The sequence below is a fragment of the Vibrio sp. 10N.239.311.G01 genome (assembly GCF_041465805.1).
GTDB lineage: Bacteria > Pseudomonadota > Gammaproteobacteria > Enterobacterales > Vibrionaceae > Vibrio > Vibrio crassostreae_C.
The window spans coordinates 1-115343 of record NZ_JBFSRM010000004.1; the positions used below are offsets into that span (position 1 = coordinate 1).

Annotated in this window: 100 protein-coding genes, 1 pseudogene, 1 riboswitch and 1 other annotated feature (1 of these 103 running past the window's edge); of the genes and pseudogenes, 63 read left to right on the plus strand and 38 right to left on the minus strand. The window is 44.4% G+C overall.

The genetic code is table 11. From position 1 onward, the window contains the following. Nucleotides 1-244 precede the first annotated feature (244 nt). Nucleotides 245-448 (plus strand): pyrophosphatase, encoded by a 204-nt coding sequence (locus AB6D06_RS04140; RefSeq protein ID WP_102420170.1) that lies wholly within the window; start codon nt 245-247, stop codon nt 446-448. A 540-nt stretch (nt 449-988) separates the two neighbouring features. Here AB6D06_RS04140 and AB6D06_RS04145 read toward each other — a convergent pair. From AB6D06_RS04145 to AB6D06_RS04155, 3 genes are all read right to left on the minus strand, one after another. Then, nucleotides 989-1258, minus strand: coding sequence for a hypothetical protein (locus AB6D06_RS04145; protein WP_240698607.1), 270 nt, complete (start codon nt 1256-1258; stop codon nt 989-991). Nucleotides 1259-1689: 431 nt separating this feature from the next. After that, nucleotides 1690-2103 (minus strand): hypothetical protein, encoded by a 414-nt coding sequence (locus tag AB6D06_RS04150; protein ID WP_372109949.1) that lies wholly within the window; start codon nt 2101-2103, stop codon nt 1690-1692. A gap of 588 nt (nt 2104-2691) precedes the next feature. Next, complete coding sequence (locus tag AB6D06_RS04155; protein WP_372109950.1) at nt 2692-3603, minus strand: LysR family transcriptional regulator; 912 nt, start codon at nt 3601-3603, stop codon at nt 2692-2694. 99 nt (nt 3604-3702) lie between these two features. On the opposite strand from AB6D06_RS04155, the gene AB6D06_RS04160 reads away from it, so the two are divergent. After that, nucleotides 3703-4587, plus strand: coding sequence for an SMP-30/gluconolactonase/LRE family protein (locus AB6D06_RS04160; protein ID WP_108208894.1), 885 nt, complete (start codon nt 3703-3705; stop codon nt 4585-4587). A 112-nt stretch (nt 4588-4699) separates the two neighbouring features. On the opposite strand, the gene AB6D06_RS04165 is transcribed toward AB6D06_RS04160, so the two are convergent. The 3 genes from AB6D06_RS04165 to AB6D06_RS04175 form a co-directional block, all read right to left on the minus strand. Then, a complete protein-coding gene (locus tag AB6D06_RS04165; protein WP_076645582.1) occupies nt 4700-5593 on the minus strand; it encodes a DMT family transporter in 894 nt (297 codons plus the stop codon). A gap of 243 nt (nt 5594-5836) precedes the next feature. After that, entirely contained in the window at nt 5837-6232 is a 396-nt protein-coding gene (locus tag AB6D06_RS04170; protein ID WP_372109951.1) for a pentapeptide repeat-containing protein, read from the minus strand. Between the two features lie 164 nt (nt 6233-6396). After that, on the minus strand, nt 6397-7659 hold the full coding sequence (locus AB6D06_RS04175) for an amidohydrolase family protein (protein ID WP_102429130.1): 1263 nt from the start codon (nt 7657-7659) through the stop codon (nt 6397-6399). A 405-nt stretch (nt 7660-8064) separates the two neighbouring features. Between AB6D06_RS04175 and AB6D06_RS04180 the strand changes: the two genes are divergently transcribed. Then, complete coding sequence (locus tag AB6D06_RS04180; RefSeq protein WP_372109952.1) at nt 8065-9399, plus strand: CAP domain-containing protein; 1335 nt, start codon at nt 8065-8067, stop codon at nt 9397-9399. A 287-nt stretch (nt 9400-9686) separates the two neighbouring features. Then, nucleotides 9687-10163 carry a hypothetical protein gene (locus AB6D06_RS04185; protein ID WP_137001578.1) on the plus strand — a complete coding sequence of 159 codons (477 nt, stop codon included), beginning with the start codon at nt 9687-9689 and terminating at the stop codon, nt 10161-10163. 100 nt (nt 10164-10263) lie between these two features. On the opposite strand, the gene AB6D06_RS04190 is transcribed toward AB6D06_RS04185, so the two are convergent. Together AB6D06_RS04190 and AB6D06_RS04195 are read right to left on the minus strand one after the other, a co-directional pair. After that, nucleotides 10264-12012, minus strand: coding sequence for an amidohydrolase (locus tag AB6D06_RS04190; RefSeq protein ID WP_372109953.1), 1749 nt, complete (start codon nt 12010-12012; stop codon nt 10264-10266). 125 nt (nt 12013-12137) lie between these two features. Continuing rightward, nucleotides 12138-12314 carry a hypothetical protein gene (locus AB6D06_RS04195; RefSeq protein ID WP_181360208.1) on the minus strand — a complete coding sequence of 59 codons (177 nt, stop codon included), beginning with the start codon at nt 12312-12314 and terminating at the stop codon, nt 12138-12140. 154 nt (nt 12315-12468) lie between these two features. Here AB6D06_RS04195 and AB6D06_RS04200 point away from each other — a divergent pair, with 154 nt between their 5' ends. Next, a complete protein-coding gene (locus tag AB6D06_RS04200; protein WP_372109954.1) occupies nt 12469-13329 on the plus strand; it encodes an AraC family transcriptional regulator in 861 nt (286 codons plus the stop codon). 150 nt (nt 13330-13479) lie between these two features. Then, nucleotides 13480-14010: a lipocalin family protein gene (locus AB6D06_RS04205; protein WP_372109955.1), complete on the plus strand. Its 531-nt coding sequence runs from the start codon at nt 13480-13482 to the stop codon at nt 14008-14010. A 125-nt stretch (nt 14011-14135) separates the two neighbouring features. Here the strand turns inward: AB6D06_RS04205 and AB6D06_RS04210 are convergent, their stop codons facing one another. After that, entirely contained in the window at nt 14136-14510 is a 375-nt protein-coding gene (locus AB6D06_RS04210) for a hypothetical protein (protein WP_372109956.1), read from the minus strand. 86 nt (nt 14511-14596) lie between these two features. Then, nucleotides 14597-14902 carry a monooxygenase gene (locus AB6D06_RS04215; protein WP_017078913.1) on the minus strand — a complete coding sequence of 102 codons (306 nt, stop codon included), beginning with the start codon at nt 14900-14902 and terminating at the stop codon, nt 14597-14599. Nucleotides 14903-15058: 156 nt separating this feature from the next. Here AB6D06_RS04215 and AB6D06_RS04220 point away from each other — a divergent pair, with 156 nt between their 5' ends. Beyond that, on the plus strand, nt 15059-15970 hold the full coding sequence (locus AB6D06_RS04220) for a LysR family transcriptional regulator (protein ID WP_372109957.1): 912 nt from the start codon (nt 15059-15061) through the stop codon (nt 15968-15970). A gap of 43 nt (nt 15971-16013) precedes the next feature. Here the strand turns inward: AB6D06_RS04220 and AB6D06_RS04225 are convergent, their stop codons facing one another. Beyond that, complete coding sequence (locus AB6D06_RS04225) at nt 16014-16628, minus strand: TetR/AcrR family transcriptional regulator (RefSeq protein WP_004736309.1); 615 nt, start codon at nt 16626-16628, stop codon at nt 16014-16016. Nucleotides 16629-16864: 236 nt separating this feature from the next. Here AB6D06_RS04225 and AB6D06_RS04230 point away from each other — a divergent pair, with 236 nt between their 5' ends. From AB6D06_RS04230 to cyoE, 7 genes are all read left to right on the plus strand, one after another. After that, entirely contained in the window at nt 16865-17980 is a 1116-nt protein-coding gene (locus AB6D06_RS04230) for an efflux RND transporter periplasmic adaptor subunit (protein ID WP_372109958.1), read from the plus strand. Between the two features lie 8 nt (nt 17981-17988). Beyond that, a complete protein-coding gene (locus AB6D06_RS04235; protein WP_372109959.1) occupies nt 17989-21087 on the plus strand; it encodes an efflux RND transporter permease subunit in 3099 nt (1032 codons plus the stop codon). 764 nt (nt 21088-21851) lie between these two features. Beyond that, nucleotides 21852-22748 (plus strand): ubiquinol oxidase subunit II, encoded by an 897-nt coding sequence (cyoA, locus tag AB6D06_RS04240; RefSeq protein WP_077680639.1) that lies wholly within the window; start codon nt 21852-21854, stop codon nt 22746-22748. A gap of 5 nt (nt 22749-22753) precedes the next feature. Then, a complete protein-coding gene (gene cyoB, locus AB6D06_RS04245; protein ID WP_372109960.1) occupies nt 22754-24841 on the plus strand; it encodes a cytochrome o ubiquinol oxidase subunit I in 2088 nt (695 codons plus the stop codon). Continuing rightward, nucleotides 24831-25448 (plus strand): cytochrome o ubiquinol oxidase subunit III, encoded by a 618-nt coding sequence (cyoC, locus tag AB6D06_RS04250; RefSeq protein WP_010439790.1) that lies wholly within the window; start codon nt 24831-24833, stop codon nt 25446-25448. The genes cyoB and cyoC overlap by 11 nt, the downstream gene beginning before the upstream one ends. Further along, entirely contained in the window at nt 25448-25759 is a 312-nt protein-coding gene (gene cyoD / locus AB6D06_RS04255; RefSeq protein WP_004736302.1) for a cytochrome o ubiquinol oxidase subunit IV, read from the plus strand. The genes cyoC and cyoD overlap by 1 nt, the downstream gene beginning before the upstream one ends. 8 nt (nt 25760-25767) lie before the next feature. Then, nucleotides 25768-26640, plus strand: coding sequence for a heme o synthase (cyoE, locus tag AB6D06_RS04260; protein WP_017084647.1), 873 nt, complete (start codon nt 25768-25770; stop codon nt 26638-26640). A 77-nt stretch (nt 26641-26717) separates the two neighbouring features. On the opposite strand, the gene AB6D06_RS04265 is transcribed toward cyoE, so the two are convergent. The 4 genes from AB6D06_RS04265 to AB6D06_RS04280 form a co-directional block, all read right to left on the minus strand. Further along, nucleotides 26718-27206 (minus strand): hypothetical protein, encoded by a 489-nt coding sequence (locus AB6D06_RS04265; protein ID WP_102548248.1) that lies wholly within the window; start codon nt 27204-27206, stop codon nt 26718-26720. A 207-nt stretch (nt 27207-27413) separates the two neighbouring features. Next, nucleotides 27414-29390, minus strand: a complete 1977-nt coding sequence (locus tag AB6D06_RS04270; protein WP_372109961.1) for an alkyl sulfatase dimerization domain-containing protein — start codon at nt 29388-29390, stop codon at nt 27414-27416. A gap of 286 nt (nt 29391-29676) precedes the next feature. Then, nucleotides 29677-30666, minus strand: a complete 990-nt coding sequence (locus AB6D06_RS04275; RefSeq protein ID WP_017078921.1) for an efflux RND transporter periplasmic adaptor subunit — start codon at nt 30664-30666, stop codon at nt 29677-29679. Beyond that, nucleotides 30666-31307, minus strand: a complete 642-nt coding sequence (locus tag AB6D06_RS04280; RefSeq protein ID WP_280598698.1) for a magnesium transporter — start codon at nt 31305-31307, stop codon at nt 30666-30668. Before AB6D06_RS04280 ends, AB6D06_RS04275 begins: the two co-directional genes overlap by 1 nt. Nucleotides 31308-32080: 773 nt before the next feature. On the opposite strand from AB6D06_RS04280, the gene AB6D06_RS04285 reads away from it, so the two are divergent. The 5 genes and pseudogenes from AB6D06_RS04285 to AB6D06_RS04305 form a co-directional block, all read left to right on the plus strand. Continuing rightward, nucleotides 32081-33016, plus strand: a complete 936-nt coding sequence (locus AB6D06_RS04285) for a LysR family transcriptional regulator (protein WP_102394217.1) — start codon at nt 32081-32083, stop codon at nt 33014-33016. A gap of 203 nt (nt 33017-33219) precedes the next feature. Beyond that, entirely contained in the window at nt 33220-33597 is a 378-nt protein-coding gene (gloA, locus tag AB6D06_RS04290; protein WP_017066787.1) for a lactoylglutathione lyase, read from the plus strand. A 14-nt stretch (nt 33598-33611) separates the two neighbouring features. Further along, nucleotides 33612-34709, plus strand: coding sequence for an alkene reductase (locus AB6D06_RS04295; RefSeq protein WP_017065285.1), 1098 nt, complete (start codon nt 33612-33614; stop codon nt 34707-34709). Nucleotides 34710-34819: 110 nt separating this feature from the next. Beyond that, on the plus strand, nt 34820-35686 hold the full coding sequence (locus tag AB6D06_RS04300) for a DMT family transporter (protein WP_017060207.1): 867 nt from the start codon (nt 34820-34822) through the stop codon (nt 35684-35686). Between the two features lie 42 nt (nt 35687-35728). Further along, nucleotides 35729-35845: pseudogene (locus tag AB6D06_RS04305) on the plus strand (cytochrome c); the annotation flags it as partial. 130 nt (nt 35846-35975) lie between these two features. On the opposite strand, the gene AB6D06_RS04310 reads toward AB6D06_RS04305, so the two are convergent. Both AB6D06_RS04310 and AB6D06_RS04315 read right to left on the minus strand, forming a co-directional pair. After that, nucleotides 35976-36470, minus strand: a complete 495-nt coding sequence (locus tag AB6D06_RS04310; protein ID WP_017060208.1) for a peptidylprolyl isomerase — start codon at nt 36468-36470, stop codon at nt 35976-35978. A 123-nt stretch (nt 36471-36593) separates the two neighbouring features. Further along, nucleotides 36594-37202 (minus strand): TetR/AcrR family transcriptional regulator, encoded by a 609-nt coding sequence (locus tag AB6D06_RS04315; RefSeq protein WP_017060209.1) that lies wholly within the window; start codon nt 37200-37202, stop codon nt 36594-36596. Nucleotides 37203-37369: 167 nt separating this feature from the next. Here AB6D06_RS04315 and AB6D06_RS04320 point away from each other — a divergent pair, with 167 nt between their 5' ends. Next, nucleotides 37370-38356 (plus strand): glycosyl transferase family protein, encoded by a 987-nt coding sequence (locus AB6D06_RS04320; protein ID WP_080582221.1) that lies wholly within the window; start codon nt 37370-37372, stop codon nt 38354-38356. 97 nt (nt 38357-38453) lie between these two features. Here AB6D06_RS04320 and AB6D06_RS04325 read toward each other — a convergent pair whose 3' ends face one another. Both AB6D06_RS04325 and AB6D06_RS04330 read right to left on the minus strand, forming a co-directional pair. Next, a complete protein-coding gene (locus tag AB6D06_RS04325; protein WP_029235295.1) occupies nt 38454-38750 on the minus strand; it encodes a hypothetical protein in 297 nt (98 codons plus the stop codon). A gap of 167 nt (nt 38751-38917) precedes the next feature. Then, complete coding sequence (locus tag AB6D06_RS04330; protein WP_372109962.1) at nt 38918-39151, minus strand: hypothetical protein; 234 nt, start codon at nt 39149-39151, stop codon at nt 38918-38920. A gap of 302 nt (nt 39152-39453) precedes the next feature. On the opposite strand from AB6D06_RS04330, the gene AB6D06_RS04335 reads away from it, so the two are divergent. From AB6D06_RS04335 to udp, 4 genes are all read left to right on the plus strand, one after another. After that, entirely contained in the window at nt 39454-39870 is a 417-nt protein-coding gene (locus tag AB6D06_RS04335) for a CBS domain-containing protein (RefSeq protein WP_017060213.1), read from the plus strand. Nucleotides 39871-40057: 187 nt separating this feature from the next. Beyond that, nucleotides 40058-41521 (plus strand): MATE family efflux transporter, encoded by a 1464-nt coding sequence (locus AB6D06_RS04340; protein WP_372109963.1) that lies wholly within the window; start codon nt 40058-40060, stop codon nt 41519-41521. A gap of 153 nt (nt 41522-41674) precedes the next feature. After that, on the plus strand, nt 41675-44032 hold the full coding sequence (locus tag AB6D06_RS04345; protein ID WP_372109964.1) for a zinc/cadmium/mercury/lead-transporting ATPase: 2358 nt from the start codon (nt 41675-41677) through the stop codon (nt 44030-44032). A gap of 282 nt (nt 44033-44314) precedes the next feature. Beyond that, nucleotides 44315-45073: a uridine phosphorylase gene (gene udp, locus AB6D06_RS04350; RefSeq protein WP_017065292.1), complete on the plus strand. Its 759-nt coding sequence runs from the start codon at nt 44315-44317 to the stop codon at nt 45071-45073. A 213-nt stretch (nt 45074-45286) separates the two neighbouring features. Here the strand turns inward: udp and AB6D06_RS04355 are convergent, their stop codons facing one another. Both AB6D06_RS04355 and AB6D06_RS04360 read right to left on the minus strand, forming a co-directional pair. Continuing rightward, nucleotides 45287-46453, minus strand: coding sequence for a DUF1887 family protein (locus tag AB6D06_RS04355; RefSeq protein WP_017065293.1), 1167 nt, complete (start codon nt 46451-46453; stop codon nt 45287-45289). 197 nt (nt 46454-46650) lie between these two features. Next, nucleotides 46651-48642 carry a methyl-accepting chemotaxis protein gene (locus AB6D06_RS04360; protein WP_372109965.1) on the minus strand — a complete coding sequence of 664 codons (1992 nt, stop codon included), beginning with the start codon at nt 48640-48642 and terminating at the stop codon, nt 46651-46653. 277 nt (nt 48643-48919) lie between these two features. Here AB6D06_RS04360 and hinT point away from each other — a divergent pair, with 277 nt between their 5' ends. The 7 genes from hinT (at nt 48920) to AB6D06_RS04395 (ending at nt 55489) form a co-directional block, all read left to right on the plus strand. Continuing rightward, nucleotides 48920-49270 carry a purine nucleoside phosphoramidase gene (gene hinT / locus AB6D06_RS04365; RefSeq protein ID WP_017065295.1) on the plus strand — a complete coding sequence of 117 codons (351 nt, stop codon included), beginning with the start codon at nt 48920-48922 and terminating at the stop codon, nt 49268-49270. A 277-nt stretch (nt 49271-49547) separates the two neighbouring features. Continuing rightward, the gene (locus AB6D06_RS04370) at nt 49548-50939 is read left to right on the plus strand and encodes a hypothetical protein (RefSeq protein WP_280532479.1); all 1392 of its coding nucleotides are present in this window, start codon (nt 49548-49550) and stop codon (nt 50937-50939) included. Next, entirely contained in the window at nt 50939-51322 is a 384-nt protein-coding gene (locus tag AB6D06_RS04375; protein ID WP_017060222.1) for a YcfL family protein, read from the plus strand. Before AB6D06_RS04370 ends, AB6D06_RS04375 begins: the two co-directional genes overlap by 1 nt. Nucleotides 51323-51408: 86 nt before the next feature. After that, nucleotides 51409-51999, plus strand: coding sequence for a penicillin-binding protein activator LpoB (lpoB, locus tag AB6D06_RS04380; RefSeq protein WP_004736264.1), 591 nt, complete (start codon nt 51409-51411; stop codon nt 51997-51999). A gap of 185 nt (nt 52000-52184) precedes the next feature. Then, complete coding sequence (locus AB6D06_RS04385) at nt 52185-53039, plus strand: phosphotransferase (protein WP_102429150.1); 855 nt, start codon at nt 52185-52187, stop codon at nt 53037-53039. A gap of 108 nt (nt 53040-53147) precedes the next feature. Then, on the plus strand, nt 53148-53687 hold the full coding sequence (gene ycfP, locus AB6D06_RS04390; protein ID WP_009847155.1) for an alpha/beta hydrolase YcfP: 540 nt from the start codon (nt 53148-53150) through the stop codon (nt 53685-53687). A gap of 512 nt (nt 53688-54199) precedes the next feature. Continuing rightward, nucleotides 54200-55489: an NAD(P)/FAD-dependent oxidoreductase gene (locus AB6D06_RS04395; RefSeq protein ID WP_009847154.1), complete on the plus strand. Its 1290-nt coding sequence runs from the start codon at nt 54200-54202 to the stop codon at nt 55487-55489. Between the two features lie 111 nt (nt 55490-55600). Here AB6D06_RS04395 and AB6D06_RS04400 read toward each other — a convergent pair whose 3' ends face one another. The 4 genes from AB6D06_RS04400 to AB6D06_RS04415 all read right to left on the minus strand — a co-directional run bounded on the left by AB6D06_RS04400 (nt 55601) and on the right by AB6D06_RS04415 (nt 61152). Then, nucleotides 55601-56146, minus strand: coding sequence for a GNAT family N-acetyltransferase (locus AB6D06_RS04400; protein WP_017060225.1), 546 nt, complete (start codon nt 56144-56146; stop codon nt 55601-55603). A 137-nt stretch (nt 56147-56283) separates the two neighbouring features. Then, nucleotides 56284-57051 carry a peptidoglycan binding protein CsiV gene (locus tag AB6D06_RS04405; RefSeq protein ID WP_017065298.1) on the minus strand — a complete coding sequence of 256 codons (768 nt, stop codon included), beginning with the start codon at nt 57049-57051 and terminating at the stop codon, nt 56284-56286. 63 nt (nt 57052-57114) lie between these two features. Next, entirely contained in the window at nt 57115-60576 is a 3462-nt protein-coding gene (gene mfd, locus AB6D06_RS04410) for a transcription-repair coupling factor (protein WP_372099809.1), read from the minus strand. Nucleotides 60577-60582: 6 nt separating this feature from the next. Then, a complete protein-coding gene (locus tag AB6D06_RS04415) occupies nt 60583-61152 on the minus strand; it encodes a hypothetical protein (RefSeq protein WP_017065300.1) in 570 nt (189 codons plus the stop codon). A 227-nt stretch (nt 61153-61379) separates the two neighbouring features. On the opposite strand from AB6D06_RS04415, the gene lolC reads away from it, so the two are divergent. From lolC to lolE, 3 genes are read left to right on the plus strand one after another with little or no spacing between them, the layout of a single operon-like run. After that, nucleotides 61380-62588, plus strand: coding sequence for a lipoprotein-releasing ABC transporter permease subunit LolC (lolC, locus tag AB6D06_RS04420; RefSeq protein ID WP_372099811.1), 1209 nt, complete (start codon nt 61380-61382; stop codon nt 62586-62588). Then, nucleotides 62581-63273, plus strand: a complete 693-nt coding sequence (gene lolD, locus AB6D06_RS04425) for a lipoprotein-releasing ABC transporter ATP-binding protein LolD (RefSeq protein ID WP_017060230.1) — start codon at nt 62581-62583, stop codon at nt 63271-63273. The genes lolC and lolD overlap by 8 nt, the downstream gene beginning before the upstream one ends. Further along, a complete protein-coding gene (lolE, locus tag AB6D06_RS04430) occupies nt 63274-64518 on the plus strand; it encodes a lipoprotein-releasing ABC transporter permease subunit LolE (protein ID WP_372109966.1) in 1245 nt (414 codons plus the stop codon). Between the two features lie 205 nt (nt 64519-64723). Here the strand turns inward: lolE and AB6D06_RS04435 are convergent, their stop codons facing one another. Continuing rightward, the gene (locus AB6D06_RS04435; protein ID WP_017060232.1) at nt 64724-65236 is read right to left on the minus strand and encodes a DUF2062 domain-containing protein; all 513 of its coding nucleotides are present in this window, start codon (nt 65234-65236) and stop codon (nt 64724-64726) included. A 17-nt stretch (nt 65237-65253) separates the two neighbouring features. On the opposite strand from AB6D06_RS04435, the gene AB6D06_RS04440 reads away from it, so the two are divergent. The 11 genes from AB6D06_RS04440 (at nt 65254) to pyrF (ending at nt 76857) form a co-directional block, all read left to right on the plus strand. Further along, nucleotides 65254-67584 carry a DNA internalization-related competence protein ComEC/Rec2 gene (locus AB6D06_RS04440; protein ID WP_372109967.1) on the plus strand — a complete coding sequence of 777 codons (2331 nt, stop codon included), beginning with the start codon at nt 65254-65256 and terminating at the stop codon, nt 67582-67584. A 31-nt stretch (nt 67585-67615) separates the two neighbouring features. Beyond that, the gene (msbA, locus tag AB6D06_RS04445) at nt 67616-69364 is read left to right on the plus strand and encodes a lipid A ABC transporter ATP-binding protein/permease MsbA (protein WP_248640654.1); all 1749 of its coding nucleotides are present in this window, start codon (nt 67616-67618) and stop codon (nt 69362-69364) included. 13 nt (nt 69365-69377) lie between these two features. Further along, nucleotides 69378-70385 carry a tetraacyldisaccharide 4'-kinase gene (gene lpxK / locus AB6D06_RS04450; protein WP_372109994.1) on the plus strand — a complete coding sequence of 336 codons (1008 nt, stop codon included), beginning with the start codon at nt 69378-69380 and terminating at the stop codon, nt 70383-70385. Continuing rightward, nucleotides 70366-70545 (plus strand): Trm112 family protein, encoded by a 180-nt coding sequence (locus AB6D06_RS04455; RefSeq protein WP_004736429.1) that lies wholly within the window; start codon nt 70366-70368, stop codon nt 70543-70545. The genes lpxK and AB6D06_RS04455 overlap by 20 nt, the downstream gene beginning before the upstream one ends. Then, a complete protein-coding gene (gene kdsB, locus AB6D06_RS04460; RefSeq protein WP_017060236.1) occupies nt 70545-71291 on the plus strand; it encodes a 3-deoxy-manno-octulosonate cytidylyltransferase in 747 nt (248 codons plus the stop codon). Before AB6D06_RS04455 ends, kdsB begins: the two co-directional genes overlap by 1 nt. Before the next feature lie 292 nt (nt 71292-71583). Beyond that, on the plus strand, nt 71584-72264 hold the full coding sequence (cmk, locus tag AB6D06_RS04465; protein WP_017060237.1) for a (d)CMP kinase: 681 nt from the start codon (nt 71584-71586) through the stop codon (nt 72262-72264). Nucleotides 72265-72370: 106 nt separating this feature from the next. Then, complete coding sequence (gene rpsA, locus AB6D06_RS04470; RefSeq protein WP_010439921.1) at nt 72371-74041, plus strand: 30S ribosomal protein S1; 1671 nt, start codon at nt 72371-72373, stop codon at nt 74039-74041. A gap of 121 nt (nt 74042-74162) precedes the next feature. Then, on the plus strand, nt 74163-74447 hold the full coding sequence (ihfB, locus tag AB6D06_RS04475) for an integration host factor subunit beta (protein WP_017060238.1): 285 nt from the start codon (nt 74163-74165) through the stop codon (nt 74445-74447). 129 nt (nt 74448-74576) lie between these two features. Further along, nucleotides 74577-74849 (plus strand): LapA family protein, encoded by a 273-nt coding sequence (locus AB6D06_RS04480; RefSeq protein ID WP_017060239.1) that lies wholly within the window; start codon nt 74577-74579, stop codon nt 74847-74849. 12 nt (nt 74850-74861) lie between these two features. After that, on the plus strand, nt 74862-76037 hold the full coding sequence (gene lapB, locus AB6D06_RS04485; protein ID WP_017060240.1) for a lipopolysaccharide assembly protein LapB: 1176 nt from the start codon (nt 74862-74864) through the stop codon (nt 76035-76037). 124 nt (nt 76038-76161) lie between these two features. Beyond that, the gene (gene pyrF / locus AB6D06_RS04490; protein ID WP_017060241.1) at nt 76162-76857 is read left to right on the plus strand and encodes an orotidine-5'-phosphate decarboxylase; all 696 of its coding nucleotides are present in this window, start codon (nt 76162-76164) and stop codon (nt 76855-76857) included. Nucleotides 76858-76961: 104 nt separating this feature from the next. On the opposite strand, the gene miaE is transcribed toward pyrF, so the two are convergent. Then, nucleotides 76962-77717: a tRNA isopentenyl-2-thiomethyl-A-37 hydroxylase MiaE gene (gene miaE, locus AB6D06_RS04495; protein WP_017060242.1), complete on the minus strand. Its 756-nt coding sequence runs from the start codon at nt 77715-77717 to the stop codon at nt 76962-76964. A 143-nt stretch (nt 77718-77860) separates the two neighbouring features. Further along, nucleotides 77861-78625 carry a hypothetical protein gene (locus tag AB6D06_RS04500; protein WP_017060243.1) on the minus strand — a complete coding sequence of 255 codons (765 nt, stop codon included), beginning with the start codon at nt 78623-78625 and terminating at the stop codon, nt 77861-77863. Between the two features lie 322 nt (nt 78626-78947). Between AB6D06_RS04500 and cysB the strand changes: the two genes are divergently transcribed. Both cysB and AB6D06_RS04510 read left to right on the plus strand, forming a co-directional pair. After that, the gene (gene cysB, locus AB6D06_RS04505) at nt 78948-79922 is read left to right on the plus strand and encodes an HTH-type transcriptional regulator CysB (RefSeq protein ID WP_372109968.1); all 975 of its coding nucleotides are present in this window, start codon (nt 78948-78950) and stop codon (nt 79920-79922) included. A gap of 214 nt (nt 79923-80136) precedes the next feature. Further along, nucleotides 80137-81339 carry a methyltransferase gene (locus AB6D06_RS04510; RefSeq protein ID WP_372109969.1) on the plus strand — a complete coding sequence of 401 codons (1203 nt, stop codon included), beginning with the start codon at nt 80137-80139 and terminating at the stop codon, nt 81337-81339. A 155-nt stretch (nt 81340-81494) separates the two neighbouring features. On the opposite strand, the gene ald is transcribed toward AB6D06_RS04510, so the two are convergent. Then, nucleotides 81495-82619 carry an alanine dehydrogenase gene (gene ald / locus AB6D06_RS04515; RefSeq protein WP_017060246.1) on the minus strand — a complete coding sequence of 375 codons (1125 nt, stop codon included), beginning with the start codon at nt 82617-82619 and terminating at the stop codon, nt 81495-81497. 156 nt (nt 82620-82775) lie between these two features. On the opposite strand from ald, the gene lrp reads away from it, so the two are divergent. The 5 genes from lrp (at nt 82776) to serS (ending at nt 90152) form a co-directional block, all read left to right on the plus strand. Continuing rightward, nucleotides 82776-83270 (plus strand): leucine-responsive transcriptional regulator Lrp, encoded by a 495-nt coding sequence (gene lrp / locus AB6D06_RS04520; RefSeq protein WP_004734558.1) that lies wholly within the window; start codon nt 82776-82778, stop codon nt 83268-83270. Nucleotides 83271-83433: 163 nt separating this feature from the next. Further along, on the plus strand, nt 83434-86610 hold the full coding sequence (locus tag AB6D06_RS04525) for a DNA translocase FtsK 4TM domain-containing protein (protein ID WP_372109970.1): 3177 nt from the start codon (nt 83434-83436) through the stop codon (nt 86608-86610). A gap of 75 nt (nt 86611-86685) precedes the next feature. Further along, on the plus strand, nt 86686-87282 hold the full coding sequence (gene lolA, locus AB6D06_RS04530; RefSeq protein ID WP_017060248.1) for an outer membrane lipoprotein chaperone LolA: 597 nt from the start codon (nt 86686-86688) through the stop codon (nt 87280-87282). Between the two features lie 64 nt (nt 87283-87346). Next, on the plus strand, nt 87347-88702 hold the full coding sequence (locus tag AB6D06_RS04535) for a replication-associated recombination protein A (protein WP_017060249.1): 1356 nt from the start codon (nt 87347-87349) through the stop codon (nt 88700-88702). 142 nt (nt 88703-88844) lie between these two features. Further along, nucleotides 88845-90152: a serine--tRNA ligase gene (serS, locus tag AB6D06_RS04540; protein ID WP_017107656.1), complete on the plus strand. Its 1308-nt coding sequence runs from the start codon at nt 88845-88847 to the stop codon at nt 90150-90152. 143 nt (nt 90153-90295) lie between these two features. Here the strand turns inward: serS and AB6D06_RS04545 are convergent, their stop codons facing one another. The 4 genes from AB6D06_RS04545 to bioA form a co-directional block, all read right to left on the minus strand. Then, entirely contained in the window at nt 90296-91924 is a 1629-nt protein-coding gene (locus AB6D06_RS04545; protein WP_102447017.1) for a response regulator, read from the minus strand. After that, nucleotides 91924-93075, minus strand: a complete 1152-nt coding sequence (locus AB6D06_RS04550; RefSeq protein WP_102446141.1) for an EAL domain-containing protein — start codon at nt 93073-93075, stop codon at nt 91924-91926. The genes AB6D06_RS04545 and AB6D06_RS04550 overlap by 1 nt, the downstream gene beginning before the upstream one ends. Beyond that, nucleotides 93072-96563 carry an ATP-binding protein gene (locus AB6D06_RS04555; RefSeq protein ID WP_241910074.1) on the minus strand — a complete coding sequence of 1164 codons (3492 nt, stop codon included), beginning with the start codon at nt 96561-96563 and terminating at the stop codon, nt 93072-93074. Before AB6D06_RS04555 ends, AB6D06_RS04550 begins: the two co-directional genes overlap by 4 nt. 334 nt (nt 96564-96897) lie before the next feature. Then, the gene (bioA, locus tag AB6D06_RS04560; protein WP_372099821.1) at nt 96898-98181 is read right to left on the minus strand and encodes an adenosylmethionine--8-amino-7-oxononanoate transaminase; all 1284 of its coding nucleotides are present in this window, start codon (nt 98179-98181) and stop codon (nt 96898-96900) included. Nucleotides 98182-98339: 158 nt separating this feature from the next. On the opposite strand from bioA, the gene bioB reads away from it, so the two are divergent. Genes bioB through bioD form a run of 4 tightly spaced genes read left to right on the plus strand, consistent with a single transcriptional unit; the run spans nt 98340 to nt 102074 of the window. Further along, nucleotides 98340-99392, plus strand: a complete 1053-nt coding sequence (gene bioB / locus AB6D06_RS04565; protein ID WP_016792500.1) for a biotin synthase BioB — start codon at nt 98340-98342, stop codon at nt 99390-99392. Then, a complete protein-coding gene (bioF, locus tag AB6D06_RS04570) occupies nt 99379-100590 on the plus strand; it encodes an 8-amino-7-oxononanoate synthase (RefSeq protein ID WP_372099825.1) in 1212 nt (403 codons plus the stop codon). The genes bioB and bioF overlap by 14 nt, the downstream gene beginning before the upstream one ends. Next, the gene (gene bioC / locus AB6D06_RS04575) at nt 100591-101394 is read left to right on the plus strand and encodes a malonyl-ACP O-methyltransferase BioC (protein WP_017060254.1); all 804 of its coding nucleotides are present in this window, start codon (nt 100591-100593) and stop codon (nt 101392-101394) included. Further along, the gene (gene bioD, locus AB6D06_RS04580; RefSeq protein ID WP_017060255.1) at nt 101391-102074 is read left to right on the plus strand and encodes a dethiobiotin synthase; all 684 of its coding nucleotides are present in this window, start codon (nt 101391-101393) and stop codon (nt 102072-102074) included. The genes bioC and bioD overlap by 4 nt, the downstream gene beginning before the upstream one ends. A gap of 114 nt (nt 102075-102188) precedes the next feature. Here the strand turns inward: bioD and AB6D06_RS04585 are convergent, their stop codons facing one another. Further along, nucleotides 102189-102356 (minus strand): hypothetical protein, encoded by a 168-nt coding sequence (locus AB6D06_RS04585; RefSeq protein WP_017060256.1) that lies wholly within the window; start codon nt 102354-102356, stop codon nt 102189-102191. 277 nt (nt 102357-102633) lie between these two features. Here AB6D06_RS04585 and htpX point away from each other — a divergent pair, with 277 nt between their 5' ends. Further along, on the plus strand, nt 102634-103497 hold the full coding sequence (gene htpX / locus AB6D06_RS04590) for a protease HtpX (RefSeq protein WP_372090168.1): 864 nt from the start codon (nt 102634-102636) through the stop codon (nt 103495-103497). A gap of 314 nt (nt 103498-103811) precedes the next feature. Here htpX and purB read toward each other — a convergent pair whose 3' ends face one another. The 3 genes from purB to mnmA form a co-directional block, all read right to left on the minus strand. Continuing rightward, nucleotides 103812-105182 (minus strand): adenylosuccinate lyase, encoded by a 1371-nt coding sequence (gene purB, locus AB6D06_RS04595; protein ID WP_017068077.1) that lies wholly within the window; start codon nt 105180-105182, stop codon nt 103812-103814. Between the two features lie 143 nt (nt 105183-105325). After that, nucleotides 105326-105943 carry a high frequency lysogenization protein HflD gene (hflD, locus tag AB6D06_RS04600; RefSeq protein ID WP_017060259.1) on the minus strand — a complete coding sequence of 206 codons (618 nt, stop codon included), beginning with the start codon at nt 105941-105943 and terminating at the stop codon, nt 105326-105328. Nucleotides 105944-105986: 43 nt separating this feature from the next. Next, nucleotides 105987-107123, minus strand: a complete 1137-nt coding sequence (gene mnmA / locus AB6D06_RS04605; RefSeq protein WP_017060260.1) for a tRNA 2-thiouridine(34) synthase MnmA — start codon at nt 107121-107123, stop codon at nt 105987-105989. Between the two features lie 204 nt (nt 107124-107327). Between mnmA and AB6D06_RS04610 the strand changes: the two genes are divergently transcribed. Continuing rightward, nucleotides 107328-107597: a hypothetical protein gene (locus AB6D06_RS04610; protein WP_010439986.1), complete on the plus strand. Its 270-nt coding sequence runs from the start codon at nt 107328-107330 to the stop codon at nt 107595-107597. Between the two features lie 102 nt (nt 107598-107699). Beyond that, nucleotides 107700-109004, plus strand: coding sequence for an inosine/guanosine kinase (locus AB6D06_RS04615; RefSeq protein WP_017060261.1), 1305 nt, complete (start codon nt 107700-107702; stop codon nt 109002-109004). 194 nt (nt 109005-109198) lie between these two features. On the opposite strand, the gene AB6D06_RS04620 is transcribed toward AB6D06_RS04615, so the two are convergent. After that, a complete protein-coding gene (locus AB6D06_RS04620; RefSeq protein WP_017060262.1) occupies nt 109199-109609 on the minus strand; it encodes an H-NS family nucleoid-associated regulatory protein in 411 nt (136 codons plus the stop codon). 364 nt (nt 109610-109973) lie between these two features. Further along, nucleotides 109974-110151: riboswitch (Lysine riboswitch) on the plus strand. Nucleotides 110152-110263: 112 nt separating this feature from the next. On the opposite strand from AB6D06_RS04620, the gene AB6D06_RS04625 reads away from it, so the two are divergent. The 4 genes from AB6D06_RS04625 to hisC all read left to right on the plus strand — a co-directional run. Next, entirely contained in the window at nt 110264-111856 is a 1593-nt protein-coding gene (locus AB6D06_RS04625; RefSeq protein WP_017060263.1) for a Na+/H+ antiporter NhaC family protein, read from the plus strand. Nucleotides 111857-112046: 190 nt separating this feature from the next. After that, nucleotides 112047-112182: a sequence feature (His leader region), on the plus strand. Nucleotides 112183-112235: 53 nt separating this feature from the next. Beyond that, nucleotides 112236-113132, plus strand: a complete 897-nt coding sequence (gene hisG / locus AB6D06_RS04630; protein WP_017060264.1) for an ATP phosphoribosyltransferase — start codon at nt 112236-112238, stop codon at nt 113130-113132. Beyond that, nucleotides 113132-114433 carry a histidinol dehydrogenase gene (gene hisD, locus AB6D06_RS04635; RefSeq protein WP_017065318.1) on the plus strand — a complete coding sequence of 434 codons (1302 nt, stop codon included), beginning with the start codon at nt 113132-113134 and terminating at the stop codon, nt 114431-114433. The genes hisG and hisD overlap by 1 nt, the downstream gene beginning before the upstream one ends. A 9-nt stretch (nt 114434-114442) precedes the next feature. Then, nucleotides 114443-115343 carry the 5' portion of a histidinol-phosphate transaminase gene (gene hisC, locus AB6D06_RS04640; protein ID WP_017060266.1) on the plus strand. The gene runs 140 nt beyond the window's last position, so 901 of the gene's 1041 nt are visible here — the first part of the coding sequence; the start codon lies at nt 114443-114445; its stop codon lies beyond the right edge, outside the window.

A 115343-nucleotide genomic window follows, 5' to 3' on the forward strand; every position in this document is an offset into this window, starting at 1 on the left:
CAGATGGTTCACTCGTTAAGCGGTGAACAACGCTTCATACGACCTCAGGTCGCACAGACATAAATGAGTTTCGAAGAACCAAGTATTAGCAAATCACGAATTAGCATAAGTATGGAAAGTCACTAAGCTCACTGTCCAGTATTGTTTTTACACAAATCTGACATTGATGAATGCCATAAGCTATCGATATAAACATCAATATATTGTATTATTATATCCGTATTTATACTTATTAGGATTTTCTATGTTGATTCACGAATTTTCGAATAAGGACGTTACCGCTGAGCATGTAATTTTAGCTCAAGCAATACTAGCAGGGACTGCTCAAGGTGATAAAAGTAAAGCACAGCGCTTTATGATTTTTGTAAATGAGATTCCCGATGCGCCGACTGTGCAAAACCTGATTCCACGCTTTAGTCAATTTATGAAGCTCTTTAAAGCCAGCTGACATTCAAAATACGTTACACAGGGATGTGTAATTAAGATCACCAACTCCCCCCTAACCACTACCTACTTTTAAACTCTATCTGACCCTATGCTCGCTCTATATCTAGCCATTGTTGTCGGAGGACAATAGAGTTTGATCAATTTTAAAAACGTTTCTGGACATAAACGAGTTTTGATTTCTGTGAGTTAAGGTGTGTTAGGATAAGATCAGTTAGGCCAAACCTATTCTCACGCTGCGTTCTGATAACGGTACTAACTGTGTGAGGCAGCAACACAGAACATGTTCAACTTACAAGGGTAAATGAGTTAAAAAGGTATTTCTTTTTCTGCAACAGGTTCAAGTATCTCAATAACATCATCACACATTTCTTCACGTGTTCTCTGGTCAGCATAGTCTGAGCCTTCATTTACTCGGGGACGCTTTAATGAATCAAGTGCATCATTAATCGTTCGTAGAAGAAGTTCGTTGCCAAACTGTATAGCATTCTTTTTTATCTGATATTTGCAATTGACCTACAAATTCGGCCATCTGTTTTTCTAGTTAATCAATCTGACCATGTAAGTCTACTTTTTCTTGCTCCCAACCATCTACTTCTCTTTCAAGCAACTTACTTTGGTACTCCTGTGCAGATAATAAGGCATTCCTAGCCAATTTAATGTCATGATCCTTGCGTGATTCACCAAGTGTATTGAGGACTCTCCAATCAAGTAATAGTTGGATTGCGGGAATGACCGTTAAATATAACAACGTCAATAGAGCTGGGTAAGCGAGGTCACTTAGTACATCAAATTTGGTGGTTTTCCGTTTCAACCTTGATATCTAAGGATGTAAACATGAACTCCAAAATAAAGGCGTGATTAACCAGCGCCCAAGATAGTACAAATGCTCCAACTATAGGTATTTTCATTCGTTGAGCTAAAGTATCACTTACAGGTTTGATGATTTTGTTATGCATAAATTATTTTATTTAATCAATAACGTATGTTATCTCAAATGTAAAATAGGAACTAGAACCAACACCACCTGGTCCCCCCACTCCTCATCCATTCTCAATTTACGCGCATAGTTATATTAATCCACTTAAGCATGGTTTGTAGTGAATTCATTGCTCGAAGCTTGGAACAGCTTTTGCCAAGATAAATACAGAGTTTAATCTGTATTTTATAGATTGATTCAGATTGATAAGTTAATGATATTATTACTTGTATTAATTTGGATGTCAGAACAACTAATGATAAGCCCTATCGCTTTAGTGATGTGGATTCACGACTCAATTCTGTAGAGATATCACTTCCTGAGATTCGTAGGTCATCCAAAAGATTTTGTGATATAGGGTTACCATAATGTGACTGTTCACAATGATGACGGTATCCAGAGTATACACCCCATGCTAACAGGCGCGGCCAGCTTAAGTTCTTAAAATAGTCATCGCCGCTTTCTTGCAAAGCAACGGCCGCTTGTTTTACTTCGTCCATATGGGAGCCGACACTATGATTGTAAAAAGCTGCTGGTACACCAAGTTCACGTGTTGCAATATGTCTAGATTCTTTACCAAATTCTTGACTTTGAGATGTTGACTTTGTTCGACCTATAAATCTAACAAAAATGCTCACAACCAACCAACCAACGACTGCTATCCCGATAAATTCAAACATGAAACCTCATTAAAAGTGCAGGAGTAAAAACAGCATTATATTATAGCTTTTAAATTCCACAACGATAGACTCTAAAACTGATAAGTTGATCTACTGGATTAAAATTACAGATAGCCGATATCATCGACTATAAGGCTCTTGGGTGAGCATACTGCGTCTTAATTAGCTTTCAAGTTTACTACTACACTGATTAGAAAAAATAGGTCAAATTGCCACCCGTAAAGTGTGGTAGATAAGAGCACTAACTTGAAAAGGGGCAAATCCGTGTTAGCCCAACCTCCCTCGGTAATCACACCAACCTCAAATTCCCTCCTAATCTCCCCTTAATCCGTATCTTCGATCCATTATGATTCGTGGAAAGGGGAGGAATTGATTACCGATCATGACATGTGCATTTACACGTTCAGCGATAAAGAAGGTTCTCCCCCTCGGTCGTCAATCTACAGGGGGTGATGAACTCAACTTGAGGGGGAGTTAGAGGGGGAGGGTGTTTCAAAATCGACGAATACACGGCAGCCTATCAGCTATTGAAAGCACGGCGATTGAGCCTGATATGAATGGAACGCACATACGTTCCAATTGAAAGATTTAGCGTTCTAAAACATACAACGTATAAGTGTTATTCGATTCCAACCACTCTTTTACCGCTCGGTTAAAAGTGACCAACTTCTGTGGTTTTACTCTTCTTTGAGCATAGATAAGGCTTAGCTTTTGGGCTTTTATCGACCATTCTGGGAACACGTGAATAAGCTCACCTTGTTTGAGCTGCTCTTCAACTTGATAGAACGGCAAGCTGGCGACACCTATCCCTTGCATCGCTAACTCTAAAATTGAACTGTAGGTATTCGAGCTAACGCTTCCGGTTACTTCAACATGGTAGGTTTGCTCACCATTGATCAACTCCAGCTGATTCCAACGTTCATTTTGACTGTTAAGAATGAAGCTACATTTGTGGATGTCTTTGGTGGTGGCGAGTGGGTTAGTCGATGCGTAATCCGCACTGCAAACGAGAACATTGCGGATATGCCCGAGATCGTTGGCAATCACATCATTAGGCAGTTCATCGTAGGCTCTAAAAGCAATGTCAAAGTCGCCAGATTCTATCTTCTTTTTCATCGGTCCAAAGTCGAGAATCAAATCCACTTTTGGGTACTCTTGCTTGAAAGTAGGGATGATATGACGACAAAGCGCACGCCCAAACTCTATCGGTGCGGTAATTTTTAAATCGCCTGCTACTTCCTGCGTCATGTCTAAGACACGCATTTCCGCTTCAGTTGCTAATAGTTGAATTTGCTTCGCTTTCGAATACAACTCTTCACCCACTTCCGTGAGGCTGATAGAACGAGTCGTTCTGTGAAACAGTTTAGAATTCAATGTTTCTTCGAGTCGTTGTACATGCCGAGACACCAAACCTTTTGACACATCCAATACTTCAGCGGCCTTGGTGAAGCTTTGCTCTTCGGCGACAGTCAAGAAGGTCTGCATATAAATCAAATTCATCATTAACACCATTTAGTAAACAGTGAAGTCATTTTGTACTGTTTTTCTCTCTCCTTCAAGAAACTAAGATTCAAAACGTAAACAGAAAGGAGAAGAACAATGAACAAATTACTACTTATTACCGCTGCAATGGCTGCCTCTATGAATGTTTCAGCTGCCTCTGTTGTAGAAAGTAACCCAACACTGGTTGGAGACTCATTCGGCTTTGTTGAAGGCCCAACATGGGATGTGGAACATCAACGTTTCTTGTTTAGCGATATTCCAAATAACACAACCTACTCTTACGATCTTAACGGCAAGTTGAGCGTTTTTGATGATAATTCTGGCTATGCCAATGGTCTCGATATTGATGTGAAAGGCAACCTTTGGGCTGCTCGCCATGATAGAAAGTTGTCGTACCGTCAGGGCAACGGAGAGAAAGTGATTGTCGCTGCAACGTATAACGGCAAGCTGCTCAATAGCCCGAATGATTTAACCGTTAACAGCGATGGCAGCGTGTGGTTCACCGATCCTCCGTTTGGTATCCAAGGTTACGGCCCAGCAAAGGCAGAACCAGAGCAACCGGTTAATGGCGTTTATCGTTATTTAGATGGTGATCTAAAGTTGATCACTGGAGAGTTCAAGCTACCAAACGGCATCGCTTTTTCTTCTGATGAATCTTCGTTATACGTTGCCGACACATCTGATGGTTGGGTATACCGATTTGATGTTGATGGACAGTCACTCAGCAATAAGACGCAGTTTGCCCAGGTGAAGGCGGAGTCTGGCTCTGAACCTATGGTTGATGGCGTCGCTGTTGATGCCGATGGCAACCTATTTGTTGCAGCGCACGGTGGCGTGGGTGTGTTCGATAAAGACGGTAAGCAGATTGACTTCATTGCTATTGATGCGGGCCATATCAGCAACCTAGAAATTGGCGGGAAACAGCAAGAGTTACTGATGGTAACGGCATACAACAAAGTGTTGGTGTTCAAGCTTAAGTAACACCTTACACAAACGAAAATAAAAAGGGACGGGTAGAAATACCGGTCCCTTTTCTAGTTTGAATAAGTCGAAAGTGGGTTAGCTCAATGTGCTTTAATGATGCTGCCTACGATTAAGGTTTAGGCTGATTGGCTTCTACATCAAGCGCCGTTTGATTTGACCTGCTGAAGTACTTTTTCCATTTTATTGGCATCATAGGAATGACGATCAGGCTGATGCCGACAAGGGTCAACATGTCTGGAATCTCGTCAAACCACATCACGCCAAATAGGGTCACAAACACCAACCCCGAATATTCTGCGAGAGCAATTTGGTTTGCTGGCGCTTTTTTATAAGCCACCACCACAAGGGCATGGTATCCCAGAACGAATAGGTTGATTGCCATAATCCACCCAACATGACGCCATTCAATCGCCGCCCATGCAGGCAGAGCAAGAGCCAACGCCAGCGGCAGAGTCATTACACTGGTCCAAAATAGTGTCGAGATAATGTGTTGTTCTGCGTGAAGACGTTTGATCAAGATATTGCCGACACCCATAGCGAGCGCGCTGCCTAAGCCTGCAATAGCGGCCCAGTGAAATTGCTCTGGACGCAACACGATTAACACACCCACGAAACCAATCAATGTCGCGACCACTTTTGATGATGTCGGCTTCTCTTTCAATAAAACAATAGAAAGCGGGAGCATCAGAATAGGTCCAACATAGAACATCGCATTTGCGGTCGCCAAGGTGAGGTGTGTGATGGCAATCATTGCGCAGCCACTCCCCACTAGGATGAATTGAGCCCGCAAGAAGTTGATGCGACAACCACCTTGCATGCGCGTCTCTTTGGGTAGCTTTAGCCAAAAAGGAAGCAGCAACATCACGCTCAATAGCTGGCGGATAAACACATATTGGAACGTGGGCACTTCACCGTTCAGCACTTTGAGTGAGACGTCTGAAAAGGAGGCGAGTAGGTTTGCGAATACTAAGAGCAAAATCGCGTGGTTGGTGGCTTTGGTCATACAGAAACAGTGCTACATATTTGTCATACAATTATGGGCGCACATAATACATGAGAATCGAAAATATGTAAGAACAAAAACCAAGTAAGAAGAATGTCGTTCGATGCTTACTTATATGGGGTGCGAGATTTGCTGTTACGACCTGAGTTCAGTAGGAGAGTGCCCAGTCCAATTCGGTATTTATCGAATAATCGAATGAATATGCAACAATATCAGCGCATTGGAGATCATCGCTGTTTGAGCCTACTTGGCAGAGAGACACTGTCGGGTAGGATCTCGCAGCTCAATAATGGTATTGCCTGTGTCTTTTCGTTTGAAAGCAGAGTCATTAACTTGAGCATTGCTGAAGTCAGTGCGAAACAAGTCGGCACGCAGTAAATCGACGTTGAGCATTTGGGCGTAACTCATGTTGGCGTTACGTAGGTCAGCATCGCGGAAGCTCGTATTGTTGAGGTTCGCGTGGCTGAAATTGGCATAGGTGATGTCAGCCTCATTCATGTCCGCACCCGATAAATCGGCGCCACTAAAATCAGTACGTATCAGGTTGGCGCAACGAAGGTCAACATCTTGAAGCGCTAGATTACTTAGATCGGTATTACCTAATTGTGCTCGTTCGCCGCCTTGGTTTTCCAACCACAATTTATGCTGATCTAAAATAGAATCGAGTTGTTGTCAGAGTTTGTTGGTCGAAAGCGAGATCAGTTTTAGGCGATTCAAAGAAAAGCAAACAACCAAGTTAGTCATCTCGGTTATTTGCTTTAGATTTGTTGCTTTTATGGTGAATGGACGAGCGCTTTTCGAGGTTAAAGCGTGTTTTTGTACACCTTGCCGTCTTTCATGATCAGTTTTTGTGTCTCTGTGTTCGCCACACATGCAACACTTTCCAGTGGGTTGCCATCGATGATCAATAGGTCGGCATACGCGCCTTCAACGATCTGACCTAACTTGCCTTCTTGGTATGGGTGTTGGTAGGTCGACATTTCGAACAAGCGACCACAGTTTGATGTCGCCATGCGAAGCGCGGTGATGGTATCGAATACTTGCTCAATCGCACCAAGTTCATTCAATTGTGTCGCGTGAACGTTGGTTTCACCTACACAGTCAGTGCCAAAAGCGATGTTCTGGATGTCGTATTTCTTAATCAGTTCTGCTGACTTGAACATCGCTTTGCCTACGCGTTCTGTCTTGCGGTATGTCTCTTCATTTGGCAGCGGGATCTTACGCTCTGCAATCAATGAAGAGGTAAAGTAAGAAGGAATCACCCAAATGCCTTTCTCTTTAATGATTTCGGCAATGTCGTCGTCCATGATGGTCGCGTGTTCGAAAGACATCACGCCCGCTTCAGCTGCTCGGCGCATCGCATCAGAGGTGTGGATGTGCGCAGCGACATAAGTGCCGTAATCTGAAGCGGCCTCAACTGCGGCTTTCATCTCGTCTGATGTAAATTGCAATGTGTCTAGCGGGTCGAAGGTTGAAGATGCGCCACCGCCAGCCATGATCTTGATTTGTGATGCGCCCATGAATAGCTGTTCACGCACCGCTTTCAATACTTCTGAACGCCCATCGGCCACTTTCATTGAGCCTTGCTTCATCATTGGTGAGTCTTCATGGCCGTTTGCTAAACGCTCTTGTGCTTGGTTTTGACGGTAATCGGAGTGACCACAGGTTTGTGAGATAGCCGCCATTGAAGGAAGAATGCGTGGGCCAGTCGCATAGCCCTTGTCGATACTGTTTTTAAGGCCAAGCGTATTGCCCGCCACGTCGCGAATGGTAGTAAAGCCGCGCATTAACATCTCTTCTGAAATCTTTGCTGAGCGAATCGCCACTTCTTCACGAGTCATCGTATCAATGACATTAAAAGAGGCAGAGAGCGTGATATGAACGTGCGCATCAATCAGGCCTGGCATGACTGTGCCACCTTGAGCATCAATGATTTCATCCGCTAACGTTGCATCAACCTCGCCAATTTGAGTAATCAAGTTGTCTTCAATAAGAAGTGATACGTTCTCGATTAGGTTGTTATCAACACCGTTAAATACGTTCGCGTTAGTGATTAGCTTTTTCATAGTCTGCACCTTTTGGAAATGAGTGTGTGTCGCTGATGGGGTCATCATATGGGGCGCAGCATTTGAAGAATGGCCATTTGGTGACAAGCAATGACGAGACTTATCTTTTGGTGCTTTTCAATATTTCTAAGTTTTTCCTACTCGAACGTTAAGGTGTATTTCAAATCGTCGTCACCTTGTGTTGAGAGTCAATTTACCGAACTGTAACTGGATCTAAAACGGAAGGCTTAATGAAAATACTGAATGAGTTCATCCACTTATAGGTCGAACGTTAAATTGACAATATCTTATAAAATGTTAAATCGGTGTCAGTATTTAGGGGCTCTGACATTGGTCTGAAATTTAAGTTCGTTCTATGAGGCAACATCCTTACATCAAGAAAAATATATGCTTAAGGATTAACTCATGAAAAAACAAAATATCTCGGCAGTCGCCCTTCTAGCACTGATTATTACGGGTTGTGGTGGAGAGAGTTCATCAGGAGGTGACAGCACAACGTCTAATAACGCTAATGTTCCAAGTAATCCAAGTAATCCCGGCTCATCATCTACCTCTCAGCAGCCTGACATTAAAGCTCTTAGCAACAATATGATTTTTGCGATCGAAGGTTTTATCGAAGAAACGGATCCAATCAGAAATTTCTCATCTATTACCGTCAAAAATGAGCTGCCTGCGTTCAAGAGTGGAGATACTCAGGAGGTTGATGTGACTATCGCTGTACCAACAATCGTTATCGATAATGGCAGCAACTTTGTTAACGATTGGCACTGTTACGAAACCACAGGATTAAGCGCGCAAAGGAAGGATCATCAGTTACTTGTGGACGGTACAATTTCTGAATATCGATACGATATGCAAAGTAACTCTTGTTCTAGTGAGCTCTTGGGATCGTATGTGTTTAACGATGCGGTGTTCGACAGTTCGTTGGAATTTAAAACCGTTGGCAGCGTAGTTTCCAAAGATGGGAGCGGGACAGAGTCTAATTTACCTACTTACGATTTTATCGCTCAAGCTTATGGAGAGCAGTCAAAAGAGCGGTTTGGTGATTCGTGGGAATTATTACAGCGCGACAAAATTAACGCAGCAGCTAAGGAGGTTGGGGCCTCGATCTTTGAGTTGAACACTTCATCTGGAAAGATCGATTTGGATCTAGGTCAGCTTAATAGCGACACTCTCATCGATTTCGCTTCACTAGATACAAATCAATTATTGAATGGTGCGATTTGGGGGATGCCCGGTCAAGGCGTTGCCGATGAAAAATGGTGCCGAATTGTGAATATTCCAGAAGATCTAAGTCAGAACAGTATCAAGTACCAATCTGTTATCTCGACAAATTGTGCGAGGTCGACACAACGTTATTGTGATGCCTTTGGTTCATCGTTTTCGAGTGGTAACTACCCACCAGCAGCTCCTATCGCTTGGGACAATAATACGGCGAGTAATGCCCAGTTGAACTCAGATGAGCAGTACCGAAGAGATGCTCAAGGTCACTTTGTTGTGAACAGTTCTGGTCAGAATGCGTTTGTCCTCTCATCCAATTCGGTTGTGATTCCTATTTTCGGTTACACCAGTCCACGAAGTGATGGGCAAATTAACAATGCCGGTCTTAATAGTTGGGCTGGTCACGAAGGTCACTGCCAAAACGTGATGAATAGCCGACACACAAAGATGGGGATTGGATACAAAGCCAGTAAGTCAGATGCATCGAAGATGTCTTATTGGACGCAAGATTTCAATTAACACACTCATTGCTTAAATAAAGGTCATCCATTTAGCGTCGCTATTCTTTCTTTAGTTGGTAGTGGCAGGTTACTTGGTAGTAGCAGATCACTCGAGAGTGCCATTTTACTTTACAGTGATACGTGGGCGATCAGGATTATTGAAGGTGGAGGCGCGAGGACACTATGACGATTCATTAATGTCGTGAATGATTTTGAGTGGTGTCATGAAATGGTAAGTTTTGCTTCGATTCGAACGCTAAGATGTATTTCAAATCAAGGCTACTTATCAAATTAGAGAGAGACAGAATGACTAAATCAGACAAAGTTTACGGGTTCAACACACCACAACGTCTATTCGTAGGTTACACGTTAGCCGTGCTGGTGGACTTAGTAGTGCTTAACTTTTTCGATGAGTACTGGGACTTCGTCAACATTGAATCTTTCACTATTTCTTTGATAGCGGCGTTGTTGTTGAAGCTCTCTATTGGTTTAGAGCACAAGATTGCCGAGCACTTCAAAAGCAAGCCGGGCACCGCGCCTAAGGTTTACCGAGCAATCACCACTTATATCATCTTGGTGGGCTCAAAATTCGTGATGCTAGAAGCGATTAACCTTCTGTTCGGAGATAAGGTGAGTTTTACAGGCCCTTGGGGCGGTGTTGTCGCGTTCTTCGCGGTGGTATTTACGATTCTGGTTGCTGAAGTGATTGTATCGAAGATCTACTTTGCTCTGGATGACAAACAAGATTCAAATGTGAAAGCGCTTAAAGAGACCAACGCGTAACACAACATAAAATACCTATGTGAATAACAGACGAGCCAGCTGAATAAGCTGGCTCGTTTTCGTTTGAGTTGCGATAACCAATTCGATACGCTAATTGGCTTTATTTTTCGTAAACCACATCCCCGCGTAACACCGTCATCAACACCTGAGTCTTAGCGATTTGTCTTGCCGATACTGTGGTGATGTCTCGGTCGAGAATCGCGAAGTCTGCTGATTTTCCAACCTCAATAGAACCTGTTTCGCCTTCAATCCCAAGACTTTTGGCTGCATTAAGCGTGTAAGCGTCGATAGCTGTGTAGATATCAGTTAGGCCCGTTTTACCCATGATTAAACTGTTGGCGATGCCGACTAAAGGGTTGATGTCGTGTACGTTCCAATCACTGCTTAAGGTGATGTTTGCGTCGGTCTTGAGTATCGCGTCGAGGTTCATCATGGCTTTAGCACGGCGAGCACCAAGGAAAGCTTCGGCCCATTGGTGTTGATGCCTTGCAACGTAATCAGAGCCGACTTGGAAATCTGCGGTTACGTCTAATTGGAGAAAGCGTGGTACATCTTCATCATTGATTAATTCGACATGGGTTAGGGTGTAAGGCTTGGTTGAACCTTGTTTGCGAATACTTTCTATCGCATCAAGGGATTCACGAACTGCGCCATCACCAATCGCATGAATGTGCGCACTAAAACCAATTTTATCGAGCGCGCTGAGCCACTCTTTCATCTGTGTTGGTGGTATATAGTTCAAGCCATTAGGAGACTGGGGTAGATAAGTATCTAAGTAGGGTGCGAGCGTTTTGGCGGTGCCATTGATAAAGATGCCATCGCTGTACATTTTCACCTGATCGACAAGTAACAGACGGCTTTTATCGTCGGAATACATCTTTTCAAAGACTTCTAATTGAGAAGGCATTGCCATCGATGGGTACACCCAAGGGCGTAGCGAGACACGCGCCGTTAAGTCTTGATTTTGCTCGGCCTCTAGCCAAACGTCATACCAACCTCGTTTCCAGTACATTCGACCGTCACCAATGGTGGTAATGCCGTGGGCTGCCGCTTCTTCAAGACCAAACATTAACCCTTGGTAGCTTTGCTCAAACAGTTCGCTTTGGCTATTCCAAGCCATCTCCATCACTTGATCGCCAGCATTGTCTAATAAGATGCCATTAAGCTTGCCGCTGTTTTGGTCTTTTAAATAAGCGCCGCCTTGCGGGTTCGGAGATTGTTGGCTGATTCGGGCGATTTTCAGGGCTTTAGAGTTGACCCACATCGAGTGAGAGGTTTGCTCCATGATCACCACTGGGCGGTCTGGAAAAATACTGTCGATGATCTCAAGTGGTGTGTATTCAGAGTCGCTGTCGAGTGTCGATTCCAAAGAAAAACCATAACCCATCAGCCAGCCTCTGCCATCGGTATCAGCATTGATCTTACACGCTTCTAAGTAGGGGATTTGCTCTTCTAACGTTGCTTCAGAGTCGAGTTCACAATTGCCACCCAGCTCTGAGGCGGCTTCAAACACATGGTTATGGTTGTCAATGAACCCCGGCAAGACAAAGGCATTGTTTAGATCAATGACATCAGTACTTTGCCCTTGAAAAGTTTGCGCCTGTGATTGGTTACCAATGAAGATGATCTTGCCGTTGTGGGTAACGATCGAGTCCGACTCACGATGCCCGTATATATCTGCATTGGTAAATATCTGGTCTGCACTTTGGCTTTTAACGGCGGTTTGTGTTTGAACTGCTGTTTGCGCTTGGACAACGGTGTTGGCTTGTGCAAGAACGGGCGCTACGGCGGTAAAGCTTGCGAGTAATGCTATCCATGCAGTGCGTGACAGAGTGAGCTTGTTGTTCATTATTATGTCTTCCATGTTCCACTGTTTAGTAAGTATAGAAAGCGAGTGGCAAGTGTGAAACTCTACATGAATGACAAATAAAAACCGCGATTAATCAATAAATTGTGTCTTGAACAAATCTTCAATTACGACTCTTGTTTTAGGCTTTCACGCAGATCTTTCTTATATTCGTCATAAGAGTTATAGCCATAGAATTTCCAGGTGTAGTCACCTTTAATATTGTGACTGTAGGTGATCTCGCCGATCCACTGTTGACGTGTGGCAAGAATCATATCGCGAATTTTTAATAATAAAGTGTCCATAGTTGCTCTCCTGATTAAGTTCACTTGCAGTATATTTATCGGAGACGAAGAGAAGAGTACCGTCAGCGCAATGTTCAATACTTTTCAGTCAATGTGCTGATTTGGGTGGTTTGTTACGTATACTTTCAATATTAAAAGGTCATTGAGTATCGTAATGAAAGGTTACTTGGAAAAAGTGCCACAACGAGTTGGCATGTCTTGGCGCTATAAGAAAATTGTCGAGAACAGTAAAAGCTATGGTTGGCACCGACACGAAGAGTATGAGATAGCGATACATCGTCACTTTGCTGGCCATAGTTTTATTGGGCACCATCAAAGCGATGTGTTTCACAACCACATGATTTTGGTAGGGCCAGATTTGCCTCATGCTATTTATTCTGAAGAGAGCGCTGATGACCAACGAGTATGTGAAACGCACGTGGTTTGGTTTCGTAAAGATTGGATAGAGCCGTTGATAGACAGTTGTCGAGAGCTCGAACCGTTGCGTGCATTGCTGGAAGATTCAAAGAAAGGCCTGCAGTTTTCGTCCGCTACCGCAGAGAAGGCAACGGAATTGTTAGATAGGGTGATGGAGAAACCACCGCACCAACAGTTACTCACCTTATTCTCATTGTTTTCGGTGTTACTTGATGACGAAGAGGTGGTGCAGTTGATTAACCCGATCTTTAAGGCCTGCGAAGGTGATGAGATCAGCGATAAGCTAAATAAGGTCGAAGCCTTCTTAATGAATCACTTCATTCAAGATATCTCGATTAACGATTTAGCCAGTCATCTGTACATCAGTGAAAGTAGTGTTAGGCGCTTGTTTCAAAAACATTATAAAGAGAGCTTCAGTCAACGGCTTAAAAAAATCAGGTTGAATGTCGCGTGCGACTTGCTGATTAATACGTCATTGCCTGTCAGTTTGATCTTGGAGAAAGTGGGATATGACAACCAAGCTAACTTCAATCGTCAGTTTAAATCCTATAAACAGGTGACACCGACTCAATATCGAATAGCAATGAAACGCCATTGATTCATTCGCAGACTAAACGATTCACATAAGATTCTGAATAAATTACAGTTAAGTGAACTATAAAAATGGATTTAACGTACTACCAAGGATGTAAGTTTATGTTTTCAAGAGACTTACTCGCATTACTAATAAAAACAAGTCGAGGTTAGGATGAAAAAAATATTATTGCTGCTTAGCGTGATCTTATTGGGTGGGTGTGTCGGCATGCCTGAAGCAGTAAAGCCCGTTCAACAGTTCGAGTTGGATAGATACTTAGGGAAATGGTACGAAGTGGCTCGTTTGGATCACTCGTTTGAGCGTGGCTTAGACAACATCAGTGCCGAATACAGCCTACGTGATGATGGTGGCGTGAAGGTAATAAACCGAGGTTATTCGGCGGAAGAAGGTGAATGGAACGAAGCGGAAGGCAAAGCGTATTTTGTTGAAGGTTCTGAACAAGGCTATTTGAAAGTGTCTTTTTTTGGCCCTTTCTATGGCGCTTATGTGGTGTTTGAATTGGATAAAGAGGGATACCAATATGCGTTTATTTCTGGCCCAGACACCGATTACTTATGGCTGCTTTCAAGAACACCTGAGGTTGCACCAGAGGTCATGGAGAAATTCAAAGCGATGTCGAAAGAGCGCGGCTTTAATTCCGACGAGCTGATTTTTGTGGAGCATGACAATAAGCCTAGTTCTTGAGAAGAGTTCTAACGCTTGGCTCTTGAGAGCAGTGACATGTAATTAAAGAAAGGCACCGATGAGCAATTCACCGGTGCCTTTTTTGGTTTGGCTTTGTTCTTTGTGTTTGCTAGCTCGTTAAGTAACTAACGTTGTCGACGAACCTGCAAAACACTGAGTACCGATAGTGAAATGAAGAACACAGGGTCGCTCCAGCCAAAGCCAACAAAGATTCCTGTAAACGCTGCATACAGTGTGATGATGGCGCCCAGCATATTCGTAACCACCAAACCTTGGATGAGCTTTTTAGCTGACATGCCGGGTTCAATGTCTCTAAGTAACCAGCTTATCGCTGCGATACCACCCAAAAAGATACTGGTGTGTTGAGAGAGAAAGTAAGCGTACTTATCATTAATTTCCACGCCATACATGGGCCACATTACCGTTGGGATAAAAAACAGTGCGATGGCAAACCCTGCGTAAATAATGCCGTGTAGGCTAAGAAAAGTTTTGTTGTTCATTACGTATCTCTCTATTTATGACTTAGCGACTTAGCGACTTAGCGATTCAGTATCTTTGTTGTCATTCAGCGAATGAACAAGTTTGATTAACCGTTGATTGGGCCTTTATTAATGGTAGTTAATGGCTGATTGACGTCAAAAATCACACCACGTACTTCTTCTACGCCCATCTGTTTAAGGCGAGCGCTATGCATCGCTAGGTACGTCTCTGCACTGAGTTGGTCTTCAAAAAGGTAGACACCACCGCCCAGTTTTTCAGCTTCATTTTCTGTCCAGATTTTCCAGATCATACCCGGTTCGTTGTTAATAGACTTTGCTAGGTCAACGAGTGCGTTTGACATCTCTTCACCAAATGGGCCGCTAAATTCAAAATCGACTTGTAATAATTTCATGGTTATTTCTCCAAACAGTTACTTGGTGTTGCGCTGAGACTCATGGTCATTTCGCAAAACATAGGAGGCTTGATTGCCTGTTGAAATAGATATTACCTGTAAAAAACAGACAGAAAAGTTCATAATATAGTTATTAACTGTCAGGATTTTAGACCAATGAGATTGAAGACCACCCTAGACCAATGGCAAACCCTTTACGAGATTGACCGCGCAGGCAGCATTCAAGCGGCTGCATTGCAATTGAATAAGAGCCATACCACGCTGATTTATGCGCTGAGAAAATTGGAGGACCAATTAGGCGTGACTTTAGTGCAGGTTGAAGGTCGCAGGGCGGTCTTATCGGAGGATGGGAAATCACTGTTGCGCCGTGCGAGCAGTATGTTGGAACAAGCTCGCGAGCTAGAGTTGATCAGTGAACAGCTAGCGAAAGGTGTTGAGTCTGAAATTGTGGTTGCTGTTGATCACTTGTGCTGTCTTGAACGTCTATACAAACCGATGGCTGCATTTTTGGCGGAGAACAACACCACATCGATACAAGTGATTGAAACGTCTCTGTCTAAAACAACGGAAATGGTGACTCAAGAACTGGCTGATGTGGCTATCATCAACTTGCCTATTACTAATTACTCAGCCGAAGCCTTTGGTTTTACGATGATGGAGCCAGTAGTTGCTAGCTCACATCCGTTAGCAAGTGCCGTTTCAGTGTCGTTGAATCAACTGTCGTCTTTGCCGCAAATTGTGGTGCGAGATTTAGGTGCTCAAGCTATTCAAGGCAGTAAAAAGCAAGGGAACAAAAAGGATGTGGGCTGGTTGAAGTCGAGTCAGCGTATTACGGTGGATAATTTCGATCATGCGTTTGGCGCGGTAGAGCAGGGAGTCGGGTATTGTCGACTACCAAAGCACATTGTGGAAAGTCGAGGAAGTGACAAGCTCACTGTGTTGAATGTCGAAAATGGCAATGGGTATCACGTTCCGCTGCACCTGACTTTACCAAAAGGAGCCAAGACAGGACCTGCTGCTAAACGTTTCTATGAGTTACTTCTTGAGTCAGGTTCTAATGCGAGCTAACGGTGACATAAACCTTGAGCGATTAACTAGGGGCCTCGAACGATTAACGAGGCTGATTGCCGTTTAAGAATAGCGCGACACATTCGCGAGTGTAGTGAAGTCTTTCTTCTTCAGATTCTCCGCTATCGTGTCCGAAGAATCCCCAATACGCTGACTTACCATGGAACATAAGCAGCAGTTGTCTGGCTGCAATGACTGGCGAGCTTGATGTCGACAGTGTGAGATCACCAGAGTCTATTTTCGACTGCAAATAATCAGCAAGTAACTTGGTGGTTTTCTGAGGGCCAGTTTCTAAATAGATAGAGGCGATCTCTGGATGCGTATTCGCTTGGCTAATGGCATTTTGAAAGGTTTGTCTAGATTGTTCATCAAGTAATAAATCTTGAAACTTCACACCAAATTTCACCAACTCATCACCCACCGCAGCATCCATATCAAAGGCTGCAGGACTGAGTTCTCGCTCCGCACACTTGGTTTGCATGCAGGTTTCGAAAAGTTCGTCTTTGTTTTTAAAGTGAGAGTAGACCGTTTGCTTAGAAACGTTCGCTGCTTTGGCTATCTGATCCATATTGATCTTGAAGCCATGTTCAGAGAAAAGTTGGCTGGCTGCGGTTAAGATCTGCGATCTCTTCTGTTCACTCTTGATGATTTTAGTCACGTGCTTGCTTCTCGTTACTTAGTGTTGTCTCGTTACCTAGTTTGTCTCTTTGCTTGGTGCCTGTTGGTGCTCAGTTCTATGTGTCTCGTTTTACGCTAAGCATTATGCTTTTTGTGATGGTTTTATCAATCATTAACGATGAAACTTATTTTTAACACAATCAAACTAGACAGTCTAGTTTGATTTAGTTAGTCTAAAAAAAGAACATAATTGAGTACCGCATAGGAACAGTACGTATGTATAAATTGATGAAGGGAAGCGCAGTGGCAGTGGCGTTGTCGGCTTTTCTTGTTGGATGTGGTGAAAAGGAACAAGCCCAAGAGTCGGTTGATTCAACCGCTGAAACGGCATCGAGCGTCCAAACCATTTTAACGGTGGAAACGATGGCCTTGGCGATGTCTTCTTCTTATGCAGTACAACGCGAATATGTCGGTGTGGTTAAGGCGGGTCAGCAGGCCAATTTAGGTTTCGAGTTGGCCGGAAAAGTAAACGAGATTCTGGTGGATGTCGGTGACACAGTCACAACGGGTCAGCCGTTGATCAGACTGGATACCCAACTTTTGGAAACCGAGTCTAGCCAACTGAAAGCGCAGGCTGAAGAAGTCAAAGCTCAATTGAGTTTGGTGGCTGCGAACCTTAAACGTCAACGTTCATTGAAAGCGAAAGGCTTCAGTGCCGAAGCTGAGATTGATTCGTTAACCAGTGAGCAACGCGTGTTGCAGGCGAACTTACTGCGTATTGATGCCTCAGTAAAAGGCAATCAATTGAAACTGGTGAAATCGACAGTTCGTGCGCCATATTCAGGGACCATCGCAACCCGCTATGTCTCGCTTGGAGATGTAGTGAATGTAGGGAATCCAACTCTTACACTGCTTGCCTCTGAAGGGAAAGAAGCCTTTATCGGTATTCCTGCCCATCAAATGAAAAAGGTTACTTCACTTTCCGCACCAAGTATTCGCGTCGGGCGAGATGAATTCGCTGTGAGCCTGTTGAATCCGGGCGCAATGGTTGACACACAGTCTCGCAGTGTCGGTTTGCGTTACTTGTTTCCTGAACAATCGTCGGTGTTAGAAGGGCAACTTGCCTATTTGAAATTTGATGAGCAGATTGATGACCAAGGCTACTGGGTGCCATTAACGGGTTTGATTGATGGATTGCGCGGTGTGTGGAACATCTTTGTGATTGGTGAAGACAACAAAGTTGAGCGCCGAAGTGTTCAGGTGTTGTTTGCCAACAATCAACAAGCGTACGTAAGTGGGGCGATTGAAGACGGTGAACAAGTGATTGCCAGTGGCTTACATCGTTTAGTTCCCGGACAAACCGTGAAGCCAGCAAGCGTTACTACTGAATAGGAAATAGCATGAAAATCATAGAGACTATTTCCAACACTCGACTGCTTATCTTAATGACCGCACTGCTGATGGTGAGTGGTATTTCTGCGTTCATGACGTTGCCGCGTGCAGAAGATCCGGTCATCATCAACCGTTACGCGAACATTACTACCAGTTTCCCCGGCGCCAGTGCCGAGCGTGTTGAAACCTTGGTAACAGAAGTTATCGAGAACAAACTGCGTGAGCTGAGTGAAGTTAAACTCGTGAGCTCGACGTCAAGGCCGGGCGTGTCTATTGTCACCTTAGAATTGAATGACACCATCACCGAGCCTGAGCCTGTTTGGTCTCAAGCTCGCGACAAGCTATCTGACATCGAATCCATTTTGCCTGCGGGCTCTCATTCTCCCGATCTCGATAGCGACCATACCTATGCTTTCACAACCATCGCATCTCTAACCTGGTCTGGTGCAGGTGAACCTGACCGATTAACACTCGGGCGTTATGCCAAAGAACTCGCTAAGCGACTAAGAACTTTGTCGGGTACCGAATTCGTTGATGAATATGGGATGCCACAAGAAGAGATTCAAATCAGTTTGCGTACTGCCGATGCAGCGGCGTTAGGGCGCTCAAGTGCCAATATTGCTGAGTCGCTCGAAGGGGCAGACGCCAAGAACTCCGCCGGCGAGTTAGTGAGTGCTTATTCTCGCTTTGGCTTAGAAATTAAATCTGAACTCGATTCTATTGAACGTATTAAGCAAGTGCCAATAGCCACTGATAGCAACGGTCACATCATCCGTATGGAAGACATTGCTTCTGTGAGGCGTGGTGAGAAAACCCCGCAAGACCAGATTGCCATTATTGATGGTGAGCCGGGTGTGATTGTAGCGGCAAGAATGCATCCTGATCTGCGAGTTGATAATTGGACGTCGCGAGCTAATGCTCTGATTGGTAAATTTGAGCAAGAGTTACCAAGTAACGTTAAGGTGACAGTGCTGTTTAATCAGCAAGGTTATACCGAGACTCGCTTAGACGATTTAGGCAAAAGCTTGATGATCGGTTTCGGTCTGATCTTGATTGTTCTGTTTGTCACTTTAGGCGTGCGTGCCGCGATCTTAGTGGCAATTTCTCTGCCGTTAACCTCATTATTGACCTTGTCGATCATGAAAATGACCGGTGTGCCGATTAACCAAATGTCGGTGACAGGCCTAATTGTGGCGCTCGGGATCATGGTGGATAACGCGGTGGTGATGGTCGATACCATTCAGGCGTATCGTTTGAAAGGGCAACAACGAGCTGAAGCGACCATGAATGCATTGAAGCATTTATGGGTGCCGTTATTAGGCTCAACCTTAACTACCGTGTTGGCGTTTGCTCCGATTATCTTGATGCCGGGTGCATCGGGTGAATTTGTCGGTGGTATTGCGATTACCGTTTCTTTCTCATTGATCGGCTCTTACATTATCTCGCACACCTTAATCGCAGGCTTAGCGACCAAGCTATTGCCGAAACAACTCAGTGATGTCGATAAGAAAGGGCAGCACCATTGGTACATGACGGGTTTGAGAATCCCGGCTTTGACGCGTTGGTTCTCGTCTTCTGTCCGTTTTGGTGTGACGCATCCAATCATCACGATTGCTTTGGTGTTATTGGTACCGTTTACCGGTTACTGGAGTATGTCTCAGCTGACTGAGCAATTCTTCCCGCCATCAGACCGAGACATGTTTGAGATTCAGGTTTACATGCCGCCGCAAGCGAGCATTTACGCCACCAAAAACACCTCTGAAAAAATCGACGATATCATTCATCGTTACCCTGAAGTGGAGCGTATCGATTGGCTAGTGGGCGCTAACTTCCCATCTTTCTATTACAACCTGCAAGCAAGGCAAAATAATGCGCCATACTTCTCGCAAGCGATGGTGAAAACAGAGAACTTTGACCAAGCCAATGCGCTAATTCCACAGTTGCAAAAGGTGTTGGATGAAGAGGTTCCGGAAGCACAAATCTTGGTACGTAAGCTTAATCAAGGGCCTCCATTTACCGCGCCCGTTGAACTGCGAGTGTATGGTGAAAACCTCGACACGTTAAAAGCGATTGGTGAAGATGTTCGTCTAATTTTGGCGGGTGTTCCTCATGTCACGCACACAAGGGAAACGCTGCAACCGGGTACGCCGAAGGTGTGGTTGAAGGTCGATGAAGACACCGCGAAACTCAACGGTATTTCATTGAACCAGTTTGCTGGTATGTTGCAAACCACATTGACTGGTCGTGAAAGTGGCTCGGTGATTGAGGGCAGTGAATCGGTACCAATTCGTGTTCGTGTGGCAGATGACGCGCGTGAGAACTTAGCGCATTTAAGCAATATCCGTTTGCCGATAAGCTCAGATGTCTACTCGACAGGTATTAATGTTTCAACTCTGGCTGAGCTGGAATTGACGACCAGTCGCGGAGCGATAACCCGCCGAAATGGGCAACGTGTGAATACCATTGAGGGCTACATTGAAGCAGGTGTCTTGCCTCAAACCGTGCTCAATGAATTCCAAAAACGCCTAGAAAGCTATCAGATGCCATCGGGCTATACGATTGGTTTTGGTGGTGAATCCGCTGAACGAGATAATTCAGTCAACAGCCTGATCTCGAATGTCGCAGTCGTGGTGGTATTGATGGTGTTGGTGGTGGTGATGTCGTTCAACTCGTTCCGAATGAGTAGCATCATCTTCATGGTAGCAGGATTGGCGGGTGGGCTAGGGGTGTTGTCGGTGTGGACTTTCGGTTATCCGTTTGGCTTTACGGTGATCATCGCGATGCTCGGCATTGCAGGTTTGGCGATCAACGCGGCCATTGTCATTCTGACCGAATTGAAGCTAGACAAGGAGGCTTCCTCTGGGAGTGTTGATGCAGTCGTTGATGCCGTTATGTCGTGTACTCGACATATCAGTTCAACCACAATCACAACCGTTGGTGGCTTTATGCCGTTGATTATTGCTGGAGGCGGTTTCTGGCCTCCGTTTGCGGTCGCTATTGTGGGCGGTACCGTGTTAACCACGCTTATTTCGTTTTACTTTGTGCCGGTGGTTTATCATTTGATGACTAAAAATCAGCGAAAAACCATCGCGACTCAAGCGGTATAACTGTTTTTAAATTTAACTTCTATTTAATTAACGTCTCTTCAATTTAGCTGCTCTTCAATTGCCCATAATCGAGCCGTATCTGGCTCGATTATGGTGTTGTTATTCTCGATAAATTCACCCCAATCCCTACCATTTTGTTGTGCTTTTCACCGCTATTACACTCTCAATTAGTCAAATTATCCTTTCTGTTAGTCATTATATTCTTTCAATTCGTCACATTAGTGCATCGATGAATGCTTGATTATCTTGTTGGTGAATGAGTGGAAGTTTTGAATAATCTAATCAGTGAATACCTTGTAAATGGTATGTGAATTCACAATTTTGACGGGCGTCACACTTCTATTTATTCGCTCTTTCTAATGTACCTTGAACTTGCCCCGAGCTTTGGTGGTGAGCGAGTGTCTATCTACTTTTTCTAAATCCCTTGTCAGTACTGGCTCTATCCGTGTAGCACGCAATTGATGTGTGTCTTAATCGCTTACTGCTTCTTAGTTTTCGTCTTCATAAATGGAAGGTTAGTTTCCAAGTTTGTTTGGTGAGCTTTCAATTTCAACTCTTCATAATGCGCCAAATGTAACAATGTATTTCAAAGTGCAACAATTATGTCATGTTTTCTGTGTGGTTTTAACCCGGCAGTAACGAACCTTATTGCATTGCTTTTTGAGATGCGGCGTTTCACATGCTCAACACATAAATATTCTAATGACCATGACAACCAGTACTCGGGCGTTCGTTCTGAGGCTGGATAACCATCGAGAAAGTTAATGGAAGCTTCAAGATATAAACGCATTTTATCGAGAGCAAATCTGTCGAGGATTGGTTTGGTGGGAACCGTCCTGATGCTCGAAGGATGTAACTCCGCATTGCTCGACCCAAAAGGTAGCGTTGGCGTTCAGGAAAAGGAGCTGATTATTACTGCTCTGTTGCTGATGCTGATTGTCGTCATCCCCGTGATCCTGATGACCATCTACTTTGCTTATAGATACCGTGAAAGCAACACCACAGAAGAGTATGCACCTGACTGGGCGCACTCAACCAAAATTGAAATAGTGGTATGGACGATTCCAATCATCATTATTGCGATTCTGGCCACCATCACTTGGCGAACAACACACGAACTAGAACCTTCCAAGCCTCTGGAGAGTGACGTTAAGCCTATGGTGATCGAAGTGGTCTCTCTGGACTGGAAGTGGCTGTTCATCTATCCGGAGCAAAACATTGCGACGGTTAACTATGTTGCGTTCCCGAAAGATGTACCGGTGACGTTTAAGCTAACTTCAGACAACATCATGAACGCGTTCTTTATCCCGCGTCTTGGTTCGCAGATCTACGCGATGCCAGGAATGGTGACCAAGCTGAATTTGATCGCGAACCACGAAGGTGACTTCAAAGGTTTTGCATCGAACTACAGTGGTAAAGGGTTCTCTCAAATGAAATTCACCGCATCAGCCATGCCTGATCAAGTGGCGTTTTTAAACTGGGTGGAGAAAGTGAAAGCAAGTCCTGATCGTATTGAAGATTGGGAGCAGTTCCGTTCATTGGCCGCGCCAAGTGTGGCTGAACCTGTGACGCTGTTTTCTAGTATCCCACCATTTTTATTCACTGATGTCGTGACCCAGCACCCTGGTTCAATGAACTGTCTGCCGGAAACCCAAGGATAATCGTCATGTTTGGAAGATTAACTCTAGACTCAATTCCCTACCACGAACCCATTATTTTGATCACCTTAACCATGATCGCTTTAGTGGGTAGTTTAGTGGTGTATGCGGTAACAAAAGCCGGTAAGTGGCAATACCTATGGAATGAATGGTTTACGTCTGTAGACCACAAAAAACTAGGCTTCATGTACATTGCGGTTGCGATGGTGATGTTAGTTCGTGGCTTTGCCGATGCGGTGATGATGCGTAGTCAGCAATTGCTTTCTGCAGCTGGTGAGACGGGCTATTTACCGCCACATCACTATGACCAAATCTTCACGGCTCACGGCGTGATCATGATTTTCTTCGTCGCGATGCCATTGGTTATCGGCTTGATGAACATCATCGTACCGCTGCAAATTGGCGCTCGTGATGTTGCATTCCCTTATCTGAATAACTTGAGCTTCTGGCTGTTTGTGGTGGGTATTATCCTAACCAACATGTCACTGGGCTTAGGTGAATTTGGCCGAACGGGTTGGTTGGCGTATCCGCCGCTGTCTGGCATTGAGGCGAGCCCGGGAGTCGGGGTCGATTATTGGATATGGGCACTGCAAATATCCGGTGTGGGTACCACGTTAACGGGTGTGAACTTCTTCGCGACTATTTTGCGCATGCGTACTCCATCTATGCCAATGATGAAGATGCCAGTGTTCACTTGGGCATCTCTGTGTGCCAACATCCTGATCATCATCTCTTTCCCAATCCTAACGGTCACCATCGCGTTACTGACTTTGGATAGATACATCGGCACGCACTTCTTCACCAATGACCTTGGTGGCAACGTGATGATGTATGTGAACTTGATTTGGGCATGGGGACACCCTGAGGTGTACATCCTAATCTTGCCTATCTTCGGTGTGTTCTCTGAAGTGACTGCAACCTTCTCTCGCAAAAAACTGTTTGGTTATACCTCACTGGTATGGGCGACGGTGGCTATCACTATTTTAGCGTTTGTGGTTTGGCTGCATCACTTCTTCACCATGGGTTCTGGCGCCAATGTGAATGCCTTCTTCGGCATCGCTACCATGATTATCTCTATCCCAACCGGGGTTAAGATCTTCAACTGGTTATTCACCATGTACAAAGGACGTATCCGCTTCACCACACCAATGATGTGGACGGTCGGTTTCCTTATCACCTTCACCGTTGGTGGTATGACGGGCGTATTGATGGCGGTTCCGGGTGCGGATTTCATCCTGCATAACTCTGTATTCCTGATTGCTCACTTCCACAATGTGATCATCGGCGGCGTTGTCTTCGGTTGTTTTGCAGCGATTGGTTACTGGTTCCCGAAAGCGACCGGTTTCACTTTGAACGAGCTTTGGGGCAAACGCGCGTTCTACTGTTGGATCATCGGCTTCTTGATGGCGTTCTTGCCGCTTTACGCTCTAGGTTTTATGGGCATGACGCGTCGTTTGAGCCAAGACATTAACCCTGAGTTCTTCCCACTACTGGCGGTTGCGGCCGCAGGCACGGGCGTGATTGCGATGGGTGTGGTGTGTCAGTTCGTTCAGATTTACGTGAGTGTTCGTGACCGCGACCAAAACCGAGATCTAACCGGTGACCCGTGGGGCGGACGTACCTTTGAATGGGCAACGTCTTCACCACCGCCGTTCTATAACTTTGCAAAACTGCCTAAGGGCGATGAGATCGATTCGTTCTGGTATCAAAAGCAAAGTGGCGAGTTTGACCCAACTCAGGAAGAAGAATACGAGCGTATTCACATGCCGAAGAACACACCGACAGGCATTTATGTGTCTGCATGGGCGTTGGCATTTGGCTTCGCAATGATCTGGTACATCTGGTGGCTAGCGGCTGCAAGCTTAGTGGGCATCGTGGTGACGTGTATTCAACACAGCTACAACGACGATGTGGATTACTACGTGGAAGTTGAAGAGATCAAAGCGATTGAAGCGGCTCGACGTGCACAGCTTGCAGAAGCGAAGAAACAGTCAGAGAAAGGCGACCATTCTGGTCGTGGTAACAGCGCTGACAGTGATGCTGATAGTGGTAATAACGACAATAAAGATGATTTGGAGACGACGTATGCAAGCTAATACTCCGTCACACACTTATGATCTTGCACACTCGCATGATCATCACCACGAAGCTGCGGGCAACAAGTTGTTTGGCTTCTGGGTTTACTTAATGAGTGACTGTGTCCTGTTTGCCACGCTTTTCGCGACGTATGCCGTGCTTGAGAGTGGGTCTATCGCAGGGCCAACAGGTAAAGACATCTTTGAACTGCCGTTCGTGTTTGTCGAAACCATGATGCTGCTGTTCAGTAGTATCACCTTCGGTTTTGGCATGATTGCGATGAAGCGCAAAGACGTGACCGGACTGAAGCGCTGGATCAAAGTGACTTTCGTATTGGGCTTAGCCTTCATCTGTATGGAAGTGTATGAATTTCATCACTTGATTGCAGAAGGCTATGGCCCTCAAGAAAGCGCATTCCTTTCTGCGTTCTTTACCTTGGTTGGCACACACGGTTTGCACGTAACGTTCGGTCTGATTTGGATGGCGGTGGCGTATCACCAGCTTTCAACCAAAGGCTTGAACGACAACATGTCGATGCGTTTCCAGTGCTTAAGCCTGTTCTGGCATTTCCTTGATATCGTTTGGATTTGTGTATTTACCATCGTGTACTTAATGGGGGTGATGTAATGGAACAGCATCTAGACAGTGGTGCAACGGATTATGTGAAAGGCTTTATTGCGTCACTGATTCTCACCATTATTCCGTTCTACATCGTGTGGGCGCATGTATTACCAAGCACAGAAACGTACGTGATCTTGTTCGGCTGCGCGTTGGTGCAAATTTTTGTGCACTTTAAGTACTTCTTACATATGGAAGCGAAATCTTCCGATGGGCGTTGGAACTTGGTGTCACTGATGTTTACCGCCATTGTTGTATTGATTCTTATCGCTGGCTCGGTATGGATTATCTACAACATGAACGTCAACATGAAGTTGTAGGCTAAGGTATGCTGAAAAGATATCTGTCTATCACCAAACCGGGCATCATTTTCGGCAACCTGATTTCTGTTGCGGCGGGGTTCTTCCTCGCCGCAAAAACAGAACCAGCCAGCGCGATGTTGTTACTGACAACATTAGCGGGTGTGGGACTTGTGATTGCATCAGGTTGTGTTGTGAACAACATCTTTGATCGAGACATCGACCAAAAGATGAAGCGCACACGAAATCGAGAATTGGTTCAGGGCAACATCAATACAGACGTCGCGTTCGTTTATGCCTTGGTTTTACTACTCTCAGGCACAGCGCTTCTGTTCCAGTTCGCTAATCCGATTTCTGCGGTCATGGTGTTGCTTGGCTATGTGTTTTACGTCTTTTTCTACACCATGTGGTACAAGCGTACATCGGTTTATGGCACTTTAGTCGGCAGTATTTCGGGAGCCGTTCCGCCATTGGTGGGTTATTTGGCGGTGACGAATTACATCAGCCTTGAAGCGGTATTGTTGTTTGTGATGTTCTGCTTATGGCAAATGCCACACTCGTACGCGATCGCGATGTTCCGCCTTCAAGATTATCGAGATGCAGGCATTCCTGTGTTACCGGTGAAAGAGGGCGTCGACAAAGCGCATCAACACATGAAAGCCTATGTAGTGGCGTTTGGTGCAGTATCATTGGCGCTGTTCCTACTCGGAGAAGCAGGTTATGAATACCTAGCGGTGTCGGCGGCAGTCTGTTTTATGTGGACTAAAGTGACGTTTCGTAAGGTCGATTGCCTCAACTATATTCAGTGGTCAAAGACGGTGTTTAAGGTGTCCCTACTGGTGGTGATGAGCATCAGTGGTGTGCTGGGGCTGGAGTTGATTCCGTTGCCTACGCTTTTTTGATTTAAGTTTGTCGTTGAACCCTCAATGTTCTGAAGTCCGAGGGTTTGACGACTTTTTATCTGTCCCGCTTTAAGCTATTACCCTTCAAAAATATCACTAAGCCAATCTTCAAGCTGCTCTCGTTTATCTTGTGGCCCATTGATGATCACTAAGCCGTTTAGTGTCGCGTGATCCCAAGATATAGTGCCAGTTGCTAGCGCATCGAACACATCGAGTTCAGTAATTAACAGTAGATCTTCTTCAGTAGGCAAAGTATCTCTACCTGACACATCGACATCCTTTTCAAGTTTCACTTGGCTGTAATGACCTTTGATTGCTTCGAATAAGTTGAACTCAATTTTGCTTGGGTGGGGTTTCGCAAGCGCGGCCTTGATGGCAAAGACTCGAAAGTGATCCGGCTTATTGAGGTTGTTGAATTCATCGTCTTGTCTGGCTGTAATGACGTTGCCAAATACCTCGAGTGAACCGGGCTCTGTCACCAAACTAAATCCGGTATCTTGGTGAAGACCACAGGCAAACGTGAGTGAAGAGGTAAGTGAAAGAATCAGAGCAAATCGTTTTAACATAATGGTTATCGAGACCTATAACAGGGTTAAGAATCTGACGGCAGAAGCCGAGCCTGACGATAAAAAAAGGGACCACAAAGGGTCCCTGTATTTGTTTGTCGTCCATGTGAAGCGGTCAGCGTATTGGTTGATAGTGTGTTAGTGATTGTTTACTAACACGCTATCATCGAAGAGCTATCATCGAAGAGCGACCGTTCGAACTCGCTATTAGCGAACGATGAGCATGATCTCTTCTGGAGTCATTGGCTTGTCGAAGTAGCTCATGAATTGACCGAAGCCTTTGATGTCGCCATTCGAGAACTTGAATGCACCAGACTGTAGGTTGGTACCAATCACTTGTTGAGCGTTTGGACCCGCAATCAATATTTGGTTCAATACTGCACGAGTGGTGTTGATTTGAACATCTGCGCCTTTCACTGCCTCTTCGTGTAACTGAGCAATGCCGTTACGAATTTCGATAGTGAATGCTTCGTTAGTATCAGAGAAGTTGTACGTTAGCATCATGTTTACGTCTAACGAGTTTTCTGCGATTAGCGTCGACGTCATCATATCGAAGATTTGCTTACTTGGTAGCGCAGTTAGTACGTCTACAGAAGCGAAGCTGATCATGTTAGAGAAATCACGAGTACCTTCTAGTTCAGCTGCAGCATTCAATGCCCAGTTGCGCCAGTTGATGTTCACTTGATCGGCAGACCATGCTTTGTAAGCTTGTGCTTTCAGTAAGCGTGCTTCCATGTCATCTTTGTTTACCGTGATTGGGTAAGAAAGAATCTCTGCTGCAAAGGTGTAGTTCTCTGCTTTCATCGCCGCTTTTGCGGTGTCGATGATGTTGTCACGACCGCCCATGATCTCTACGAATGCTTTAGCGCGTTGCTCGTAAGCCATTGGCTCTAGCTGCCATGGATCCGCTTCGAAGAAACCGTTGTAACCTACGTAAATCTGGCGAACGGCGTGTGCAACGGTACCGTAGTGCTCACCTAACCAAGGGTGCTCAGCAAGGTGCTTAGGAAGTTTAACCACTTCAACTAGCTCGTCTGGCGTCATACCTTTGTTCATGTAACGGATTGTTTGGTCATGTGTGTATTGAATCGCATCACGGTAAGCCGTTAATACGTCAGCTACCGCTTCTTTACCTTCAACAGGGCGACCGTGAGAGTTAATCATGATCTCAGTGTCGAACTTACGCATTACGTCGATGCCCTTGAACCACATTGATGGGTCACGGAATTTAGTACCACGGATGGTGTGAAGGTTAGGGAAGTTCTCACCTTGAAGTACTTCAGCCGCGTGCAGGATTTTCTGCTCTGGGAAGTAAACCACTAACTCATCTTTAGTTTCAGATGGCACGTTCTCGATGTGCATCTTAACGCCAGCAATTTCGATTTCGATGTGGCTTTGGCTTGGTACAAGCAGGTTTGGTTCAATGAACGAGATAGCACCTTGCATGAAACGTGGACCAAGGCCGTCGTTTACTGTGCCGTGCTCACCTTCTTCTACGTGCTTAGCACCTGTGTAAGAAGTACGGTGACCAAATAGAGTACCTAGGTTTGAAGACCAGTTAGCCACTGCTGCGGTTAGGCCTTCTTCTGCGATGATTTTTACTTCGCCTGATGCTACTTCTTCATCAGTCACCCATGCACGCACACCAGAGATGTGGTCGATGTGGTTGTGAGAATAGATGATGGCTTTAACCGGCTTGTCGGTGATTTGACGGAACTGTTCTTTAACCGATTGAGCCATTTCTACCGACTCGCCTGGATCAACAATGATGATGCCGTCCGTACCTTCGATCATTGCTGGTGTATCTAGACCGAAGCCGTAACCAAGATAAATATTGTCATCCACTTTGATGATTGCTTGGTCCATTTTACGACCGTGCTTGGTGAGAATTGGATGAACGTGATCAGATTCTTCAGTGTAAGCCAGTGAGTCGCCCGTTTTCGATACAACTTGGATGCGCTCGCCTTTGCCCCAGAACATGTTTGACTTGTGTTCGAAAAGAACCTCACTCTTGTAGCGAGCATCAAGGTCAATGTTTTGGTATTGCGCAGCATTTGCTGTCTGAAGTTCTTGGCCTACTTTCGATGTCGCTTCTACAGTTGGAGTTGCATATGCAAAACCAGAAGCAAATAGAGCGCTCGCAACAGCAACAGGAAGTGCCATTTTTTTGAATGTATTAGTCATGGTAGTGACCTTATATTTGGATACAGGAATTGGATTTCTTGAGCCAAATGATAGAGGTGGGAGAGGTCGCTATCTACGCGCAAACAGGATTTCAATCTATCGGTTTTACGATTGATTGGATAACTAATGATTATTTTTGCGATTTATTTTGATCTAAATCAATTAGTAAGTGGGGGCTTGTGACAGATACAAAAATGCCCTGAAATTCAGGGCATTTAATTTGGAACTAATGGCTGTTATATAAGTGTTTACCGAGAATCTTAATACTTACCGAGAACCTCAGTACTTACCAAGCACCTAAGTAAGACTTGTAAGATTGTAGGCGAACCGTTGCTGCGCCGATTACATCGATGAAGCCCCAGAACGGATGCGGCTTCTCAGCCGAGATCCAAGCCGCGCCAGTTGAACCAATAGGGATGTTGTAACCTTCTGGTTCGATGATCTCAAGTACGATAGTACGACCTAAAGCATTCCCGTTTCTTACTACGTGTTGACCGACGCTTTGTGGCCCCTGAAGTGGAGAAATACTCGACTCACCGGTACCGGCATTAAAGCTGTGTACTTTTGCTCGGAACACGTGCCCCGGGTAGGCATCAACGAAGAACTCAGCGAAGTCTCCTACTTGAACATAGCCATAAGTTTGGTCTGAAATACGCATCTCAAGGAACTTTTTGCTGGTGTTGTAGAGGTGCATGTTACCCATGACAGAACCTTCAGCAATATTCACTATCGATACCTGACCATCAAATTCCGCTCTAATGGTTTTCTTCTCTTGCGCCCAGTTCACTTTTTGTAGATCGGCTTTTAACGAAACAAGTTCAGCGTGCAGCACTCGAAGATCAGAGTCGTACTTTTCTACGTCACGCATATTGAAAATTTCAGGTGACGTTTCAGCACGCTCTAAGTCGCGAGTCATTTGCTTGATTTCTTCTTCTTTCTGAACAATTGAAGATTCGATCTTTGCTTTGTCTGCGGCAGAATCGATGTCGACGAGCGTGTAGATTATGTCGCCTTCTTTAACCATTTGGTTGTGATCAACAAGCACTTGGTCGATCTGCTGGCCGAAGATAGGTGACATCACCGCGTGTGGTGCTTTCACTGTAGTTGAGTTCGTTAAATCAACGGGTGCCCACAAGCGAGAGATAACCGCTAATACCGCAAGGATTGTTACGCCGCCAATGGCAGCCCACGTGTAGTTTTTGAAGTTCTTCTTAAGTGCGCCTGTCGCAAACAGTGACCATACAATTAGGATGTATGGAATCATCATCTCTTTCATTATGCGACCTCTTTTTCTGTAGGGGATGGTTTTGTTGGAGCCTTTTCTTCTGAAGCCTGTTCTTTTGAAGACTGAGTTTCTGAAGACGGTTCTACTGGAGACTGTTGTGTTTGAGACGGCTCTGTTACCGATTGTTCAGATGATACGTGGACAGCGGCTGTCGCTGCATTAGTCGCATCTTGTTTAGGCTGAACACCACGGCGAATAACATCACTCAGTGATTGACCAATATGTTTCCAGTTCGCCAATGCGATAACTAAAGCGATAACCCAGAATGTTTTGCTGATGAAGAGCCCGCAAAGTGACAGTGCAAACACGATTTGAACGTGAGCGCTTTTGTGCTCTTTTGCTTTATGCACACCCAGTTCATGCAACTGCCACATGCCGTAAACACCGGCTAAAACCACAGCAATGGTCACTGAGAACAAGTAACCAGAGAAGGACTCCATCTGGAAGAAGTTCATCATCATTTCATTGGGATGATTGTTGAATTGAGACATGTCGATGTCTTTAGAATGGATTGTGCCTAATGGTGCAAGAGCCCATGCTCCCGCAAACATCACTGCCATAAACAGGCAGAATTTAATCAAGACCATAGCAACGGCCCAGATCTTCTGGAAAACGATTTTTATAAAGTTCATATCTCAACCTAAATAAGGAGAGAGAAAGTGCAGCCTTGGTACAAGACTTTTAGAAGACATCTGAAAGAGGTGTTGAACTCACGTAACCGTATAGACCTACTGAGTCAAAAGTACTAGATGACAATTAAAAATCGCTTTGACCACGTAGACAACGCATTCTCGCGAATAGAGTGTTAAAAACACCTGGCGAAATCATTCTTAAGTAACGTCTACCATTGATAGGTTCGTTTGCTGCATTGGGTTTTAAGGCCGTCTTCCGTGATGTGTGCAACACCATCATCTACACATTTTTAGGTTTTCTGTTTAGGTTAAGAATTGATTTGTTGGCGAAATAATAGGAAGTGTAACTGGTGCTATCTACGCATTATTGCGATATTGAATTATCGTAATTACGATGAATTGAGTGGTTGCTTAAACGTGAGGTGGGTTTATTTGAACAGGCTCAAACTCGGCTTATAAAATATGTCTATTTAATTAGCCTGGATCATAGAAGTGGCTATAAAAGTATCAATAAGGCAGGACGGAAATATTGAATACTCCGACCAGTCTAGGGTGAGTTTGGGTGGATTAAGCGTTACTGGCACAGCGAAGAGATTTAGATTCCAATCTGGCGAATGTGGCAGCTATTCGAAAGAGTGAGTTGTTCTGACATTTTTGCTCTTTACCATATGATGCTTCCTTCTCAGTTTTGTTTTCTCAATGAGCATCCGTTGTTTCATTCTATCGCTTTTACGATAAGATAATTAAATCTATCGCCAAATGAGCACTGAATCATGAGTAATGACATTCCGAATTTTAACTTATTGGCTGTGTTTTCAGCGGTGATGGAGCAGGGCAGTTTGAGTAAGGCTGCCGATCATTTGAATACCAATCAATCGACGATCAGCACTGCGCTCGGCCGACTGAAAAATGAAATTGGCCAAGAGTTGTTTGTGCGCAGTGGGCGAGGGGTTGTGCCTACTGCTTACTCGCAAAGCTTGTATGAGCAAATCAAAGCGCCAATACACGAGCTCAACGGCGTGTTTCAAGGTATGGCTGGGTTTGATGAAGCGAGTACAGAGCGCAGGTTTGTGGCTTCGGTTCCCGAACATTTAAAGTGGATGTTGCTCGATCGATTTTCTCAGTTATCTAACCAAGGCTTATCTCTTGAGGTGTATGACCAACCAGATAGTGATGATCAAGTCCATGAGGATCTATTAACTCAGAAGTTTGATTTGATGATCGACATTGTGTTGCCTGAGCATTCAAGCATGATGAGCGAAAAGCTCTACGACAGTGAGTTTGTGATTGTTTGCCGAAATGGGCACCCTAGGATCAAAGGTGAGATCACCGAGGCGCAATATCTCAGTGAGCAACATGCGGTTTTAGCCAGAACACGTCGCCAAGTAAGAAGTTTGACTCACTACACTTCGTTAGACTTATCCTCGCGTAAAATTGTAATTCACGGCAGCTCTATGGCCAGTAACCTAATGCTGTGTAGCCAGACTGATTACATCACTGTTGTGCCGCTTTCTATGGCGATCCAGTATCAGGAACGTCTTGGGTTACAGTTGTTCAAACCGCCTTTCGATTATCAGCCTATCTCTCATTACCTCATTTGGTTGAAAAAACAGAACACCGATCCGGCACATAAGTGGTTGAGAGAGCAGATCATCAATACGACTAATGACATGTCTAAATCACTAAACAGTTGGCGCTCCGCTTTCTGATCGTCGCCCTATCTTTTGTTTGCCAAATATCTTCTTAACAAATCACTTGTATTAAGTGAGTTATAATAAAAAATTATCACAATGAGAATTTATGATAATTTCATTTATTTTCTGTCAGCTCGTATATTAACCCTAACAAAGAAGTGGGTAACCTCCACTCACGATTATATCGGCTCAGGTTGCTGGGCTAAAAAGGGCGAAATATGAAATTCCTACACACAATGATCCGAGTTACTGATTTAGACAAGTCTATCGAGTTCTACACCAAGGTATTGGGAATGAAGGAACTTGAACGCCACGAAAACAAAGAGTACCGCTACACATTGGTTTTTGTTGGCTATGAGCAAGGCGGCACGACTATCGAGCTAACGTACAACTGGGATACGAATGAGTACGAGATGGGCAGCGCGTTTGGTCATCTGGCATTGGGTGTAGAAGATATTTACGCAGCATGTGACAAAATCAAATCGCTAGGTGGCAACGTCACTCGCGAAGCGGGTCCAGTGAAAGGCGGCTCAACTCATATCGCTTTTATTACTGACCCAGACGGCTACCAAATCGAACTGATTCAACTAGGTTAATCGAGGATATAACAATGACAAACGCACTATTTCAACCAATTCAACTTGGTAATATCGAGCTTAAAAACCGTATTGTTATGCCACCGATGACGCGTTCTCGCGCAACGCAACCTGGTAATTCAGCAAACGATATGATGGCGGCTTACTACGCTCAGCGTGCTTCTGCAGGTTTGATTATTGCTGAAGGCACACAAATTTCACCTATGGGTCAAGGCTATGCTTGGACTCCGGGTATCTATTCTGATGAGCAGATCGCTGGTTGGAAAAAAGTGACTGATGCCGTACATGAAAAAGAGGGCGTTATCTTCGCTCAACTTTGGCATGTAGGCCGTGTAACACACCCAGACAACATTGGTGGTGAACAGCCAATCTCGTCTTCTGCACTTAAAGCACAAAACGTAAAGGTATTCATCGATAACGGTACTGATGAACCGGGCTTTGTTGATGTGGTTGAACCTCGTGAAATGACGAAACAAGACATCAAAGAGGTGGTTGAACAGTATCGCCAAGCGGCTTTGAATGCGGTTGAAGCAGGCTTTGATGGTATCGAACTTCACGCAGCGAATGGTTACTTAATCAACCAATTCATCGATTCTGAAGCAAACAACCGCACTGACGAATACGGTGGTTCAATTGAAAACCGTTTACGTTTCCTAGGCGAAGTGGTTGAAGCTATGGTTGAAGCGATTGGTGCTGACCGTGTTGGTGTACGCCTTGCTCCGTTCACATCGTTGAATGGTACGGTTGACGCTACACCAGTAGAGACTTACACAGCGGCGGCAGCACTACTTAACCTATACAAAATTGTTTACCTACACATTGCAGAAGTTGATTGGGACGATGCACCTGAAACGCCAAAAGCATTTAAAGCAGCAGTTCGTGAAGCCTACGAGGGTGTCCTTATTTATGCGGGTAAATACGATAGCGAGCGTGGCGAAAAAGCCGTTGCTGAAGGCGTAACTGACATGGTTGGTTTTGGTCGTCCATTCGTTGCGAACCCAGATTTACCAGCTCGTATTCAAAATGGTTACCCACTTGCAGCGCACGATCCAAACACATTGTTCGGTGGTGCTGAAAAAGGTTTAACGGATTACCCAGAATACGCAGGCTAAAAACAGCTGCCTGAAGCAGAGTATTGAGATAGTATCTCGATCCTGTTGAATGTTTATAAAAAGCAACCTTGCAGAGTCGGGTTGCTTTTTTTGTTATTGGACTAAGTAAAATGATGAACGTGAAAGCGATGCGCGGAGAGCTTTACCTTCTATTTGCCACCCTGCTAGCTGGGGTGGGATGGATTGCATCTAAGCTGGTGGTATTAGAAATGCCTGGGCCAGTGTTCATTGGTGTGCGATTCCTCGTCGCGAGTCTTATTCTTCTGCCATTTTGTATTCACCATATTCGTAAGCTTTCGTTTAAGCAGATTCTGTCTCTTTGCGGCGTGGGTTTGTTGTTGTCTGCCTCATTGCAGGTATGGGTGTTTGCAGTTTCGGTGACTGAAAGCTTGTCGGAAGGGGCATTCATCATGAGCTTAGCCATGATCATTGCACCGTTTGTGTCTTGGATTTTGTTTCGAGTTAAGCCTAATCGCGCGTTTTGGATGTCTTTCCCGATCGCGATTATTGGCATGCTGTTGCTGACTTTGGGTAACGGCTGGCATGTTGAGCAGAGTCAGATTTATTTCTTACTAGCATCGATGTTGTTGTCTGTTCACTTTGTGATGAACAAGCGTGTGATTACCAATATCAAGCCTATCGCATCAATCTGTGTGCAACTGTTTGTGGTGGGTGTGAGTGGTTTAGCCTTTGCTTCTATGACAGCTCAGCCGGAGTTCGAAATCACCAAAACCTTAGTCTTCTGGTTTATTGTCTCTGCGGTGATCGCAACGTCTATTCGTTACTTGCTACAAACGGTCGGTCAGCACTCCGTGAACATGGAAGTGGCGGCATTGATCATGATTCTTGAGCCTGTGTGGACGCTGCTGTTAAGTGTGAGTGTGCTTGGCGAAAGTGTAGAGATGCAGAAGCTGCTCGGTGGGGCGGTGATCATTGCTTCACTATTTTGCTATATCAAATGGTCGAGACGAAAATAAAACACTCGGCGCAAGGCCGAGTGTGGGTTGTTCTTCAAGTGCTTTTCTGAGCCTTATCAGGCGAGTGTTGAACAAGACTTGTCGAGTGCAGAGCAAGGGTTAAATTCTGCGAATAAGACGTGCAAAGGGTGTCACCGTACTTATCGTTCTCGCTGGTAACTATTCTAACAACGAGCTTTGAATACAGGTGGTAAAGTCGAACCCTTACCACCATAGTCCTATCGCACAGCCTTCTTTTCTTTATGCCATCAATTCGAATGCACTAGGGGCGGGAAAGGACGTGAATGAATTAGTCGCGAATAGTGACTTTTGTAATCACAATATCTTCGCAAGGCACATCTTCGTGTCCCCAGCGAATGGTTGTTGGTGCTTTCGCAATTTTGTTTACCACATCCATACCTGCTGAAACCTTACCGAATACCGCGTAACCCCAGCCAGCATTGGTTGTTGAGGTGTGATCTAGGAAATCGTTGTCATCAAGGTTGATGAAGAACTGCGCCGTTGCAGAATGTGGTGCATCAGTCCGAGCCATTGCCACAGAACCAATCACATTCTTCAAGCCACGGTTTGCTTCGTTGACGATTGGGGCACGAGTTGGTTTTTCTGTCATGTCGATAGTGTGACCACCACCTTGAATCATGAAACCTTCAATAACACGGTGAAATGTCGTGCCTTCGTAGAAACCGTCTTGGCAGTATTTAAGGAAGTTTTTCGACGTTACTGGCGCTTTTTCAAGGTTCAGTTCAATCTCGATATCGCCAAAGTTGGTGGTGAAAGTAATCATAGGGTTACCTAAAGTTGAAGTTTTACTGAGTCGTAATGACGAAAGTGGGTTGCAGTATAGGGAAAATAACAGCAGATACTAGTGATGGTTTTATTGTGGTTGAATTCTCATCAACCACCAAAATCACGCCTGATATTGTTTAAGGAACATCTCGACACTTGAAGTAATGATCACTTGTTTGTGCGCAGCATCCGGTGACGGCACATGACCAATGATTTGCGGCCAAAACGCAAAAGACTTAAGCAGACCAATGAACTGCGTGGAGGCGAATTGTGGGTCTAGTTCTACTAAACGACCGTCTGCCAACGCGGCTTTAACCCAGGTTGTAAGTCCACTTTCTGCTTGGGAATATTTTTCCATCGCTTGATGCGCCAGTTCGGCGTTATGGAAATACTCTGAGAACAACACGCGTGACAGGTCGATGAAGCCTTCAGACTCAAGTAACTCAAGCTCTTGATTGGCTATCGACGAAAGCTGTTCTTCAAGTGGCAGTTCTGCTTGATAAGGGAAATGCGTCGCGGCCAGAGTTTTGCTCCAAATGCTGTCCAGAATCTCATCTAAAAGCAGCTCTTTGCTGGCAAAGTGATTGTATACGGTTCGCTTTGATACTTCTGCGCGGCTCGATATTTTATCCATGCTGGTGGCCTTGTAGCCATGCTCAGTAAACTCTGCGATAGCAGCGGCAACGATCGATTCACGTTTTCTTTGGCTCAGCGTTTTTTTTACAGTCATCGGGATACTACTCAATATGTCGCGGTTAGCATTACATACGCTAATTTTACACCAGTAAGTTTACTTTTAGAACACCAATCCGCGTATTGGTAATTCGGTCGAGAGCAACTGAATCGCTTTGCAATGCACGGTGGGTATCATAGAATCGAAAGTGTATTCGAATTTTATTGATATCAACGGAAGAGAATAAACAATCAATGAGTAGTATTTTAGAGTGTATTCGTACAGTTGGACGAGGAGAAAGAGGGCGTAAGCCTTTATCGTTCGAACAAGCCTACCGCATCATGGATGAGTATTTAAGCGGAGAAGTCGGTGACGACCAAATGGCTATGCTACTGATGCTGATTCGTGTGCAGAATGAAACCAATGAAGAGATCGCTGGCTTTGTAAAAGCGTTTCAATCTCGAGTGCCAGATTTAGGCGCTGATATTGATTGGCCGTGTTATGCAGGTAAGCGTAACGATAACGCCAGTGGCAAGCCTTGGAACTTGTTGGCGGCAAAAATCTTAGCTGACAATGGCTATAAAGTGTTAATGCATGGCTATATGGATAAGCCGAGCGGTAGGACGCACGTTGAAAGCCATTTGCAAGATGTCGGTGTGCAAAGTGCTGAGAGCCCTGAACATGCTAAGTCGATTCTTGAACAAGACGGCATTGCTTATTTACCGCTAGCTAACTTTGCGCCCGAAGCACAAACCATGATTGGTTGGAAACACCGCTACGGTTTGAGAACACCAATTAACACGGTAGTTCGAGCATTGAATCCTGGTGGTGGCCGTTTAGGTCTGCGTGGCAGTTTCCATCCTGGCTTTCCACAACTTCATGCGGAAGTTGAGTATGTTATCGGAAATAAATCCCACTCGGTGATTTCATTCAAAGGGATGAACGGTGAGTCGGAATATAATCCTAAAGTTAGCCAAACGGTATGGATGAGCTCTCCTGACAAAGTCGAATCGTTCTACTGGGAAGAGATGATGAACCTAGAGCTGCCACTTCCTAGTCAATGTGTACTTGGCACATCGGCTGAAGATATGGCGCTAATGGCGAATACCGTTGTCGACAGCATGACAGCCATTCTCTTTGCAGAAACGCACGATAAAACTGAGGCATACCAGAAAGCGGTGCGCCTGTGGCATGAGTATTGTGCGCGTTAGATGGTGGTTTGTAATCAATGAGAGAAGGTCAGCGAGCGCTGGCCTTTTTATACTTGATTTCTAGCAAGGGCTTTTCGTGAACGCCCAAACAATAAAGCTACTTCACTCGCATCAAGCGATGCATTTTGTCTTCGAACTGAATCTCAATCACCTGTGAGATTTTCATCTTATCAACACGATCAAGCATTCTCGCTTGGTAATCACGTTTTTTCATCCACTCTAGCGGTTCTTTAAAGCCATCTTCATTAATCACAAACGACTGATCGGTAATAGAGTCTTCAAAGATATGAACCACCCAAATGCGTGATTGGAAATCCAATAACTCACTAAAGTAGCTTTTTAACTTAGATAAGGAATTCGTTAGATACGTTTTAGGTGGGGTTTGGGAAGACATAGTAAACCGTATTTGGACAATGAAAATCGGCAAGGGCGCCGTCTGATCATTATAGCCTTTACCCGTTAGGCTTGTCAGGTCGAATTCGGCAGCCATTCACGGCTATTGCGCTTGCTAATGCTACTATGGCTGCCAGTTAGAGATTAACCAAATCAGTGTCGGATTCACTATTTAACGAATAGGCCGAAGTCGATCTCTTGTTCTCTTTGATATTTCACCAGCTTCACTTTTAGGTCGTGTTTTGCTGCTAAATCAATGGCTAAGCATGACATGCGTTTTATATCATCAACGCAGCTTGATATCAGCGGTTTTTCTTGATTATCGATAGTGGCGATGAGTGTGTTTTCTGTGCCGTCGTTACCTGCGTAAATATACGCGTACATGTTGTTGTCGTGTTGCATAAACTGCCTAAAACGGGATTTCTAATTATTAGTGAGGTGAAGATTACAGGGTTTATTTACGCAGGCTAGCTCGGCTAAGTAAGGTTAAGCAAGGGAAAGTAAGGCTTTGTAAGGGCTCTTTTTTTTCTTTTTTCTGGCGTTCGAAAACGTGCTCAACCCTTTGTTTGTCTCACTTTTTTGTCTTGTTAGGTTTTGCCTATCAATAAAATTGTTGAAATCCATTTAGTAAAATCAAGATTTTAGACAACAATTAACTTAACAAGATAGAAAATATATGACGCAAAGTATTTAGGGAGAACGCAATGCATTCTATTAAAGTGAAAGATTACATGACGCAGCAGGTTGTGACATTTACTCCTGATATGCCGTTAAGTCTAGCGTTAGACAAAGTGATGCGTAGCCACCATATGGGTGGGCCCGTAATCGATGATAACGAACAAGTGATTGGCTTCCTTTCAGAGCAGGATTTACTCGAGAAACTTGTGAAGGTCAGTTACTTCTGCCAAGACACACACCTTGTGGGTGACTGTATGTACCAAGAAGTGCTGTCGGTGTCACCTGACTTATCCATTATTGAATTGGCGGACATGATGCAGGTTGGAAAACCTAAAGCATACCCTGTGATCGATAATCGAAAACTGGTGGGTATTATCACCAGAACTGATGTTTTGAGAGCAATTGGCAAGAACTTGGAAGAATGCTTCAAACATCAGGTATAGTAGCGTGTTAAGAACGATTATTTTTCTCAATACTCTCAATTGAAAAAAGGCGCACTAGCGCCTTTTTTCTGTATAGCGCTTTTCTTGGTCGATCCTTTCTTTTTGGATCCCTAGCCAGTTGAACAGTTGAACAGTTGAACAGCTGATTAGGCTTTAGCTCTTGGGTATTCCAACTTTTGGAGGTTTCATGTCAAATCAAACGGCAAAGTTTGTTGAAGGTTCAACGATGCGCCACATATTGGTGATGTCGGGGGCTGGCTCTGTCGGTTTGATGGCGTTATTTGTGGTCGATCTGCTCGACATGCTGTTTATCAGTATGCTCGGACAGGTTGAATTGGCTGCTGCGGTAGGATTTGCAGGTACGCTGACTTTCTTTTCTACCTCCGTTTCTATCGGTACTTCCATTGCCATGGGCGCATTAGTGTCCAAAGCCATCGGCTCCAAGAATCAAGAGCACGCTCGAAACCTAAGCACCAGTATCATGCTGACTGCGTTTGTTATCAGTTCAACCATAACTGCAATCATGTTCGCTTATATTCCAGAGCTGCTAGCCGCGATAGGCGCCAAAGGCATTGCAGCCGAACGCGCTCAAGCTTACCTACAGATTTTGCTACCTAGTGGTCCATTTTTGGCGTTAGCGATGGCAGCGGGTGCGGGCTTAAGAGCGGCAGGTGATGCTAAGCGTTCGATGTGGGCAACTTTGTCTGGCGGCATTGTTAACGCGATTCTCGATCCTCTGTTTATTTTTGGTTTTGGTTGGAACATCGAAGGGGCGGCTATCGCTTCGGTTGTCGCTCGTTTCTCGGTGCTATTCTTTTCGCTTTATCCTCTTATTCGCAGCCATCAGCTGGTAGCTCCGCCTTCTTTTGTGCAATGGCGCATTAATATTCGACCAATATTGGCGATTGCGCTGCCTGCGATTATCACCAATACCGCAACGCCTATCGGTAATGCGATTGTAACAACGGGTATCGCACAATATGGTGAGGATTTTGTCGCGGGCTTTGCCGTGATAGGTCGTCTGACGCCAGTTTGTTTTGCGGTTATCTTTGCCTTGTCTGGCGCTGTGGGGCCAATCATTGGTCAGAACTTTGGTGCTGAACGCATGGACCGAGTAAAAGAAACGCTCAATAACTCATTATTGGTTACTACGGCATACACCATCGCTGTTTGTATTCTGTTGTACTTCGTTCAAGGTTATGTCATTCAAGGCTTTAGCTTACAAGGTGATGCAGCAATCATTGTGGCGGCTTTCTGTACCTATGTGGCGTTAACCTTCACCTTTAACGGTGCACTATTTGTTGCCAACACGTCTTTCAACAACCTAGGTAAACCGCTTTACTCGACAGCATTGAATTTGGGTAAAGCGACGTTAGGTACTCTGCCGTTCGTATATCTAGGTTCGCAATGGTATGGCGCTTTGGGTGTTCTCTATGGTCAAGCTTTGGGTAATGTTTTGTTCGGAATTTTAGGTATCTTGGTGCTTCGACATCATATCGCTGAACTGATGAAAGGATCTCAAGTTGATCCAGTGGAAGATGATGTGTCGATTGTCAGCTTGAACACTCAGCCATTCTGTTCACACGATGCGGTTCTTATTGATGATGTATCCGCTAACCGTGAAGAGTGTGCGGAGCTTAAATCTCAGTAAGCCATCGGCGCTGGCATAATATTTTTGTTTTCTTGAAAACTTCTTCTTGACCTTGGAGTAGCCTCCAAGGTTTATACTTTTGATGAACTTAAGGTTCTGTTGCTCGTAAGTTAGCAACAACCTCAAGGCTTTTGAGTATTAAGGAGATACATTATGTGCGCAAAACATGCAGCGTGCCGCTCAGCAAAAGTGGACGTTCAACCTCAAGCGGCAGGAGCAAGTTGCTCTAGCCCTAAAATTTCAAGCATCACAGCAGCAGGTACTTCATCTGGTTGTTGTAGCTCTTCTGCTGCTTCGTCATCGTCTGGAGATGATTGTTGTAGTTCGTCGGATAGTGGAGAAGAAGACAGTCAGTCCTCAACTTTATCTCTCGATGCCAAATTTTCGAAAAGTTGGCTGGTTGCCGGAATGGACTGTCCAGCTTGTGCAAGAAAAATAGAAAACGCGATCAGCAATATTGACGGTGTTATTCAAGCGAAGGTTCTCTTTGCTACCGAAAAGCTGGTTGTGAAATTCGATAATGAAAGCCTTGCTGACACCATTGAACAGGTCTCTATCAAAACGGGTTTCCCTCTTACGGAAGTCGGTTCAAAGAAAGAAAAACAACAACCTGAGACTTTTTGGCAAGCTTATATCCAACCTAATTTACAGATTATCGCGATTGCAGCGGCAATGCTGTTTGCGGCGCTTCTGAAAAGTACCTCTCCTCAATTAAGCGAAGGCTTGTTTACGGTAACTTGTCTGCTTGGTTTATATCCGGTGGCGAAGAAAGCGGTTCAGCTGGCGCGTTCAGGTACACCGTTTGCTATTGAAACCTTAATGAGTGTTGCCGCGCTGGGTGCTTTGTACCTTGGCGAAACTGCGGAAGCAGCGATGGTTCTATTGTTGTTCTTGATTGGTGAGCGCTTAGAAGCGTTTGCTTCATCAAGAGCAAGAAGTGGCGTTCAAGCGCTAATGGCATTGGTACCAGAAAACGCGACTAAGATCATCAACGGCGAGCGTGTAGAAGTAGCAGTCAGTGAACTGGTTCCAGGTGATGTGATTGAAGTGGCCGCGGGCTCTCGTTTACCTGCTGACGGCCAATTGATTACAGACGCGGCAAGCTTTGATGAAAGTGCGTTAACCGGTGAATCTGTTCCTGTTGAAAACATCGAAGGCAATAGCATCATGGCTGGCGCTGTGGTGGTCGATAAAGTGGTTCGTATCACCATCACTTCAAAACAGGGTGAGAACGCGATCGATCGCATTCTTCATCTGATTGAAGAAGCAGAGTCTCGTAAAGCACCACTAGAGCGATTCCTCGATAAGTTCAGCCGTTGGTACACACCGTTAATGATGGTAGTGGCTCTGTTGGTCATCATCACGCCACCATTGTTGTTTGCGCAGCCATGGGAAACATGGGTTTACCGTGGCCTAGCGCTATTGTTGATTGCTTGTCCGTGTGCCTTGGTTATCTCGACTCCTGCAGCGATTACCTCTGGCTTAGCAGCAGCAGCGAAACGTGGCGCGCTCATTAAAGGCGGCGCAGCGCTAGAGCAGCTTGGTAAAATCCAAACCATCGCCTTCGATAAGACAGGCACACTGACCGAAGGTAAGCCTCAGGTTACGGATATTCAACCTCTATCGGGGTGGCAACAAGACGCGATGCTGCGTGTGGTTGGGGCGATTGAAGTTGGCTCTACTCACCCGTTGGCGCAGTCACTTGTCGCTAAAGTAAAAGACCTGAATATTGAGATTCCTGAATCACACAACAAGAAAGCGTTGATTGGTAGTGGTGTTGAAGGGGATGTTGATGGTGTTAAGTATCAGGTTCTGTCACCGTCTAAAGTCACGTTCGAACTTGGTGCCGATGTGGTTTCTCAGGTAGAAGCATTAGAAGGTGAGGGCAAGACGGTTGTGGTTGCTCTTGAGGTTAAAGATCAAGAAGAATCAACAGAGCAAGCTACGACGGTGATTGGTCTGATTGCTTGGCAAGATACGTTACGCAGTGACGCTAAGCTTGCGATTGAACGACTTAATGAATTAGGTATTCAATCTATCATGTTGACCGGCGATAATCCGCGCAGTGCAGCAGCGATCAGTAGCAAGATTGGTATGCAGTACAAGGCAAGCCTATTGCCAAGCGACAAGGTATCTTACGTTGAGGAGTTATCTCAACAGTCGCACGTGGCGATGGTCGGTGATGGCATTAATGATGCACCAGCAATGAAAACGGCGAATGTCGGCATCGCAATGGGTGGTGGTACGGATGTCGCTTTGGAAACGGCGGATTCAGCACTGACTCATAACCGTTTAACTGAGCTGCCAGCGATGATTGAACTGTCGCAAGCGACCATGAACAACATCCGTCAAAACGTAGCCCTTGCGCTTGGTTTGAAGGTCGTATTCTTGGTGACAAGCTTGTTAGGTATTACCGGTTTGTGGGTGGCAGTTTTAGCGGATAGTGGTGCAACTGCATTGGTGACATTGAACGCATTGCGTCTGCTTCGATTTAAATCTAAAGCGTACTAAATCGAGCTCACCGACATAGAGCATTCTTAATATAAAAGCGCCTTTAGCGGTAATACGTTAAAGGCGCTTTTTGTCTCATTAGTATGCAACATAGGCGTGCGGATTGCTTATTTTTGTGATGCCAATCGGTTTTTTCTGAAACTTGAATTATTGTTGCGATCATTAATGTGACATGTATCACTTCATTTTGTAATGAGCTTGGTTAGAGTGTGTTCGTACCCCACGAATTTACTATGAGCTTAAATAAGGGTAAAAAGCCCAATAAGCCAAAAGGAGCGAACTATGTCTCAAGCTGTTTTCCACTTAGGTGTTACTGAAGCAGATCTTAACGGTGCTACTCTTGCGATCATCCCTGGTGATCCTGCTCGTGTGCAAAAAATTGCAGAAGAGATGGAGAACCCAGTATTCCTTGCTAGTCACCGTGAATACACGCTTTACCGCGCAGAGCTAGACGGCAAACCAGTTGTTGTATGTTCAACAGGTATTGGTGGTCCATCGACTTCTATCGCAGTTGAAGAGCTTGCTCAACTTGGTGTTCGCACTTTCCTACGTGTTGGTACGACTGGTGCTATCCAACCTCACGTAAACGTGGGTGACATGATTGTTTCTACAGGTTCTGTTCGTCTAGACGGCGCTAGCCTACACTTTGCTCCTATGGAGTTCCCAGCAGTGGCTGACTTTGAAGTTGCAACAGCAATGAAAGCGGCAGTTGATGAATCAGGTGCAACAGTTCACATGGGCGTAACGGCATCAAGCGATACGTTCTACCCAGGTCAAGAGCGTTACGACACGTTCTCTGGTCGCGTTGTTAAGCGCTTCCAAGGCTCTATGCAAGAATGGCAAGACATGGGCGTTCTAAACTTCGAGATGGAATCTGCAACACTGCTAACTATGTGTGCAAGTTCTGGTCTGAAAGCAGGTTGTGTTGCTGGTGTAATCATCAACCGTACTCAAAAAGAGACGCCTGATCACGACACTCTAAAAGTAACAGAAGCACGTTCAATCAAAGTGGTTGTAGAAGCCGCTCGTAAAATGCTTTAAGTCTTAAAGTGCTCTGAGTTTTAGAGAGCATTAAGTCTTCAAGTGACATTAAATTTTGAAAATGGCCGCATCGTATGATGCGGCCATTTTTTTGTGCCGTCTGAAAGTAATCAATAGAGAAAACAGACAACAAAAAAGGCGAGTGACTTAATCGTCATTCGCCTTTTTAACAATCTGCTTAAGAGCATTGAGCTCTCATGAGCTTATTGGTTTTTAGTACTCTAGATCTTCACTGCCACCCGCAGCTGTAAACCATGCCGTTAGGTGTGTTTTAAGATCTTTCAATTCGTCAGGGCCAATCAATGCAAGGCCAAGATCTTCAGCTCGTGTGATGTCGTTATGGCGAAGAGGGCGGAAGCTCACTAACATTGCACGTGCTTGTAGGCCACCTAGCAGGTCTCTAAGCGATTCCAGTTTGTACAAGGTGTCATCACCATCATCACGCATGCCTTTGGTCTTACATTCGATGATGTGCAGCTTATTGTTCACCACAGAGGCAACATCAAGCTCGTTACGAACCTCACGTTCACCCAGTTGACGGTATACCTGAACATTCAAAGAACGGTCTTGAATGGTCGGCATGTCATCTTGGATCTGCTTAACTGTGCTGTGAACCAATGTTTCAAGCCATTCACCGTTTGAGAAGCGGCGCGCGTCTTCGTTGGCAAAGGTCAAAATACCATTGTCGTAAGTCGCAATTTTAGCTTCAACCAAATCGCTCAGCAGCATGTTGAGCTCGCGATAGCCTTGTTGCTTCTCAGATAGGCCTACATCAAGTTTTTGTTCTTTACGGCAGGTCGTTGCTAGGTAGTTCAATGTCGCAAGGCCAGGGCCTAGTTCGAGTGCGTTACTTGCCCAACGTTCACCCAGTTCATAAAGTTTCTGATCCAGTTGCGGAGACAGCTGAACATCGCTGAATTCACCGCGAGCACCGAACACAGTCAGGTAGTCGTCGATGGTGATGCGGTCTTGAACTTGTGCATCTTCTTTACCATTTGGGTACAACCAACACAGCTTGTCACTGTTTGGTTCAACCACGAAGATTGGCCAGTGGTAAGTACGGAATACTTCGTACACAGAAAGTAGGCGGTGACGAAGGCCACAACTTGCGTTGAGCTTCACTTCTTGACCGCGTGCTTTGAGGTCTTCGGCAAGGGTTTGGATAGATTCTTTAATGACGGACGTATTTACGATGGTCGGAATTTCGAAAAACTCACTCGTAATGTCGCGCTTATGCAAAACGCTGTCTAAACGTTTGTACATACTGACTTGATTCTTGTCGCCGATAAACACGATGTGGGTGCTGACCGTTCGGTTATCAAGTAATGGGGTGAGCAAGCGAATGGGGTCTTGATCGATAATGCCAACATGAACAGCCATATAAATTCCTTAATAGCGGCTCGCTCATAAAGGTGAAAGAAAAAACGGGAAGCAGCAAGCCTTAATAATCATATAATGACAAAGCTCATAAAAAACAAGGGCAACCCTTGATAAAAGTTGCCCTAGCTCAATTAGTTACCACTATTGGGTAAGAAGTCTCAACAATCTCACTAAATATCTATCGATTCTTCATTTATCTATAGTTTGAATTGATGTACTAAATCACCTTGCTGATTCGCCAAAATTGTTAGGTTTTGGCTGGCTTCTGCAATTGAAGACATCGCTTGGTAACTCTTATCTGCGATATGGTTGATGTCTTCGATGTTGCGTGCAATATCACCAGACGTTTCACTCTGCTCAGCGGCTGCTTGAGAGATGTGTGTACTCATGTGGCTGATCTCTAGAATCAAGGCTTGGATCTCTTCCATCGCACTGTTTGCACTTGAAGCTTGTTGAACCGACATGTCCATATCGGTCATACAGCTTTCAATAACGTTGCTTGCCGTTTTCGAGCTTGATTGCAGATTGCTGATCATAGTCTCGATTTCAGAGGTTGATTGAGTGGTCTTCTGTGCTAGCACTCGTACTTCATCGGCAACGACTGCAAAACCACGACCTTGTTCACCTGCACGCGCTGCTTCGATTGCCGCATTAAGTGCAAGTAGGTTGGTCTGTTCAGCAATACCACGAATAACGTCAAGGATTGAACCAATCTGGCTACTCATCTGTTGTAGCTCGCCTACAGCGCCCACTGATTCAGTAAGGCGAACTTCAAGCTGATTAATGGTGCTGATGTTGGTGTTCATGATCTGACGACCAGACTCAGAAGCCGATTCTACTTGTTGAACCATGGTGAGTGAGCTTTGCGCGCTGTTCGCCACTTCTTGTACAGAATGAGACATCTCTGTCATTGCGGTCGCAACAGTCGCGGTTTGCTCACGTTGGCTGTTCAATTGAGCCTGCGTTTCAGATGACGTCTTCTGGTTGACGCTTGCAGTCTTAGTTAAGTCATCTGAAGCGTCATTCAGCTTCACAAGGATGTTGTGTAGGTTGTCAGCCAAGGTGTTGATGTGACGGCTCACGCGGCTGAATTCGTTGTCGTAGCGAATATCGATACGCTGAGTCATATCGCCTTCGGTTAGACCTTCTAACGTACCGAGGATGCGAGTTAATGGCTCTCGTACGCTATGTGCAATGTGGTAACCAATTGCAGCTGCGAACACGGTTACAACAATGCCAATTGCAATCGCGTTGAATAGGCCTTTGTCGTAGATGCTGCTTGCGTCTGCTAGTGATGAGTTGAGTTGCTCTTCAGCAGTTACGTTGAACGAGTCCAAAACAGCCATTGCTTGGTCAACTTCTACAGCTAGGTTGGCGATGTTCACGTACAGCGCTTGCTTGGCTTGTAGGTAGTTGTTGTGTTTGTCTAGTACGCCACCTTTCTGACCAACGTCTTTGGTGAACTTCTGAACCGACTCATCGAAGACATTCTTAAGTGCTGGTAGTTGTGTTGATAGGCCGCGATAAGCGTAGTTAAGATGAGTAACGGCCTTTTTGTTTTGGTTAACGGCTTTCTGAACGAAGGCAACATCAGAGCTCGCAAGTGCATCAGAGGTGATGACTTCTGCATCTTGCAGTTTAATGAAGTAGCTCTTTGCCATCACTTTTACAGAGATGCTTTTTTGGTCGGCGACGTACTCTTTCATGCCAACGGTTAATTCTGAATGTAAACGTTGGAAGTCACGAGAGGCTTTTTGCACTTGTTCTTGCGCTTCGAACATCGCAACGTAGTTGTTCATCGCTTCGTCAGCTTCGGCGAAGTAGCGTTCTTCCATTGCTCTTAATTGCGCGATACGTTCAATAAGTGAAGCATTGTTTTGGCTTGCCGCTTCTAAACTACCGAGAACTTCTGAAAACGAGTTTTGTGATGCAGCAAATTCTGTACGCATTGCAGACATGCGTTCAGCGTTTTGTGTGGTTAAGAAATCTTTGAATGACTTATCAGCAGAAAGCAATTGAACACTTGTTTGATTTGAAAGCGCAACAAGTGGCAATGAGGTTTCTGAGACACTCTCAAAATTGCTGTGTATCTGATTCATGCTGTTCATCATGATGGTTATCGTGACTGCGAACATGATGATGATCAGTGCGAAACCAGCGTACATACGCTTGATCACAGATCCCTTCATGGCTTTCTCCCTAAATAAAAATGCAGACCTAATGTCAGGTCAAAGTAAAACTAACAAAATTGTCAGCATTCTATTGAGCTCGGCTTACGCGTTTTATGACGCATACGTCAAAAATAACGCTCAGTTATAACCAACATGCCATTCTTGAGAGCTAAGGCTCGTTTTCTTTGATTTGAACGGTGTTTTTTATTATGCTTTAAAGCAGATTTATTGTGGTTTGATGCGGCATAGCGCATACTCAAAGCATTAAAAAATAAATGTTTTATCGGAGAGAAACATGGCTGAAGAAACCATTTTTACTAAGATCATCAACAAAGAAATCCCAGCAGATCTACTATACCAAGACGATTTAGTAACCGCATTCCGCGATATTAACCCTCGTGCGCCAAGCCATATCCTAATCATCCCAAACAAGCTGATTCCGACAACCAACGATGTTGAAGTCGAAGATGAAGCGATGATGGGGCGCATGTTTACTGTTGCTCGTAAGTTAGCAAAAGAAGAAGGCATCGCAGAAGATGGCTATCGTCTTATCGTGAACTGTAACTCTCACGGTGGCCAAGAGGTTTATCATATTCACATGCACTTGGTTGGTGGTCGTCCACTTGGCCCCCTATTAATGAGCTAATGAAAAGCTAACGAGTTAATGAAAGCTAATGAGCTAGTTTAAACGCGCTCATTAGTGGGTTAACACAAGTAGTTAGTTGGAAAATTTGTAGTTTGTATGCCAACTTTAAGTTCTATCTGTTGTCTGAATGTCGGCATCGCTTAGGCAGAGGCTATATCAGTAGGATTTCAACTGGCTTGAGATCCTTTTTACAACACGTTTCGTTTTGATAATGAGACCATTAAAGGTCAGCAGACCCTAATAAAGTAGGCATTTTAAACATGCACGGAGACGATAAGTGAAGCAACAGTTTAGATTCGCTTCCATTGCCCTGTTATCGGCGTTGACCGTAGGTTGTGCGAGTATGTCTGCAGGAAGCCTGTTCAGTCATTACAGCGCGCAAAACAAAGAGATCTACCAAGCCGTGAAATCTGGAGATTATTCAGAGGCTCAACAAGAGCTACCAGATTACGCTGCGGGTGACATCCTTGATAACTTTGAAAGAGGTAGAATTAACCTTCTGGATCAGCAATACCCAGAGAGTAAGTCTTCGTTTGAAGTGGCGGATCAGGCGGTAACTGAGCAGCAAAGAAAAGCCGTTATCTCGATTTCAGACAGTGCGACCAGCGTGGGTGCGTTGGCGGTGAATGATAATATTACCGAGTATGTGCCAGCCGATTATGAACTGGGGTTTCTTCATCTGTATCTCGGTTTAAATTATCTCAAGAAAAACGATTTAGAAGGTGCGGTGATTGAAATGCGTCGCGCCAACCAAGTTCAAGAACAAGCAAAGAAGCAACGTGAAGCTGAGTTAGACCGTGCAGCCAGCGATGCGAAGAAGCAGGGGTTGTCTGCCAATGTGGGTAGCATCCTTGCTAATTACCCTGATGCGGGTAAAAAGCTGCAGTCAGTACAGAATGCGTATCTGATGTTCTTGTCTGGTCTGCTTTATGAAGCTTCAAATGATTTAAACAGTGCCTATGTTGACTATCGTCGTGCTTTGGCTGTGATGCCAGATAACCAAGAAATCATCGACAGAACGATGGCAACTGCCGCACGTTTAGGGATGCGACAAGATTTAGCGACATTAGAAAAACGCTATAAGCAGTCTTCTAAACTTAGTACAGGTGAAGGGCGAGTGATTGTTCTTCAAGAGCAGAGCGCTGTACAAGCTATGGACAGTTGGCGACTAGATTTACCTGTTTATGACAGTCGCGATCAGGGGGCAATATACTCTCTTGCGCTGCCCTATTACCCGAGTCAAAACGTAGAGCGTTTTTCTGCCTTGCGAATCAGCGGACAACCTTTACAAGAACACCTGATCACGGATGTAAACGCGATGGCTCAGAATGATTTATCTGAACGTATGACGAGCATTGTTATTCGCCAAGCGCTACGTGTAGTCGCGAAAGATCGCATTCGTAAAGAAGCAACCAAAGGCAACGATGTCGGCAATATCTTGTTCAATGTGTGGAATACATTCACCGAACAACCAGATACTCGCAGTTGGCAATCTCTACCGGCTGAGATTAAGAGCAGCACGTTCGTAGCAAACAGCGGTCAATATACGCTAGAAGCGGGCGCTAAAACGTATGACTTTGATATCCGAGAAGGGCAGACCACTTTGGTGTGGATTTCTCGACAAGGTAACAACGCAACAATGTGGCATAAACAGCTAGGGAGGCTGTAATGAAAAAGTGGTTAGTGAGTTTAGCAGCGGTTATGGCTCTGGCTGGTTGTGCTGATAATACAGCTGGCGTAAGGGTTGATAGTCTGACTCAGAACGTTTTCTTTGGTGACAAGGTATTGGGCAGCCGTTTACAGGTTGAAGATATCCGTACCGATCTGGTCGACGGTCATACGCGCGGAATCGTTCGTTTAAACAGTAACTATAAAGGCGATCAACATATCCTTTATCGTTTTTACTGGTACGACGATGCCGGGCTTGAGGTCAATCTAAAACAAGGCCCTTGGAAGCAAGCCATTGTTCGTGGTTTTGAAAGCATTTCGTTGTCGGAAGTGTCGGTAAACCCGAAAGCAACTCAGTTCAGAGTCCAGTTCCGAGAGCAGTAAGTCTGATAAAACGGGTCTAATGATTCGTAAATACAAGAATTTAAGAGTGTGGGTAACCCCGCTCAGTGATAAGTTGAGGAAACAAAATGAAAAAGAGTGTCGTTGCGCTACTAGGTTTAGCGGTTATTTTAGGCGGTTGTTCAAACAAGGTAAGCTACGGTGATGCACAAGCAGTAGAAACCACGACAATCGATTTCGGTTCAACTGACCTTCAAACGATTGCGGGTGAAATGGTCGATAGCATGATGGCGTCTGGTTCAGTGTCTTACATTACTCGAGAGCAACGTCCAATCGTGTTCGTAGAGCGAATCAAGAACAAGACAAGTGAGCACATCGATACTGAGTCAATCACTGACACTATCAGTACTAAAATGCTGAATTCTGGTAAGTTCCGTTTCGTTGATATGGACCGTGTAGAGTCTGTTCGTGACCAATTGAACTTCCAAAACAATGATGAGCTTGTAAATCAAAGCTCAGCAATTCAATTCGGTAAAATGGTCGGTGCTCAATACATGCTGTACGGCAACCTATCAAGCATCGTTAAGAAAGACGGTAGCGACGAAGACGTTTACTACAAAATGACGATGCGTCTAATGGATCTTGAGTCTGGCTTGATTGAATGGGCTGACGAGACTGAAATCCGTAAGCAACAATCTAAGAGCCTACTAGGCCTTTAATTTCGCTTACTTGCCAACTAAACGCAGCCAGTTTTGACAGCGTCTAGTCTTGGCAGCGTATAGCTTGGCCACACATAGCTTGGTCACACGCCAATGCAGTGCATGATGTGCTGTTTATGAAGAGACACTGGCTTTTGGTCAGTGTCTTTTTTGTAGGGAAATGAAGACGTTTATAGGGAGTAAATATGGCAATTTTTTCTTGGTCTGAGGCTAAGCTTCTTGATACCAGTTTGAGTTCGCTTGATGGTTACTTTTCTGAGCCACCTGTTAGAGCTCAAACGCTGACCGGCGGGTTGACCAATCGATGTTGGAAGTTGGTGTTAGCCGATGGCACCGCGTATGTTTGGCGGCCCACCACTCCTATCACCAAAGCTTTCTTTATCTCTCGTCATGAAGAGTATCAAGTGCTTTCCGCAATTGAGCGTCTAGGTATTGGACCAAGTCCAATAGTGGTCAATGAGCAAGGCTTATTGGTTGAATGGATTGCGGGTGAGACGCTTTACGAAGGCTTAGAGCTTGATGATTTGTTGAAGACTCTGATCTCAGTGCATCTGGTGAATACCGCGCGATTACCACTCCAACCGTTCAGTTTCACAGCGCGAGTCGATCATTACTGGCTGCAGCTTGATGCGATTCATAAGACCGAAGCCTGCACTAAGATTTATCAAGAGTGGCGCGTGGCTCCGAGTATTACCAATGTTGACCTGTCTTTGTGCCATTTTGACTTAGGTGGTTATAACCTAGTGAGAAACAGTGACTGCATTAAGATTATTGATTGGGAATACGCTGCGCTCGCAGACCCTAGGCTCGATTTGACATTAACCATTGCGGTTGCTGGCGCGCAAGTCACAGAAGCGGTTGAGAAGTACTGTCAGCTGCGAGGAATCCATGATGTTCAGCCTTGGCTTGATGGTGTAGAAGCATGGTTACCAAGAAGCCAGATGATGGCGATGCTATGGTATTTACTTGCTCATCAGCTTTGGGGCGATGAAAGTTATCTGCGTGAAGCGGAGGCTCTGAGTCACACTTTATGTAGCTAGGATCACGTTTAGGAAGTGAAAAATATAATTTCTCAGCTGTTACCTTTAAAACCTTGTTTTTCGTGTTAGATTGATCAAAACGTACCAATATTCAACGGGGGAGGTACAATGATTATCTATCTACATGGCTTCGACTCAACAAGCCCGGGCAATCACGAAAAAATACTGCAGTTGCAATTCATTGATGATGACGTTCGTTTCATCAACTACAGTACTTTGCATCCAAAACACGATATGCAGCATCTGCTAAAAGAAGTGCATAAGGTGATAGAGCAATCCGATGATCCGCATCCCATTATTTGTGGTGTAGGTTTAGGTGGTTTTTGGTCTGAGCGTATTGGTTTCTTATGTGGGATTAAGCAGGTGGTGTTCAACCCTAATCTGCACCCTGAGAACAACATGGTAGGTCGAATTGACCGTCCAGAAGAGTACGAAGACATCGCAACTAAATGTGTTGCTCAGTACCGTATGAAAAACAAAGGACGCTGTTTAGTGGTGCTTTCTCGTGAAGATGAAATTCACGACAATACCAAAACAGCTGCCGCGCTAGAAGATTACTACGATGTAATCTGGGATGAGAAAGAGAGTCATAAATTCAAAAAGATCTCTCAACATCTTCAAGCAATGAAAGCGTTCAAAAACGCTTAATCAATCCAGATGTTTTATAAAAGCAGTGCTCAATGAGTGCTGCTTTTTCACATCTGAATCTTAGAGATTGGTATTGATAAAGTAGTTGTATATGTTTTATCGGTCGGTTTGTGCATTTATAGATCAGTTTGCGCAAACGTTAACTAATTAGTCGCGAATCCTCATTGAGGGTAAGGATTTTTTTGTTGCGGTCATCTTTTTGCTATATATAATGTTCCCAAGCAAAATATTTTGACAAATATCAAAAAAAATTGAGAGCGAGTGAAAAAACTTGCCCATAATTTGTGTTCTGCCTCTCAGGTAGTCACCTTTTTTATCCACGTGAGCAAAGCAACAAACCATTATTTGTTGTTTGTAACCCCTCTAACTACTCGGTGAGCTGTCGTTATTCTTTTTCGCGGTAACCCAATTTGTAACAGCCTTCGCATTCAAGGCCGAGTAGATACATAGAATTTATCGGTTGGAGTAATCGAGCCGAACCCCATTTATTCATTTTGTAGAGGATTGTCATTGTGACAAAAATTATCGTAGTAGGCGGCGGTGCTGGTGGTTTAGAACTAGCAACTAAGCTAGGCCGCACTTTAGGTCGTAAGAAACGTGCCCAGATTACTCTGGTAGACCGTAAAGCAAGCCACCTATGGAAACCATTACTTCATGAAGTAGCAACGGGCTCACTGGATGAAGGTGTTGATGCATTAAGCTACCGTGCGCACGCAAAAAACCATTACTTCGATTTCCAAATGGGCAGCCTGAACGACATCGATCGTGAGCGTAAAGTGATTGCACTAAGCGAGCTTACAGACGAGCACGGTGAACTGCTGATGCCAAGCCGTGAACTTGAATACGATATTCTAGTGATGGCGCTAGGCTCAACGTCAAACGACTTCAACACTCCAGGCGTTCGTGACAACTGTATTTTCCTTGATAGCCCAGAGCAAGCACACCGTTTCCGTACAGAAATGAACAATCAGTTCTTAAAGCTTCACGCTAAGAACGGTCAAGGCACGGTAGACATCGCGATTGTTGGTGCTGGTGCAACTGGTGTAGAGCTTTCTGCAGAGCTACACAACGCCGTTAAAGAACTTCGTACTTACGGCTTCGGCGACCTAGATTCAAGCAAGCTGAACGTAAACCTAGTTGAAGCGGGTGAGCGTATTCTTCCAGCTCTACCTCCTCGTATTTCAAGTGCAGCACACTCTGAGCTAACCAAGCTTGGTGTGAACGTTCGTACGAATACGATGGTGACTCAGGCGGATTCTGACGGCCTAACAACCAAAGATGGTGACAAGATCCCAGCTCAAATCATGGTATGGGCAGCAGGTATCAAAGCACCAGATTTCATGAAAGATATCGGTGGTCTTGAAACCAACCGTATCAACCAGTTGGTTGTGAAGAACACGCTGCAAACAACACTGGATGACAACATCTTTGCAATCGGTGACTTGGCGCAATGTACACAAGCAGACGGTTCATTCGTTCCGCCACGTGCACAAGCGGCTCACCAAATGGCAAGCTGTGCATTCAGCAACATCATTGCTAAGTTGAACGGTCGTGACCTGAAAGACTACATCTACAAAGACAAAGGCTCGCTAGTTTCACTCAGCCGTTTCTCTACGGTAGGTAGCTTGATGGGTAACCTGACGAAAGGCTCGATGATGGTCGAAGGTCGTATTGCTCGTGTGGTTTACATCTCTTTGTACCGCATGCACCAGATGGCGCTTCACGGCTTAATCAAAACATCACTGATGATGCTGGTTGGTCGTATTAACCGTGTACTTCGTCCAAACCTAAAGCTTCACTAATCAGGTAAGCCTTCTCAGAGCATTACGCTGATAATAAAAAAGAGCTCTTCGGAGCTCTTTTTTGATCGTGTCGATTATGGATTATCGCAGGTGTTGAACTCATTTCTGCTGTTAAGACGTTGGAGGTAGCACAGAATAAACCACGCCATCTTTCGGCTTACCGTTAAACAGAAATCGATTCTGGGCAATGGTTTCTCGCTCAGCGCCACACTTCTCGATCAACTTTTGGCTGGGTAGGTTCTCGGTATCGCAGACAATCTCCAAACGCGTTAACTTGAGTTGCGCGAAACAAAATTCAAATAGGGCGAACATCGCTTCTTTGGCGATCCCTCTCCTTTGAAAGTCATCACCGACCCAATAACCTAAACTCGCCATATTAAAGGTGTGGTAAAGCTCATTAATGGCAACCATACCGACTAACTTATCGCTTTTTCGTTCAAAGATGCCAAAACCAAACGCATCGGCTTTCACCCAGTTCAGGCGAGTTGCCAGAATAAATTTCTCGGCCTCGACGATAGAAAACTCTTTATGACACCAGTCGACCCATGGCAGCAAGCTAGGGGAGGACTTAACCAGCTGAGAAAATTCTTGAGCATCTGAGGCCTCAATGATTTTAAGGCTAAGATTTTGTGTGTTGATCTGAAATTCAGGGCTCATAGAGCGTACCAAGTAACGTGTAAGTACTGAGCAAAGAAAGTCAGTACAGAATAAAGATAGATAGCACTTAATAAAACGCCCTCACTAGGAGGGCGGATTGAATTATTTATATAATTATAGCCGAATCGGCAAGTAACTTACTGCGCTACACGTCGAACTTGAATCACCATTCCAAGAAGTGGGTGGTCAAGGTAGTGAGTTTCTGTACTGCGCATACGACGTTTTTGGTCCATGCGGTAGCTCTTAAGGAACTCTTGGACTTCAACCGTCGGAGAAATTTCAGTTAGATTGCCTACCTGGACGTTGCTTTCTGCGCCACTTACTGGTGAATCTAGCTCAATTTGTTGCTCTTGTAGAGTCACTTCACGAACGCTTGGCGCTTTTAAATCTAATGTCGTTTCAGCGTATAGGTAGTGCTGAACGTAGATTTGCAGCTTGCCGTCTAATTCGTAGAGTGGCTTATCAATGGTCTCTTCTTGGAACCCATCAGCGCTGCCTGCAGTGATTGCGCCTTTTTCAGAGCCATCAGCATTAAACTGTTTAGAGAAATCTTTACCTGCTTGAATATGGAAAACAGGTGCCGAGCTCTTACCTTGGTCGCCTTGACGCCAAGCGGTATGCATCAGAACTTCAAAGCCAGCGTGTTTACGTAGCTTGTCTTTCTGAGGCGTTAACTTATATTCCGAGTAAGGAAGCATTTGAACGCCTTTCTTTGCTCGGTATTGGGTATCTTGAAATGAACCAACACGCTCAAGTGAAATCTTAGGCTGTGTATTTGGCCAAGATTCGTTCACCTTCTCTGCATCAACAGCGCGCTTAAAAATGATCACTTCTATATCAAATTGTCTCTGCGCCAAACTTGGCAGTGAGACGAACAATAGTAGCAGTGGGATCAGTCTTTTCATTTTTACTCCGTCTTCCAGCCGAACTACCGGCTGGATAATTTATATGTGCAAGTGGATTGGGTCTTATGCTGAAGGCAGCAAGTTTTGTCTGAATTCGCCCAATAAATCACTAACAAATTGAATTCGTTTCCGTCTGTCGACCAATGGTATCGTAAACTTGAACTTTGTTGGTCCTTCCATTGAAAACTTTTGCGGTTGAGATTGCAACAGTTTAACAAGGTAGGTCGGGTTTATGTCAGCATCCGGGTAGAATTCTAAGAATCCACCCTTATCGTGGGCTTCAATTTTCTTCGCTTTGATAGACGCTGCGGCTAATTTTAGCTCAGAAACTGATAACAAGTTCTTGGTTGCATCAGGCAGAAGGCCGAAGCGATCAATCAGCTCGACTTTCAACTCTGCCAATTCGTCGGTGTCACTCACACTCGCAATACGTTTGTATGTTGATAAACGCGTGTTGATGTCTGGAATATAGTCGTCTGGCAATAGTGCAGGCAGACGCATCTCAATTTCAGTTTGTTCACGCAATAGATCATCAAGCGAAGGCTCTCGACCTTCTTTCAACGCTTCAACCGCTTGTTCAAGCATTTCCATGTACAAGGTGAAACCAACCGACTGGATTTGACCACTCTGTTCATCACCCAACAGCTCACCCGCACCACGAATCTCTAAATCGTGAGTTGCTAGGGTAAAGCCTGCGCCCAAGTCTTCGAGCGAAGCTATCGCATCCAATCGCTTGATCGCATCTTTGGTCATTGCTTTAGGGTGTGGCGTTAACAAGTAAGCATAAGCTTGGTGGTGCGAACGACCTACACGACCACGTAATTGGTGCAGCTGTGCTAAACCAAGGTTATCGGCTCTGTCCATCAAGATGGTATTTGCCGTTGGTACGTCGATACCGGTTTCAATGATGGTTGTACACACCAGTAAGTTGAAGCGCTGGTGGTAGAAGTCATTCATGATGCGTTCCAGTTCGCGCTCTCTCATCTGGCCATGAGCTACAGTCACGCGCGCCTCTGGAATCAGCTTTTGCAATGACTCTGCTGTTTTCTCAATCGTGTCGACTTGGTTGTGTAGGAAGTAAACCTGGCCACCACGCATGATTTCACGCAGCACCGCTTCTCTGACGATGGCATCATCACTCTCGCGAACGAAGGTTTTAATTGCCAAGCGTCGTGCGGGTGGTGTAGCGATGATCGAAAGGTCACGCATGCCACTCATTGCCATGTTCAGCGTTCGCGGGATCGGTGTCGCAGTAAGCGTTAGAATATCGACATCCGCACGCATCGCTTTCACTTTCTCTTTCTGACGTACACCAAATCTGTGTTCTTCATCGACAACCAGCAGGCCCAGGTCTTTAAACTTAATATCGCTCGAAAGCAGCTTGTGAGTCCCGACTAGGATATCCACTTTACCGTCGGCGACATCTTGCATGATTAGTTTTTGCTCTTTAGCTGATTTGAATCGGGATAGAACCTCAACACGAATCGGCAAGTTGGCGAAACGGTCACGGAAGTTTTCGAAGTGTTGCTGAGCAAGTAGAGTAGTAGGAACTAAAACCGCTACTTGTTTGCTGTTGTCGGTACAAACGAATGCTGCACGCATCGCGACTTCGGTTTTACCAAAGCCAACATCACCACACACCAAACGGTCCATGGCTTTGGCTTGGCACATATCAGACATAACAGCATTGATGGCCATCGCTTGGTCATCGGTTTCTTCAAACGGGAAGCCAGATTTGAAGGTTGCGTATTGCCCGCGATCTAAAACAAATTTATAGCCAGGTTTAAGCTCACGCTTGGCGTAAACATCCAGCAGCTCTGCAGCAACGTCACGTACTTTTTCAGCGGCACGCTTACGCGCTTTTTGCCACGCCTCACCACCTAGTTTGTGTAGCGGTGCATACTCTTCGGCGCCACCAGAGTAACGTCCAATAAGGTTCAAAGACGCAACGGGCACGTACAGCTTGGCATCGTTTTGGTACTCAAGTGTCACGTATTCGGTTTTCATGCCACCGGCTTCGAGTGTCTGCAAGCCGATGTAGCGACCAATACCGTGGTCAATGTGCACTACAGGTTGACCTGGTTTAAGTTCGGCTAAGTGACGAATGACAGTGTCGCTGTTAACACTTTTTTTGTCTTTCTTACGGCGCTGAACAACGCGATCACCCAACAGGTCGCTTTCACAGATAAGGGCGATGTTTTGCTCTTCATGGATAAAACCGTGTTCAGCAGAGCCAAGGATGAGGCTGAACTTGTCTTTGCCTTTAATTGAGGCATCGAGGTTTTCAACTTCGCTTGGTCGTACTTTAATACCACGAAGCAGTTCACTCAGCGCTTCACGACGACCTTCTGATTCAACCGAAAATACTACTTTGCCGTCGAAGGCTTCTGTGAACTTTCTTAGGTTAGCTAAAGGTTCTTTATTTTGATGCTGAACGCTGAGGTCAGGTAATGACACGACAGGCAAGTTGGTGCGGCCTGCTTTCTCTTCAATCGAATCTAGACTCAGGTTAACTTGTGGCTTCTGTTTGAAGTGAGCGAACAGCTCGTCTTTCTTCAACCACAGTTGTTCAGGCGTGAGAAGTGGCCGTAATGGGTCAACACCGCGCTGTTCGTATCGATGAGCAACGTCCGTTAGGAATGAGTCTACTGCAGTCTCGACATCACCTAGAATCAGCAGTTGCGCTTCATCGGCAACGTAATCAAACAAGGTTTCTGTGTGATCGAAGAACAGCGGTTGCCAGTACTCGATACCAGCAGGCCAAGTACCCTTAGAAACCTGCATATAAACCGATTCTGGTTCGCGGCGCGGATCAAACTGTTGGCGCCAACGAATACGGAAATCTTCAATCGCTGTTTCCGAGGTTGGGAATTCGTGAGCAGGCAGCAGGCGGATCTCAGAGATGTCTTCGATAGAACGCTGGTTTTCAGGATCGAAAGTACGAATAGTGTCGATTTCGTCATCGAAAAAATCGATTCGATACGGGTCTTTACTGCCCATTGGGAACAGATCGAGAATAGAACCACGACTTGCGTATTCACCGGGGCCAAACACTTGATCAACGTAACGATAGCCTGACTTTTCAAGCTGTAGGCGCAGTTTCTCAAGCGAGTAGAGATCGCCCGTTTTCACCATTAACGTGTGTTGTAGCAAAAAGTCTCGCGGTGACTGGCGTTGCAATAACGTGCTGATCGGAACGATCGTGATGCCATCTTTTAGTGTTGGCAGTGCGTAAAGGCGTGCGATACGATCTGAGATGATCTCTTGGTGCGGCGAGAAGCTATCGTATGGCAGCGTTTCCCAGTCAGGGAATAATGCGACTTCATGTGCCGTAAACTGTTCAATTTCAGATTGAAGCTTAAGCGCCACTTGTGGGTCGGGTACAGCCAAGACGGTATGGCTGTTGTGTTGCTCTGCGAGTTTGGCAATGGCAAGAGCGAGAGACGAACCGACTAGGTTACCGATGTGCTTTTTGTCACCGGCACCTTTAAGTTTAGGTAGTGTAAATATGGATTTTTTGGTCATGTTAATTTACTTGTTATCTCGGTCTAGAGAGCGTTGACGCAAGAGTTTCTGTTGTTGATAAAGTGCCGCTTTAATTAGCAGGTCTTGGTCGGTATCGCGAAGATGAGCGTATTTAAATTTGATTTCGAAACCTGAGTCTTTCGCCTCGCTAGCAAATACTTCTGCGTAGCAATAAATGGCTGCAGCTGGGTGCTCTAGAAAAAGTTTGGCTTTTACTAAGCGACCCGGTTCGATGTCTGCTTTTGAAAAGCAGGAAAACTGACTCGCACCAAATGAATAGGTGTGAGTGCGAAATTTCTCATCATCTTGCTGCGATAACATAAAGCTCAACAAGAGGTTTAATTTTGAGTTTTGTGCATCCAATAAACTGGTGACATTCTTCAAGTCGCTGTTTTTCAGTTCCGCTCGAGCGCTGTCAGCTAACAGATCCAATTGGCTAAATTCACTTGCCACCACAAATGGTGCTGGGATCTCAGATTCGAATTGAATTTGAGAGGGTAAAGTGAAGCCGCTGTCCATTGGTTCAATATTAGCGGTAAGGCTATGGTGAACGGTGAAAAACTCTTGTTCTGTCATGCGTTAGTTCCTTGAAGTGATCTATTGATTATCGCTATGTGGCCGCAGTAATCAAGGTCAGTTAATTGAAAGTCTCAAATAGTTGTTTGAAATTTGGCAATTTGACAAGGTTCTGTTTTTCAAGCCTAACTAATTGAGTTAATTCACTCTATATTTTCAATTAACCCCTACACAGTAACAGCAATACCCGTTACATTAACCCGCATCCCCTTTAGATGGTTCAAAGTATGTTTCATCCTATTTCGTTGTTTGTTGGCCTACGCTATTTGAAAGGCCGTTCAGGTGATCGCTTTAGCCGTTTTGTTTCTTATATGTCGACGGCAGGTATCACCATTGGTGTGCTGTCTTTGGTTACTGTTTTATCGGTAATGAATGGATTCGAAGCGCAGTTAAAAGACCGAATTCTTGGAGTTCTTCCTCAAGCGGTGGTTTATGAGCAAGGTGGCACCACTTCTCTTTTTGCCCAAGCGCCTAATTTTGCAGAGCAAATCTCGCTTAATGGTCACGTTGAACCGATTGTCCGCAGTGAGGCGGTGATTCAGAGTCCGGCTCAGTTATCTGCGGGGCTATTAATCGGTATTGAACCTAATTCAGATGACCCTCTTCAAAACCACTTGATTGCGGGCAGATTGTCTTCACTTCAAGCTGGGCAATATCAGCTATTTCTTGGTCACACCTTGGCGAGAAATTTGAAGGTATCTATGGGTGACAAAGTTCGCCTGATGGTGACCAGCGCGAGCCAGTACACCCCGTTAGGTCGTATTCCAAGCCAACGAAATTTCACCGTTGCCGGTATTTTCAATACAGGTTCTGATATCGACGCTCAACTGATGGTGACAGACATCCAAGACGCTGGGCGTTTGATGCGTTATAAATCAGACACTATTTCAGGCTGGCGACTATTTTTTGAAGACCCGTTTGAAGTCGCAGAGTTATCAACTCAGCCATTACCGGAAGGTTGGTTGTGGAGCGACTGGCGAGACCAACGAGGTGAGCTATTCCAAGCCGTTCGTATGGAAAAAAACATGATGGGTTTAATGCTTGGGCTTATCATCGGTGTTGCTGCTTTCAATATTATCTCAGCACTTATCATGGTGGTGATGGAGAAGCAGTCTGAAGTCGCGATTCTTAAGACCCAAGGCATGACTGATGGTCAAGTCATGGGGATCTTCATGGTTCAAGGCGCAAGTAGTGGCGTGATTGGTGCGCTCTCTGGTGGTGTGTTAGGCGTTGCTCTAGCGATGAACCTTAATACTATTTTAGAGGCGATGGGCGTTGCTCTATTCTCGTTTGGTGGACAGTTACCAATTTTGATTAACCCAATTCAAATCGCTGTTGTTGTGGTTCTGGCTATTGCACTTAGCCTGATTGCCACTGTATTCCCTTCTTATCGTGCATCGTCTGTGAAACCTGCTGAGGCCCTTCGTTATGAGTAATTTTCTTCAATGTAATGATATCCGTAAAACGTACCGTGAAGGCTCGTTAGATACTGAGGTGCTCAAGGGAGTCAGCTTTGACATCGAAAAGGGTGAGCTAGTAGCAATCATCGGTACCTCTGGCTCGGGCAAAAGTACCTTACTGCATATCTTAGGCGCATTAGACGATGCTTCTGCGGGCAGTGTGAGTTTTCTTGGTCAAGATTTAGCATCTTTGAGTTCGAATAAGCAGGCGAAGCTTCGCAACCAGCATCTTGGCTTTGTGTATCAGTTCCATCATCTTCTATCTGACTTTTCAGCTTTAGAAAACGTGGCGATGCCGTTATTGATTGGCGGCGAAAAGCCCGCTAAAGCAAAGCAAGAAGCACAACGTTTGTTGGACAAAGTTGGATTGAGTCACCGCGTGGACCACCGACCTTCAGAGCTTTCTGGTGGCGAGAGGCAACGTGTGGCGATTGCTCGTGCATTGGTGAATAAGCCTGCGCTAGTGTTGGCGGATGAACCAACCGGTAACCTTGACCATAACACCGCACTGTCTATTTACGACTTAATGCGTGAACTGAACCGTGAATACGATACTGCCTTTTTGGTCGTGACTCACGATGGTGAACTTGCCGGTAAGATGGATCGCCAACTTCACATGCAAGATGGTTTACTGGTCAACGTAGAAAAAGAGGAGAGCTAAGTGTTTTCCTCTTTATCTCTATTGATAGGCGGCCGATTTAGCCGTGCGAAACAACGAGACAAGATGGTGTCGTTCATCTCATTGTCTTCGACCATTGGTATTGCGGTTGGTGTCGCGGTGATCATTATCGGCTTATCTGCGATGAATGGCTTTGAGCGAGAGCTTCAATCACGAGTACTTTCTGTCATTCCTCATGGTGAATTTGAAGGCGTGAATGAGCCTGTGACTCGTTGGGAGCACGTGATTGAGGAGTCGGTTAAGCACGATAAAGTCGTTGCTGCTGCGCCTTATGTAAAAATTACAGCGCTTGCTGAAAAGGGCAAAGAGCTCAAAGCAATTGAAGTTCGCGGTGTTGTTCCACAACTTGAACAACAGGTATCAAGTCTATCGAGTTTTATCGATAAACAAGCTTGGAGCGAGTTTAAGGCAGGACAACAACAGATCATTCTGGGCTCTGGTGTAGCGAATGTGTTGGGTGCGAAAGTGGGTGATTACCTGACTTTGATGATTCCAACGGTAAACGGTTCTGTGAAGGTTCAGGCGCCAAAGCGTGTTCGAGTGAAAGTGGTTGGCTTGCTGACGCTTAATGGCCAGATTGACCACAGCTTGGCTCTGATTCCGATTGGTGATGCTCAGGTCTACGCCAACTTAGGTGAGGCGGTAACTGGAGTCTCTTTAAAAGTGACCGATGTGCTGAACGCGAACTCTATTGTGCGTGAAGTGGGCAATCAGCTTGATGTGTATGTGTATCTACGAAGCTGGCAGCAGAAGTTTGGTTTCTTGTATCGAGATATCCAACTCGTTCGTACCATCATGTATCTGGTGATGGTACTGGTTATTGGTGTGGCTTGTTTCAATATTGTCTCGACGCTAATGATGGCAGTAAAAGACAGAGCATCAGAGATCGCGATTTTAAGAACCATGGGTGCATCAGACGGCCTTGTGAAGCGCATCTTTGTTTGGCAGGGCGTATTCTCAGGCGTGTTAGGCAGTTTAGTGGGCAGTGCAATAGGTGTGCTAGTCGCTCTTAATCTCACGACACTAATCAAAGGACTTGAAAAGTTGGTCGATCACCAGTTCTTGTCCGGTGATATCTATTTTGTCGACTTCTTGCCATCACAACTTGATATGACGGATGTTGTTGTGGTTTCCGGCACTGCGATTGTGCTGAGTTTACTGGCGACATGGTACCCAGCATCACGCGCGGCGAAGTTGAATCCAGCCTCAGTGCTGAGTTCTAAATAGCATTCGCCTAAATAACAGGCCGTCAGTTTTCAGTCGATACAAAAAAGGATCCCAGTGGGATCCTTTTTTATTGAATTCAATTCGTGTTCTTTACGACTTTCGTTACATGCCAATCTTGCAGAGGTAAGTAGCTCATCCGATTTTAACTTGTGTACGTTTTAAGTGAAGCGCATACAAGGTTAGATTGAATAACAAGAAATGGCGTTCAGTGCCTTGCTTGTCGCTTCTTCCAACTTCTTACTACTGAGTAGCGCCATAAACCGCGAATACCAAAGTAGCCAATCATTGCTGAAACCACGCCACAAATCAGACAACCCAATAAGAACGGAGGCCCTATAGTGCTCATTTGCGCCAAGATGAAGTCCCAAGACAATTCGAAATGGAAGGCTTGCGGTGGCACATGCATAACAAACGCCCCGACTTTATAAGCAAAGTAGAAGAGAACAGGCATGGTAACCGGGTTACTGATCCAAACAAGTGCGACAGCTAAAGGCAGGTTAACGCCACATGCGACAGCAAGGCCTGCAGACATAATCATTTGACTTGGTAGAGGGACAAACGCCATGAATAACCCAACAGCAAACGCGCCAGCCGCAGAGCGACGATTAAGGCACCATAAGTTGGGGTTGTACAAAACATTGCCAAAAACTTTCAATGCTTTCTGACGCTTGATTAGATCATGGTCAGGCATAAATCGTTTGATAAACTTTCTTGGCATAGGAGGAAGCTACTCTCTTGTTTAACACTTGGTTCTTGATTTCATTTGCTGCGACAGTTGTGTCTGCCAGCTTCTGGCCTGTGATGCCACATTGGGTTTGGGCACCATTGATGCTGTTGTTACTGCTAGCATCAACAAAGTATAGCGTTTTCCGGAGTGCAAGAGGTCCAGTAACAGCATTGATACTAGTTATCTGCCTAGGGAATGCGATTGAAATACAAACGAGTCGCTTATTCCAATCAGGGCAGAATACTACCATAAATGCGTCGGTTGTTAGCCTTTTTAGTGAAAATAGCCACGGTTTTGAAAGCGTAATAGTAGCCAGATCAATTGGCGGCGAAAAATTAATCTTTCCCCAATTGATAAAATTGCGCTTGTTTACTCCTTTTAAGCTAACGCTTGGAGATGATGTCTATTTATCGGCCTCAATAAAGCCGATATGGGGCAAACTCAATGAAGCCGGCTTTGACCTAGAAAAGTATTTGTTTAGTGCTGGCATGGTTGCCAATGCAACTTACAGAGCTGAGACCAAGTACCGAATTCATTCTAGCACTAACTTGCGCGCCCGATGGTTTGAAACCAGCCTTGAAAGGTTAAGTCTGCTGGCAAATCAAGACCTCATTATGGCTTTGAGTTTTGGATATCGAGACCTTATTCCGCTTCAGCGGTGGGAATTGCTTAAAAGCAGTGGCTTGATTCACTTGATGGCTATCTCGGGGCTGCATATTGGGATTGCCTTTGGTATTGGCTATCAGATTGGCAAGATATTCAGGCTACTTTCCCCTTCATTTCTTTGGTTACCTACAATATTCGGGCTCGGCTTGGCGTATTTCTATAGTTGGTTTGCTGGGTTCACGCTGCCAACCTTGAGAGCTTTGGTGATGTGCGTTATCGCGAGTTATTTCTTGTGGCGTGGGCAAAATATCAGTTTGCTTCGGTATGTTACTTTAAGTGTGTGCGTGGTTCTGCTGATTTGGCCGTTTTCAGCTTTGTCGAGCAGTTTTTGGTTGTCCTTTGGTGCATTGGGCGCTGTTTTCTATATCGCCTGTAATACTCAGCGCTCAGCTTCAAGCTTTACATTTATCGACCACGCACTCCAACTTATTAAGCTTCAACTGATGCTGACATTCCTTATCGCGCCTTCCTCGATGTTGTTTTTCAAAGGAGTCAGTTTAGTCTCTGTTTTCTACAACTTGTTCCTTTTGCCTTGGGTATCGATGGTGACGATCCCGCTGTTGTTTCTGGCAATGTTTCTAAGCTTAATATCGGAGTCAGTGTCTGGCGTGGTTGGTATAACAGCGCTAGACAATGATTTGGTCAGTCAGCTGTGGAAGTTAGTCGACTTATCGCTTGAGCCTCTCGTATTTAGTCTTCCTTTCTCTGAGCGATTTTGGATCCAAGTCGATAATCAGACGATTGCATTATCAGTATTCCTTATCTTGTTTTTGAGCTTTGTTAGTCGGTATTTCAAGCGAACATTATCGATATTGGTAACTGCAGTGTTTGTGCTGTGGTGGGAGTTCAGCAAACCCCAGCAAGACAAACTAACTATTGATATCTTGGATGTTGGGCATGGGTTGTCTTTGGTCTTGGAAAAGAACAATCAGATTGTTGTTTATGATCTTGGCAATGCGTGGCCAGGAGGCTCGGTTGTTGAGTCTTTGTTGATTCCTACTTTGAATCAGCGGGGGATTTATGAATTAGAAGGCGTGATTGTGAGTCATTTCGATTCTGACCATGCTGGTGGTTATCCGGCATTACTTGAGAACTATACGCCAAAGTGGATAAGAACCAGTCAGAACATTATTCAAGAACGCCAATCTATCACTCAAGCCCCGTCTAATATTCAAACATGTACTATTGGAGAGGTTTGGAACTGGCAAGATGTTGTTTTTGAGGTGTTGTGGCCGCCTAAGCAAGTAAAGAGGGCGTATAACCCACATTCGTGTGTGGTCAAGATCTCAGATCATAGTGCTGATTTCTCAATGTTGCTCACTGGTGATATTGAACTGGTAAGTGAGTGGTTACTTGCTCGTGAAGGAGAACAGCTAAGGAGTGATGTTATGTTGGTTCCGCATCATGGCAGCGATTCGTCATCGATTAAGTCGTTTATTGAGGCGGTGTCTCCTCAGCTGGCGATAGCTTCTCTTGCCAAAGGCAACCAGTGGGGAATGCCGAGTGAGTTTGTTATTGAACGTTATCAGGAAGCGGGGAGTACTTGGCTAGATACTGGAGAAAGCGGACAAATAACCATCACTCTTAGCAAAGAAGGTTGGCAATATCATGCGATTAGAGAACAACAAGGCGGGCAGTGGTATAGGCAGATGCTCCGTAAGGGAGTAGAATAGATAGATTATTGTGAGAAAATTAAGCGATTCTATGTCAACACAAACAGATGAAACTACCTGGGTCACATTTAAAAGACTTTGGACTTATATTCGATTATATAAGGCCGGCCTAGGTGTTGCGGTAATTGCGCTTATTATAAATGCCGTTTCTGATACCTATATGATTTCCTTACTAAAGCCGTTACTTGATGAAGGCTTTGGTAATGCTGAATCTGACTTTTTACGTACACTTCCACTTATTATCTTTGCCATGATGTTCGTTCGTGGCGTCAGTGGCTTTGTTTCAACCTATTGCTTGAGTTGGGTCTCTGGCAATGTGGTGATGGAAATTCGTCGTAAGATTTTCAGCCATTTCATGCACATGCCTGTTTCTTTCTTCGATAAAGAACAGACAGGCGCATTGCTATCTCGAATTACTTACGATTCAGAGCAAGTGTCTGCAGCAACCAGTAAGGCGTTAGTCAGTATTGTCCGTGAAGGTGCAAGTATTATTGGCTTGTTGACGCTGATGTTCTGGAATAGCTGGCAGTTGTCTTTAGTTCTATTTGCTGTCGCACCCGTTGTCGCTTGGGCTATTACCATAGTTTCTAAGCGATTCAGAAAGATCTCTAAAAATATGCAGACAAGTATGGGCCATGTGGCGTCGTCTGCAGAGCAAATGTTGAAAGGACATAAAGTAGTTCTAACTTATGGTGGTCAAGACATAGAGAAGCAACGTTTTGATCAAGTTAGTAACCAAATGCGCCAACAGAGTATGAAGTTAGTAACAGCACAAGCAGCCGCTAACCCAATAATTCAGATGATTGCGTCTGTTGCCGTTGTGACTGTGTTGATCTTAGCTAGCTTTGACTCTATTCGAGCTGAGTTAACCCCCGGCACATTTACTGTTATTTTCTCTGCGATGTTCGGCTTAATGCGCCCATTAAAAGCACTAACTAGTGTAACGTCTCAGTTCCAACGCGGTATGGCAGCGAGTACAACTCTATTTGGTTTGATGGATCTAGATACTGAGCAAAACAAAGGGACGTTGAAGCCTGAATCTGTAACGGGTGAAGTTGCAGTAAAAGATGTCACGTTTACTTATGAAGGAGCAGAGAAACCAGCACTTGATAAGGTCAGCTTCAATATACCGAAAGGTAAAACGGTTGCGCTTGTTGGGCGTTCTGGCTCGGGCAAGAGTACCATTGCCAACCTATTTACTCGTTTTTATGATGTAGACTCAGGTTCAATTGAGCTTGACGGCCACGACATTCGTGATTACGAATTGAGAAACCTGCGGGAGCACTTTGCTCTTGTATCTCAAAATGTGCACCTATTTAATGATACGGTCGCGAACAACATCGCTTACGCCGCACACGATGAATATTCCCGCGAACAGATTGAACATGCAGCTAAACTTGCCCATGCGAGTGAGTTTATCGAAAACATGGAAAACGGTATTGATACGGTTGTTGGCGAGAATGGTGGTAATCTATCAGGTGGTCAAAGACAGCGAATTGCGATTGCACGAGCGCTATTGAGAGATGCACCAGTTTTGATTCTTGATGAGGCAACGTCTGCACTGGATACCGAGTCAGAGAGAGCGATTCAATCTGCACTAGAAGAACTGCAGAAAGACAAAACAGTATTAGTTATCGCACACCGACTCTCTACGATCGAGCAAGCTGATGAGATTCTAGTGGTTGATGATGGTCATATTGTAGAAAGGGGCGCACATGCTGAGCTAATCGCGCATGATGGTGCTTATGCACAATTACACCGAATTCAGTTCAGCGGATAAATTAGGTTTTGTTGTGATCGAAAAGATTTGGTTTAACAATCACCCGTTGAAATATCTTCTCTGGCCGCTATTGTGGCCACTGAGTCTGCTGTTCAAATTGATTAGTGGTCAACGTCGTGATGCTTACCTCTCTGGGAAGAAAGAGACCTACCGCCCGCCTTTACCTGTGATCGTTGTGGGCAATATTACCGCTGGCGGAAATGGTAAAACGCCGGTTGTGATTTGGTTAGTTGAGATGCTTCAGGCTCACGGCTTTAAACCCGGAGTCGTGTCTCGTGGCTACGGTGCAAAAGCACCAAGCTATCCGTTGGTGTTGGATGACAACACGCCAGCAGAGCATTCGGGTGATGAACCTCGCTTGATTCGGAAGCGAACTGGTGCGCCAGTTGCAGTCGACCCTGTACGCGCTAACGCAGTGAAAGCATTGCTGAGCAAAGGCGTTGATGTGATCATCACTGACGATGGCCTTCAGCATTACGCGCTTGAACGCGACATTGAATTTGCCGTTATCGACGGCTCAAGACGCTTTGGTAGTGAGAGCTTGATTCCTTTAGGTCCATTACGAGAGCCTTTATCTCGTTTAGATGAAGTCGACTTTTTGGTGAACAATGGAGGTAAAGCGCACGGGAGAGAGTTCTCGATGTCTTTGCTTCCAAGCCAAGCGGTTAACCTAAAGACTGGTCAGAAAAGGTCTGTGGCAGAATTACAGAAGCTGGTGGCTTTTGCTGGTATTGGCCACCCACCGCGCTTTTTTAAAACATTGGAAGATCTTGATGGTGATGTGGTTTTCACACAGGGCTTCGCCGACCATCAAGATTTTGATAAAGATGAACTTCATGCCTTAGCTAATAAAGGTATGAATCTGATTATGACAGAAAAAGACGCTGTAAAATGCGAAGAATATGCGCAAGATAACTGGTGGTATCTTCCAGTTTCTGCGCAGTTTGATGAAGATTCGCAACAGCAAATTTTAAAAAGAATAAAAGAGGTTATGGAATACTATGGATCACCGTCTACTTGAGATCGTTGCTTGCCCTGTATGTAAAGGTAAACTAACTTTTGACAAGGATAAGCAAGAGCTTGTTTGTAAAATTGATCGCCTTGCTTACCCAATTAAAGAGGGTATTCCTGTTCTTTTAGAACCTGAAGCTCGCACCGTTTCTATGGATGAGGGTAAGTAATGTCTTATACGGTTGTTATACCTGCAAGATACCAATCGAGCCGTTTACCAGGGAAGCCACTTGCTGACATTGGTGGAAAGCCGATGATTCAATGGGTATACGAACAGTCAATGAAAGCGGGTGCCGATAACGTTATTATCGCTACCGACGACGCTCGAGTTGAAAAAGCGGCTAAAGCATTTGGCGCGACCGTTTGTATGACATCACCGAATCACGAATCGGGCACTGAACGCCTAGCTGAAGTGATTGAAGTTATGAATATTCCTGATGATCATATTATCGTGAATGTTCAAGGTGATGAGCCACTTATCCCACCTTCAATCATTAATCAGGTTGCCAACAATCTTGCTAACAGTACAGCCCCGATGGCAACGTTAGGTGTGGAAATTACTCATGCTGATGAAGTGTTTAACCCTAATGCCGTTAAAGTTGTAACCGATAAAGACGGTTACGCCTTGTATTTTAGCCGAGCAACCATCCCTTGGGATCGCGATGCTTACGCGAACAACGGTACTGCAGCGGAATCTCCTTTGCTTCGTCATATTGGTATCTATGCTTACCGAGCGGGTTTTATCAATACCTACATTAATTGGGAACCAAGCACTCTTGAACGTATTGAGTGCCTAGAGCAATTACGAGTACTTTGGTACGGTGAAAAAATCCACGTAGACGTTGCGGCGGAAGCACCGGCTGCTGGTGTTGATACGCCTGAAGACCTAGAAGCGGTTCGAGCTATTATTGGCTAAGCTTCTTTGAGCGAGTTCTTCTTTGCTCTACAAAATGAAAAATCATGAGCCTTGCTTATTGCGAGGCTTTTTTCTATCTACCGAAAAGTGCGCTATCGAAAAGCGCGTGTGTGTCTTATTGACCTAAGCAAACGGATATTGGGATAGTTGCATTGGTTTATGCATCATCAACACGGAATTATCTGAGATTTACCTCGCTCGAGTTCCAATTTTTCTCTATAATATGCCGCCTATAAAGTAGTGGCGAATCGCTAGTACAGAATAAAACTTACGACAAAACGTGGAGTAAAAGATGCCTTCTCAAAGCCCAGTGATTACGGTTGATGGACCAAGTGGTGCAGGTAAAGGTACCCTGTGTATGTTGCTAGCAGATAAGCTAGGCTTTCATCTTCTAGACTCAGGCGCGATCTATCGCGTATTGGCTTTAGCGGCAATTCACCATGGTGTGGATACTGAATCAGAGGATGCTTTAGTACCGCTTGCTACACACTTAGACGTGCAGTTTATTGCTGAAGGCGACTTAGTTAAGGTTATCCTAGAAGGTGAAGATGTGTCTGGTGAACTTCGTAAAGAAGAGACAGGCATGGCGGCTTCAAAAGTTGCTGCTTTACCTCGCGTTCGCGAAGCACTGCTTCGTCGTCAACGTGCATTCAGCGCTGCGCCTGGTTTGGTTGCAGATGGTCGTGACATGGGAACGGTTGTGTTTCCTGAAGCTGAAGCGAAAATATTTTTAGATGCAAGTGCTGAAGAGCGTGCGAGTCGCCGCCTTAAACAGTTGCAACAGAAGGGGTTAGATGTTAAATTTGACGACCTTTTGAGCGAGATCCAAGAGCGAGACGACCGAGATCGTAATCGCCCAGTGGCGCCACTTCGCCCTGCAGAGGATGCTCTAGTGCTTGATTCCACCTCAATGAATATTGAGCAGGTAGTAGAAAAAGCACTACACTATATTGAATCGAAACTGGCTGGGTAATTTCGCCGAGCTAGTACGAACGTTGGTCGCAAGGATGATGACCGGCGAATTTATCAACCCCATGCGGTAGGATACCCATGGACGTTTAATTATTGAAGATTAAATAATGACTGAATCTTTTGCTCAACTCTTTGAAGAGTTTCTATCTGAAACTGAATTCCAACAAGGCAGCATCGTTAAAGGTACTGTAGTAGCTATCGAGAACGGTTTCGTTCTTGTAGACGCTGGTCTTAAGTCTGAATCTGCTATCCCTGCTGAACAATTCAAGAACGCTGCTGGCGAACTTGAAGTTGAAGTTGGTGCTGAAGTAGACGTAGCTCTAGACGCTGTTGAAGATGGTTTCGGTGAAACTCAACTTTCTCGTGAGAAAGCTAAGCGTCACGAAGCTTGGATCGTACTTGAGAAAGCTTGTGAAGAAGCTGAAACTGTTGTTGGTATCATCAACGGTAAAGTTAAAGGCGGTTTCACTGTTGAACTTAACGGTATCCGTGCTTTCCTTCCAGGTTCTCTAGTAGACGTACGTCCTATCCGTGACACTGCTCACCTAGAAAACAAAGAGCTAGAGTTCAAAGTAATCAAGCTAGACCAGAAGCGTAACAACGTTGTTGTTTCTCGTCGTGCTGTTATCGAATCTGAAAACAGTGTTGAGCGTGACGAACTTCTTGAAACTCTACAAGAAGGTACTGAAGTTAAAGGTATCGTTAAGAACCTTACTGACTACGGTGCATTCGTTGACCTTGGCGGTGTTGACGGTCTTCTACATATCACAGATATGGCTTGGAAGCGCGTTAAGCACCCATCAGAGATCGTTAACGTTGGTGACGAAATCCTAGTTAAAGTTCTTAAGTTCGATCGTGAGCGCACTCGTGTTTCACTAGGTCTTAAGCAACTAGGCGAAGATCCATGGGTAGCAATCGCTAAGCGTTACCCAGAAGGTCACAAGCTTTCTGGTCGTGTTACAAACCTAACTGACTACGGCTGCTTCGTTGAAATCGAAGAAGGCGTTGAAGGTCTAGTACACGTTTCTGAAATGGATTGGACTAACAAGAACATCCACCCTTCTAAAGTTGTTAATGTTGGCGACGAAGTTGAGGTTATGGTTCTTGATATCGACGAAGAACGTCGTCGTATCTCTCTAGGTCTGAAACAGTGTAAAGCTAACCCATGGCAGTCATTTGCAGAAATGCAAGCTAAGGGCGACAAAGTTACTGGTAAGATCAAGTCTATCACTGACTTTGGTATCTTCATCGGTCTAGAAGGCGGTATCGACGGTCTTGTACACCTATCTGACATTTCTTGGAACGCTGCCGGCGAAGAAGCTGTACGTGAATACAAGAAAGGCGACGAAATCTCTGCTGTTGTTCTAGCAGTAGATGCAGAGCGTGAGCGTATTTCTCTTGGCGTTAAGCAAATGGAAAACGACCCGTTCAACGCATACGTTGCTGACAACAAGAAAGGTGTTCTTGTAAACGGTACTGTTACTGCAGTTGACGCGAAAGGCGCTACTATCGAGCTAATCGAAGGCGTTGAAGGTTACATCCGCGCTTCTGAAGTTTCTCGCGACCGTATCGAAGATGCATCTCTAATCCTAAGCGTTGGCGACAGCGTTGAAGCGAAGTTCACTGGTGTAGACCGTAAGAACCGCGTAATCAACCTATCTATCAAAGCTAAAGATGAAGCTGATGAGCAAGAAGCAATGGCTTCACTGAACAAGTCTGAAGAAGGCGCGTTCGGTAACGCAATGGCAGACGCATTCAAAGCTGCTAAAGGCGAATAATAGCTTCTCATTAAGAGAATTATAGCTATCTAGCCAAGAAAGGAGCCGTAAGGCTCCTTTTTTTTTGCTTATTTTTCCGATAGGTCTATAATTTCTAAAAAGAAAACCAACGAGGGTAACTATGACTAAGTCTGAATTGATTGAGAGACTGTGCGCTGAGCAAACGCATCTTTCTGCAAAAGAAATTGAAGACGCTGTAAAAGACATTTTAGAGCATATGGCTTCAACACTAGAAAGTGGTGATCGAATCGAAATTCGCGGTTTTGGCAGCTTTTCTCTGCATTATCGTGAGCCTCGTGTTGGACGTAACCCAAAGACTGGTGACAAGGTTGAGTTAGAAGGTAAATACGTTCCTCACTTCAAACCAGGTAAAGAGCTGCGTGAACGAGTAAACTCAGGAATGTAGCCTACTTATCGGAATTAAGAAAAGCGGCATACTATAATGTATGCCGCTTTTTTATGACCATAATATGGTGGTCTGATTAGTAATTTTCCTGCATAATCGTACAGCTAACCAACCAATGAGTGATGAACTATGAAAATTATAAAAATAGTCGCCGTTATCGCACTTTTCCTAATTGCACTGGCTTTAGGCTCTCAAAACCAAACAACTGTGAATTTCAACTATCTGCTAGCGCAAGGTGACTTCCACCTATCAAGTTTATTAGGTGTTGTATTCGTTTCAGGCTTCGCCCTTGCTTGGTTAGTCTTTGGTAATATGCACATGCGGTCTCAGCTAAAAATTCATCGCTTGAAGAAGCAACTCAATAAGCAATCAAAGCAGGTCCCTGCTGATACTAAAGCTTAAAGGCTATATTTGATGTTAGAGTTACTGTTCTTACTTTTGCCCATCGCAGCCGCTTATGGCTGGTATATGGGTAATCGTAACGCTCAGCAAGAAAAACAAAAGCAATCACACCAGATATCCCGTCAATACGTGACGGGTTTGAACCTATTACTGTCAGATCAATCTGACAAAGCGGTTGATCACTTTATTGAACTGCTTCAAGTAGACAATGAAACCATCGATACTCACTTGGCTTTGGGCAACTTGTTCCGCTCAAGAGGCGAAGTCGACCGCGCTATTCGTATTCACCAAAATCTCATCTCTCGTTCGGGGCTTACCCTCGATCAGAAAAATCTCGCACTGCAACAATTAGCTAAAGACTACATGGTCTCTGGCTTCCTTGATCGCGCTGAAAAAATCTTTGAACAACTTGTAGAAGAACCTGACCATAAAGAGGGCGCTTTACAGCAGTTGGTGGCTATTTATCAGCAGACCCGTGAGTGGAACAAGGCTATCCATTACGGAAATATCTTAGTTAAGCTCGGCAAGAAAAAAATGAAGATGCGTGCCACAGTCGCGCATTTCTGGTGTGAGCTTGCAATGCAAGAACAAGCCGATGGTAATCGTTCTAAAGCGCTTCAGCATTTTAAGAAGGCGCTTTCTGAAGACCCTAAATGTGTTCGCGCAAGTATCGCACTAGGGAAGTTCCACTTAGCGAACGAAGATTACCAAAAGACAATTGATTGTCTTGAATCGGTACTTGAACAAGATATCGATTTTATCAGTGAGGTGTTGCCAACCCTTGCTGAGTGTTACCACAAGCTTGGACAAGAAGCTCAATTGGTCGAGTTCCTCAAAGCGTGTATTCAGAAGAAAGCCGGTGTATCTGCCGAACTGATGCTGGCGCAATTGGTTGCTCACCATGAAGATGTAGGCTCTGCTCAAGAGTTACTGACAAAGCAGCTTGTTAAAAATCCAACCATGAAAGGTTTTTATCGATTAATCGATTACCACCTAGCGGAAGCAGAAGAAGGCCGAGCAAAAGACAGCTTAACCACACTTCAATCTATGGTTGGTGAACAGCTTAAGGTTAAGCCTCATTACCGTTGTCGTCAGTGTGGTTTCTCGACACACTCTTTGTATTGGCACTGCCCTTCATGTAAAGGGTGGGGGACGATCAAGCCTATTCGTGGGCTTGATGGTGAATAGATTTGTGGTCACTTTAAGACCAAATTATTAATTGCAGCTTTCGGGCTGCATTTTTATGACTGTTATTTATCACCTGCTTAGGTGATTAGAAATTTTTAGAAAGTTAACTGCGTTAGGAGATGAAATGAACGACCAAAAAATCATTGTAGCCTTGGATTATGATAATCAAGCGGATGCGTTAGCCTTTGTCGATCGAATTGACCCAGCATCTTGCCGCCTAAAAGTGGGCAAAGAGATGTTTACCCTGTTTGGCCCTGAATTTGTTCGTGAATTACATAAGCGTGGTTTCTCAGTATTTTTAGACCTTAAATTCCACGACATCCCGAACACATGTTCAAAAGCAGTCCGTGCTGCCGCTGAACTGGGTGTTTGGATGGTGAACGTACACGCAAGTGGTGGTGAGCGTATGATGACGGCTTCTCGCGAAATCTTAGAACCTTATGGCAAAGATCGTCCACTGTTAATCGGTGTAACGGTACTCACCAGTATGGAGCAATCTGACTTAGCGGGTATCGGTCTGGATCTTGAACCACAACAACACGTGATGCGCTTGGCTTCTCTAACGAAAAACTCTGGCTTAGACGGTGTTGTATGTTCTGCACAAGAGGCTTCTTTGCTTAAAGGTGCACTTGGTCAAGAGTTCAAGCTAGTTACTCCAGGTATTCGTCCTGTCGGCGCAGATGTTGGTGACCAGAAGCGCATCATGACGCCTTCTAAAGCGATTGAATCAGGTTCAGACTACCTTGTTATTGGTCGTCCGATTACGCAAGCGATAGACCCTGCTGCTGTACTTGCAGAGATCAACGGTACGCTTGCTTAAGTCTATATTTGGATTGAGATATAAATAAAGAAGGCCAGCAAATTGCTGGCCTTAATTTTTTAGTCTGGATTAGTCTAAACTGGACTGAATGTTCTGTGTGGAGCCTAAACCGGAGCACCACTATGGAATTTGAAGTCGCTGTCTTCTGAAGTGATAAGATCAGCTTCTACTTGAGCAAAATGCGAAATACGCTCTGAAATATCTTTCCCTGCGATCTGTTCTGCTAGCTCAAGGTAATCTTGGTAGTGGCGAGCTTCTGAACGAAGTAGAGACACGTAAAACTTCTCCATGTCTTCTTCCAAGAAAGGAGCCAATTTAGCGAAGCGCTCACAAGAGCGAGCTTCAATAAACGCACCGATGATAAGCTTATCAACCAGAGCATCAGGCTCGTAAGTCTTAACTTGTTTGATCAAGCCCTTAGCGTAACGACCCGCCTCGATTGGCTGGTAAGTCACGCCTTTCTTCTCCATCAACTCCATGACTTGGTAGAAGTGATGCAGCTCTTCTTTGATCAGTAAAACCATCTTATCGATTAGGTCAGCACCGTAATTACAGCCTTCTTTCGCTGTGATTTGCTTGGATACGTTGCTTTTACCACGCAGAGACTCTAAGTCTCCGATACGACGGTAAGCAAATTGCTCGTATGGCAAAATCCATTCATTCAGTTGCTTCGCGCTTTCTTTATCGACGGCGTACTTGCGAATAAGGAATAAAGCACTCTGTGCCGCCTTAAGTTCACACAGCATGTGATCGCGTAGAATGATGTGAAGATTTTCTGGCTTTTTGGCTTCATCTATCCATGAATCTGGCGTTTCGGCTTTAAGAAAAGAGTGGATTGGAGCGAGTAATTCTTGATACATGGTCAGGGAAAGTTTGTTGATAATGCGGGGATTTTATCACAGCTCAAGAGATCTCCCTATACAGAGAAAGGAAATTCAACAGCTACAAAAAAGGCCGCCTATTTAATGTAAATAAGGCGGCCTTTAAGTGTTGAGTTAGACTGTTACCATTTCTTCTTCTGACCGAAGAGGGCATCCATATCGTCTTCTCGTTCTTTAGATTCCATCTGCTGCAAATCTTGAGCGTTTTTGTCTTGGCGTTTCTGGTCAAGCTCGTTAAGCATCTGTTGAAGCTTTTCTTTGGCTTGATTAGAGTACGAGTCGTTCTTAGTCGCCAAAGCATCAATACCTTTGCGTAATAGCTGAATCGCTGTTCCCGGTTGTCCGCGAGAAATCGAATCGTTTGCACGTTTGATAACATTTTCAATGTTAATACGGATTTGAATTGTTTCTAGGCGAGCATTTTCAACCACATAAGCTTGAGTCTCGAAACGGCCTTTATTGTGCTCGTTGCGCACCGTATCACGCAGGCGTTTAACTAACTTAAGCATCATGATCGCTTGCTTGTCACTACTTGGTACGCGGAAAGCGGTACTCTCGCCACCTTTGTAGTTCTCTTTTAGCTGAGTGATTTGTTGTTTTACGCTTTCAATGCGTTGGGCAAGCTGCTTATTTTTTGGATCGAGTTGATACATGTTTTCTAATGCATCAAGAATTCGATTGTTTAAGCATACAAGAAGATCTTGGCTAAACGGCATGTGATGAGCGTTGCCAATCAGTTCTTCTGTACCGTCAATAATGGTTAGATAACGAGAAGCTTCCTGTTTCTTCGCTGTTTCTACCTTAACTTTATATTGAAGCATGATGTTGTAGCCTAAAACTAACACCAAAAGAACGGCTACTAAGACGATTATTAAACCAATATTCATATATTTGAGTCTGCTTATTATTTTCTATAGCTAACTGGAGAGGATACACGATTCCATTGTGTATCGGCACTCGTAAATTGCAATTTCTGATTATCTCTTGTTGAGCGAAATCGGCAATCAAAACTTACCAACTAATGTATGAGAATGAGGGTTGGGTTGCAAAGCGTTAGTGATGTTTTTGTTTGTTAAGCTAGAAAAACTCAATTTTCCTGTCATTTTTGTGTTCGAAGCGTTATAACTATTAATTATATTACACGCGACTATAACGCTCTCTTTGCAAATAAGTTAGCACAGAAATGAGTAAAGGATTACGAGGTTAGATATGAAGTTACAGCAACTGAAGTACATTGTTGAGGTTGTAAACCATAACCTAAATGTTTCAGCTACAGCAGAGAGTTTGTACACATCTCAGCCTGGCATTAGTAAGCAAGTTAGATTACTTGAAGACGAACTAGGCATTCAGATTTTTGAGCGTAGCGGCAAGCATCTAACGCAGGTTACCCAAGCGGGTGAGGATATCATTCGTATCTCTCAAGAGATTTTGGCGCGCGTTGAAAGCATTAAAGCGGTAGCGGGTGAACACACACATCCAGAGATGGGTACATTGAATATTTCAACGACTCATACTCAAGCTCGTTATGCACTGCCTGATGTGATTAAAGGTTTCACGGCGCGCTATCCAAAAGTATCGCTTCACATGCACCAAGGTACGCCAAGCCAAATGTCAGAAGCCGTCGCTAAAGGTACAGCGAATTTTGCGATTGCAACGGAAGCGCTACACCTTTACCAAGATGCGATTATGCTGCCTTGTTACCACTGGAACCGTTCGATCGTCGTGACCAAAGATCATCCCCTGGCACAGAAGCGTAATATCACGATCGAAGATCTTGCGGCTTACTCTCTGGTGACTTACGTCTTTGGCTTTACTGGTCGCTCTGAATTGGATACTGCCTTCAATAAAGTAGGTCTAACGCCACGTGTTGTGTTTACTGCTACGGATGCCGATGTAATCAAAACTTACGTTCGTATGGGCATTGGTGTTGGTGTGATTGCGAGCATGGCGATTGACCATGAACAAGATACCGATTTGGTTGCTATTGATGCGAGCCACCTATTTGGTGCGAGCACAACCAGCATTGGCTTTAGAAAAGGTACGTTCCTGCGTTCTTACATGTTTGATTTCATGGAGCGCTTTGCACCTCACTTAACTCGTCCAGTGGTAGAGCAAGCTATCTCTTTGAAATCAAATGAAGAAATCGAAGAGATGTTTAAGGATATCGATCTGCCGGTGAGATAGTGATTAGAACATTACAAGACTAGAAGCTCGGAAGCATTTCTAAATTTTAAATCGGTCTGTTATCAGGCCGGTTTTTGTTTTAATTATGTGTCATCCTCAAACGTTCGCATCTCGATAACTTTTCTTTACACTGACTCTCTTTGCGCCGCATCTCATATAGTGCCTTTCTATTTCGGCCTCTACCCCCTACAATCCACCCATCATAGGGGGAAGCATGCATTCACGATTTAAAATACTCGACTCATTTTTGTTAGAGCACCAAATTTATTGGCGTTCAGAGCCTTTTCACCTATGCCAAACTCAACAGCAGCCGTGGAAAGAGGTCAATCGTCCACTCGTTGATTGGTTAGAAAGCTTAGATAATGAAAGCATTCAAACCTTAAAAGAGCAGCCTCAGCTTTTGATTGAGGAACTGACTCGTTTCCTACCTGAATTAGAAACTGCTACCCAAAACATCCAGTTCGATAACACTGCTTTGGTTGGTTTAGACCTCCCACGTGGTACTGCTGATGGTATTCCTGGCCGAAAGCTACATCAAATTGTCACAATGGGCGAGGCTGCATTATGCCTTCACCATGGCAAAGAGTGGCTCGAGTGGTGTTCTGGTAAAGGCTTTCTTGGTCGAATCCTATCTCAGCAATCGGATCAAAAAGTCACTAGCTTTGAATGGCAGCAATCGTTATGCGAAAGCGGACAAAAGATTGCGGATGACCAGAAGTTAGCGATGGATTTTGTTCAAGGAGATGCGTTTTCAGACAAGGCCGATGACGTGTTTAATTCGTACCAACATGCCGTGGCCCTTCATGCTTGTGGTGATCTTCATGTTGAGCTAGTTAAAAAGTCAGTGTCACATGGGCTACCAGCGGTCACTATTTCTCCTTGTTGTTATCATCTTATTCGAGACGAAAACTATCAAACGATGTCTTCTATCGCGAAAAGCTCAGCATTAACGTTAAGTAAGAGCGACTTGAGAATCCCGCTTCAAGAAACCGTTACTGGTGGTGAAAGAGTAAAAAGACATCGTCAACTAGAGATGAGCTATCGTCTAGGCTTCAGCCAGTTGCTTAAGGCTGAACTTAACATTGACGAATACATTCCTGTACCGAGCATCAAAAAATCAGAGTTAGCTGAGGGTTTTGAATCTTTCTGCCGTTGGGCATCTGAAGTGAAAGAGCTATCGCTGGGCTCAGATATTGATTTTGACTCTTATTTGATTCAAGGCGAAGCGCTTTTCTGGGAAATGGAAAAGCTGAGTTTGGTTCAACAAGTCTTTAGACGACCATTAGAGATATGGCTGGCTTTAGATCGCGCTATCTATCTGCAAGAGCAAGGTTATGAAGCTACGATTGAAGAGTTCTGTGAACGCAGTATTACGCCAAGAAATCTATTGATTCATGGGGTTAAAATCGAGCGCTAGTGGTAAACCGTACTGTTACGTGTTTTTACGAACTAAATCCATTAATGCAAAAAAGCCAGCGCGACATAATGTCGTACTGGCTTTTTGTTTAATGTGTATGAGTTAACTGAACGCTTCAACGAGAAGATTATTGCGTTCAGTTAGTCATTACATCATTAGTTAAACATTGCGATTGCTTCTGCTGGGTCTACGTATTCAAGGTCAAAGCTTTCTGCAACTTCTTTACAAGTTACTTTACCGTGAATAACGTTTAGACCTTCTAGGAAGCCTTCATCAGATAGAAGTGCTTCGCGGTAGCCTTTGTTCGCTAGCTTAACAATGTAAGGAAGTGTTGCATTGTTTAGTGCGTAAGTTGAAGTACGAGCAACAGCGCCAGGCATGTTTGCAACACAGTAGTGAACTACGTCATCAACAATGTAAGTTGGGTCTGCGTGAGTGGTTGCGTGAGAAGTCTCGAAACAACCGCCTTGGTCGATTGCAACATCAACAACTGCTGAACCTGGCTTCATCTTAGCGATGTGCTCTTTTGTAACCAATTTTGGAGCTGCTGCGCCAGGAATTAGTACTGCACCAATTACTAGGTCTGCTTCTAGAACATGCTTCTCAATGGCGTCTTCAGTAGAATAAACCACTTTTGCGCGACCTTGGAATTCTTCATCAAGTCGACGCAGTGTATCTACGTTACGGTCAAGAATTGTAACATCAGCGCGAAGGCCTACAGCCATACGTGCTGCGTTAGCACCTACAACACCTCCACCAACAACAACAACTTTTGCTGGTTCAACACCTGGAACGCCACCAAGAAGAAGACCACAACCACCGTTAGATTTCTCTAATGTTTGTGCACCTGCTTGAATAGACATACGACCAGCTACTTCAGACATTGGTGCTAATAGTGGCAAGCGACCCATATTATCTGTTACAGTCTCATAGGCTACGCAGACAGCTTTGCTCTTGATAAGCTCTTCAGTTTGTGGAAAATCTGGTGCAAGGTGTAAATAGGTAAATAATATTTGCCCTTCGCGAAGCATAGCTCGCTCGACAGCTTGAGGTTCTTTAACCTTTACAATCATCTCTGCTTTCGCGAAAACGTCAGCAGCAGTAGGAAGAATGGATGCGCCTACAGCGATGTAATCATCGTCTGAAAAACCGATACCAGTACCGGCATTGGTTTCTACAAAAACTTGGTGGCCGTGTGAGATTAGTTCTCTCACGCTAGCTGGGGTCATACCAACGCGGTATTCGTGGTTCTTGATTTCCTTAGGTACGCCAATGATCATCCTGACTCCTCATTTTATTTTGGTTGTTTTATCTATGTGTAGGGTAATTCTGTCGAATTAATATCTAGTATAGATAGGTTTAGATAAAATTTGATACTGAATATTAAAAAGTTGTAGTATATTTTTTTGCAAGGAAGTAATAAGGTGGAATAAAAAATGGCAGACAATTATAAGAAGCCGTCCAAGGAACTAGATCGTATTGACCGCAACATTCTTAATGAGTTGCAAAAAGACGGTCGTATCTCAAACGTTGAACTCTCAAAACGAGTAGGACTTTCTCCAACTCCATGTCTTGAACGTGTTCGTCGTTTAGAACGTCAAGGTTACATTACTGGGTACACAGCGTTGCTGAACCCACAGTACCTTGATGCTTCACTTTTAGTGTTTGTTGAAATTACGTTGAACCGTGGTGCGCCAGATGTGTTCGAACAATTCAACACCGCTGTGCAGAAACTGGATGACATCCAAGAGTGTCATTTAGTGTCGGGTGATTTTGACTATCTTCTAAAAACACGTGTATCTGATATGGGTGCTTACCGTAAGCTACTGGGTGATACGTTACTTCGTCTACCGGGCGTAAACGACACTCGAACTTACGTAGTAATGGAAGAAGTGAAACAAACCAATCAACTTGTGATTAAAACTCGTTAGTCACAATTGGTGAAATGAAAGAAAGCGGACATTTGTTCCGCTTTCTTGCTTTCTGGAATTGGGTTTTTCTGTTTGATATGGTTAAATCAACAGTAGTTTCATTGAAACGAGCGGCTTTGGCCGCTCGAGATGTTTTTATCCCGTTTAATTATTAAGTTGGTTTATGTTCAAGCAGAGCAGTAATAAAGTAGAAACAATCATTAAAACGAGTGAAGAGCCTCAGTCTCCTCGTTTGAGTGGTTCTCAACGTCTCAAAGAGTGCAGTCTGATTCTCGGTGTTCTCTTCTCTATTCTACTTGCCGTTGCGTTATTAACTTTTAGTCCTGCAGACCCATCATGGTCGCAAACGGCGTGGGGTGGTGACATTCAAAATGCGGGTGGCTACCTAGGTGCTTGGTTGGCGGATACGCTTTTCTTCGTATTTGGCTCTTTGGCTTACCCTCTGCCTATCTTAGTGACGGTTGCTGCGTGGGTTTTATTCCGCAAACGTAATGAAGACGAGCAGATCGACTTCATGCTGTGGGGCACTCGCTTACTTGGCCTGACTATCCTAATTCTTACGAGTTGTGGTTTAGCGGATATCAACTTTGACGACATCTGGTACTTTTCATCCGGTGGCGTGGTAGGTGACGTTTTAACAAGCCTTGCACTTCCAACGTTGAATGTTCTTGGTAGTACGCTGGTTCTTCTTTTCTTATGGGGTGCTGGTTTCACTCTATTAACCGGTATCTCTTGGCTAAGCATTGTGGAATGGTTGGGTGAATGTGCCATCAAATTTTTCACGTCTACTGTTAATAAGGCTCGTGGCCAAGACCAAGAGCTGCTTGAGCCTCAATTAAGAGAATCAGCAGACCGCGATTTAATCGAAGAACGTCATCAGCAGCATCAAGCGCCAACTTACCGCGATGTTCCTGCTATAGAAGGCAACAAAGAATCAACAGAGCATGATCCGCTAGATCCTGCGATGAGTTTTTCTGCGACCAATGAGTCGGCAGACGTGGCGACAAATGCGCGAGACAATGCTGCATCGCCGAAGCGTAATTACAATATTCATATGCCTGTCGATGCTCCTGCGAAACAAGAAGCTCCTGTTCATGAAGAACCTCAGGTTCAGCCTCAAGCGGTAATTGAGTCAGAGCAAACGATCCCTGCAGCAGCTGTTTACCAAGCGCCAGAAGAACCGCTAGAAGAAGGTATTGAGCGCTCTAAACAGTTGAATGCAACGATAGAGCAGCTAGAAAATGCGGCCATGTATGAAGATGACCTAGCAGAACAAGATCAGGTTGACGCGCATGATTCTCAGGTTGCTTACCAACAATACATGCAGAACGAACAACCAGAAGTTGGCCCTGCTCATGCTGACCTTAGAAGTGCTGAACCAGAATTAGATAGCTCACCACAAGTAAATGGCGAATTTGGTTCTGAAGATGTTCAACCTGAATCTTTATACGCTTCACCTATGGGCGAGCCAGAAGCAACCGTGGAAGACGATTTCTCTGCACAACCTTCACCGCTTGATGTTACGGAAGAGCAAAGCTACCAACAGGGCTCAGAGCTTGAATCAGAACAGGCTGAAGCTGAATTAGCTGACGCAGCATTAATCGAAGAACAGTTTGAACCTTTCCCTTATCAAGAAGAACATTCAGAACCTGAACAGCCAACAGCACAAAACCTAGAGCCAACTGTTGATCTTCCTTGGGAAGAAGTAACGGAAGAAGAACCTGCGCATCAAGATCAAGATCAAGATGTCGCCGCATTCCAAAGCATTGTTTCTGAAGCCCAAGCGAATATGGCAGCGGCGCAGAATCCGTTCTTGGTTCAACAAGATGTTAATTTACCTAAGCCTGCTGAGCCATTACCCACGCTTGAATTGTTATTCCACCCTGAAAAGCGTGAAACCTTTATTGACCGTGATGCGCTAGAGGCAATTGCTCGTCTTGTTGAATCTAAGCTAGCGGACTACAAGATCAAAGCAGACGTTGTCGACATTTTCCCAGGTCCAGTAATCACTCGATTCGAACTTGATCTGGCTCCAGGTGTGAAAGTAAGCCGTATTTCTGGCCTTTCTATGGACTTAGCGCGTTCGCTCTCTGCATTGGCAGTACGTGTCGTAGAAGTGATTCCGGGTAAACCTTATGTTGGCTTAGAACTGCCGAATATGAGTCGCCAAACGGTATTCTTCTCAGACGTGGTTGCTAGCCCTCAGTTCCAAGAAGCGAAATCGCCAACGACAGTGGTTCTAGGACAAGACATCGCTGGTGAAGCCGTTATTGCTGATCTATCGAAAATGCCTCACGTTCTGGTTGCAGGTACAACCGGTTCTGGTAAGTCGGTAGGTGTGAACGTAATGATTCTGAGTATGCTTTACAAAGCATCACCGGAAGATGTTCGCTTCATCATGATCGACCCGAAAATGCTTGAGCTATCGGTTTATGAGGGTATTCCTCATCTATTGTCTGAAGTGGTAACCGACATGAAAGATGCGTCGAACGCCCTTCGTTGGTGTGTTGGCGAGATGGAACGACGTTATAAGCTGATGTCAGCATTAGGCGTTCGTAACATTAAAGGTTACAACGATAAGCTTAAGATGGCAGCGGAAGCGGGTCACCCAATTCACGATCCACTGTGGAAGCCGGGCGACAGCATGGACCCAGAAGCGCCATTGCTTGAGAAGCTGCCTTACATTGTGGTTATCGTTGATGAATTTGCCGACCTAATCATGGTGGTTGGTAAGAAGGTTGAAGAACTGATTGCACGTTTGGCACAAAAAGCACGTGCGGCGGGTGTTCACTTGATCCTAGCGACGCAACGTCCATCAGTGGATGTTATTACTGGTCTTATTAAAGCGAACATTCCAACCCGTGTGGCCTTTACGGTATCAACTAAAACGGATTCACGAACTATCCTTGACCAAGGTGGTGCGGAATCACTATTGGGCATGGGTGATATGCTTTACTTGCCTCCTGGTTCTAGCCATACAACTCGTGTTCACGGTGCCTTTGCATCTGATGACGATGTACACGCAGTCGTGAATAACTGGAAAGCGCGTGGTAAGCCAAACTATATTGATGAAATCACCAACGGCGAACAAACCCCAGAAACCTTGCTTCCGGGTGAGAAGATGGAAGGTGATGAAGAGGTCGATCCTCTGTTTGATCAAGTGGTAGAACACGTTGTTCATTCACGTCGTGGCTCAGTTTCAGGCGTACAGCGTCGATTCAAGATTGGCTACAACCGTGCTGCACGTATTGTCGAGCAACTTGAAGCTCAAGGTATCGTAAGTGCTCCAGGTCATAACGGTAACCGAGAAGTCTTAGCACCAGCGCCACCAAAAGATTAGTTCCGGTAGGAACTCATAACTATTCAGTCGGTCAAATCGAAAATATGACCGACTTATGTTCTAACAGGATTATTGATGAAAAAAGTATTCGCACTTTTATTTATGAGCTTCTCAGTGTTTGCTTCTCCGAAAGAAGAGTTGAGTAGCCGCTTGGCATTAAACGCAGGCTTCAGCGCTGACTTTAAACAAGTCGTGACCAGCCCTGATGGTGATGTTGTTATGGAAGGTGAGGGCACGGTAGAGATTGCACGCCCAAGCCTGTTCCGCTGGGAGACCACGTTCCCTGATGAAAACTTGTTGGTATCTGATGGCCAAAGCTTGTGGTACTACAGCCCGTTCATTGAGCAAGTGAGCATTTATTGGCAAGAGCAAGCGACATCACAGACACCTTTTGTCCTGCTTACACGTAACCAAGAAAGTGATTGGGATAACTATAATGTGGCGCAAACGGGTAACCAATTCACGCTAACGCCAACTGCTGTCGATTCTAATCAGGGCGACTTCCAGATTAATATCACCGAAAAGGGCATTGTTCAGGGCTTTAATGTGATTGAACAAGACGGTCAAAAAGGTGAGTTTACCTTTAGCAATGTTGATTTGGGTAAACCTGCAGCAGACCGCTTTACTTTTGTGGCACCGGAAGGTGTCGAGGTCGACGACCAAAGAAACTGATCTAAACAAGCAGATCGTTTGGTAGTACGTCGATAGGCATTAATGCCATCAACGAATCAAGAGATTGCAATTGAGTAATTACAGCTTAGATTTTGCGGGGGACGAAGATTTTCGTCCCCTTGCTGCTCGTATGAGACCGGAAACTGTCGAACAGTACATCGGTCAGCAGCATATATTAGGCCCAGGTAAACCACTTCGCAGAGCGTTGGAAGCGGGCCATATCCACTCGATGATTTTGTGGGGGCCTCCGGGCACCGGTAAAACGACGTTAGCCGAAGTTGCAGCAAACTATGCGAATGCTGAAGTGGAACGCGTATCGGCGGTAACCTCGGGCGTAAAAGACATTCGTATTGCAATTGAAAAAGCGCGCGAGAACAAGCAAGCAGGGCGCAGAACCATCCTGTTTGTGGACGAAGTCCATCGCTTTAACAAAAGTCAGCAAGATGCTTTTCTGCCTCATATCGAAGATGGCACCGTGACCTTTATTGGTGCGACGACAGAAAACCCATCTTTTGAACTGAACAACGCTTTGTTGTCACGTGCGCGTGTCTACAAACTGACGTCCCTGAACACAGATGATATTTCTCTTGTCATTCGCCAAGCGATTGAAGATAAGCAACGTGGGTTAGGTGATGTGCCTGTTGATTTTGCTGATAATGTTTTAGATCGCCTTGCAGAACTGGTTAACGGCGACGCGCGTATGTCGCTTAACTACCTTGAACTGCTGTATGACATGGCAGAAGACAACGATAAAGGCGAGAAAGCGATAACCTTGCAGTTGTTGGCTGAAGTGGCTGGTGAGAAAGTCGCTCGTTTCGATAACAAGGGTGATATTTGGTACGACCTAATCTCCGCGGTTCATAAGTCAATTCGTGGCTCAAACCCTGATGCGGCCTTGTACTGGTCAGCACGAATGATTGCTGCGGGTTGTGATCCTTTGTATATCGTTAGACGCTTGCTGGCGATTGCTTCTGAAGATATCGGTAACGCTGATCCTCGCGCTATGCAGGTAGCGATGTCGGCTTGGGATTGCTTCACGCGCATTGGCCCTGCTGAAGGGGAGCGTGCGATTGCGCAGGCGGTTGTTTATCTCGCATGTGCACCAAAGAGTAACGCCGTTTACACCGCGTGGAAGCAAGCGTTAACAGATGCTCACAATCTTCCTGAATATGAAGTGCCGCATCATTTGCGAAATGCACCGACAACTTTGATGAAGGACATGGGCTACGGGCAAGAATACCGTTATGCTCATGACGAACCAGGAGCCTACGCCGCTGGTGAAAAGTATCTGCCTCCTGAAATGGGAGAGAAGCAATACTATTTCCCAACAAAACGAGGCTTAGAGACCAAAATTGGCGAGAAGCTAGATTATCTGGCGGATTTGGACGCAAAAAGCCCACAAAAACGCTATGAAAAGTAGTCTTTTTTGGATATCGTTACCTAGTCATAAAATTTCAATTAAATCGTTATAAATTGGTCGAAATAACACCAGTTTTAGGGGTTTAGCAGTGATTCAGTAGTAAGCTACTGAATATTCAAATAACTAAAGCATAGGATTAGCAATGCTGGATTCTAAATTACTTCGAGCTGAGCTGGATGAAACAGCGGCAAAATTAGCACGTCGAGGCTTCACCCTTGATGTAGAGACAATTCGTGAACTTGAAGAAAAACGTAAGTCCCTTCAGATGAAAACTGAAGAGCTACAAGCGTTACGTAACTCTCGATCGAAGTCCATTGGTCAAGCGAAAGCAAAAGGCGACCATGAAGAAGCTGAGCGTATCCTTGCAGAAGTAGGCAACTTAGGCGCAGAACTAGACCAAGCTAAAGTAGCATTGGCTGATCTTCAATCTGAGCTAGAAACGATCACAATGTCTATTCCTAACCTACCTGATGCAGAAGTGCCAGATGGTAAAGATGAAGACGATAACGTAGAAGTTTCTCGTTGGGGTCAACCTAAGACTTACGACTTTGAAGTGAAAGATCACGTCGATCTTGGCGAAATGTCTGGCGGTCTTGATTTTGCTAGCGCAGTTAAAATCTCGGGTTCTCGTTTCATCGTGATGAAAGGCAAATTTGCACGTCTACACCGTGCTATTGCTCAGTTCATGCTGGACCTTCACACTGATGAGCACGGCTACACAGAAATGTACGTACCGTATCTAGTGAACCACGATAGCCTTTACGGTACTGGTCAACTTCCTAAGTTCGGCGAAGACTTGTTCCACACAAGCCCGCTAACTGAGCAAGTAAGTGACGTACCTCTTAAGACTCTATCGCTTATCCCTACTGCGGAAGTACCGGTAACGAACATGGTTCGTGACACGATCACTGATGAAGCTGAACTGCCACTTAAGATGACAGCTCACACGCCGTGTTTCCGTTCTGAAGCGGGTTCTTATGGTCGTGACACTCGTGGTCTTATCCGTATGCACCAATTCGATAAAGTTGAATTAGTACAAATCACTAAGCCAGAAGACTCAATGGCAGCGCTTGAAGAGCTAACTGGCCACGCTGAGAAAGTACTTCAACTTCTAGAGCTTCCTTACCGTAAAGTGATTCTATGTACAGGTGACATGGGCTTCGGTTCTGCGAAAACTTACGACTTAGAAGTATGGGTTCCAGCACAAGAGACTTACCGTGAGATTTCTTCTTGTTCAAACATGTGGGATTTCCAAGCGCGTCGTATGCAAGCTCGTTTCCGTCGTAAAGGCGAGAAAAAACCTGAACTTGTACACACACTAAACGGTTCTGGTCTTGCTGTTGGTCGTACTATGGTTGCTATCCTTGAGAACAACCAAGAAGCAGATGGCCGTATTGCTATCCCAACAGTACTTCAACCATACATGGGCGGCGTAACGCACATTGGTTAATGTCAATTTAGGTTAATCGAATTTAGATTAATCTAACTCATTAGAATAGTTAAAAGGCTTTGCTGTTATGGCAAAGCCTTTTTTTTACCTGAAGTCTTAGAACCTAAAGTGTAGAAAGAAAACTTAGGAAGTCTCCGATACATCTATAATCGATTAGTTTCTATATTGCGACACATCGATATGGCTTTACTGTAGAAACGTAGATAATCCATGTCATATAATTCTTGTGCGGTGTAAAGCTGTAAGATGACTTCGTCACACTCTTTAATAATCGTGTTCACTTGTTTTGACCCTATTGAACTTGGCCAAGCAAGAGTAAGTAGCTTGATAATATTCATGCACACCTTTTTTATGACTGGCGCGCGCTCCTGTATATTCAAGTATATTGTCAATAAAGCTTTATAGTTGGATTGTGCCTTTTCTATTGTAATATTCTGCTCTTTCAGCCATCGTATTTTTCGATGATTTTGACTGTTTAGTTCATTTAACATTGTCATTTGACTTGATATGATCGCCGAACTTTCTGTTTTAATGATTAAAATCTTACTTCGCTGGACCGCTATTTTGAATTCGCACTCACAACTCATTTTGTCGAGTAACCACGCATGATGATAAATGGTCGAAAATTCTCTGAATTGGTTACCGTTGTGTAGATCAGTTAAGAGATTAATCGATTTTTTGTACTCTTTTTTTTCAAACGAAATATGTGCAGCGATAAGTGCAAGGTCGCAGTGGATCTCAGGGATTTGCTCTTCCCAGACTTTACTCAGAATGAAGTTAACTTGTTCGAGTTTCTGTTGCTTATTAATATCATCGGAAGCTGAATATAAAAGAAACCTAACGTGATTGAGCTTCATTAGCACATTGTCGCGAAACGTATCCTTATTGAAATGAATGTAATTTTGGTAGTGCTTAAGTGCGGTTTCAGAATCGTTAACGGATAAACATAGGTTGGCAATTGCTAGTTCACGATCTGAGTTTCCAGGCGTTAACTTACTAGCTAGTTTGAAGTGTGCTATCGCAGCTGGTATTCGATTACTGAGCAAACTCACATGAGCTGCTTCATCACGATACAACGTATTGCTTGGTGCGTTTTTGATCAATGTTGATATGATTTGATTGGCTTCGGTCTGTTGTCCTAAGTTAGCTAGGCTGTTCGCTAAGCCTGCTTGTGCCCAGTCGAAATTCCCTTCTGCCATAGCACTCTCATACACTATTTTTGCTTCATCAAACAGCTCAAGTTTAGAAAGGAAATGGCCTCTGAATTGTTCGATTGTAGAGAAGTACTCTGGGTGAAAATGCGATAGAGCTTCACAATGCTCAAGGCCTTCTCGATAGAGATGCGCTCGATCAGCATTATAGATTTCTTCTAGTGTTTTCTTCTTACGAATCGATGCTGTAATACGTAATTTTAAGGTCTCACGATTAAAAGGTTTTAGTAAGTAGTTATCTGGGCGCAATTCAATAATTGGTCTAATAGAAAAAGCTGAGTTTTCCCCAGTAACTAGTATAAAAACACCATCATCTTTTAACATTCGTGTTTGTTTTAATTCTTCAAATAATTGCTTACCATTCATGCCCTCGCCAAAATTGTAATCACAAATGATGACATCAAATGATGTTTCATTAACTAGCGATATCGCGACTTTTGGTGAGGTGGAAAGAAAGATGTTTTTTTCATGAAATCCAATATAAATCAACATATTGCGTATGGTGGAGAGGACTATTGGTGCATCGTCAACAATAAGGACTTGCAGTTGATTTAACCTCATTATTTCAAATCATTCTGAGAGATTAATTCGGAAAAACTTGCTGGCTTCGATGTGAAGTAGCCTTGGTATCTTGTCATACCAATTGAAGATAGATAATCAAAATCCTGTTGTTTCTCAACACCTTCGATAATACAAGACAGCCCTAAATTTTCGGCAAGATTAATGCAGGCTTTGGTTAGCACTTGATGCTTTTTGTTGGAACTAACATTATGTACGAAGCTTCGATCCACCTTTAACTCGGTAAAAGGTAAGTTCGAGAGTTGTGATAATGAGGCGTAACCTGTCCCGAAATCATCAACAGAAAGACCAATACCGGACATGCTCAATTTTGCGATATTCTTATAACAATTGGTATCAAGCAAAAAAGTTTCGTGTTCAGTTATCTCTAATGTGAGCAATGAAGGGGATACATTGTATTCATTGCATAAGTTTATTATCTTGTCTGCGACATCGATCCTAAGCGTTGATTGCTCGATGTTGATGGAAAAACCTAATGGCTCGCGCAGCTTTGAGATATCTTTTAGCCCTTGTTCCAGAACGTTGTAAAACAGCTTATCCAATAAATTAAGGCGTCGAACAGATTCCATGAAGTGGAGTGGAGTGAGTAAACCCAATTCAGGGTGCATGAGGCGCGCAAGTAGCTCTACACCAACGGCTTGAGTTTTGTTTACGTCGTGCTGACTTTGATATGCGTTAACGAACCAATTCTTTTCGAATGCTAACTGAACTTGTTTATCGTTTAACACAACAGGTAAGCTCTGAATCGCATTCACTGTATTGGATAAAGAGTGAGAAGATAATAAGCGTTGGATATGTGAGTCTTTAACTGGCTTACGAATAACCTCAACGTGTTGATAGCCAATTAATACACACATGTTTTGGGTCGACTCTAATGCTGAGCTAGCCATGGCACTTAATATAACGACTCGTTTAATCGATCTCATCGCTTGTGGTGATGCTAGCAAAGATACGCCATCAATTTGTGGCATTTGCAAGTCACAGAAAGCGAGGTCAAAGTTATGATTCTGACATATTTTGATCGCTTCTTCGCCATTCGAAGCGGTATAAACGTTGCTAATTTCGTATCTCTTAAGCAAAATTTTTATCGATGTTGCTTGGAGCAATGAGTCTTCGACGATCAATACTTTCACTGGAGGTTTAGCCTTTTTAATATGATAGACGCCGATTCAATCGACTTATTTAGCTCATCGGTGAGCTGTTTTAATTTTTGAGCGTTGTTCGGGTCCTTTTCACAGTCTTTTGCTGCTCGGTAAAGTGTCGTTAAACCAAGTAACCCCGCGGATCCTTTGATTCGATGGGAGACTTCTTTTATATTCTCTTTTTCGTCTTGTAACATTGATTTATCAGCAGTGAACGATTCGAAGATCACGCTTGCCATCTGTAATTGTTCGTCTTCAGAGTAATTGCTTGCCCATGGCTGGTCAGGGTGTTGTTTGATGCAAGTTGCTGGGAGCAACTGCTCTAGGGCGACTGCCAACTCATTAAAAGAATAAGGTTTATAAATCACTTGGTTCATCCCAACACGTTCAGCTTTTTCTACTACCAGTTTGGAATCTTCCGCGGTACAACCAATCACAGGGTAATGAGATAATTCGGGCGATGATTTGATTATTTCAGTTAATTCGTACCCATCCATATTTGGCATGTGACAATCGGTGATGACTAAGTCAATTACTTGATCACTCTGCTTCAAAATATCCAATGCCTCTTGCCCATCTTTGACTATGATGGCGTTAAGTCCGAACTGCTTTAATTGTTTAGTAAACAATAACCGATTGATTGGGTCGTCATCGGCTATTAATACGTTGCCTTCGAATTGATATCTATTTCCAGTATCGTAAGTCAACGGATCTCTGGATGTGGTTAAGGCTGACAATAAATGATCTGGGTATAGATTTTGCCATTGGTTAGATCGAACGAGATTAAAGGTATTTTGGTCTTTTGAGCTCTGATGAGGTACTCCCCAAGCTTTGAGCCACCTTAGTATTTCTCGATCTTCGGTGCTGATTTCCTGAGGTGTATTTAGTATTGAAGATTTTGCTTCCACGGGGATAGTGACGGAGATCTTTGTTCCTAACCCTTGTTTACTCTCAATCTTTAACTCACCATTCATCATGTTGACCAAACGCTGAACAACGGTAATACCTAGCCCAGTACCTCCATAACGACGGCTAATACTATGGTCACCTTGAGCAAACGGTTGGAATGCACGAGTAATTTGCTGCTCAGACATACCACAACCAGTATCTGTTATAGACAGGCTTAACTGGTGCTCAGTTACATCGACGTTAATGAGAACAAAGCCGCTTTCTGTAAACTTAATCGCGTTGTTAAGTAGGTTGTTGAGTATCTGTGTTACTCTCAGCCAATCTAAGCTAGCTGTATTGATTGAGCCTGTTTTCCAATCCACTTTAAAGTTGAGGTTGTTTAATCTTGCGTGTGTTTCAAATGTCCTAAAAATAGGGCACAGTTCTTGATAAATATTGCTGTTTCTAGATTCTAAATGAAGCTGATTTGCCTCCATCTTTGAAATGTCGAGAATATCACTGACGAGCAATTTCAATCGTTCTGCAGATATCTGGGCATTCGATAACAGTTCCATATTGTCTTTGCATTCAATTTTGGTACTTAGTAACTCCATTAATCCGATCATTGCGGCAATTGGTGTGCGTAGTTCATGACTGACAATCGCTAGGAATAAATCACGAGCTTTGATAGCTTCTTGGGCTTTTGTGTTCGAAATTTCTAGTTCGCGTTGTTGAGCTTCCCATCTCGTTAAATCATCTAACACAGTGACTGTGTAATAGCTCTCGTCTGAGCTATTCATTACACGTTGTCGAATTACTCTGAAGTGTTTTTCGTGTCCACTACAGTGACACTTTATTGTTTTCCAGATACCAAGAGCTAATGTGTTTTGAGCTTGGCTTTCGGCCTGTTTAAGCCAGCAAGATTTTTGATCGTTACCTGCCGTTAAACATAAATCTCTTTGTTTGTTAAATGCGCTATTGGATAAGACTAGCTTATTTGTTTGATCATGAATCGATATCAAGGTTGGTAAGCTATCCAGTAATGTCGTTAGCCATTGGATTTGTTTGTAACTTCGTTGTTCTGATTGTTTTGCTTTGTTTAGTGAAATGGAAAGACGCCTAGTTTTGACTAATCCATAAGTCACTAGAACGAAAATAAAGCTAGAAACGGCTAACGTATAAAGAACAATACGTTCTTCGCTATAGCCGTATTGTGCTGTTATATTGTGGTGCTTGAGAGTTAGAAGGTCGATTTCGTTTTGTGTTGTTAAAGAAATCGCTGAGTTGATGACGCTTTGAAGAAACGTTGAGTCCTGATGTAATATCACACCTATATTTTTGAACAATGAAGCTGCATTATCTCGAGCTTCAATGTGAAATATGTCGGAATACCCGTTGTAAACGTATAGATTCGCTATACTTTGTGGAATGTAAGCGTGGGTGATCTTTCCATTACTCATGTCTTTAGCAAGAGTTTTTATATCTTGGTACATGACGGCGTCACTGAAATCTAATTTTAATGACTCTTTCTGTATAAAGTACCCGGTTCTATCAAGAATCGCTGTTCGTTTAGTGTCTACATTTTTGTTCGTTGCAATATAGGCCCAATGAAGCTTCATAAAAGGTTCACTAAAAATAAATTCGTTATTATTTGGGTTTTCTACATCGAAACCGGGTAAAAAGTCGATTTCTTTAGTACGCAGCATTTCAATGACATCTTTTCCTTTAGGCTGCACGTATTCGAAGCTTACTCCAAGCTTTCTCGAAATGAGAGTGATCGCGTCGTGAATGAAACCGACCGTTTGTTGTGTTGTAGGATCGAAATATGAATAGGGGTAGATGTTTTCACTGACCGTATACCTAATCGAACGATGTCCATATTGGCTTTCTATAACTTGATTTATGATGTCATCATAAAAGTGGTAGAAATAGTTCGATGATATTTGAGTGATATCTTTGATTTGGTGTTTCAGCAATGCATCAATGATTGTTTTTAGTTGAGTTGATTCCTTGCTCATTAATACTTGAATGGGGAATGGAGCTAGATTTTTTGAAAATGAAATTGTGCCTTGCCATTCTCCTGGTGTCACAACGGAATAGTAACTCTGGACTGACGTTAAATCGATGACTGTTGCATCAGCAGTGCCTACAGCGAGGGTTGTAAAGAGCTCTGATGCGCTATTTACCATCAATATTTTCGTGATTCCCAAATCTTTAATTATCTGACAAAACAGTGAATTTCGAATACAAGCCCACATGAGTTCATGCTTGGATTTGGTTTGAGCTGCTTCGTCTTTAAACCAAAAAACGTTAGGCACGTTATAGAGCGTATTGGAAAAAATAAATTGCTCTGATCGCTGACGTGTTTCAGCATAACCTAGAGTTAAGTCGACTTCTCCTTTCGCTACAGCATCAAGCAGAGCACGTGACGAGAAATATTCTTTTATTTCAATATTGACATTAAGCTTCTCTTCAAGCGTCCGAACGACTTCGGCCGAATTGCCTTTATTTCTATTGACGAACACATCCTCCCACGCCCGGTTAAATAGGTGAGTAGGCTTAGCAATGACAATCGTTTTTTTTGCCTGCAAGTAATCTGTCTGATTAGAATTAAGCACCATTTCCGAAGCAACACACGGAAAAGACAGTGAGAATAAAACAAAAAAACAAGAGAGATAGGTTTTCATAAGATTAGAGAATTAAAAAAGTCTCGTTATTTTATGACGGCTATTTATCCAACAGCTAATACTCTTTTGCTAATTATTTTTGTGGTGAAGATTAATTTTATTTTTGGGTGTTATCGATATGAAACAACGGTTAGAGACGTTTTTATGGCTATCTGATTTTTCGCGTGAAGGATAAGCCGCCGTTGGTATTTATGGGCGGCTTATAGGCTTTTGGTATTTCTAAATGACGTTTGTTAAATCAACTTGGCTTGAAGCAAGCAGGTTGTCGGAGTGCTTTATCGATCGATGAAACAAGCTGTTCGATATGTTCCGGTTGGCTAATGAAGGGAGGCATCATATAAATTAACTTACCAAAAGGACGGATCCAAACACCTTGCTCTACAAAGTGCGCTTGAATGGTTTCCATATCGACAGGTGTATGTGTTTCAACAACGCCAATAGCGCCTAACCAACGCACGTCTTTAACCAGTTCATGTTCTCGCAACGGTGGTAACAACTCAGAAAAGAGCTGTTCAATCTGTTGAGTCTGATTTTTCCAATGGCCTTGCTCGATGATGGATAAACTTGCTGCACCCACAGCACAAGCTAAAGGGTTGCCCATAAAGGTTGGCCCGTGCATAAAGCAGCCCGCTTCACCGCCACATACCGTGTCAGCAACTTCTTTACTCGCCAGCGTCGCTGACAATGTCATATAACCACCAGTTAAAGCCTTGCCTACGCATAAGATGTCCGGTTGAACATCGGCATGCTCACAAGCGAATAGTTTCCCTGTACGGCCAAACCCGGTCGCAATCTCATCCAAGATCAGCAATACGTTGAATTCATCACACAGTAAGCGAACTTGTTTTAGGAACTCAGGGTGGTAGATGCGCATGCCACCAGCCCCTTGAACGATTGGCTCTAAGATCACCGCTGCGACTTCTTGATGGTGTGCTGCCAGCTTTTCTCGAAAACTATCGATGTCACTTGAGTTCCACTCATCCCAAAAGCCTGTTTTTGGCGAATCAGCGAAAATATGTTCCGGCAAAAAGCCTTTGTAGAGGCTGTGCATCGAATTGTCAGGGTCGGTCACTGACATCGCCGCAAAGGTATCACCGTGGTAGCCATCTCTTAGTGTGAGGAACTTTGAACGAGGTTGTCCTTTAGCGTGCCAATATTGCAATGCCATCTTGAGGCTAACCTCTACGGCAACTGAACCTGAATCGGCCAAAAATACATGCTCAAGATTACTTGGCGCGAGATTCAAAAGCTTCTTACATAGATCGATAGCGGGCTGGTGGGTGATGCCACCAAACATAACGTGTGAAACCTTATCGATTTGACTGTGAGCCGCAGCATTGAGCTCTGGATGATTGTAGCCGTGGATGGTTGACCACCAAGATGACATACCATCAATAATTCGTTTTCCGCCTTCTAATTCTAGGTGAACACCGTCTGCGTTGGTGACTGGATAGCAGGTCAGAGGTGTTAACGTTGATGTGTAGGGATGCCAGATATGCTGGCGATCAAAGGCGAGATCCATAGTAACTTCCATTCTTGGTGCGGTTGAAAAATAACCATATGTAAACTTTGATATTATCAATGTGTTGACAGTCTAAAGCTTGTCGGTAGACTAGCCAAGCATAAATGCAATCTCTATTGATAGAGATGAAACATCAAATAATAAAAAAGGATCGACACGTGGAAGTTCGTCATGACTGGACAGTTGCTGAAGTAACAGCGCTGCTTGAAAAACCGTTTATGGATTTAATGTTTGAAGCTCAAGTGGTTCATAGACAGTACCAAGAGCACAACCACGTGCAGGTGAGTACGCTTCTATCGATTAAGACCGGTGCTTGTCCTGAAGACTGTAAGTATTGTCCTCAAAGTGCTCACTACCGAACGGATGTCGACAAAGAACGCCTAATGGAAGTAGAGCGTGTTTTGGATGCGGCGCAAAAAGCCAAGAACGCGGGCTCGACTCGTTTCTGTATGGGCGCGGCGTGGAAAAACCCGAAAGAACGCGATATGCCTCACTTGACTGATATGATCAAAGGTGTGAAAGGTATGGGTCTAGAAACCTGTATGACACTAGGCATGTTAACCCCTGATCAAGCTGGCGAGTTAGCGGATGCAGGCTTGGATTACTACAACCATAACCTTGATACGTCTCCCGAGTTTTACGGCAGCATCATCACCACTCGTACTTACCAAGATCGTTTAGATACGCTATCTCACGTACGTGATGCCGGTATGAAGATCTGTTCTGGTGGCATTATTGGTATGGGCGAAAGTACCAATGACCGTGCAGGCCTGCTGGTAGAGCTAGCGAACCTTCCGGTACACCCTGAGAGTGTGCCAATCAACATGCTCGTGAAAGTGAAAGGCACACCGATGGAAAACGTCGATGATGTTGAATCTTTTGACTTCATTAAGTTGATTGCGATTGCTCGTATCATGATGCCAATGTCAGCGGTTCGTCTATCTGCAGGTCGCGAGAATATGAATGAACAGATGCAGGCGATGTGCTTCATGGCTGGCGCGAACTCTATCTTCTACGGTTGTAAGCTACTGACTACGCCAAACCCAGATGAAGACACGGACATGCAGCTGTTTAAGAAGTTAGGCATCAACAGCCAACAAGTGGCTCAGAAGCCTGATGAAATTCAAGAAAACGAACTGTTAGATCAAGTAGTGGAGCGCGTTGCTGCTCGTCCAACGAAAGATGACATGTTCTACGATGCCACTGTTTAAATCCCGTATCAAAGATGCCCTTGTTCAACGCCGTGAGCAGGGGCTAACTCGTCAACTTAAAGTGCTCGAAAACAGTAATGGTCCTTTGCTTAATTGCGAAGGTTCTCGCTTTATTAATTTTTCGAGTAATGATTACCTAGGCTTGGCGAACGACCCTGAATTGGTAGAGGCGTGGCAAGCGGGGCTTTCCCTTTATGGTGCTGGCAGTGCGGCATCGCCATTGGTCACGGGTTTTAGTCCTGCTCATAGAAATTTAGAAGCTCAGCTGTGTGAATGGTTGGGCTTTGAACGTGCGATTCTCTTTAGTTCTGGTTTCAGTGCGAACCAAGCCTTGTTGTTTTCTCTGCTCGAAAAAGACGACTCTCTGCTGCAAGACAAGCTTAATCACGCCTCTTTGATGGAAGCGGGGATGCTTTCTCATGCAACCATGAAACGCTTTAAACACAACGACACGCAGCATCTAGAGTCTCTATTAAGCCGATCTCTACAATCCTTGGTCGTCACTGAGGGCGTATTCAGCATGGACGGCGATCAAGCGCCTCTCAGCCAGATATCTAACCTGACTCATCAATACGACAGTTGGTTGGCGGTTGATGATGCCCACGGTATCGGCGTATTAGGTGATAAAGGAGCTGGGAGTTGCAGTGCAGCACAAATCTCCCCCGATGTTTTGGTGGTGACCTTTGGCAAAGCATTTGGCGTTTCTGGTGCTGCGATTCTTTGTTCGTCAGAAGTGGGTGATTACTTAACTCAGTTTGCTCGTCATCATGTGTACTCGACGGCGATGCCACCTTCACAAGCGGTGGCTTTATCTCATGCCTGTAAGATGACTCAAACTCAAGAGTGGCGCCGAGAAAAGCTGACTGAGTTAGGGTCTCTCTATGCAGAGCAGGTGAGCGGCTTGAAAGGCTTTGTGGATACTCAGACTCCGATTAAGCCATTTGTGATAGGTGAAGCACAAGCGGCATTATCAATAGCTGAAGAGTTAAAGCAAAACCAAGTTTGGGTGACCGCAATAAGGCCGCCAGCCATACCTGCTGGAACTGCTCGATTACGAATCACGTTAACAGCTAACCATAGCCCAAAACAGATTCTCCAGTTAACCAGGTCGTTGCATCAAGCCATTGAACGAAACATCGACTTAAGCACTGAACCGGGTATCCATCCAAGCTTTGAATCAAATAAAGAGGCTCAGTAAATGTCACAAGAAGCAGTAGTGCATAATTACGTTGGCCAAGATAAGAGTGCGATTGCCGAAGCCTTTGGTAAAGCGGCAACAACCTATGACAAACACGCTGAATTTCAACGCGATGTTGGCCACCGATTACTGGATAAATTACCCAGCGATCTGTCAGGCTTTAAGGTGCTGGATCTAGGTTGTGGTACTGGCTATTTCTCCGAGCAACTTGTAAAACGAGGCGCCGAAGTGGTTTGCGCTGATCTTTCTGTTGGAATGCTAGCAACAGCAGAGAAGCGGTGTGGTGCATCTGTATCTTTATATCAACAAGCCGATGCCGAACAATTGCCGTTTGAAGATGGGTGCTTTGACATCGTTTTCTCTAGCCTTGCGTTGCAATGGTGTGACGATTTGTCGTCGCCTTTGAGAGAGATGAAGCGTGTTACAGCGGCTGGTGGGCGTGTTATTTTCTCAACTTTGCTTGATGGGTCGCTGTTTGAACTGAAAAAGTCGTGGTCCAAAATTGACGCACATCAACACGTTAACCATTTTATTACAATCAATAAGGTAAAAATTGCGTTAGCGCAATCTAGCTGTACCGTTCATCAACTAGACTTGCCCACCATCACCGTTTGGTACGACACTGCGTTTGAACTGATGCGCGACCTTAAAGGTATCGGCGCTAATCACGTAAGTGGTCGCTCACAAGGTTTAACAAGTCGTCGCATGTTGCAGCTTGTTGATCGGGAATATCGAGAGTTTAAGAACCATCAAGGTTTCTTACCAGCAACATATCAAGTTTGTTTAGGGGTTATTCAATTATGATTGATGCATTATTCATTGCAGGTACGGATACCGAAGTGGGAAAAACTGTGGTTTCAAAAGCGATTCTTCAAGCTTTGGCCGCACAAGATTTATCAACAATTGGTTACAAGCCAGTTGCTGCAGGGAGTGAAAAATCCCCTGAAGGACTACGTAATAGTGATGCACTGCATCTTCAAGAAGCGGCGACGCAAGATATTGCTTACGAAGACGTCAATCCATACGCGTTGTTGCTACCATCATCGCCTCACATCGCTGCTAAGCATGATGGTGTTGTAATTGATGAGGCGGTATTATCAGCGAAGCTAGAAGAGCATAAGAAAAACTCTGACATCGTGTTAGTTGAAGGTGCTGGTGGTTGGCGAGTCCCGGTTTCAGACGATGAATATCTTTCTAGCTGGGTTAAAAAAGAGCAACTGCCAGTGGTACTGACTGTGGGTATTAAACTTGGTTGTTTGAGCCACGCTCTATTAACGGCAGAAGCGATTCGTGCTGATGGCCTAAACCTAGTAGGTTGGGTCGCAAACCGTATCAATCCAGGTACTGAGCACTACGCAGATATTATTGCGATGCTTGAAGATAAGTTAGGTGCACCTAAGTTAGGTGAAATCCCTTACGTCCCAAAAGCGAAGTCTAAAAACATTGGTAAGTACATTGATGTGCAGCCTTTGCTTGCGCTTTAATTACCACGTTATGTACTAAATAAGAAAAGGGCTGCGATTGCAGCCCTTTTGCTATTTTAAGCCTTTAGACCTTGAGTTGATAAACAACCGGTCTTTTAATAAACAAGCTTAGAACTAATGTTCTTTAGTCAGTCCCATTAAAGCTTGCTGAGTTTCTGTGATTTTTGTCTGTGCCGTTTGCGGTGTTAGGATTCCAACCTGCTTTTTCGCTTCTTCTTCAGTAATCCCTAGGTGACAGCACAGTAAATCGATAGCCATTTGAGTGTTAGTACCTTCAACCATGATCCTTTCCTTTTTGTACATGGACTAGCCAATAAATCATCTGAAGTCACTGTAAACGGATTGTTATATCGACACCATACGACTTAGGTCTAATAGAGTGGATTTAATTCGGATATGGTCTCGTAATCAAATGTTGCAATTTAATGCTTAACCTTGTTTTCTTAATCTAAGACTATATGTATAAGTAAGTATAAGTCTTCAAGGTTGGAATCTATTGCTGTCTGCCTTGTCTATAACAATAAGTTTTATAAAAACAGCTTTCATGCGGAGATAAGTAATGAAGCGAGTAATGTTGTTCCTTGCAACTAACCTAGCGGTTGTATTGGTACTAAGTGTTGTTCTTAATGTTGTATACGCAGTTACAGGTATGCAACCCGGTAGCCTCTCAGGTTTATTGGTGATGGCTGCGGTATTTGGTTTTGGCGGCTCATTCATTTCATTAATGATGTCGAAGAAAATGGCGCTACGCTCGGTAGGCGGCATGGTCATTGAAAGCCCACGTAACGAAACAGAACATTGGTTGATGGAGACGGTAAGCCGTCAATCTCAACAAGTTGGTATTGGTATGCCAACAGTGGCGATCTACGACTCGCCAGACATCAACGCATTCGCGACAGGTGCTAAGCGTGACGATTCATTGGTAGCAGTATCAACAGGCCTGCTGCACAACATGACGCGTGATGAAGCTGAAGCAGTATTAGCGCATGAAGTGAGCCACATCGCAAACGGCGACATGGTGACGATGACCCTAATGCAAGGTGTTGTGAACACTTTCGTTATCTTCCTATCTCGTTTCATCGCCAACATTGTTGCGTCGAATGACAACGAAGAAGAGGGTGGCAGCAACATGATGGTGTACTTCGGTGTGTCTATGGTGCTGGAACTGGTATTTGGTTTCCTAGCGAGCTTCATTACGATGTGGTACAGCCGCCACCGTGAGTTCCATGCTGATGCAGGTGCTGCGCACTTGGTTGGTAAAGAGAAGATGATTGCAGCGCTAGAGCGTCTAAAGGTGAGCCATGAGCCACAACTAGAAGGTTCTATGATGGCGTTTGGTATCAACGGTAAGAAGTCTCTAACTGAGCTTCTAATGAGCCACCCGCCGCTAGACAAGCGTATTGCTTCTCTACGTAACATGTAATCGCTACGTATTTTTCAGTCGCTAATCGACAAGATACATTTGAAAGGCTTCCTTCGGGAGGTCTTTTTTGATCTTGGCATCTAAGACAGTAAGTATTCGAGGAATAGGTGTCTGGCGATAGAGGGTTACTGGTGATGAAGCATTACGATATTGATTGGTTGATATCGCACGGATTGAGATGAGTAGGGTAATGATACTGGGTTGCTTTGTATTATTTTGCTGACGTCTCTTGTGCTCAATACACTTTGTTCCGCTCAACAAAAAGGCTTCCACATGGGAAGCCTTAGTCTATTCTGCGATTCGAAATTCGAATATTACAGCTTGTCAGTTAGCTCGATTGCTTGACCGATGTAGTTTGCTGGAGTCATCTCTTTCAGGCGAACTTTCTCGTCTTCAGGGATCTCAAGACCATCGATGAATGCACGCATGCCTTCGCCATCTACACGTTTACCACGAGTTAGCTCTTTTAGCTTCTCGTATGGTTTTTCGATGCCGTAACGACGCATTACTGTTTGTACTGGTTCAGCCAATACTTCCCAGTTCTTGTCTAGTTCAGCAAGTAGCGCAGCGCGGTTAACTTCAAGCTTGCTAATACCTTTCAGAGTCGAAGTGTATGCAATGATTGCGTAGCCAACACCCACACCTAGGTTACGAAGAACCGTAGAGTCAGTAAGGTCACGCTGCCAGCGAGAAACTGGAAGTTTTTGTGCAAGGTGGCTGAATACTGCGTTCGCTAGACCAAGGTTGCCTTCAGAGTTTTCGAAGTCAATTGGGTTAACTTTATGCGGCATTGTCGAAGAACCGATTTCGCCAGCAATAGTCTTCTGCTTGAAGTGACCAAGAGCGATGTAGCCCCAAACGTCACGGTCGAAGTCTAGAAGGATAGTGTTGAAACGAGCAATTGCATCGAATAGCTCAGCGATGTAATCGTGAGGTTCGATTTGAGTTGTGTACGGGTTCCAAGTTACGCCAAGAGATTCAGTGATGAACTCTTCGCTAAACTGGTGCCATTCAACTTCTGGGTATGCAGAAAGGTGTGCGTTGTAGTTACCTACAGCACCGTTGATTTTCGCTAGGATCTCAACGTTTTCGATTTGCTTGTATTGACGTTCCATACGGTACGCAACGTTAGCCATCTCTTTACCCATAGTAGAAGGAGAAGCTGGCTGACCGTGTGTACGAGACAGTAATGGAATATCACGGTACTCGTTCGCAAGTGCTTTGATAGCATCAATTACGTTACGGATTTCTGGAAGAATCACTGTGTCACGAGCTTCTTTAAGCATAAGCGCGTGAGAGGTGTTGTTGATGTCTTCAGAAGTACATGCAAAGTGAATAAATTCGTTTACAGCGTGAAGTTCAGGAACGCCAGCAACTTTCTCTTTCAAGAAGTACTCAACCGCTTTAACGTCGTGGTTAGTCGTGCGCTCGATCTCTTTGATACGTAGAGCATCTTCTTCGCTGAAGTTAGCGGCTAGTTCATCAAGAAACTGGTTAGCTTCTGCACTGAACGCTGGTACTTCTTTGATTGCATCAGTTGCTGCAAGCTTTTGTAACCAACGAATTTCAACGATAGAGCGGTACTTTAGTAGTCCAAACTCACTAAAGATGCTGCGTAATGCAATAGTCTTACTTCCGTAACGGCCGTCTACTGGTGAAACAGCAGTCAATGCTGACAGTTCCATGGTGTTCTCCTGAATTGAGTTTTCTAAATTTTGAGAGGTTTATACCAGTAACAATCTCAATTGTCACGCACATTGCGCAATCGTTTGCGTGAGAGTTGTGTTGATACAAAAAACAAGCTCGCGACGAGGCGCGAGCTAATAAACTACATTCGAGCTAGTAGGATTTGAGCCTGCTCGATCATCTTCTTACGACCGAAGATAAGGTGGCGACGTTTACCGCCAACTTGACGCCATAACACAGCGCTTCGAATCCCTGATAGAAGCAGTGCGCGAACCTTATGTTGGCTCGATGTCTGCTGAAGTACAGACGGAGTACCAGAAACCTGAATGCGAGGGCCGATAGGGCTGACGACATCAAGGTAGATACTTGCAAGGTTGCTGATCATTTGCTCGTCAAACAGATCAAAGTGTTCAGTTTGGCGCTCTGCAGTTTGAATGCGGTCACCAAGCTGAGACATAGAGTCGTTGCGAGAAGACAGCTTACGCTCAAGCGCCATCAAGCTGATGATGTAACGCGTGATATCGCTACCTGCTGGAGTACTATCGATACCTTTTACTAAGCACTCAAGGCCAAGCTTTAGGTTCGCTTCACGTCCAAATACGCCCACGGTATTCGATGGGTTGGTATTTAAAATGGCACTGAGTGAAGCTTCAAAGGCATCTTTATCACAATGGCCGTCTTTCGCTACTTGTTGAACCAAAGCCACAGCTTGGCAAATTCCGGCGAAAGCAATAGTACGGTCATAAAGTGTATTAGCCACGTAGTAACTCCTAGTTGTCTTCTATCGTTTGTCGTTTGATTGATTAGATGCGCTTTTCGATGATACCACCACCAAGACATACTTCGCCTTGGTAGAACACTGCAGATTGACCTGGGGTCACTGCGATTTGTGGCTCATCAAAAATAACCTTAATGTTCTCATCATCAATTGGGATGATTGTACAAGGAATATCTGTTTGACGGTAACGTGTTTTTACCGTGCATGTCATAACTTCAGTAATTGGTGTGCGATTTACCCAATGAAGTTGAGATGCGATCAAGCCTTCTGATTTCAGAAGAGGGTGGTCTTTACCTTGTACTGCGATAAGTACATTACGCTTAAGGTCTTTTTCACCAACAAACCATGGTTCTTCGTTACCGCCACCACCTTTAGTGCCGCCAATATGAAGGCCTTTACGCTGACCTAGCGTGTGGTACATCAAACCTTGGTGTTGACCAATCACTTGGCCTTCAGGTGTTTCGATGTTACCCGGTTGTGCTGGTAGGTATTTGCCTAGGAACTCAGTGAACTTGCGCTCACCGATAAAGCAGATGCCTGTTGAATCTTTCTTCTTAGCTGTGATCAAGTCTTGCTCTTCAGCAATACGTCGCACTTCTGGCTTCTCTAATTCACCGACAGGGAATAGGCTGCGTGCCACTTGATCTGAGCTTAGTGTGTATAGGAAATAACTTTGGTCTTTGTTGCTGTCTAGACCGCGTAGCATTTCTGGTTTTACGCCAGCATCAAGCTCTTCTTGAGTTGGGAAAGTACGACGAACGTAGTGACCCATCGCAATGTAGTCTGCGTCTAGCACTTCATCCGCAAACTCTAAGAATGCTTTAAATTTGATTTCTTTGTTACAAAGAATATCTGGGTTAGGTGTACGACCTGCTTTGTACTCTTCAAGGAAGTATTCGAATACGTTGTCCCAGTATTCTGCAGCAAAGTTGATAGTGTGAAGGTGGATACCTAGTTTGTCACATACCGCTTGAGCATCAGCAAGATCTTCAGCTGCCGTGCAGTATTCTTCGTTATCGTCTTCTTCCCAGTTTTTCATGAAAAGGCCTTCTACCTGATAGCCTTGTTGCTGAAGAAGATACGCCGATACTGACGAATCTACACCGCCGGACATACCGACAATTACTTTCTTTTCGCTGTTTCCAGAGCTGATATCTGACATGTCTAAACACCGTTACTATTACTTGGTCGCAGATTCTAACAGAAAGAGAAACGCCGTGACAGATCCGAGACCGGAATCACAGTTTCATTTGCACAAATAGTGCGCTGACTTTGTTAGAGAATCGCATGAGAGCGAGGTGAGTCGCTAGGATGTCAGAAGTATATGTGGCATAGTCGCTCGAAATCCAAGACCTGAGATAAAAAAATGTCTGAACAAAACGAATTTATGCAAGAAGAAGAGCTGATTGAGATCATCGAGAACCAGCTTGAAGATGGCGAACCAGTGAAAGTGAAAGAGACGTTGATGCGTTTAATGATGACAGGCACTCCACGTGAAGAAGCAATTGCGGCTATGGCATGTGCACTGGCAATTGAAGTATTTGACGTTATGAAAAACGGCGCGGAGTTTAATCAAAAACGTTACGCAGAGCATTTGGGCATGCTGCCTGATTTAAGCTTTATGGAAGGCGAATAAAAAAAACCTTCAGCAAACGTTTGCTATAGTTTGAAAGATTGCCGCGTTAAATATAGCGCGGTAGAATCCGCCACCTATTTCCCCTTGACTTAGACTAGCCCTATGAAATTCCCTGGACAACGTAAATCAAAGCACTACTTTCCGGTTCACGCTCGTGATCCTCTAGTGAGCCAAGCTCAAAGCAGTAAAAGAATGTCACGCACTCATATTATCGGTATTGACCAAACATTGGTGGATATTGAAGCAAAGGTGAGTTCTGAACTTATTGAGAAGTATGGTTTGAGCAAGGGACATTCACTGGTTATTGGCGACGCAGCCGCTGAATCTTTGTATCAAGAATTAAAAGAGCAGTGCCTGATTACCAATGAATACGCTGGTGGCACAATTGGTAACACATTACACAACTATTCAGTGCTAGCGGATGACCGTTCTACACTGTTAGGTGTAATGAGCCAAGATATTAAGATTGGTAGTTACGGTTATCGCTATTTATGTAATACATCAAGCAGAATGGATCTGAACCATTTACAAGGGGTAGATGGCGCAATTGGTCGCTGCTTTGCATTAATTACAGAAGACGGTGAACGTACTTTCGCAATTAGCGAAGGACAAATGAACCAATTAAAACCAGAAAGCATTCCTGAAAAAATCTTCAAAAGTGCTTCTGCTTTAGTTTTAACGGCTTATTTAGTTCGCTGTAAGCCAGGCGACCCGATGCCTGAAGCAACAATGAAAGCGATCGAATACGCGAAGAAATACGATGTGCCAGTCGTTCTTACACTAGGTACTAAGTTCGTTATTCAAGATGATCCAGAATTCTGGAAAGATTTCCTTGAGCAACACGTAACGGTTGTTGCAATGAATGAAGACGAAGCTGAAGCGTTAACGGGTGAAAGCGATCCACTGGCTGCATCAGATAAAGCGCTAGACTGGGTAGACCTTGTTCTATGTACTGCGGGACCTGTTGGCCTATTTATGGCTGGTTATACAGAAGATGCAGCTAAGCGTGAAACGTCACTGCCTTTACTTCCAGGTTCAATTGCGGAATTCAACCGTTTTGAATTTAGCCGTCCTGCGCATAAAGATTTATGTGAAAACCCAACTAAAGTGTATTCGCACATTGCGCCATACATGGGTGGACCAGAAAAGATCAAAAATACCAATGGTGCAGGTGATGCTGCGTTATCAGCTTTATTACATGATATGGCTGCTAATAAGTACCACAAAGAAAACGTGCCAAACTCAAGTAAACACCAACATTCATTCTTGACGTACTCTTCGTTCTCACAAGTTTGTAAATATTCTAACCGTGCTAGCTATGAAGTGTTGGTTCAACACTCTCCACGTTTATCTCGTGGCCTTCCTGAAAGAGAAGATAGCCTAGAAGAAGCGTACTGGGAAAGATAAGTTACTTTCTTTAATCAGTAGTACTATCAGTATCAGTTGGTTTCTAATACTGATAGTACAAATATAAAAAAGGCTCCGAAAGGAGCCTTTTTTGTTTCTGAATATATTGAAGTCGTAAATAATACTTTGGTCGACTTAAATATTAATTCTATCGCTTAGCGTGTAATTGATTACTCACTAAGTAAACTAAATGTTTAGATAGCAAACTCTTCTAGAGATTTACCAGCATCTAGCTGTTCTTGGATAGCTGAAGGCGTACGGCCTTGACCTGTCCAAGTCTTCTCGTCGCCGTTTGCGTCTACGTATTTGTATTTCGCTGGGCGAGGAGCGCGTTTAGCTTTTGTTGTTTTAGATTTTGCTTCACCAGAAAGTGCAGCAATAAGATCGGCAACATCAATTCCGTCTTTTGCAATTTGTTCAGCAATAGCAGAAAGCTTAGCTTCTTGCTCTGCTTTAGCAGCACGCTCTTCAGCTTCAGACTCTTGACGCTCTTGTACAACAATAGTCAGCTTGTCTAGCGCTTCTTCAAGTTGCTCAAGAGTTAATTCACGTGAGAACGCACGAAGGCTGCGGATATTTAATAGAGTTTTTGTTAATTCAGACATGATATTTTCCATCAAGGTAAACTAAATAATCTTCCTAATAATAAACAGAGCCTAGGAATAAAACAAATAGTATTTCTTCTATTACATATTTAAATATAAAAGTGAGATGAATAGTTGAAAATTCAGAGCAGTATTTCTATTGAATTTATAATAATTATTAAGAATATCTTAAAAAATGATATGTGACAGGTGGAGTAGTCAACTTATGTAGACTATTCTTCTATTGATTAGTTCATTAACAAAAAGCTATTTTTCTCGGAATGTTATGTTGCATTGTTGCTCTTGATGAGTACAATTGCGGCTACCTGATGCGAGGTGTTGGTTAATTTGTTGTTAAACTCTGGTTTGCACGGTTAATAATGTTATCGCACGTAGAGGTGCAATTATAAAAAGTAACTTCCGTTGGGGTGATGCCAATGAACGGGAATGAAAGGTGTAATTGCCGAAGTAAATTGTATATCTAAGCAATTTGCTGGGGTTGTGCTCAATAGGTACAACACTGCCATAGTCTTAATTTTAAACTATGGAGCGCTACTGTAGGGTTGGGTGAAGTGTTCACTTCCCTTTCGCTTAGTTCAACATGAGCTTGGTCAGCCGTATCAAGTTTGTCTGCAGTAGATCTCTAGCCAAATAAAAAACTGGTTTTTGAAGATCATGAATTTAATAGATTTTGCAACATCACCTTTATCTTTGCTTCCGCCCCTTGTGGCTTTGAGCCTTGCTATTGTTACCCGCCGTGTATTGGTTTCTTTGGGTGTCGGGATCATCATGGGTGCGATTCTACTTGCTGATTACTCAGTAGGTAACGCAGCTAGCTACGTGTTTACTAAAGCATCTGGTGTTTTCATCGAAGATGGTGGCATCAACACTTGGAACATGAGCATCATTGCATTCCTAATTATTCTTGGAATGACAACGGCATTATTAACACTGTCTGGCGGTACTCGCGCATTCGCGGAGTGGGCACAGTCTCGCGTTAAGAGCAAACGTGGTTCAAAACTACTTGCTGCTTTCTTAGGTGTATTCATCTTTGTTGATGACTATTTTAACAGCCTAGCGGTTGGTGCTATCTCTCGTCCTGTAACAGACCGCTTCTATGTATCTCGCGCTAAGCTTGCTTATATCCTAGATTCAACTGCGGCTCCTATGTGTGTGATCATGCCTGCTTCTAGCTGGGGTGCTTACATCATCACGATCATTGGTGGCATCTTAGTGACACACGGTGTGACAGAGTATTCTGCACTGGGTGCTTACGTTCGTCTTATCCCAATGAACTTCTACGCTGTATTCGCACTACTAATGGTGTTCGCAGTAGCATGGTTCGGTCTAGACGTTGGTAAGATGCGTGAGCATGAGATCGAAGCATCTCAAGGCCGTGGCTTTGAAGGTGACAACGATCAAAAGCAAGCTCACGATCTAAACGAAGAGTTAGATATCGAAGAGAGCGAAAACGGTTCAGTTTCTGATCTTGTTATGCCAATCGTATCGCTAATTGTAGCGACAGTGGCTGCAATGCTTTACACAGGCGGCCAAGCGCTGGCTGCTGATGGCCAAGCATTCAACCTTCTAGGCGCATTCGAAAACACGGATGTAGGAAAGTCTCTTGTTTACGGTGGTGTTATTGGCTTACTAGTAGCACTAGCGACAGTATTCAAGCAAAAGCTATCTATGACTGATATCGCAAGAACAATGTGGATCGGTGCTAGCTCTATGTTTGGCGCGATTCTGATTCTTGTGTTTGCATGGACTATCGGTTCTGTTATCGGCGACATGAAAACGGGTTCTTACCTATCGTCTCTAGTAACAGGCAGCATTGATTACCACTGGTTACCGGTTATGTTGTTCCTTCTAGCGGGCGTTATGGCGTTCTCTACAGGTACATCTTGGGGTACGTTCGGTATCATGCTACCAATCGCGGGTGATATGGCTGCAGCATCGGATATCGCACTGATTCTTCCAATGCTAAGTGCGGTTCTAGCGGGTGCAGTATTTGGTGACCACTGTTCTCCAATCTCAGATACGACGATTCTGTCTTCTACTGGTGCTCGTTGTAACCACATCGACCACGTCTCGACTCAGCTTCCATACGCGTTGTCTGTAGCGTTCGTATCGTGCATTGGTTTCATCACTCTAGGTATGACATCTTCAATTGGCATCGCATTTGGCGCAGCGTCTCTAACGTTTGTTGCTGTATGTTTTGCATTGGCTTACTTCTCTCGCTGCAAAATGGCGACGTGCAAAAGCTAAAATTGAAAGTTAATCAGTAAACTATCAGGGAGGCGTTTGCCTCCCTTTTTTGTGCCTGTTAATTTAATTTTAAGTTTCGTGAAAAAAGTTCGAATAAATGGTTGAAAAAGGATGTCAGCTTAGTTAGTGTGGAGACAAGACAGCAAACAACCTAAGAGCTGATAAGTATGCGTAAATTAGTAATGAACATTCATCACCATCATCACCCTATCTAGTCTTTCGGGGAGATTTACGTATACCCGGGAGCAAGATTACTCCCGGAGGTTAAGTCAAAAGAATTTAGATTTAAACCCTCGGGATGATAAAGTCCCCGAGGGTTTTTTAGTTTTAGCGCTTTTAAATAATCAATAAATTCAAATATTTGCACAGGGATACAGCAATGCAGACACAACGCCTAAGAATCGCAATTCAAAAGAAAGGTCGCTTAAGTAAAGAGTGCCAAGACCTACTTAAAAAATGTGGTGTTAAATTTAATATCATGGGTGAGCGCCTAGTGGTTCACTCACTAAATATGCCAATCGACTTGTTACTCGTTCGTGATGACGACATCCCAGGTCTTATCATGGATGGTGTAGTTGACCTTGGTTTCATCGGTGAAAATGAACTAGAAGAAGTTCGTCTAGATCGTGTTGCTCTTAAAGAGCCTTCAGAGTTCCGCACACTACGTCGTTTAGACTTCGGTGGTTGTCGCCTTTCAATCGCTATTAATAAAGACGAAGAATACAACGGCCCACAAGACTTAGCGGGCAAACGTATTGCGACAACCTACCCACAACTACTTAAAGCCTACATGGACGAGCAGGGTGTTGAGTTCAGCACTTGTATGCTAACAGGTTCGGTTGAAGTCGCGCCTCGCGCTGGCCTTGCAGACGCTATCGCTGATTTAGTTTCTACAGGTGCAACGCTTGAAGCGAACGGCCTAAAAGAAGCAGAAGCTATCTTCCAATCGAAAGCAACACTGATTCAACGTGTTGGCGACTTCGACGCAGACAAGACCGCACTGATTGAAAAACTACTGACTCGTATGCAGGGTGTTCAACAAGCGAAAGAGTCGAAGTACATCATGCTTCACGCGCCAACCTCTCAACTAGAGCAAATCAAAGCATTACTGCCTGGTGCTGAAGATCCAACGGTTCTTCCTCTATCTACAGACAAAGACAAAGTTGCCGTGCACCTAGTAAGTACAGAGAACTTGTTCTGGGAAACAATGGAACAGCTGAAAGAGTTGGGTGCAAGCTCGATTCTAGTATTACCAATCGAAAAAATGATGGGGTAGTGACGATGAGAACCGTTGTTTGGCAATCTTTAAGTGAATCACAGCAAGACTCGGTATTAGAGCGTCCAGCTATTACTGAAGGTGCAAACATCACAGCGACTGTTTCTGATGTTATTGCAAAAGTACGAAATGAAGGCGATGCCGCGCTTAAAAAGCTGACTGCAAAGTTTGATGGTGTAACTCCAGAATCTATCCGAGTCAGTTCGGGTGAGATTGAAGAGGCGTGTGCTCGTCTAACACCAGAGATGAAGCAAGCGTTAGAGCAAGCTTATAGCAACATTGCTAAGTTTCACGAAGCTCAAAAGCCGCAGCCAATTAAGGTTGAGACACAGCCTGGTGTTGTGTGTGAGCAAGTGACGCGCGCGATTAATACTGTTGGCCTTTATATTCCCGGTGGCAGTGCGCCACTACCGTCAACGGTTCTTATGTTAGGTGTTCCTGCTCAAATCGCAGGTTGTCGTAAGGTTGTGCTTTGTTCACCTCCGCCAATCGCTGATGAAATCTTGTATGTCGCTAAGCTTTGTAAGATCGACGAAGTTTACAACGTTGGTGGTGGTCAAGCGGTTGCAGCAATGGCTTACGGTACCGAGAGTGTGGCTAAAGTCGATAAGATCTTCGGCCCAGGTAATGCCTACGTTACGGAAGCAAAGCGCCAAGTGAGTAATGACTTCCGCGGAGCAGCTATTGATATGCCAGCTGGCCCATCTGAAGTGTTAGTGATTGCTGATGAAACGGCTGATGCAGACTTCATTGCAGCGGATTTGTTGAGCCAAGCGGAACACGGGCCTGACTCTCAAGTAGTATTGGTAACTCCATCTCCAGTGGTTGCAGACCAAGTAACAGAAGCGGTTCAAAAGCAACTGAAAGAACTGTCTCGTGCGAACATCGCTCAGCAAGCATTGGCTTCAAGCTTAATCATCATTGCTGAATCGATCACTCAAGCGATTGCGATTTCGAATTTCTACGGTCCTGAGCACTTGATCGTTCAAACCAAGAACCCACGTGAATTGCTGCCATTGCTAGATAATGCAGGCTCAATTTTCCTTGGTGACTGGTCTCCAGAATCTGCAGGTGACTACGCATCCGGCACAAACCACGTTCTTCCGACTTACGGTTATACCAAGACGTATTCAAGCCTAGGTTTGGCTGATTTCTCTAAGCGAATGACGGTGCAGGAGCTAACAGCCGATGGGTTGAAAGGCCTAGCGCCAACAGTAGTAACAATGGCGGAAGCCGAAGGTTTGGATGCACACAAACGCGCTGTGACTATCCGAGTTGAAAAGTTAAATAAAGCGAAATAAGGGTAGGGCATGGAAAAGTTAGCAAGAAAACAAGTTCAGGCTCTAACACCTTACTTGTCTGCAAGACGCATAGGCGGTACTGGTGATGTATGGCTAAACGCCAACGAATCTCCGTTTGATAACGAGTACAACCTGAACTTGTCTCGTCTTAACCGTTACAGCGAATGTCAGCCAAAAGAGCTGATTGATGCTTACGCTCAATACGCAGGCGTGAAATCAGAGCAAACTCTGACAACGCGTGGTGCTGACGAAGGTATTGAATTACTGATTCGTGCTTTCTGTGAGCCGAACGAAGACGCTATTCTTTACTGCCCACCTACTTACGGTATGTACGCAATCAGTGCAGAGACGATTGGTGTTGAGCGTAAAGTTGTGCCTCTTACTTCTGAATGGCAATTGGATCTTCCAGCTATCGAAGCTCAGCTCGACAACGTAAAAGTGGTGTTTGTTTGTAGCCCAAATAACCCAACCGGTAATTTGGTTGATCGTAAAGACATCATCAAGCTGCTTGAAATGACACAAGACAAAGCGATTGTGGTGATGGATGAAGCGTATATCGATTTTTGTCCAGAAGCGTCAACCGTTGATTTGCTTGAGCAATATCCAAACCTAGCGATTCTGCGCACCTTGTCGAAGGCCTTTGCTTTGGCGGGCTTACGTTGTGGCTTTACGCTAGCGAACAAAGAGCTTATCGATGTACTGTTGAAAGTGATTGCTCCTTATCCAGTGCCAATCCCTGTTGCTGACATTGCCGTTCAAGCACTTTCAGAGCAAGGACTCGCGCGAGCTAAGTTCCAAGTTCTGGATTTAAGTGCTAACCGAGCGTATTTGCAGGCGGGTCTATTAGGTATGCCTCAAGTGACGGTTTTTGATGGCTGGGGTAACTACTTACTGGTGAAATTCCCGAACG

Bases quoted from the DNA above. Each gene is read 5' to 3' on its own strand.
- AB6D06_RS04140 (WP_102420170.1), top strand. From the start codon at position 245: ATGTTGATTCACGAATTTTCGAATAAGGACGTTACCGCTGAGCATGTA.
- AB6D06_RS04150 (WP_372109949.1), bottom strand. From the start codon at position 2,103: ATGTTTGAATTTATCGGGATAGCAGTCGTTGGTTGGTTGGTTGTGAGC.
- AB6D06_RS04155 (WP_372109950.1), bottom strand. From the start codon at position 3,603: ATGAATTTGATTTATATGCAGACCTTCTTGACTGTCGCCGAAGAGCAA.
- AB6D06_RS04160 (WP_108208894.1), top strand. From the start codon at position 3,703: ATGAACAAATTACTACTTATTACCGCTGCAATGGCTGCCTCTATGAAT.
- AB6D06_RS04165 (WP_076645582.1), bottom strand. From the start codon at position 5,593: ATGACCAAAGCCACCAACCACGCGATTTTGCTCTTAGTATTCGCAAAC.
- AB6D06_RS04175 (WP_102429130.1), bottom strand. From the start codon at position 7,659: ATGAAAAAGCTAATCACTAACGCGAACGTATTTAACGGTGTTGATAAC.
- AB6D06_RS04180 (WP_372109952.1), top strand. From the start codon at position 8,065: ATGAAAAAACAAAATATCTCGGCAGTCGCCCTTCTAGCACTGATTATT.
- AB6D06_RS04185 (WP_137001578.1), top strand. From the start codon at position 9,687: ATGACTAAATCAGACAAAGTTTACGGGTTCAACACACCACAACGTCTA.
- AB6D06_RS04190 (WP_372109953.1), bottom strand. From the start codon at position 12,012: ATGAACAACAAGCTCACTCTGTCACGCACTGCATGGATAGCATTACTC.
- AB6D06_RS04195 (WP_181360208.1), bottom strand. From the start codon at position 12,314: ATGGACACTTTATTATTAAAAATTCGCGATATGATTCTTGCCACACGT.
- AB6D06_RS04200 (WP_372109954.1), top strand. From the start codon at position 12,469: ATGAAAGGTTACTTGGAAAAAGTGCCACAACGAGTTGGCATGTCTTGG.
- AB6D06_RS04205 (WP_372109955.1), top strand. From the start codon at position 13,480: ATGAAAAAAATATTATTGCTGCTTAGCGTGATCTTATTGGGTGGGTGT.
- AB6D06_RS04210 (WP_372109956.1), bottom strand. From the start codon at position 14,510: ATGAACAACAAAACTTTTCTTAGCCTACACGGCATTATTTACGCAGGG.
- AB6D06_RS04215 (WP_017078913.1), bottom strand. From the start codon at position 14,902: ATGAAATTATTACAAGTCGATTTTGAATTTAGCGGCCCATTTGGTGAA.
- AB6D06_RS04220 (WP_372109957.1), top strand. From the start codon at position 15,059: ATGAGATTGAAGACCACCCTAGACCAATGGCAAACCCTTTACGAGATT.
- AB6D06_RS04230 (WP_372109958.1), top strand. From the start codon at position 16,865: ATGTATAAATTGATGAAGGGAAGCGCAGTGGCAGTGGCGTTGTCGGCT.
- AB6D06_RS04235 (WP_372109959.1), top strand. From the start codon at position 17,989: ATGAAAATCATAGAGACTATTTCCAACACTCGACTGCTTATCTTAATG.
- cyoA (WP_077680639.1), top strand. From the start codon at position 21,852: ATGGAAGCTTCAAGATATAAACGCATTTTATCGAGAGCAAATCTGTCG.
- cyoB (WP_372109960.1), top strand. From the start codon at position 22,754: ATGTTTGGAAGATTAACTCTAGACTCAATTCCCTACCACGAACCCATT.
- cyoC (WP_010439790.1), top strand. From the start codon at position 24,831: ATGCAAGCTAATACTCCGTCACACACTTATGATCTTGCACACTCGCAT.
- cyoD (WP_004736302.1), top strand. From the start codon at position 25,448: ATGGAACAGCATCTAGACAGTGGTGCAACGGATTATGTGAAAGGCTTT.
- cyoE (WP_017084647.1), top strand. From the start codon at position 25,768: ATGCTGAAAAGATATCTGTCTATCACCAAACCGGGCATCATTTTCGGC.
- AB6D06_RS04265 (WP_102548248.1), bottom strand. From the start codon at position 27,206: ATGTTAAAACGATTTGCTCTGATTCTTTCACTTACCTCTTCACTCACG.
- AB6D06_RS04270 (WP_372109961.1), bottom strand. From the start codon at position 29,390: ATGACTAATACATTCAAAAAAATGGCACTTCCTGTTGCTGTTGCGAGC.
- AB6D06_RS04275 (WP_017078921.1), bottom strand. From the start codon at position 30,666: ATGAAAGAGATGATGATTCCATACATCCTAATTGTATGGTCACTGTTT.
- AB6D06_RS04280 (WP_280598698.1), bottom strand. From the start codon at position 31,307: ATGAACTTTATAAAAATCGTTTTCCAGAAGATCTGGGCCGTTGCTATG.
- AB6D06_RS04285 (WP_102394217.1), top strand. From the start codon at position 32,081: ATGAGTAATGACATTCCGAATTTTAACTTATTGGCTGTGTTTTCAGCG.
- gloA (WP_017066787.1), top strand. From the start codon at position 33,220: ATGAAATTCCTACACACAATGATCCGAGTTACTGATTTAGACAAGTCT.
- AB6D06_RS04295 (WP_017065285.1), top strand. From the start codon at position 33,612: ATGACAAACGCACTATTTCAACCAATTCAACTTGGTAATATCGAGCTT.
- AB6D06_RS04300 (WP_017060207.1), top strand. From the start codon at position 34,820: ATGATGAACGTGAAAGCGATGCGCGGAGAGCTTTACCTTCTATTTGCC.
- AB6D06_RS04310 (WP_017060208.1), bottom strand. From the start codon at position 36,470: ATGATTACTTTCACCACCAACTTTGGCGATATCGAGATTGAACTGAAC.
- AB6D06_RS04315 (WP_017060209.1), bottom strand. From the start codon at position 37,202: ATGACTGTAAAAAAAACGCTGAGCCAAAGAAAACGTGAATCGATCGTT.
- AB6D06_RS04325 (WP_029235295.1), bottom strand. From the start codon at position 38,750: ATGTCTTCCCAAACCCCACCTAAAACGTATCTAACGAATTCCTTATCT.
- AB6D06_RS04330 (WP_372109962.1), bottom strand. From the start codon at position 39,151: ATGCAACACGACAACAACATGTACGCGTATATTTACGCAGGTAACGAC.
- AB6D06_RS04335 (WP_017060213.1), top strand. From the start codon at position 39,454: ATGCATTCTATTAAAGTGAAAGATTACATGACGCAGCAGGTTGTGACA.
- AB6D06_RS04340 (WP_372109963.1), top strand. From the start codon at position 40,058: ATGTCAAATCAAACGGCAAAGTTTGTTGAAGGTTCAACGATGCGCCAC.
- AB6D06_RS04345 (WP_372109964.1), top strand. From the start codon at position 41,675: ATGTGCGCAAAACATGCAGCGTGCCGCTCAGCAAAAGTGGACGTTCAA.
- udp (WP_017065292.1), top strand. From the start codon at position 44,315: ATGTCTCAAGCTGTTTTCCACTTAGGTGTTACTGAAGCAGATCTTAAC.
- AB6D06_RS04355 (WP_017065293.1), bottom strand. From the start codon at position 46,453: ATGGCTGTTCATGTTGGCATTATCGATCAAGACCCCATTCGCTTGCTC.
- AB6D06_RS04360 (WP_372109965.1), bottom strand. From the start codon at position 48,642: ATGAAGGGATCTGTGATCAAGCGTATGTACGCTGGTTTCGCACTGATC.
- hinT (WP_017065295.1), top strand. From the start codon at position 48,920: ATGGCTGAAGAAACCATTTTTACTAAGATCATCAACAAAGAAATCCCA.
- AB6D06_RS04375 (WP_017060222.1), top strand. From the start codon at position 50,939: ATGAAAAAGTGGTTAGTGAGTTTAGCAGCGGTTATGGCTCTGGCTGGT.
- lpoB (WP_004736264.1), top strand. From the start codon at position 51,409: ATGAAAAAGAGTGTCGTTGCGCTACTAGGTTTAGCGGTTATTTTAGGC.
- AB6D06_RS04385 (WP_102429150.1), top strand. From the start codon at position 52,185: ATGGCAATTTTTTCTTGGTCTGAGGCTAAGCTTCTTGATACCAGTTTG.
- ycfP (WP_009847155.1), top strand. From the start codon at position 53,148: ATGATTATCTATCTACATGGCTTCGACTCAACAAGCCCGGGCAATCAC.
- AB6D06_RS04400 (WP_017060225.1), bottom strand. From the start codon at position 56,146: ATGAGCCCTGAATTTCAGATCAACACACAAAATCTTAGCCTTAAAATC.
- AB6D06_RS04405 (WP_017065298.1), bottom strand. From the start codon at position 57,051: ATGAAAAGACTGATCCCACTGCTACTATTGTTCGTCTCACTGCCAAGT.
- mfd (WP_372099809.1), bottom strand. From the start codon at position 60,576: ATGACCAAAAAATCCATATTTACACTACCTAAACTTAAAGGTGCCGGT.
- AB6D06_RS04415 (WP_017065300.1), bottom strand. From the start codon at position 61,152: ATGACAGAACAAGAGTTTTTCACCGTTCACCATAGCCTTACCGCTAAT.
- lolC (WP_372099811.1), top strand. From the start codon at position 61,380: ATGTTTCATCCTATTTCGTTGTTTGTTGGCCTACGCTATTTGAAAGGC.
- lolD (WP_017060230.1), top strand. From the start codon at position 62,581: ATGAGTAATTTTCTTCAATGTAATGATATCCGTAAAACGTACCGTGAA.
- AB6D06_RS04435 (WP_017060232.1), bottom strand. From the start codon at position 65,236: ATGCCAAGAAAGTTTATCAAACGATTTATGCCTGACCATGATCTAATC.
- msbA (WP_248640654.1), top strand. From the start codon at position 67,616: ATGTCAACACAAACAGATGAAACTACCTGGGTCACATTTAAAAGACTT.
- AB6D06_RS04455 (WP_004736429.1), top strand. From the start codon at position 70,366: ATGGATCACCGTCTACTTGAGATCGTTGCTTGCCCTGTATGTAAAGGT.
- kdsB (WP_017060236.1), top strand. From the start codon at position 70,545: ATGTCTTATACGGTTGTTATACCTGCAAGATACCAATCGAGCCGTTTA.
- cmk (WP_017060237.1), top strand. From the start codon at position 71,584: ATGCCTTCTCAAAGCCCAGTGATTACGGTTGATGGACCAAGTGGTGCA.
- rpsA (WP_010439921.1), top strand. From the start codon at position 72,371: ATGACTGAATCTTTTGCTCAACTCTTTGAAGAGTTTCTATCTGAAACT.
- ihfB (WP_017060238.1), top strand. From the start codon at position 74,163: ATGACTAAGTCTGAATTGATTGAGAGACTGTGCGCTGAGCAAACGCAT.
- AB6D06_RS04480 (WP_017060239.1), top strand. From the start codon at position 74,577: ATGAAAATTATAAAAATAGTCGCCGTTATCGCACTTTTCCTAATTGCA.
- lapB (WP_017060240.1), top strand. From the start codon at position 74,862: ATGTTAGAGTTACTGTTCTTACTTTTGCCCATCGCAGCCGCTTATGGC.
- pyrF (WP_017060241.1), top strand. From the start codon at position 76,162: ATGAACGACCAAAAAATCATTGTAGCCTTGGATTATGATAATCAAGCG.
- miaE (WP_017060242.1), bottom strand. From the start codon at position 77,717: ATGTATCAAGAATTACTCGCTCCAATCCACTCTTTTCTTAAAGCCGAA.
- AB6D06_RS04500 (WP_017060243.1), bottom strand. From the start codon at position 78,625: ATGAATATTGGTTTAATAATCGTCTTAGTAGCCGTTCTTTTGGTGTTA.
- cysB (WP_372109968.1), top strand. From the start codon at position 78,948: ATGAAGTTACAGCAACTGAAGTACATTGTTGAGGTTGTAAACCATAAC.
- AB6D06_RS04510 (WP_372109969.1), top strand. From the start codon at position 80,137: ATGCATTCACGATTTAAAATACTCGACTCATTTTTGTTAGAGCACCAA.
- ald (WP_017060246.1), bottom strand. From the start codon at position 82,619: ATGATCATTGGCGTACCTAAGGAAATCAAGAACCACGAATACCGCGTT.
- lrp (WP_004734558.1), top strand. From the start codon at position 82,776: ATGGCAGACAATTATAAGAAGCCGTCCAAGGAACTAGATCGTATTGAC.
- AB6D06_RS04525 (WP_372109970.1), top strand. From the start codon at position 83,434: ATGTTCAAGCAGAGCAGTAATAAAGTAGAAACAATCATTAAAACGAGT.
- lolA (WP_017060248.1), top strand. From the start codon at position 86,686: ATGAAAAAAGTATTCGCACTTTTATTTATGAGCTTCTCAGTGTTTGCT.
- serS (WP_017107656.1), top strand. From the start codon at position 88,845: ATGCTGGATTCTAAATTACTTCGAGCTGAGCTGGATGAAACAGCGGCA.
- AB6D06_RS04545 (WP_102447017.1), bottom strand. From the start codon at position 91,924: ATGAGGTTAAATCAACTGCAAGTCCTTATTGTTGACGATGCACCAATA.
- bioA (WP_372099821.1), bottom strand. From the start codon at position 98,181: ATGGATCTCGCCTTTGATCGCCAGCATATCTGGCATCCCTACACATCA.
- bioF (WP_372099825.1), top strand. From the start codon at position 99,379: ATGCCACTGTTTAAATCCCGTATCAAAGATGCCCTTGTTCAACGCCGT.
- bioC (WP_017060254.1), top strand. From the start codon at position 100,591: ATGTCACAAGAAGCAGTAGTGCATAATTACGTTGGCCAAGATAAGAGT.
- bioD (WP_017060255.1), top strand. From the start codon at position 101,391: ATGATTGATGCATTATTCATTGCAGGTACGGATACCGAAGTGGGAAAA.
- AB6D06_RS04585 (WP_017060256.1), bottom strand. From the start codon at position 102,356: ATGGTTGAAGGTACTAACACTCAAATGGCTATCGATTTACTGTGCTGT.
- htpX (WP_372090168.1), top strand. From the start codon at position 102,634: ATGAAGCGAGTAATGTTGTTCCTTGCAACTAACCTAGCGGTTGTATTG.
- purB (WP_017068077.1), bottom strand. From the start codon at position 105,182: ATGGAACTGTCAGCATTGACTGCTGTTTCACCAGTAGACGGCCGTTAC.
- mnmA (WP_017060260.1), bottom strand. From the start codon at position 107,123: ATGTCAGATATCAGCTCTGGAAACAGCGAAAAGAAAGTAATTGTCGGT.
- AB6D06_RS04610 (WP_010439986.1), top strand. From the start codon at position 107,328: ATGTCTGAACAAAACGAATTTATGCAAGAAGAAGAGCTGATTGAGATC.
- AB6D06_RS04615 (WP_017060261.1), top strand. From the start codon at position 107,700: ATGAAATTCCCTGGACAACGTAAATCAAAGCACTACTTTCCGGTTCAC.
- AB6D06_RS04620 (WP_017060262.1), bottom strand. From the start codon at position 109,609: ATGTCTGAATTAACAAAAACTCTATTAAATATCCGCAGCCTTCGTGCG.
- AB6D06_RS04625 (WP_017060263.1), top strand. From the start codon at position 110,264: ATGAATTTAATAGATTTTGCAACATCACCTTTATCTTTGCTTCCGCCC.
- hisG (WP_017060264.1), top strand. From the start codon at position 112,236: ATGCAGACACAACGCCTAAGAATCGCAATTCAAAAGAAAGGTCGCTTA.